Source organism: Terribacillus saccharophilus (assembly GCF_002272075.1).
Lineage (GTDB): Bacteria > Bacillota > Bacilli > Bacillales > Amphibacillaceae > Terribacillus > Terribacillus saccharophilus_A.
The window spans coordinates 1-114,511 of the sequence record NZ_NPBJ01000005.1; the positions used below are offsets into that span (position 1 = coordinate 1).

At 44.2% G+C, this 114,511-nt stretch carries 121 protein-coding genes, 6 tRNA genes, 1 other RNA gene and 2 other annotated features; of the genes, 21 read left to right on the forward strand and 107 right to left on the reverse strand.

What is annotated here, in order from left to right; genetic code table 11:
• Positions 1 to 12: 12 nt before the first annotated feature.
• The 17 genes from phoU to CHH48_RS04320 form a co-directional block, all read right to left on the reverse strand.
• The gene (phoU, locus tag CHH48_RS04240; RefSeq protein WP_095218102.1) at positions 13 to 672 is read right to left on the reverse strand and encodes a phosphate signaling complex protein PhoU; all 660 of its coding nucleotides are present in this window, start codon (positions 670 to 672) and stop codon (positions 13 to 15) included.
• A 20-nt stretch (positions 673 to 692) separates the two neighbouring features.
• The gene (gene pstB / locus CHH48_RS04245) at positions 693 to 1,466 is read right to left on the reverse strand and encodes a phosphate ABC transporter ATP-binding protein PstB (RefSeq protein ID WP_038561333.1); all 774 of its coding nucleotides are present in this window, start codon (positions 1,464 to 1,466) and stop codon (positions 693 to 695) included.
• Between the two features lie 14 nt (positions 1,467 to 1,480).
• The gene (pstB, locus tag CHH48_RS04250) at positions 1,481 to 2,266 is read right to left on the reverse strand and encodes a phosphate ABC transporter ATP-binding protein PstB (RefSeq protein WP_038565822.1); all 786 of its coding nucleotides are present in this window, start codon (positions 2,264 to 2,266) and stop codon (positions 1,481 to 1,483) included.
• 68 nt (positions 2,267 to 2,334) lie between these two features.
• Entirely contained in the window at positions 2,335 to 3,222 is an 888-nt protein-coding gene (gene pstA, locus CHH48_RS04255; protein WP_038561341.1) for a phosphate ABC transporter permease PstA, read from the reverse strand.
• Positions 3,222 to 4,151: a phosphate ABC transporter permease subunit PstC gene (pstC, locus tag CHH48_RS04260; protein WP_038561344.1), complete on the reverse strand. Its 930-nt coding sequence runs from the start codon at positions 4,149 to 4,151 to the stop codon at positions 3,222 to 3,224. The genes pstA and pstC overlap by 1 nt, the downstream gene beginning before the upstream one ends.
• A 137-nt stretch (positions 4,152 to 4,288) precedes the next feature.
• Positions 4,289 to 5,215, reverse strand: a complete 927-nt coding sequence (locus CHH48_RS04265; RefSeq protein ID WP_095218103.1) for a phosphate ABC transporter substrate-binding protein PstS family protein — start codon at positions 5,213 to 5,215, stop codon at positions 4,289 to 4,291.
• Positions 5,216 to 5,390: 175 nt separating this feature from the next.
• Positions 5,391 to 7,457 carry a peptidoglycan D,D-transpeptidase FtsI family protein gene (locus CHH48_RS04270; RefSeq protein WP_095218104.1) on the reverse strand — a complete coding sequence of 689 codons (2,067 nt, stop codon included), beginning with the start codon at positions 7,455 to 7,457 and terminating at the stop codon, positions 5,391 to 5,393.
• A 69-nt stretch (positions 7,458 to 7,526) separates the two neighbouring features.
• Complete coding sequence (locus CHH48_RS04275; protein WP_095218105.1) at positions 7,527 to 8,789, reverse strand: MFS transporter; 1,263 nt, start codon at positions 8,787 to 8,789, stop codon at positions 7,527 to 7,529.
• Between the two features lie 102 nt (positions 8,790 to 8,891).
• Entirely contained in the window at positions 8,892 to 9,503 is a 612-nt protein-coding gene (locus CHH48_RS04280) for a superoxide dismutase (protein WP_095218106.1), read from the reverse strand.
• Positions 9,504 to 9,677: 174 nt separating this feature from the next.
• A tRNA-Phe gene (locus CHH48_RS04285) sits at positions 9,678 to 9,750 on the reverse strand.
• A 6-nt stretch (positions 9,751 to 9,756) separates the two neighbouring features.
• A tRNA-Ser gene (locus tag CHH48_RS04290) sits at positions 9,757 to 9,849 on the reverse strand.
• Positions 9,850 to 9,874: 25 nt separating this feature from the next.
• Positions 9,875 to 9,951: transfer RNA gene (locus tag CHH48_RS04295), tRNA-Ile, on the reverse strand.
• Positions 9,952 to 9,965: 14 nt separating this feature from the next.
• Positions 9,966 to 10,038: transfer RNA gene (locus tag CHH48_RS04300), tRNA-His, on the reverse strand.
• 18 nt (positions 10,039 to 10,056) lie between these two features.
• Positions 10,057 to 10,133 (reverse strand) — tRNA-Met (locus CHH48_RS04305).
• Between the two features lie 3 nt (positions 10,134 to 10,136).
• Positions 10,137 to 10,211 (reverse strand) — tRNA-Asn (locus CHH48_RS04310).
• Positions 10,212 to 10,412: 201 nt separating this feature from the next.
• Positions 10,413 to 12,035 carry a Na/Pi cotransporter family protein gene (locus tag CHH48_RS04315; RefSeq protein WP_245840310.1) on the reverse strand — a complete coding sequence of 541 codons (1,623 nt, stop codon included), beginning with the start codon at positions 12,033 to 12,035 and terminating at the stop codon, positions 10,413 to 10,415.
• A 110-nt stretch (positions 12,036 to 12,145) separates the two neighbouring features.
• Positions 12,146 to 12,781 (reverse strand): NfeD family protein, encoded by a 636-nt coding sequence (locus CHH48_RS04320; RefSeq protein ID WP_342747516.1) that lies wholly within the window; start codon positions 12,779 to 12,781, stop codon positions 12,146 to 12,148.
• A gap of 122 nt (positions 12,782 to 12,903) precedes the next feature.
• On the opposite strand from CHH48_RS04320, the gene CHH48_RS04325 reads away from it, so the two are divergent.
• Positions 12,904 to 13,248, forward strand: coding sequence for a type IV pilus assembly protein FimV (locus tag CHH48_RS04325; protein WP_095218109.1), 345 nt, complete (start codon positions 12,904 to 12,906; stop codon positions 13,246 to 13,248).
• A gap of 116 nt (positions 13,249 to 13,364) precedes the next feature.
• Positions 13,365 to 14,477 (forward strand): flavodoxin-dependent (E)-4-hydroxy-3-methylbut-2-enyl-diphosphate synthase, encoded by a 1,113-nt coding sequence (gene ispG, locus CHH48_RS04330; protein WP_095218110.1) that lies wholly within the window; start codon positions 13,365 to 13,367, stop codon positions 14,475 to 14,477.
• A 32-nt stretch (positions 14,478 to 14,509) separates the two neighbouring features.
• Here the strand turns inward: ispG and CHH48_RS04335 are convergent, their stop codons facing one another.
• The gene (locus tag CHH48_RS04335) at positions 14,510 to 14,833 is read right to left on the reverse strand and encodes a hypothetical protein (RefSeq protein WP_095218111.1); all 324 of its coding nucleotides are present in this window, start codon (positions 14,831 to 14,833) and stop codon (positions 14,510 to 14,512) included.
• Between the two features lie 115 nt (positions 14,834 to 14,948).
• Between CHH48_RS04335 and CHH48_RS04340 the strand changes: the two genes are divergently transcribed.
• Positions 14,949 to 15,224 (forward strand): DUF2624 domain-containing protein, encoded by a 276-nt coding sequence (locus CHH48_RS04340; RefSeq protein ID WP_095218112.1) that lies wholly within the window; start codon positions 14,949 to 14,951, stop codon positions 15,222 to 15,224.
• A gap of 41 nt (positions 15,225 to 15,265) precedes the next feature.
• On the opposite strand, the gene CHH48_RS04345 is transcribed toward CHH48_RS04340, so the two are convergent.
• Both CHH48_RS04345 and CHH48_RS04350 read right to left on the reverse strand, forming a co-directional pair.
• Positions 15,266 to 16,153 carry a deoxyribonuclease IV gene (locus tag CHH48_RS04345; RefSeq protein ID WP_095218113.1) on the reverse strand — a complete coding sequence of 296 codons (888 nt, stop codon included), beginning with the start codon at positions 16,151 to 16,153 and terminating at the stop codon, positions 15,266 to 15,268.
• A 15-nt stretch (positions 16,154 to 16,168) separates the two neighbouring features.
• Positions 16,169 to 17,482, reverse strand: coding sequence for a DEAD/DEAH box helicase (locus CHH48_RS04350; protein WP_095218114.1), 1,314 nt, complete (start codon positions 17,480 to 17,482; stop codon positions 16,169 to 16,171).
• A 174-nt stretch (positions 17,483 to 17,656) separates the two neighbouring features.
• Here CHH48_RS04350 and CHH48_RS04355 point away from each other — a divergent pair, with 174 nt between their 5' ends.
• Positions 17,657 to 18,604 (forward strand): 4-hydroxy-3-methylbut-2-enyl diphosphate reductase, encoded by a 948-nt coding sequence (locus CHH48_RS04355; RefSeq protein ID WP_095218115.1) that lies wholly within the window; start codon positions 17,657 to 17,659, stop codon positions 18,602 to 18,604.
• Between the two features lie 30 nt (positions 18,605 to 18,634).
• Here CHH48_RS04355 and CHH48_RS04360 read toward each other — a convergent pair whose 3' ends face one another.
• The 37 genes from CHH48_RS04360 to gpr all read right to left on the reverse strand — a co-directional run bounded on the left by CHH48_RS04360 (position 18,635) and on the right by gpr (position 56,042).
• Positions 18,635 to 19,744 carry a Nif3-like dinuclear metal center hexameric protein gene (locus CHH48_RS04360; protein ID WP_095218116.1) on the reverse strand — a complete coding sequence of 370 codons (1,110 nt, stop codon included), beginning with the start codon at positions 19,742 to 19,744 and terminating at the stop codon, positions 18,635 to 18,637.
• A complete protein-coding gene (locus CHH48_RS04365; RefSeq protein WP_095218117.1) occupies positions 19,737 to 20,447 on the reverse strand; it encodes a tRNA (adenine(22)-N(1))-methyltransferase in 711 nt (236 codons plus the stop codon). The genes CHH48_RS04360 and CHH48_RS04365 overlap by 8 nt, the downstream gene beginning before the upstream one ends.
• Positions 20,448 to 20,620: 173 nt before the next feature.
• Positions 20,621 to 21,742 carry an RNA polymerase sigma factor RpoD gene (gene rpoD, locus CHH48_RS04370; protein WP_038561388.1) on the reverse strand — a complete coding sequence of 374 codons (1,122 nt, stop codon included), beginning with the start codon at positions 21,740 to 21,742 and terminating at the stop codon, positions 20,621 to 20,623.
• 37 nt (positions 21,743 to 21,779) lie between these two features.
• The gene (gene dnaG / locus CHH48_RS04375) at positions 21,780 to 23,603 is read right to left on the reverse strand and encodes a DNA primase (RefSeq protein WP_095218118.1); all 1,824 of its coding nucleotides are present in this window, start codon (positions 23,601 to 23,603) and stop codon (positions 21,780 to 21,782) included.
• A gap of 23 nt (positions 23,604 to 23,626) precedes the next feature.
• On the reverse strand, positions 23,627 to 24,097 hold the full coding sequence (locus tag CHH48_RS04380; RefSeq protein WP_095218119.1) for a YaiI/YqxD family protein: 471 nt from the start codon (positions 24,095 to 24,097) through the stop codon (positions 23,627 to 23,629).
• A gap of 170 nt (positions 24,098 to 24,267) precedes the next feature.
• The gene (locus tag CHH48_RS04385) at positions 24,268 to 25,371 is read right to left on the reverse strand and encodes an acyltransferase (RefSeq protein ID WP_095218120.1); all 1,104 of its coding nucleotides are present in this window, start codon (positions 25,369 to 25,371) and stop codon (positions 24,268 to 24,270) included.
• 146 nt (positions 25,372 to 25,517) lie between these two features.
• Positions 25,518 to 26,327 carry a pyruvate, water dikinase regulatory protein gene (locus CHH48_RS04390; RefSeq protein WP_095218121.1) on the reverse strand — a complete coding sequence of 270 codons (810 nt, stop codon included), beginning with the start codon at positions 26,325 to 26,327 and terminating at the stop codon, positions 25,518 to 25,520.
• 21 nt (positions 26,328 to 26,348) lie between these two features.
• Positions 26,349 to 26,981 (reverse strand): helix-turn-helix transcriptional regulator, encoded by a 633-nt coding sequence (locus CHH48_RS04395; protein WP_095218122.1) that lies wholly within the window; start codon positions 26,979 to 26,981, stop codon positions 26,349 to 26,351.
• A 28-nt stretch (positions 26,982 to 27,009) separates the two neighbouring features.
• Complete coding sequence (gene glyS, locus CHH48_RS04400; protein WP_095218123.1) at positions 27,010 to 29,097, reverse strand: glycine--tRNA ligase subunit beta; 2,088 nt, start codon at positions 29,095 to 29,097, stop codon at positions 27,010 to 27,012.
• Positions 29,087 to 29,977, reverse strand: coding sequence for a glycine--tRNA ligase subunit alpha (gene glyQ / locus CHH48_RS04405; protein ID WP_095218124.1), 891 nt, complete (start codon positions 29,975 to 29,977; stop codon positions 29,087 to 29,089). Before glyQ ends, glyS begins: the two co-directional genes overlap by 11 nt.
• 296 nt (positions 29,978 to 30,273) lie before the next feature.
• Entirely contained in the window at positions 30,274 to 31,017 is a 744-nt protein-coding gene (gene recO / locus CHH48_RS04410; protein ID WP_095218125.1) for a DNA repair protein RecO, read from the reverse strand.
• 23 nt (positions 31,018 to 31,040) lie between these two features.
• Positions 31,041 to 31,196, reverse strand: a complete 156-nt coding sequence (locus tag CHH48_RS20010) for a YqzL family protein (RefSeq protein WP_095218126.1) — start codon at positions 31,194 to 31,196, stop codon at positions 31,041 to 31,043.
• Positions 31,197 to 31,304: 108 nt separating this feature from the next.
• The gene (era, locus tag CHH48_RS04420) at positions 31,305 to 32,213 is read right to left on the reverse strand and encodes a GTPase Era (RefSeq protein WP_095218127.1); all 909 of its coding nucleotides are present in this window, start codon (positions 32,211 to 32,213) and stop codon (positions 31,305 to 31,307) included.
• A gap of 660 nt (positions 32,214 to 32,873) precedes the next feature.
• On the reverse strand, positions 32,874 to 33,254 hold the full coding sequence (locus tag CHH48_RS04425; protein ID WP_095218128.1) for a diacylglycerol kinase family protein: 381 nt from the start codon (positions 33,252 to 33,254) through the stop codon (positions 32,874 to 32,876).
• Complete coding sequence (gene ybeY / locus CHH48_RS04430) at positions 33,223 to 33,696, reverse strand: rRNA maturation RNase YbeY (protein WP_095218129.1); 474 nt, start codon at positions 33,694 to 33,696, stop codon at positions 33,223 to 33,225. Before ybeY ends, CHH48_RS04425 begins: the two co-directional genes overlap by 32 nt.
• Positions 33,696 to 35,810 carry an HD family phosphohydrolase gene (locus tag CHH48_RS04435; RefSeq protein ID WP_095218130.1) on the reverse strand — a complete coding sequence of 705 codons (2,115 nt, stop codon included), beginning with the start codon at positions 35,808 to 35,810 and terminating at the stop codon, positions 33,696 to 33,698. Before CHH48_RS04435 ends, ybeY begins: the two co-directional genes overlap by 1 nt.
• A 56-nt stretch (positions 35,811 to 35,866) precedes the next feature.
• Positions 35,867 to 36,823 (reverse strand): PhoH family protein, encoded by a 957-nt coding sequence (locus CHH48_RS04440; protein WP_038561419.1) that lies wholly within the window; start codon positions 36,821 to 36,823, stop codon positions 35,867 to 35,869.
• 2 nt (positions 36,824 to 36,825) lie between these two features.
• On the reverse strand, positions 36,826 to 38,064 hold the full coding sequence (gene yqfD / locus CHH48_RS04445; RefSeq protein WP_095218131.1) for a sporulation protein YqfD: 1,239 nt from the start codon (positions 38,062 to 38,064) through the stop codon (positions 36,826 to 36,828).
• 24 nt (positions 38,065 to 38,088) lie between these two features.
• On the reverse strand, positions 38,089 to 38,370 hold the full coding sequence (yqfC, locus tag CHH48_RS04450) for a sporulation protein YqfC (RefSeq protein ID WP_038561424.1): 282 nt from the start codon (positions 38,368 to 38,370) through the stop codon (positions 38,089 to 38,091).
• 81 nt (positions 38,371 to 38,451) lie between these two features.
• The gene (locus CHH48_RS04455; protein WP_095218132.1) at positions 38,452 to 38,892 is read right to left on the reverse strand and encodes a hypothetical protein; all 441 of its coding nucleotides are present in this window, start codon (positions 38,890 to 38,892) and stop codon (positions 38,452 to 38,454) included.
• 22 nt (positions 38,893 to 38,914) lie between these two features.
• Positions 38,915 to 39,901: a flotillin-like protein FloA gene (gene floA, locus CHH48_RS04460; protein WP_095218133.1), complete on the reverse strand. Its 987-nt coding sequence runs from the start codon at positions 39,899 to 39,901 to the stop codon at positions 38,915 to 38,917.
• Positions 39,898 to 40,599 carry an NfeD family protein gene (locus tag CHH48_RS04465; protein WP_095218134.1) on the reverse strand — a complete coding sequence of 234 codons (702 nt, stop codon included), beginning with the start codon at positions 40,597 to 40,599 and terminating at the stop codon, positions 39,898 to 39,900. The genes floA and CHH48_RS04465 overlap by 4 nt, the downstream gene beginning before the upstream one ends.
• 165 nt (positions 40,600 to 40,764) lie before the next feature.
• On the reverse strand, positions 40,765 to 41,211 hold the full coding sequence (locus CHH48_RS04470) for a GatB/YqeY domain-containing protein (protein WP_038561434.1): 447 nt from the start codon (positions 41,209 to 41,211) through the stop codon (positions 40,765 to 40,767).
• Between the two features lie 21 nt (positions 41,212 to 41,232).
• Positions 41,233 to 41,406 carry a 30S ribosomal protein S21 gene (gene rpsU, locus CHH48_RS04475; protein ID WP_077308578.1) on the reverse strand — a complete coding sequence of 58 codons (174 nt, stop codon included), beginning with the start codon at positions 41,404 to 41,406 and terminating at the stop codon, positions 41,233 to 41,235.
• 139 nt (positions 41,407 to 41,545) lie between these two features.
• Positions 41,546 to 42,211: a deoxyribose-phosphate aldolase gene (deoC, locus tag CHH48_RS04480; protein ID WP_095218135.1), complete on the reverse strand. Its 666-nt coding sequence runs from the start codon at positions 42,209 to 42,211 to the stop codon at positions 41,546 to 41,548.
• A gap of 26 nt (positions 42,212 to 42,237) precedes the next feature.
• Positions 42,238 to 43,584 (reverse strand): tRNA (N(6)-L-threonylcarbamoyladenosine(37)-C(2))-methylthiotransferase MtaB, encoded by a 1,347-nt coding sequence (mtaB, locus tag CHH48_RS04485; RefSeq protein WP_095218136.1) that lies wholly within the window; start codon positions 43,582 to 43,584, stop codon positions 42,238 to 42,240.
• An 11-nt stretch (positions 43,585 to 43,595) separates the two neighbouring features.
• Entirely contained in the window at positions 43,596 to 44,342 is a 747-nt protein-coding gene (locus CHH48_RS04490) for a 16S rRNA (uracil(1498)-N(3))-methyltransferase (RefSeq protein ID WP_095218137.1), read from the reverse strand.
• Between the two features lie 15 nt (positions 44,343 to 44,357).
• Entirely contained in the window at positions 44,358 to 45,296 is a 939-nt protein-coding gene (gene prmA / locus CHH48_RS04495) for a 50S ribosomal protein L11 methyltransferase (RefSeq protein WP_095218138.1), read from the reverse strand.
• A gap of 19 nt (positions 45,297 to 45,315) precedes the next feature.
• Positions 45,316 to 46,440 (reverse strand): molecular chaperone DnaJ, encoded by a 1,125-nt coding sequence (gene dnaJ, locus CHH48_RS04500; protein ID WP_095218139.1) that lies wholly within the window; start codon positions 46,438 to 46,440, stop codon positions 45,316 to 45,318.
• Between the two features lie 149 nt (positions 46,441 to 46,589).
• On the reverse strand, positions 46,590 to 48,419 hold the full coding sequence (gene dnaK, locus CHH48_RS04505) for a molecular chaperone DnaK (protein WP_095218140.1): 1,830 nt from the start codon (positions 48,417 to 48,419) through the stop codon (positions 46,590 to 46,592).
• A 36-nt stretch (positions 48,420 to 48,455) separates the two neighbouring features.
• Positions 48,456 to 49,016 (reverse strand): nucleotide exchange factor GrpE, encoded by a 561-nt coding sequence (grpE, locus tag CHH48_RS04510; RefSeq protein ID WP_095218141.1) that lies wholly within the window; start codon positions 49,014 to 49,016, stop codon positions 48,456 to 48,458.
• A 65-nt stretch (positions 49,017 to 49,081) separates the two neighbouring features.
• Positions 49,082 to 50,110 (reverse strand): heat-inducible transcriptional repressor HrcA, encoded by a 1,029-nt coding sequence (hrcA, locus tag CHH48_RS04515; RefSeq protein WP_095218142.1) that lies wholly within the window; start codon positions 50,108 to 50,110, stop codon positions 49,082 to 49,084.
• A gap of 76 nt (positions 50,111 to 50,186) precedes the next feature.
• On the reverse strand, positions 50,187 to 51,347 hold the full coding sequence (gene hemW, locus CHH48_RS04520) for a radical SAM family heme chaperone HemW (protein ID WP_095218143.1): 1,161 nt from the start codon (positions 51,345 to 51,347) through the stop codon (positions 50,187 to 50,189).
• Positions 51,348 to 51,409: 62 nt separating this feature from the next.
• On the reverse strand, positions 51,410 to 53,230 hold the full coding sequence (lepA, locus tag CHH48_RS04525; RefSeq protein WP_095218144.1) for a translation elongation factor 4: 1,821 nt from the start codon (positions 53,228 to 53,230) through the stop codon (positions 51,410 to 51,412).
• A gap of 115 nt (positions 53,231 to 53,345) precedes the next feature.
• A complete protein-coding gene (locus CHH48_RS04530) occupies positions 53,346 to 53,663 on the reverse strand; it encodes a hypothetical protein (RefSeq protein WP_095218145.1) in 318 nt (105 codons plus the stop codon).
• A complete protein-coding gene (spoIIP, locus tag CHH48_RS04535; protein ID WP_095218146.1) occupies positions 53,660 to 54,865 on the reverse strand; it encodes a stage II sporulation protein P in 1,206 nt (401 codons plus the stop codon). Before spoIIP ends, CHH48_RS04530 begins: the two co-directional genes overlap by 4 nt.
• 85 nt (positions 54,866 to 54,950) lie before the next feature.
• Positions 54,951 to 56,042, reverse strand: a complete 1,092-nt coding sequence (gene gpr / locus CHH48_RS04540) for a GPR endopeptidase (protein ID WP_095218147.1) — start codon at positions 56,040 to 56,042, stop codon at positions 54,951 to 54,953.
• A 158-nt stretch (positions 56,043 to 56,200) separates the two neighbouring features.
• On the opposite strand from gpr, the gene rpsT reads away from it, so the two are divergent.
• The gene (rpsT, locus tag CHH48_RS04545; RefSeq protein ID WP_095218148.1) at positions 56,201 to 56,467 is read left to right on the forward strand and encodes a 30S ribosomal protein S20; all 267 of its coding nucleotides are present in this window, start codon (positions 56,201 to 56,203) and stop codon (positions 56,465 to 56,467) included.
• Positions 56,468 to 56,532: 65 nt separating this feature from the next.
• On the opposite strand, the gene holA is transcribed toward rpsT, so the two are convergent.
• From holA to CHH48_RS04565, 4 genes are all read right to left on the reverse strand, one after another.
• Positions 56,533 to 57,570, reverse strand: a complete 1,038-nt coding sequence (gene holA / locus CHH48_RS04550) for a DNA polymerase III subunit delta (RefSeq protein ID WP_095218149.1) — start codon at positions 57,568 to 57,570, stop codon at positions 56,533 to 56,535.
• 268 nt (positions 57,571 to 57,838) lie between these two features.
• Complete coding sequence (locus CHH48_RS04555; RefSeq protein ID WP_095218150.1) at positions 57,839 to 60,091, reverse strand: DNA internalization-related competence protein ComEC/Rec2; 2,253 nt, start codon at positions 60,089 to 60,091, stop codon at positions 57,839 to 57,841.
• Positions 60,088 to 60,663 carry a ComE operon protein 2 gene (locus CHH48_RS04560; RefSeq protein WP_095218151.1) on the reverse strand — a complete coding sequence of 192 codons (576 nt, stop codon included), beginning with the start codon at positions 60,661 to 60,663 and terminating at the stop codon, positions 60,088 to 60,090. The genes CHH48_RS04555 and CHH48_RS04560 overlap by 4 nt, the downstream gene beginning before the upstream one ends.
• Before the next feature lie 66 nt (positions 60,664 to 60,729).
• Positions 60,730 to 61,338, reverse strand: coding sequence for a ComEA family DNA-binding protein (locus tag CHH48_RS04565; protein ID WP_175072936.1), 609 nt, complete (start codon positions 61,336 to 61,338; stop codon positions 60,730 to 60,732).
• A 96-nt stretch (positions 61,339 to 61,434) separates the two neighbouring features.
• Between CHH48_RS04565 and comER the strand changes: the two genes are divergently transcribed.
• The gene (gene comER / locus CHH48_RS04570) at positions 61,435 to 62,259 is read left to right on the forward strand and encodes a late competence protein ComER (RefSeq protein ID WP_095218153.1); all 825 of its coding nucleotides are present in this window, start codon (positions 61,435 to 61,437) and stop codon (positions 62,257 to 62,259) included.
• 51 nt (positions 62,260 to 62,310) lie between these two features.
• Here the strand turns inward: comER and CHH48_RS04575 are convergent, their stop codons facing one another.
• Genes CHH48_RS04575 through CHH48_RS04610 form a run of 8 tightly spaced genes read right to left on the reverse strand, consistent with a single transcriptional unit; the run spans position 62,311 to position 67,329 of the window.
• Positions 62,311 to 63,069, reverse strand: a complete 759-nt coding sequence (locus CHH48_RS04575) for a class I SAM-dependent DNA methyltransferase (protein ID WP_095218154.1) — start codon at positions 63,067 to 63,069, stop codon at positions 62,311 to 62,313.
• Positions 63,069 to 63,425, reverse strand: coding sequence for a ribosome silencing factor (gene rsfS, locus CHH48_RS04580; RefSeq protein ID WP_095218155.1), 357 nt, complete (start codon positions 63,423 to 63,425; stop codon positions 63,069 to 63,071). Before rsfS ends, CHH48_RS04575 begins: the two co-directional genes overlap by 1 nt.
• On the reverse strand, positions 63,425 to 63,997 hold the full coding sequence (gene yqeK / locus CHH48_RS04585; RefSeq protein ID WP_095218156.1) for a bis(5'-nucleosyl)-tetraphosphatase (symmetrical) YqeK: 573 nt from the start codon (positions 63,995 to 63,997) through the stop codon (positions 63,425 to 63,427). Before yqeK ends, rsfS begins: the two co-directional genes overlap by 1 nt.
• Positions 63,984 to 64,553 (reverse strand): nicotinate-nucleotide adenylyltransferase, encoded by a 570-nt coding sequence (locus CHH48_RS04590; RefSeq protein WP_095218157.1) that lies wholly within the window; start codon positions 64,551 to 64,553, stop codon positions 63,984 to 63,986. The genes yqeK and CHH48_RS04590 overlap by 14 nt, the downstream gene beginning before the upstream one ends.
• 11 nt (positions 64,554 to 64,564) lie before the next feature.
• On the reverse strand, positions 64,565 to 64,855 hold the full coding sequence (gene yhbY, locus CHH48_RS04595) for a ribosome assembly RNA-binding protein YhbY (RefSeq protein ID WP_095218158.1): 291 nt from the start codon (positions 64,853 to 64,855) through the stop codon (positions 64,565 to 64,567).
• 1 nt (position 64,856) lies between these two features.
• Positions 64,857 to 65,693: a shikimate dehydrogenase gene (gene aroE / locus CHH48_RS04600; RefSeq protein ID WP_095218159.1), complete on the reverse strand. Its 837-nt coding sequence runs from the start codon at positions 65,691 to 65,693 to the stop codon at positions 64,857 to 64,859.
• A 14-nt stretch (positions 65,694 to 65,707) separates the two neighbouring features.
• Entirely contained in the window at positions 65,708 to 66,811 is a 1,104-nt protein-coding gene (gene yqeH / locus CHH48_RS04605; protein WP_095218200.1) for a ribosome biogenesis GTPase YqeH, read from the reverse strand.
• A gap of 2 nt (positions 66,812 to 66,813) precedes the next feature.
• Positions 66,814 to 67,329: a YqeG family HAD IIIA-type phosphatase gene (locus CHH48_RS04610; RefSeq protein ID WP_038561502.1), complete on the reverse strand. Its 516-nt coding sequence runs from the start codon at positions 67,327 to 67,329 to the stop codon at positions 66,814 to 66,816.
• Positions 67,330 to 67,718: 389 nt separating this feature from the next.
• Between CHH48_RS04610 and CHH48_RS04615 the strand changes: the two genes are divergently transcribed.
• From CHH48_RS04615 to CHH48_RS19755, 9 genes are all read left to right on the forward strand, one after another.
• Entirely contained in the window at positions 67,719 to 67,859 is a 141-nt protein-coding gene (locus tag CHH48_RS04615; RefSeq protein WP_038561505.1) for a sporulation histidine kinase inhibitor Sda, read from the forward strand.
• 173 nt (positions 67,860 to 68,032) lie between these two features.
• Positions 68,033 to 70,390: a hydrogen gas-evolving membrane-bound hydrogenase subunit E gene (gene mbhE, locus CHH48_RS04620; protein ID WP_095218160.1), complete on the forward strand. Its 2,358-nt coding sequence runs from the start codon at positions 68,033 to 68,035 to the stop codon at positions 70,388 to 70,390.
• Positions 70,390 to 70,728: a Na(+)/H(+) antiporter subunit C gene (locus CHH48_RS04625; protein WP_095218161.1), complete on the forward strand. Its 339-nt coding sequence runs from the start codon at positions 70,390 to 70,392 to the stop codon at positions 70,726 to 70,728. The genes mbhE and CHH48_RS04625 overlap by 1 nt, the downstream gene beginning before the upstream one ends.
• Entirely contained in the window at positions 70,721 to 72,205 is a 1,485-nt protein-coding gene (locus tag CHH48_RS04630; RefSeq protein WP_095218162.1) for a Na+/H+ antiporter subunit D, read from the forward strand. The genes CHH48_RS04625 and CHH48_RS04630 overlap by 8 nt, the downstream gene beginning before the upstream one ends.
• The gene (locus CHH48_RS04635; RefSeq protein WP_095218163.1) at positions 72,206 to 72,682 is read left to right on the forward strand and encodes a Na+/H+ antiporter subunit E; all 477 of its coding nucleotides are present in this window, start codon (positions 72,206 to 72,208) and stop codon (positions 72,680 to 72,682) included.
• Positions 72,679 to 72,990, forward strand: a complete 312-nt coding sequence (locus CHH48_RS04640; protein WP_095218164.1) for a Na(+)/H(+) antiporter subunit F1 — start codon at positions 72,679 to 72,681, stop codon at positions 72,988 to 72,990. Before CHH48_RS04635 ends, CHH48_RS04640 begins: the two co-directional genes overlap by 4 nt.
• Positions 72,971 to 73,363: a monovalent cation/H(+) antiporter subunit G gene (mnhG, locus tag CHH48_RS04645; protein ID WP_245840312.1), complete on the forward strand. Its 393-nt coding sequence runs from the start codon at positions 72,971 to 72,973 to the stop codon at positions 73,361 to 73,363. The genes CHH48_RS04640 and mnhG overlap by 20 nt, the downstream gene beginning before the upstream one ends.
• 113 nt (positions 73,364 to 73,476) lie before the next feature.
• Entirely contained in the window at positions 73,477 to 74,175 is a 699-nt protein-coding gene (gene sigK, locus CHH48_RS04650) for an RNA polymerase sporulation sigma factor SigK (RefSeq protein ID WP_095218165.1), read from the forward strand.
• A 48-nt stretch (positions 74,176 to 74,223) separates the two neighbouring features.
• Positions 74,224 to 74,349, forward strand: a complete 126-nt coding sequence (locus CHH48_RS19755) for a hypothetical protein (RefSeq protein ID WP_255212162.1) — start codon at positions 74,224 to 74,226, stop codon at positions 74,347 to 74,349.
• Positions 74,350 to 74,376: 27 nt separating this feature from the next.
• On the opposite strand, the gene CHH48_RS04655 is transcribed toward CHH48_RS19755, so the two are convergent.
• The 3 genes from CHH48_RS04655 to CHH48_RS04665 all read right to left on the reverse strand — a co-directional run bounded on the left by CHH48_RS04655 (position 74,377) and on the right by CHH48_RS04665 (position 76,024).
• On the reverse strand, positions 74,377 to 74,604 hold the full coding sequence (locus CHH48_RS04655) for a YrhC family protein (protein WP_095218166.1): 228 nt from the start codon (positions 74,602 to 74,604) through the stop codon (positions 74,377 to 74,379).
• A gap of 81 nt (positions 74,605 to 74,685) precedes the next feature.
• A complete protein-coding gene (gene mtnN, locus CHH48_RS04660; RefSeq protein ID WP_095218167.1) occupies positions 74,686 to 75,378 on the reverse strand; it encodes a 5'-methylthioadenosine/S-adenosylhomocysteine nucleosidase in 693 nt (230 codons plus the stop codon).
• Between the two features lie 13 nt (positions 75,379 to 75,391).
• Positions 75,392 to 76,024 carry a YrrS family protein gene (locus tag CHH48_RS04665; protein WP_175072927.1) on the reverse strand — a complete coding sequence of 211 codons (633 nt, stop codon included), beginning with the start codon at positions 76,022 to 76,024 and terminating at the stop codon, positions 75,392 to 75,394.
• Between the two features lie 219 nt (positions 76,025 to 76,243).
• Here CHH48_RS04665 and CHH48_RS04670 point away from each other — a divergent pair, with 219 nt between their 5' ends.
• Positions 76,244 to 76,498 carry a hypothetical protein gene (locus CHH48_RS04670; RefSeq protein WP_123921897.1) on the forward strand — a complete coding sequence of 85 codons (255 nt, stop codon included), beginning with the start codon at positions 76,244 to 76,246 and terminating at the stop codon, positions 76,496 to 76,498.
• Positions 76,499 to 76,543: 45 nt separating this feature from the next.
• Here the strand turns inward: CHH48_RS04670 and greA are convergent, their stop codons facing one another.
• The 15 genes from greA to cymR all read right to left on the reverse strand — a co-directional run bounded on the left by greA (position 76,544) and on the right by cymR (position 90,843).
• The gene (gene greA, locus CHH48_RS04675) at positions 76,544 to 77,020 is read right to left on the reverse strand and encodes a transcription elongation factor GreA (protein ID WP_095218169.1); all 477 of its coding nucleotides are present in this window, start codon (positions 77,018 to 77,020) and stop codon (positions 76,544 to 76,546) included.
• 119 nt (positions 77,021 to 77,139) lie between these two features.
• Positions 77,140 to 77,772: a uridine kinase gene (gene udk, locus CHH48_RS04680; RefSeq protein WP_095218170.1), complete on the reverse strand. Its 633-nt coding sequence runs from the start codon at positions 77,770 to 77,772 to the stop codon at positions 77,140 to 77,142.
• A gap of 29 nt (positions 77,773 to 77,801) precedes the next feature.
• The gene (locus CHH48_RS04685; RefSeq protein ID WP_095218171.1) at positions 77,802 to 78,440 is read right to left on the reverse strand and encodes an O-methyltransferase; all 639 of its coding nucleotides are present in this window, start codon (positions 78,438 to 78,440) and stop codon (positions 77,802 to 77,804) included.
• 22 nt (positions 78,441 to 78,462) lie between these two features.
• Positions 78,463 to 79,590 (reverse strand): endolytic transglycosylase MltG, encoded by a 1,128-nt coding sequence (mltG, locus tag CHH48_RS04690; protein WP_245840313.1) that lies wholly within the window; start codon positions 79,588 to 79,590, stop codon positions 78,463 to 78,465.
• Between the two features lie 138 nt (positions 79,591 to 79,728).
• The gene (locus CHH48_RS04695; RefSeq protein WP_095218172.1) at positions 79,729 to 80,016 is read right to left on the reverse strand and encodes a DUF1292 domain-containing protein; all 288 of its coding nucleotides are present in this window, start codon (positions 80,014 to 80,016) and stop codon (positions 79,729 to 79,731) included.
• Between the two features lie 13 nt (positions 80,017 to 80,029).
• The gene (gene ruvX, locus CHH48_RS04700; RefSeq protein WP_095218173.1) at positions 80,030 to 80,458 is read right to left on the reverse strand and encodes a Holliday junction resolvase RuvX; all 429 of its coding nucleotides are present in this window, start codon (positions 80,456 to 80,458) and stop codon (positions 80,030 to 80,032) included.
• A complete protein-coding gene (locus CHH48_RS04705) occupies positions 80,455 to 80,718 on the reverse strand; it encodes an IreB family regulatory phosphoprotein (RefSeq protein WP_038561551.1) in 264 nt (87 codons plus the stop codon). Before CHH48_RS04705 ends, ruvX begins: the two co-directional genes overlap by 4 nt.
• Positions 80,719 to 80,785: 67 nt before the next feature.
• Complete coding sequence (gene alaS, locus CHH48_RS04710) at positions 80,786 to 83,422, reverse strand: alanine--tRNA ligase (protein WP_095218174.1); 2,637 nt, start codon at positions 83,420 to 83,422, stop codon at positions 80,786 to 80,788.
• A 53-nt stretch (positions 83,423 to 83,475) separates the two neighbouring features.
• Positions 83,476 to 83,688: a binding site (T-box leader), on the reverse strand.
• Between the two features lie 42 nt (positions 83,689 to 83,730).
• Positions 83,731 to 84,831 carry an AI-2E family transporter gene (locus CHH48_RS04715; protein ID WP_176466363.1) on the reverse strand — a complete coding sequence of 367 codons (1,101 nt, stop codon included), beginning with the start codon at positions 84,829 to 84,831 and terminating at the stop codon, positions 83,731 to 83,733.
• On the reverse strand, positions 84,797 to 84,997 hold the full coding sequence (locus tag CHH48_RS04720) for a hypothetical protein (RefSeq protein ID WP_093727763.1): 201 nt from the start codon (positions 84,995 to 84,997) through the stop codon (positions 84,797 to 84,799). The genes CHH48_RS04715 and CHH48_RS04720 overlap by 35 nt, the downstream gene beginning before the upstream one ends.
• A 59-nt stretch (positions 84,998 to 85,056) precedes the next feature.
• Positions 85,057 to 87,393 carry an SF1B family DNA helicase RecD2 gene (gene recD2 / locus CHH48_RS04725; protein WP_095218176.1) on the reverse strand — a complete coding sequence of 779 codons (2,337 nt, stop codon included), beginning with the start codon at positions 87,391 to 87,393 and terminating at the stop codon, positions 85,057 to 85,059.
• Positions 87,394 to 87,406: 13 nt separating this feature from the next.
• The gene (locus tag CHH48_RS04730; RefSeq protein WP_095218177.1) at positions 87,407 to 88,081 is read right to left on the reverse strand and encodes a tetratricopeptide repeat protein; all 675 of its coding nucleotides are present in this window, start codon (positions 88,079 to 88,081) and stop codon (positions 87,407 to 87,409) included.
• Between the two features lie 60 nt (positions 88,082 to 88,141).
• Positions 88,142 to 89,254 carry a tRNA 2-thiouridine(34) synthase MnmA gene (gene mnmA / locus CHH48_RS04735; protein WP_095218178.1) on the reverse strand — a complete coding sequence of 371 codons (1,113 nt, stop codon included), beginning with the start codon at positions 89,252 to 89,254 and terminating at the stop codon, positions 88,142 to 88,144.
• A 5-nt stretch (positions 89,255 to 89,259) separates the two neighbouring features.
• Entirely contained in the window at positions 89,260 to 90,408 is a 1,149-nt protein-coding gene (locus CHH48_RS04740) for a cysteine desulfurase family protein (RefSeq protein ID WP_095218179.1), read from the reverse strand.
• 15 nt (positions 90,409 to 90,423) lie between these two features.
• Positions 90,424 to 90,843 (reverse strand): cysteine metabolism transcriptional regulator CymR, encoded by a 420-nt coding sequence (gene cymR / locus CHH48_RS04745; RefSeq protein WP_095218180.1) that lies wholly within the window; start codon positions 90,841 to 90,843, stop codon positions 90,424 to 90,426.
• Between the two features lie 158 nt (positions 90,844 to 91,001).
• On the opposite strand from cymR, the gene CHH48_RS04750 reads away from it, so the two are divergent.
• Positions 91,002 to 92,270: a replication-associated recombination protein A gene (locus CHH48_RS04750; protein WP_095218181.1), complete on the forward strand. Its 1,269-nt coding sequence runs from the start codon at positions 91,002 to 91,004 to the stop codon at positions 92,268 to 92,270.
• A 105-nt stretch (positions 92,271 to 92,375) separates the two neighbouring features.
• A complete protein-coding gene (locus tag CHH48_RS04755) occupies positions 92,376 to 93,119 on the forward strand; it encodes an RsfA family transcriptional regulator (protein WP_095218182.1) in 744 nt (247 codons plus the stop codon).
• A 57-nt stretch (positions 93,120 to 93,176) separates the two neighbouring features.
• Here the strand turns inward: CHH48_RS04755 and ssrS are convergent.
• The 11 genes from ssrS to CHH48_RS04805 all read right to left on the reverse strand — a co-directional run bounded on the left by ssrS (position 93,177) and on the right by CHH48_RS04805 (position 106,030).
• Positions 93,177 to 93,355, reverse strand: a non-coding RNA gene (gene ssrS, locus CHH48_RS04760) — 6S RNA.
• A 62-nt stretch (positions 93,356 to 93,417) separates the two neighbouring features.
• Positions 93,418 to 95,202, reverse strand: a complete 1,785-nt coding sequence (aspS, locus tag CHH48_RS04765; protein WP_095218183.1) for an aspartate--tRNA ligase — start codon at positions 95,200 to 95,202, stop codon at positions 93,418 to 93,420.
• Entirely contained in the window at positions 95,195 to 96,487 is a 1,293-nt protein-coding gene (gene hisS / locus CHH48_RS04770; protein ID WP_095218184.1) for a histidine--tRNA ligase, read from the reverse strand. The genes aspS and hisS overlap by 8 nt, the downstream gene beginning before the upstream one ends.
• 76 nt (positions 96,488 to 96,563) lie before the next feature.
• Positions 96,564 to 96,782, reverse strand: a binding site (T-box leader).
• Positions 96,783 to 96,828: 46 nt separating this feature from the next.
• Positions 96,829 to 96,999 carry a hypothetical protein gene (locus CHH48_RS19420; protein WP_175072913.1) on the reverse strand — a complete coding sequence of 57 codons (171 nt, stop codon included), beginning with the start codon at positions 96,997 to 96,999 and terminating at the stop codon, positions 96,829 to 96,831.
• A gap of 81 nt (positions 97,000 to 97,080) precedes the next feature.
• Entirely contained in the window at positions 97,081 to 97,542 is a 462-nt protein-coding gene (dtd, locus tag CHH48_RS04775) for a D-aminoacyl-tRNA deacylase (protein WP_095218185.1), read from the reverse strand.
• A gap of 18 nt (positions 97,543 to 97,560) precedes the next feature.
• Positions 97,561 to 99,777: a RelA/SpoT family protein gene (locus CHH48_RS04780; protein ID WP_095218186.1), complete on the reverse strand. Its 2,217-nt coding sequence runs from the start codon at positions 99,775 to 99,777 to the stop codon at positions 97,561 to 97,563.
• A 165-nt stretch (positions 99,778 to 99,942) separates the two neighbouring features.
• Entirely contained in the window at positions 99,943 to 100,458 is a 516-nt protein-coding gene (locus tag CHH48_RS04785; protein ID WP_095218187.1) for an adenine phosphoribosyltransferase, read from the reverse strand.
• Positions 100,448 to 102,793, reverse strand: coding sequence for a single-stranded-DNA-specific exonuclease RecJ (gene recJ / locus CHH48_RS04790; RefSeq protein ID WP_095218188.1), 2,346 nt, complete (start codon positions 102,791 to 102,793; stop codon positions 100,448 to 100,450). The genes CHH48_RS04785 and recJ overlap by 11 nt, the downstream gene beginning before the upstream one ends.
• Before the next feature lie 57 nt (positions 102,794 to 102,850).
• The gene (locus tag CHH48_RS04795; protein ID WP_095218189.1) at positions 102,851 to 103,234 is read right to left on the reverse strand and encodes a LapA family protein; all 384 of its coding nucleotides are present in this window, start codon (positions 103,232 to 103,234) and stop codon (positions 102,851 to 102,853) included.
• 86 nt (positions 103,235 to 103,320) lie between these two features.
• On the reverse strand, positions 103,321 to 105,579 hold the full coding sequence (gene secDF, locus CHH48_RS04800) for a protein translocase subunit SecDF (protein ID WP_095218190.1): 2,259 nt from the start codon (positions 105,577 to 105,579) through the stop codon (positions 103,321 to 103,323).
• A gap of 154 nt (positions 105,580 to 105,733) precedes the next feature.
• Positions 105,734 to 106,030, reverse strand: coding sequence for a post-transcriptional regulator (locus tag CHH48_RS04805; protein ID WP_245840314.1), 297 nt, complete (start codon positions 106,028 to 106,030; stop codon positions 105,734 to 105,736).
• Between the two features lie 119 nt (positions 106,031 to 106,149).
• On the opposite strand from CHH48_RS04805, the gene spoVB reads away from it, so the two are divergent.
• A complete protein-coding gene (gene spoVB, locus CHH48_RS04810) occupies positions 106,150 to 107,697 on the forward strand; it encodes a stage V sporulation protein B (RefSeq protein ID WP_095218192.1) in 1,548 nt (515 codons plus the stop codon).
• 6 nt (positions 107,698 to 107,703) lie between these two features.
• Here spoVB and CHH48_RS04815 read toward each other — a convergent pair whose 3' ends face one another.
• Entirely contained in the window at positions 107,704 to 108,363 is a 660-nt protein-coding gene (locus tag CHH48_RS04815; RefSeq protein WP_245840315.1) for a DUF421 domain-containing protein, read from the reverse strand.
• A 112-nt stretch (positions 108,364 to 108,475) separates the two neighbouring features.
• Here CHH48_RS04815 and CHH48_RS04820 point away from each other — a divergent pair, with 112 nt between their 5' ends.
• Positions 108,476 to 108,847: a TIGR04086 family membrane protein gene (locus CHH48_RS04820; protein WP_095218193.1), complete on the forward strand. Its 372-nt coding sequence runs from the start codon at positions 108,476 to 108,478 to the stop codon at positions 108,845 to 108,847.
• Positions 108,848 to 108,881: 34 nt separating this feature from the next.
• Here CHH48_RS04820 and yajC read toward each other — a convergent pair whose 3' ends face one another.
• The 7 genes from yajC to CHH48_RS04855 form a co-directional block, all read right to left on the reverse strand.
• On the reverse strand, positions 108,882 to 109,145 hold the full coding sequence (yajC, locus tag CHH48_RS04825) for a preprotein translocase subunit YajC (protein ID WP_095218194.1): 264 nt from the start codon (positions 109,143 to 109,145) through the stop codon (positions 108,882 to 108,884).
• 16 nt (positions 109,146 to 109,161) lie between these two features.
• Positions 109,162 to 110,298 carry a tRNA guanosine(34) transglycosylase Tgt gene (tgt, locus tag CHH48_RS04830; RefSeq protein WP_093879536.1) on the reverse strand — a complete coding sequence of 379 codons (1,137 nt, stop codon included), beginning with the start codon at positions 110,296 to 110,298 and terminating at the stop codon, positions 109,162 to 109,164.
• A 29-nt stretch (positions 110,299 to 110,327) separates the two neighbouring features.
• Entirely contained in the window at positions 110,328 to 111,356 is a 1,029-nt protein-coding gene (gene queA / locus CHH48_RS04835) for a tRNA preQ1(34) S-adenosylmethionine ribosyltransferase-isomerase QueA (protein ID WP_095218195.1), read from the reverse strand.
• Positions 111,357 to 111,378: 22 nt separating this feature from the next.
• Positions 111,379 to 111,579, reverse strand: coding sequence for a DUF2905 domain-containing protein (locus CHH48_RS04840; RefSeq protein ID WP_095218196.1), 201 nt, complete (start codon positions 111,577 to 111,579; stop codon positions 111,379 to 111,381).
• Positions 111,576 to 112,577, reverse strand: a complete 1,002-nt coding sequence (gene ruvB, locus CHH48_RS04845; RefSeq protein WP_095218197.1) for a Holliday junction branch migration DNA helicase RuvB — start codon at positions 112,575 to 112,577, stop codon at positions 111,576 to 111,578. The genes CHH48_RS04840 and ruvB overlap by 4 nt, the downstream gene beginning before the upstream one ends.
• Positions 112,578 to 112,589: 12 nt before the next feature.
• Positions 112,590 to 113,204 carry a Holliday junction branch migration protein RuvA gene (gene ruvA / locus CHH48_RS04850; protein WP_038561628.1) on the reverse strand — a complete coding sequence of 205 codons (615 nt, stop codon included), beginning with the start codon at positions 113,202 to 113,204 and terminating at the stop codon, positions 112,590 to 112,592.
• Between the two features lie 125 nt (positions 113,205 to 113,329).
• Positions 113,330 to 113,815 (reverse strand): BofC C-terminal domain-containing protein, encoded by a 486-nt coding sequence (locus tag CHH48_RS04855; protein ID WP_095218198.1) that lies wholly within the window; start codon positions 113,813 to 113,815, stop codon positions 113,330 to 113,332.
• A gap of 165 nt (positions 113,816 to 113,980) precedes the next feature.
• Here CHH48_RS04855 and CHH48_RS04860 point away from each other — a divergent pair, with 165 nt between their 5' ends.
• The gene (locus CHH48_RS04860) at positions 113,981 to 114,190 is read left to right on the forward strand and encodes a hypothetical protein (RefSeq protein ID WP_095218199.1); all 210 of its coding nucleotides are present in this window, start codon (positions 113,981 to 113,983) and stop codon (positions 114,188 to 114,190) included.
• A 39-nt stretch (positions 114,191 to 114,229) separates the two neighbouring features.
• Here the strand turns inward: CHH48_RS04860 and CHH48_RS19425 are convergent.
• A partial coding sequence (locus CHH48_RS19425; RefSeq protein ID WP_217978588.1) for a hypothetical protein occupies positions 114,230 to 114,511 on the reverse strand: 282 nt, incomplete at its 5' end.

Below are 114,511 nucleotides of genomic sequence, written 5' to 3' on the forward strand. Positions count from 1 at the left end.
CCCAGCCTCTTCTTATTTATTTAGATCAACTGCAGTCCCTTTTACAAGGTAAAGGATACTTTCTCCGATATTTGTAATATGATCTCCTACACGCTCAACAAAACGTCCAACAAAGACGAGCTGCATTGTCTGTTGATGCTTTCCTGACTGTGCCTTGCGCTCATCAAGCATGTCACGGAACAACTCTCCGTACATACTATCTACTACATTATCCAAATCAGCCAGCTTTTTTGCTTTCGTAATATCTTCCTCTTCAAAGGCTTGAACAGCACTATGAATCATTTTGCTGACAACTTCCTGCATATCACGGATAGCCGGCGGAATGTCATACGGACTTAGAACATTCAATCGATTTACGCTTTTCGCGATATTTTTTGCATGGTCGCCCATTCGCTCCAAGTCGGAGGATACACGAAGGAAAGCGACTAAGCGACGCAAATCCGTTGCTACAGGCTGCTGCATTGCAATTAATTGAATAGTCGCCTCATTGATTTCCTGATCACGTTTATTCAGTAACTCATCATTCTCAATTACTTTATAAGCAAGATCACTATCCCGCTCATATAATGCGTCGATAGCTTGCTTTAAAGCTGTGTCTACTTCATACGCAAATGAAATAATTGACTTCTGAATTGATTCCAAATCTGCTGAAAACTGCTCTCTCGCTACCATAGTTCTCCTCCAATACGTAATTAACCAAAACGCCCGCTAATATAATCTTCTGTCCGCTTATCTTCCGGGTTAGAGAATATCTTACCTGTTTCCGCTGACTCTACAACACGGCCATGCAGGAAAAATGCTGTTTTATCTGAAATACGGGAAGCCTGCTGCATATTGTGTGTCACGATGACGATACAATATTTCTTCTTAAGCTCGGACATAAGCTCTTCGATTTTCAAAGTGGAAATTGGATCCAATGCGGATGTTGGTTCGTCCATTAAGACGACATCTGGTTTCGTCGCAAGCGCACGTGCAATACACAAACGCTGCTGCTGACCACCGGAAAGACCCATCGCAGAAGACTTCAGACGATCCTTTACCTCATCCCAAAGTGCAACATCCTTCAAAGTCGTTTCCACGATTTCATCCAATTCGCTTTTCTTCTTAATACCATGAATTTTTGGTCCATACACGATATTATCGTAAATTGACTGTGGGAAAGGGTTACCTTTTTGGAAGATCATTCCCACTTTACGACGCAAATCAACCAAGTCAACTCTCGAATCAAGCAAGTTTTTGTTCTTATAATTAATTTCACCAGTCATTTTAACACCAGGCTCCATATTTATCATCAGGTTAAGCGTTTTGATGAATGTGGATTTACCACAGCCAGATGGGCCGATAATAGCATAAATCTCATTATTCAAGGCTTCCAGGCTAACATCCTTCAATGCGTGGAAGTCGTCATACCATAGGTTCAGATCATTTACTTGGAAAATTGTTTCTTTCGCTGCTGCCACTTGCATAGCTGTCGTGCCTCCTACCCGAATCTACCGGAAATATATTCTTCTGTTTTCGTCTCAGAAGGATTAGTGAAGATTTTCTTCGTATCATCGTATTCCACCACATCTCCATTCAAGAAGAAGGCTGTCTTATCAGACACACGAGATGCCTGCGACATATTATGCGTCACGATGACGATGCTATAATCTTCTTTCAGCTGCAGGATAAGTTCCTCAATTTTGGAATTGGATACTGGATCCAGTGCTGATGCAGGTTCATCCAATAGAAGGATCTGCGGTTCCATTGCCAACGTACGAGCAATACATAGACGCTGCTGCTGACCACCGGATAATGATAAAGCTGATTGATGCAGACGGTCCTTCACTTCATCCCAAAGAGCAGCTTTGCGTAAACTTTCTTCAACAATTTCGTCAAGGACCTTCTTATTTTTCTGACCGTTGTATTTCAATGCATGTGTAATGTTGTTGTAGATGGATTTAGGAAATGGGTTCGGTTTTTGGAACACCATGCCGATCTCTGAACGCAATGCTACAACATTGATGTCATTACGAAGTATATTAATTCCGTCATAAATGATCTCACCTTCTGCTCGGCTGGATGGGATCAAGTCATTCATACGATTGATGGAACGGATGAATGTAGATTTTCCGCATCCTGAAGGGCCGATCAGTGCTGTTACCGCGTTCTTCTCGATACCCATATTCGCCCGTTTCACTGCTTCATTATTACCATAAAAAATGCTGAGATCCTTTACATCAAGTACAACTTCTTTCTTAGAAGCTCTTGTATTGGATGCAGCCATTTCATCTTCTGTTTTCGTTTCCGTTGGTTTATCTGCTGTATAGTTCATGTCACGAACTCCTCTCTTCATCATTTACCTGCTGTTAGCTTCTTATGAATGACACTGCCCAACCATCTAGCGAGGAGATTGAACACAAGTACAGCAATGACTAGAACCGCTGATGCACCATTGGCTACTTCACGTACATCTGGAATAAGACCCTGTGTATTAACAGACCAGATGTGAACAGCAAGTGTTTCAGCTGGTCGGAAAATGTTCAGCGGAGAATTCTCTGCGAATGGATTCCAGTTTCCATAATCAAGTGTCGGTGTCGAAAGGCCTGCTGTATAAAGCAGTGCTGCTGCTTCCCCAAAAACACGACCGGAAGCTAGAATTGCTCCTGTAAGAATACCTGGGAAGGCATATGGAAGTATAACTGTCTTAATTGTATGCCATCTTGTAATACCTAAAGCCAAGCTCGCTTCTTTCTGTTCTTTTGGTACGCTTCGAATTGCATCCTCTGTTACTCGCACCATTACTGGAATATTGAAGATAGTAAGTGCCAAGGCACCACCTATGATTGTGTAACCCCAGCCAGTGATGTTAACAAAGATCAAAAGACCAAACAAACCTACGACGATAGAAGGCAGCGAAGCCAGCATCTCGATACATGTACGAATAAAGTTTGTGATTTTGCCCGGTTTTGCATATTCTGCCATATAAATCCCGCCACATACTCCTAGTGGCACTGTGATGATCATCGTGATAAACAGGATATACAAGGAGTTGAACAGCTGGTCACGAATACCGCCGCCAGCTTGATAAGAACTGGAAGGAGACGTTAAGAAATCCCACGTTACCTGCGGCAACCCATTAGATAAGATGAAGTAGAATAGATAAAGCAACAATGCGACCATGATTGCTGCGATTGTGTAAAATACACCTGTTGCGATACGATCTGTAATTCTGCTGTTCATTAGATTTTCCTCCTACCGGACAAGTAACGGACAACAAAGATGAATAGGAACGAAATGATGAGCAAGATGAGACCCATCGACCAAAGTGTGTTGTTCTCAATACTGCCATATGTCGTATGTCCGATGTTCAGTGTAACAATTGTTGTCAAAGTTCCAGCTGTGTCAAAAATGCTGCCAGGGATATCTCGTGTGTTACCGATAACCATTTGTACAGCTAGTGCTTCTCCGAACGCACGTGCCATTCCTAATACAATAGCTGTGAGTAAGGAAGGCAATGCTGCTGGAATTAATACCTTACGAATTGTCTGCCAGCGTGTCGCACCTAGTGCAAGTGAACCTTGTCGCAAGCTGTTTGGCAATGACCGCATGGCATCTGTAGCTATAGTAGTAACCGTAGGGAGAATCATAACAGTCAGGACGATAACTCCTGCAAACAAACTAAAACCGATACCAGGAAAATGATCTCGTAATAATGGCACAAGGACAACAAGCCCGATGAAACCATATACAACAGAAGGTATACCTACCAGTAGTTCGATAACCGGCTGCAGTACTTTTTTACCGAATTTCGGTGCGATTTCAGACATGAATATCGCTGCACCAATACCAAGTGGTGCAGCAATTAATGCAGATAAGAAAGTAACAGCTAATGAGCCGAAAATAAATGGAAAGATACCAAATGATGCATTCTCTCCGCCTGTTGGATTCCAGTTTGCGCTAGTTAGATATGCAATTGGATTAATATTATTAACAGTAAATGATTGCAAACCTTTTTGGGCAAGGAAAACAGTAACAGCAATTGTCGCTGCAATCATAATTACTGCACATATAGTAACGAGGGAACGTCCACGCACTTCATCCCATCGTCTGTTTTTCTTAGTCAGAATCAGCCGTTCTTCAGCTGATGGAGATACTGATGCTTTTGCCAACTTGTACAACTCCTCATGAAAACAGCGGAAAGGAACACCCTGAAAAATGGTCTCCCGCTGTCTGTGATATAGCTAATTTATATAACCACAGTAAGGTAAATGCAGTATTACACTGCATCTACCTTATGTTTTTAGTATTATTTTTCAGTAAGATTGCCTTCTGCGTCGCGTTCAACCTGCATGTCAGTCATTGGAACGTAGCCTTGTTCAGGTACGATTGTAGTTTGAACTTCGTCGCTTAGCATATAATCTAGGAATTCTTTCGCTAGGCCTTCAGGCTCTCCGTTTGTGTAAGAGTGCTGATATGCCCAGATTGGGAAGTCACCAGATCCGATTGTTTCGTTAGTAGCTTCAACACCATCGATTTTAGATTTTACGATTGTATCGTCATCGAAGTAAGATAGTGCCAAGTAACCGATCGCTCCGTCTGTATCAGCAACGATTTGCTTAACAGTGTTGGAGGAATCCTCCGTAACACCTTCTGCAGGTGTTTCGCCATCAAGTGCGTATTTTACGAAAGTATCACGTGTACCTGAAGAATCAGGACGGTTAACAAGTGTGATATCCATGTCTGCTCCGCCAACGTCAGACCAGTTTGTCACTTTACCTGTGAAGATATCGATCAATTGTTGTTTTGTAAGATCATCTACATCAGCTTTAGGGTTGATAGCTGCAGTCATACCAACAACTGCTACTTGATGATCAACAATTGCTCCTGCATCGATGCCTTCTTTCTCTTCAGCAAATACGTCAGAGTTACCGATGTCGATCGTACCTTCCTGAACTTGGCTTAGTCCAGCTCCTGAACCACCTGCTTGAACCTGAATGTCTGCATCAGCGTTTTCACCTTTGTACTGTTCAGCTGCTGCTGCTACTAGAGGCTGCATTGCACTAGAACCTGCTACAACAATGGAAGTTTCAGAAGCTTCTCCTCCGCCGCCGTTGCTGTCCCCGCTTGTGTCTCCTTCAGATTCATTGCCGCCAGCGTTACCGCCACATGCTGCAAGTACACCGATAACTAGTGCGAACATTGCTAGCAATACAGATAGTTTCATCTTCTTCATGTTTAATTTTCCCCCTACGTGATTCGATTAGTTCATTTGCCTTACAAGTACAATATTAACTTGTCTTCATTAAGGAAAAATAAACAGAATGTAAAGGTTGTGTAAATCCAAGTATTAATTTGTTGAAAAAAAAAGAACCACCCCGTTTATTGGAGTGATTCTATGGGTATAACTATTATTCGTTTTTGTCTTCGTCGTCAGGAGCTGTATGCTCGTAATAATATTCAAGCGCACGGTTCATGATGTTGTACGTAATAGGATATTGCGTTCCGCCGCTGATGATACCTAAGTTCGGTACCATAACAGCGAATGCAATATCAGGATTTTCGTCATCGGCGTATCCAATCAGAGTCCAGTTCTCCAGGTCAGTACCATTTATGCTAGTTTGAGCAGTTCCTGTCTTACCTGCAATATTATATGTTTTTGCTTTTGCACTCAGATGGCTGTAAGCAGTACCTTTTTGCGTCTGGAACACCATTTCGAAACCTTGTTTGACTCGATTAATCTGATCATCCGTAGCAGTAATCTTATTTAATACTTCTGGAGACTTTGTTTCCGCGAGCGGACCTAGTTTATCCTTCTCATTCGATGGTTCATGGATCTCACTTACAAAATGAGGTTTAATTCGATATCCTCCATTGGCAATGGTCGAAACATATTGAGCCAACTGCATCGTAGTGTATGTGTCGAACTGCCCGATCGAGAAGTCAAGCAGGTTACCCGCTTGACCAGTAGTTCCTACATAACCCACAGACTCTGAAGGTAAATCTATTCCTGTCTCAACACCTAAACCAACTTGATTGTAGTAATTACGTAATTTTCGAAATGCATCTTGATCAAACGAGACACTTTCTCCATTCTTTTGATCATATTCGCCACCTATACGCAAAGCAACATTAAACATGTATACGTTGGATGACATTTGCAAAGCCTGTAAATCGTTTATCCAGCCCATATTTTTATAGGAAGATTTCTCAGGGGTATCTTTAATTTTCATTGGTGTATCAAAGAATTGCTGATTCATCTTCACAACGCCTTCCTGATATCCAGCAAGCAATGTCGCTCCCTTAACGGTGGAACCGACCGCATTTGCGCTGAAGACAGTATTCATATCAGCAGATTCATATTTATTATCTTCCCGGTCGTAATGCTGTCCGCTGGCTGCGTAAATTTCACCAGTATTCGGGTTAAGCATTACTGCCATTGCATCTTCTAGGTAACGGTTTGCACCTGGATGCTTGTTGATGGCACTTTTCAGTTCATCACGTACGATTTTGTCCAGTTCTTTCTGGAAGTCCATATTGATGGACAATTGAAGATCCTGGCCGCGCTGTCCTTCAGAGATGACATCCTGGGACACAATGCTGTTGCTGTTATCCGTTACGTAGCGTACGCGTTTTTTGTCACCTTTCAGGAGACTTTCATATTGCTTTTCAAGTCCACTCGTACCAATCCGGTCATTCAGCTGGTAGTTACGGGACTTATAATAATCCTCTTCCCCTTCTGGGATACCTGTCTTGATTCCGCCAAGGATGCCGCTGAGAGAACCATCAAATGGATAATAACGTTCCCAGTCAGTTGCAACGTTGATGCCGGACAATTCGCCCATATTTTCAGCAATCGTCGCATATTCCTTCTCGGAGACATTTTTATTCTTGATTACATGCGGCACAAGCTCAGTGGCGCTATCGATTTCACGTTTGATAGCGATAATTTGTTTGGCATGATCATCACTTTCAAGTTCCTTATAATCATCTTCTGTAATCCGCTCTAAAGTTAGATCGTATACTTCTGAATCATCAAGGGTCTCTTTTTCTGAAGCAGTGATCCTGCCGTTCGCTTCGTCTGAGTTCAATACGTACCAATACTCTTTGTACTCACGCTCGGTTATCTTGTCAATTGCCTTATCTTCCATCTTGATGATGTCGGCAAGCTTTGTAGCAATCTCCAAACGTTTTTCAGAAGAATCTCCGTTTTTTGGCGGAGTATATGTGATGGAATAGACTGGCTCATTCCCGACAATCACATTTCCTTCGCTATCATAAATCATTCCGCGCGGAACAGAAATTTCAGCGATATCATTTGTCGTCTCTTCCAGTACTGCCTGGTGTTCCTCCCCATTGATAATCTGCACGACTCCAAGCTGCAGAACCAAGGCAGAAAACAGCAGGAAAACAATCGCAAACAAAACATTGAGACGGAAAGGAAGCAGTGCACGCTTCTTCTTCCTTTTTTTAGACATAATGTTCCCCCATTCTTACATACTGGTCTCATTATATCATCATCCACGGTACGCTTCTACTATAGACTGTCAGCGATTGTCGTCTCCTGCAATTTCATTTTTCGGAAGCTTCTTAACTGATGCAGCTGGCGCGAAGCTCTTGATATGCCTCGTAAAAAAGTAGATGAAAAATGGTCCTGTTCCAAGAATAAACATTAGATAGGGAATAGAAGCATCCGCCCAGATCCCCACCCCGATAAGCAATAGTACAACGGAAATAATCCTGCCTATGTTCGTAGCCACATCACTAAGGACAATATATTCTACTCGCAGTTTTGCAGCATCCCTCGCCTTCCCGATTACATCATAGGTAAGAGACAAATAAGGCACGTATAGAATCGGATAGAAAACACCGATGATACCAGCATAAATTAACAACGTAGTAAAATTTAGCTCAACTAGCAAAAGCACGACACTAAGTGAAAGTGCAACACCACTTAGGAAGATAGCCGTCTTTCTCTGACGGCTTTTAATGTAACGGGTCGCAATATAATAGAAGATAAACGAAAAAGCGGAATAGACGAGATTAAACGTACCAAGCGAAAGCTCACTATTCGTAACGATAAAAACCCATACAGATATGATGAATGTATAGATACCTTCTCTCACACCTTGGAACACATGTGCCAATACCGTATTACGCCAAGCCGAATCGCGTTTAACTTCCTTCCATACCTTCCTTAGTCCGAATTTACCTTCTGCCCCTCTTCTTTTTATACCCGCTGTACATAAAACAGCTAAAAGGAACAAAAAGAAAGATACAGCGAAAATCAGTGTATAGCCATGAGAATTGTTCATTCTGGTAATGATATATCCGGCGACAAATGGACCGATCATACCTGTTAATGATTGCAAAAGGCCAGATACGCCATTAAAAAAGTCTCTTGTTTCTGGTTCTGTCACCTCAAAAGTAAGTACAGAATAAGCCAGCCAGTACATCCCGTAGCCTATTCCAAGCACCGCGCCAAGAAGCAGGTTATAAGAAGCGGCTTTTTCCCCAGTAAATAAAACGAGAAGAAAAAATACACTCAGGAAGAATACACCTATACGGAGTATGATGACTCGATCGATTCGTTTCGCCCAACTCCCAGACAATGTAAAGAGAATTGTTTGAGCAACATAAATCGCTAAGTTGTACATCGCAATATTAATCAGATCATTGGTCTGTTTCCATAAGTAAATATTGACAAACGTATTCGACAGAAATATACCGAGAGAGTAAAGGGCCCCGATAATTAGCAGCACATGCAGCTCTTTCCTGGCAGAATCCGCGGTAAATAAGTTCGGCTTCATAATGCCATCTCCTTTTACTGCTACTTAGTATCCGTCAACAGAAAAGAGATATGCACAAAAAAAGACACCAGCTAAAAGCTGATGCCTTTTCGAATTACCGTCTTATTTTGCTTCTCTGTAAAGACGCTCTACTTCATCCCAGTTTACAACGTTCCAGAAAGCACTGATGTAATCAGGACGTTTGTTTTGGTATTTCAAGTAGTAAGCATGCTCCCATACATCAAGGCCAAGAATTGGTGTCTTGCCCTCCATAACAGGGTTGTCTTGGTTTGGCGTAGATACGATTTCAACTTCACCGTTTTCTACGATAAGCCAAGCCCAGCCAGAACCGAAACGGCCAGCTGCTGCAGCTGCGAATTCTTCTTTGAATTTATCTAGTGTACCGAATTTGTTTGCAATGGCACTAGCTACTTCGCCAGTCGGCTCTCCGCCGCCATTAGGAGAAAGAAGCTTCCAGAATAGGCTGTGGTTGTAATGACCGCCGCCATTGTTGCGTACAGCTGTCTGTACGTCGGAAGGAAGTTCGTTAACACCTGCAACAAGCTCTTCCAAGGATTTGCTTTCTAAGTCAGCTTTCCCTGCGATTGCATCGTTTAACTTAGTCACATATGTGTTGTGATGTTTTGTGTGGTGGATGTTCATTGTTTCCTTATCGATATGAGGCTCAAGTGCGTCGTATGCGTAAGGCAATTCTGGTAGTTCAAATTTAGCCATGATTATTCCTCCTTAAATGATATGTAATTCAAAGGTGGTTACCTTTTCGTAAAGCGTACCAAAGCTTGTCTGAAACGGCAAGCATTTTGCTTCAAGAGCATTGTATATTCTTCCCAGCCTTTTGTTTTTAACACACAAAAAAACAGCCATTCATTCGAACAGCTGCCTTAGGAGTGGCTCGGGACGGAATCGAACCGCCGACACACGGATTTTCAGTCCGTTGCTCTACCGACTGAGCTACCGAGCCATGAGATGGCGGAGGAAGAGGGATTCGAACCCCCGCGAGCCGTTAAGCCCCTGTCGGTTTTCAAGACCGATCCCTTCAGCCAAACTTGGGTATTCCTCCGCGTTGTCATATAAAATTCTTCAAATGGTGGACCCTGCAGGACTCGAACCTGCGACCGATCGGTTATGAGCCGATAGCTCTAACCAACTGAGCTAAGGGTCCGGTTATGTTTAAAGGGCGATTGATGGGAATCGAACCCACGAATGCCGGAGCCACAATCCGGTGCGTTAACCACTTCGCCACAACCGCCATGACTTTTAAATTATATGGTAGCGGCGGAGGGGATCGAACCCCCGACCTCACGGGTATGAACCGTACGCTCTAGCCAGCTGAGCTACACCGCCATATGGCTCCACAGGCAGGATTCGAACCTGCGACCGATCGGTTAACAGCCGATAGCTCTACCACTGAGCTACTGTGGAATAATTTGATAAGTTATGTTTTCGTAACTAAGTTATGTATTAGCGACGTTATATAATTTATCATGCATTCAATAACTTGTCAATCGTTTTTTCATAAGTTTTTATTATGTTTTTTTGTTCTTGTTAACTGACAGGAATACTATAGCATGTCTGTTCATATTTGCGCAAGCAAAAAATAAAGACAGGAGAAATTTCTCCTGTCTATTCACTCAAGATCAACTGTGCAATATTGACGGCGTGATCTCCGATACGCTCTAAATTACTGATAATATCAACGAATACAATTCCAGCGGATCCGGCGCATCTCCCTTCATTCAGACGAATAAGATGCGACTTCCGGTAAGCTCGTTCCATCTTATCAATTTTATCTTCCTTCTGAAGAACTGCCAGTGCGGTTTCGCGATCCTGCTTGTCCAGTGCCTCGAGGGCCTGCTTTACAGTCATAATCGTCAAATCAAACATGTTGTTGAGTTCCTGTTGGGCTTCTTTCGTCAGCTTGATATTACTCGAAACTTGGAAATCGACAAACTCAACAACGTTCTCAAAATGGTCTCCGATACGCTCGATATCCCGGATTGCATCCAGTAGAGCTGCGTGCATGGTACTCTCTTCCTCAGATAGCGTATTAGTTGAAATCTTTGAAAGATACTCAGTTATCTCCCTATCCTTCCGATTCACTTCCTTTTCCAGCTGCATAGCCAAATCAGCGAATTGTCTTTCATGATTATTCGCATATGTACTTGCCTGTTCCAATCCATCTACAGCAAGCCTGCCCATATGTAATACCTCCAGCTTTGCTTGCTCCAATGCAAGAACCGGAGATTGCTGAATGAATAATGGATCAAGATGGTTGGTCAACGCCATCGGTTTCTCTTCTTCACCAGGTATTATTTTCGTAATAAGCCAGACGAACGGAGCGAGTAATGGCAGAACTATTAACGTGTTTGCAAGATTATAGAAGCCATGCGCACTTGCGATTGTCAGCTTATCATTGAGTTCGAATGCATGTTGCATCCAAGCCACAATATCAACAAATAGGGGCATAATCAATAAGAAAACGACCATTCCGATCACATTGAACATAACATGACTAAGCGCTGCCCGCTTAGCCTGTACAGTGGCTCCAATTGCAGCTAGCATTGCTGTCAGTGTCGTCCCTAAATTATCCCCGAGCAATACCGGCATAGCCGCATTCAGGTCGATTCCATTCTGCGCATAAAGCTCCTGCAGGATAGCAATTGTTGCGCCACTGCTCTGCACGACAACTGTGGTAAATGTCCCAATTGCAACACCTGTTATCGGATTCGAGTGCATACTTGCCGCCAATGACTGGAATGAATTCATGTCGAGGATAGGGTGCAGCCCTTCCCCTATCAGAGTCAGTCCATAGAAAATACCTCCGGCTCCGAATAACACTTTCCCGACCTGCTGTGTACGCTGATTTACGAAGAAATAGATTAGAAATGCTCCTAGAGCCATGATCGGCAGACCGAATTTAATTAAATCAATTCCGATAAAGAATGCCGTCAAAGTCGTCCCGATATTTGCTCCCATAATGACAGAAACCGCCTGTCTTAAAGTGAGATAACCAGCATTGACCAGTCCGACGACAAGTATGCTTGTTGCGGTGCTGCTTTGGATAAGAACTGTTACGACAAGACCTGACAGCACACCGACAAGCGGGTGGACGGTGAATCTGTGCATAGCAAGCTGCAGCTGTTTGCCGTATGCTCGCTGCAGTCCATCCCCAAGATAACGGATAGAAAAGAGAAACAGGCCCAAACCGCCGATAAATTCAAAGATGATAAATTCCCAATTAGACAAAGCAAGCCTTCCTTCCATTCTCTGTGATTCCTTCTTAATTATTGAATTTGTCAGGGGGCTTGTAAAGGTCTTGTATGGAAATTTACAATTTATTTAGTTGTTTTTGTAAATTATTTTGAATTCTCTTCTACTTTCTCCACCATAATTCTCGCTCCGCTTACATTCGTCACTTTAATTTTGCTGCCTCGATCCAGCCACTTTCCATCTGTGATAGCACTCAACTCACGGCCGTCCACCCGGACTGTACCCGATGGGCGCATCGGTGTTACCGCTTCTCCCTCTTGCCCTACAAGGACAGCGTACGTCTCATTCATTGAGTTATATCCCTTTTCTGAACTGAGTGTATCAAGTAAAGCTATTTTCCCCCACATATCTCTTTTTGGGAATGCCTTGAGGAAAACGAAGGAACCAACCGCTCCAATGATTACTCCAATAATTGCATAGATACCTGCTGTCCAATTTGGTGCTGTGAATCCGACTGTTAGCAGCATCGTCAACAACCCGATGACGCTAAGCGTACCGTCATTCAAAAGCTTTCCGTCAATGACGATTAATAGCATTCCGATAAAATACAACGGAAGCATGTACCATATTGCAGAAGGATCCAAGTAACTGATAAAGAAAGTACTGATAAAGCCTGCTCCTAATAAAAAGAGGATACCTTTGGTTTTAACTAAAATTTCACCTATAAGAAACATTGTACCGAGACCAGTCATAAAGACCGGCAGCCAATTATAATCCAGCATGCACATACCCCTTTCTCCTACTATCTATATACGAGTTAAGATGCTTTTTGTTTCATCATAAAGGTATTTTCCTTCCTATGCCTAATACTTAACATACACGTAAGAAGAGCGGAGGAGAATTTATGTGGAAACGAATCGGTATTTTTCTGTTTTGCTGCGCATTATTTATGAGCATATGGAAAGATCTCACGATAGGCAGCCCGGTACCTGCCACACCGACAGAAACGACAACGGAAGAACCAGAAACCGATGAAAAGCAGGAAATGACTCAAGAGACGTTTCAACCCGTGCTTCTGCAGGTAAAACAAGGAGACACACTACTTTCTGTAGCAAATGAGTTGAACAATCATGACTTGCGCGTTACGATGGAACAGGTGATCGTGGATTTCGAGGAATTGAATCCCGGGAAGGATCCCTATGCACTGGATGCAGGATCCGCCTATTATTTCCCCCATTATCCTAGATGAAGATTTTATTAAAGTTGAGCCTAGTTACTTCTAATTTAGCAGTATTAGCATTATAATGGGAAAATATAAGGATATATCCCTGTTTTCCTCGCGATAATCAAAGGAGCGATATATAAATGGCATTAATACACAGACAAGATACCCGTCAGGTCAATGTTGGTAATATTACGATCGGCGGTAAAAACGAAGTTGTCATCCAATCTATGACAACAACAAAAACGCATGATGTGGAAGCTACTGTAGCGGAAATACTGCGTCTTGAGGAAGCTGGCTGCCAAGTAGTAAGGGTAGCATGTCCTGATCAGCGTGCAGCTGAAGCGATTCCTGAAATCAAGAAACGCATAAATATCCCACTAGTTGTAGATATTCATTTCAACTATAAATTGGCTCTCAAAGCAATCGAGGGCGGAGCGGACAAAATCCGGATCAACCCAGGTAACATCGGGAAGCGAGAGAAAGTCGAAGCTGTCGTAAACGCAGCTAAAGCAAAAGGTATTCCGATTCGAATTGGTGTTAACGCCGGTTCACTGGAGCGTCATATTCTAGAGAAATATGGCTACCCTACTGCAGATGGTATGGTAGAAAGTGCATTGCATCACATCAAAATACTCGAGGAGCTTGATTTCCATGATATCATCGTTTCTCTGAAGGCATCCGATGTATCATTGGCTATTGAAGCATATGAAAAAGCGGCAGAGGTAATTCCTTATCCGCTGCACCTAGGTATTACAGAATCCGGTACACTATTTGCCGGTACGGTGAAAAGTGCTGCTGGTTTAGGAGCTATCTTGAGTAAAGGTATCGGAAGTACGATGCGTATCTCCCTAAGTGCAGATCCAGTTGAGGAAGTTAAAGTAGCTCGTGAGCTACTCAAGATATTCAATTTATCCTCCAACGCTGCTACACTGATTTCCTGCCCTACATGCGGACGTATTGAAATCGACTTAATCAGTATTGCAAATGAAGTCGAAGAGTACATCAGCACAATTAAAGCACCTATTAAGGTAGCAGTACTCGGATGTGCGGTAAACGGCCCTGGTGAGGCACGTGAAGCGGATATCGGTATCGCTGGTGCTCGCGGAGAGGGTCTGCTGTTCCGCCACGGCGAAATCATCCGTAAAGTCCCTGAGGAAACAATGGTAGACGAATTGAAAATCGAAATCGATAAGCTTGCCGAAGAATATTTTGCTGAACAAGCAGCAAAAGAAAAAGAAGCAGCTGAAGCATAAAAAAAGCTGACTCCAGACGGAGTCAGCTTTTTTTATACGTATGGTGCTGTGAATAGAGAAATGACAATTGCTACTATACTTATGACTAAGGCGATATTCCCTAATACATTTGCGCCTCTTCTCTTTGCGAGTACGCCGAAGACAATACCAGCTGCCCCGACAAGGATCGGTGCAAAAAAGAAAGATGCAACAGATAAGATCAAGGCAATATAGCCAAACATTTTTCCAGAATCAGTCGTTTGCTGTCCGCCTTCTTTTTCAGAACGTCGATAACGGTCTTCAGCAGGAGAAATCTCCGCTGCCGTCTCTACATCACGTTTTGTTTTTACATCTTGATCAAATTGTTCCTTATCCATGTGATACCTCCTTATCTGGGGTAAGGTATGGTTCTAGTTTGTGTGGATTGAGCATAAACTTACCAGGTAGATAAAGGAATTAGCACGCTACATTCCATAGAGCTGGAGGTTTCAAATGAATTTCATCGTTCATAAACTTGTGCTGAATAAGCTGCGTAATCTAACCGTTGATGAGATCCTGGAGCATAGCCAAGAATATCAAGTTCCTCTTTCACCCCTGCAGGCATCCCAGATTGTCCAATTTCTGCGTCAGAACAGGTTAGATCCGTTTAAAGAAGATGATCGGCTGCAGATGCTGAAAGCTCTCGCACAGATTACAGACACACAAACCGCTCAAAAAACCCATCAAATTTTTCTGCAGCTAGCAAAAGAACACGGCATCAAATTGTAGAAAAATACCCCGAGGCAGGTGTGCTGCTTCGGGGTATTTCATTAAGCCAGGATATTTTCTTTTAAATTCGGGTTGAAGCTGTTGTTCATGAGCATATCAATTTCATGCGCATATGGTGCTTTTTTGTTCTTTTTATCTTCACCAACGAATGGTGTCTCCAAAATTTTTGGCAGCTGCTGCAGCTGGTCGTGATGAACGATATACCGTAGAGCATCGTAGCCGATATGACCGAATCCGATATTCTCATGTCGGTCTTTTCTTGCTCCGCGTTCATTTTTACTGTCGTTGACATGGAGTACCTTCAGTCTGTCTAGACCGATCACTCTGTCGAATTGATCCAATACACCATCAAAGTCGTTCACGATATCATAACCTGCATCATGCGTATGGCAAGTATCGAAGCAGATGGAAAGCTTGTCATTATGTGTGACACCATCTATGATACGCGCCAGTTCCTCGAAGTTCGATCCTACCTCAGATCCTTTCCCAGCCATTGTTTCCAAGGCAATCTGAACATTCTGGTCCTTCACCAGTACTTCATTCAAACCCTCAATGATCTTTTGGATACCCGCAGCGACTCCTTCGCCTACATGCGCACCTGGGTGCAGCACTATCTGCTTCGCTCCAATAGCTTCTGTTCGCTCAATCTCACTGCGAAGGAAGTTCACACCCAATTCGAATGTCTCCGGCTTAATTGAGTTGCCGACATTAATGATATAAGGAGCATGTACAATAATATCAGTGATACCATTGCTTTTCATATGCGCTCGGCCAGCTTCAATGTTCAGCTCCTCAATCGCCTTTCTTCTTGTGTTCTGTGGTGCTCCTGTGTAAATCATCATAGCGTTGGCGCCATAGGAATAGGCTTCTTCACTTGATCCCAAGAGCATTTTCTTACCGCTCATACTAACATGTGATCCGATTATCATAAATCCATTTTCTCCTTACTTTCGCTTACGATCTTGTCGGTCCAGCTTCTTCTTGATTTTATTTTTCTCATACTGCATTTTACGCTTGTAGCCTGGTTTTACTTTCTTCGGTTTACGTACCTGGTTCCAAGCTTGAGATTCATTATTAGATTCAGTTTTCTTTCGTGTAACCCTTTCGTTCCAGGCTTTCAGTTCTTTCCATTCTCCATTAGCAATGTCATAAGTTGTGAATTCGAGACCTTTTTTATCCAGTTTCTGAATCAGTTCTAAGTCATGATCGCTGTAAAGGCTGATTGCAGTTCCTTCCATACCAGCACGTGCAGTTCTTCCAACACGGTGTACATAGAATGCTTCTTCTTTCGGAAGCTGAGCGTTAATAACGTGGCTGACTCCTTTGATGTCGATACCGCGCGCTGCCAAATCTGTCGCAACAAGATACTGGAAACGCAGTTCCTGAATATCTCGAAGCACACGTTTTCTCTCTCTTGGTGTAAGTCCGCCGTGCAAAAGACCTACCTGTAATCCTTTATCAGTCAGTTCGGCTGCAAGGACATTGGCTGCGTCCTTTCCATTCACGAAGATGATGGCCATATATGGCTGGATGACACTTGCTATTTTCATAATCGTCTCTGCTTCATCACGGTGCCGCATCGGAACTAAACGATGCTCCATCGTTTCCGGAGATAAATGACCTCCGATTTCAAAGTGCTTCGGATTGTTCAAATACTTTTTCAAGAACGGCTGCAAACGCTCAGGTATTGTCGCAGAGAAAACGAGCAGCTGTACATCCTGACGCATCCGCGTCAAAATCTGGTCTACTTCTTTAATAAAGCCTAAATCCAGCATCAAATCTGCTTCATCAAGGACGAAGCTGGTAGCTGGATATAGATCTAGCGCCTGTTCCTCCATAAGATCCAGAATTCTTCCTGGTGTACCAATGATGATCTGCGGCTGTGTTTTTAACTTCTCAATTGATCTTTTCTTGTCTGTTCCGCCAATGAAAAGCTTTGCATGCCAATCATTCTCTTTACCGGCAAGCTTAATGAAATGACGGGCTTCGTCGTAAATCTGGATAGCAAGCTCACGTGTCGGTGCTGTGACAACGAATTGCGCATTTCGCTCGTCTTCCTTCAATTTACTGAACAATGGAATCAAATAGGAATGTGTCTTACCAGATCCGGTATGGGATTGGCCGATAACACTTTCACCCCGCAGAACTGCCGGGATGACTTTTTCCTGGATTGGTGTTGGGTTTGCAAAGCCTAGTTTATCAATCGCTTCGTTGACAGTTGGCTGAAGCGCGTATTGTTTAAATTGATGATTTTTCATGTGTAACTCCTTTTGGTCATTCTCTTACTTTTATATTATAGAGGACTTTGTTATATTTTGCACGATTACACGAGGATAATAAACAATCTTTGTCATATTCCTTATTAGCCTTTATAATGGAGAAGACCCAGAAATAGATGTCCCGTGTAAACGGAGAAGGGGGAAACACAGCGAATGAACGTAATTAAAATAGCGCCACGAGGTTATTGCTACGGTGTGGTAGATGCCATGGTGATTGCGCAGAATGCCGTGCGGGATGAGAATCTTCCCCGGCCGATTTATATTCTTGGCATGATCGTGCATAATGCCCACGTAACCAATGCATTTGAAACAGAAGGTGTCATCACACTCGATGGTTCAGACCGAATGGAGCTTTTGGAACAAATAGACAGCGGTACCGTTGTATTCACTGCTCATGGTGTATCTCCTGAAGTGAAACAGCGTGCACATGATAAAGGGCTGACTGTCCTGGATGCTACTTGCCCGGATGTAACTCGTACACACGACCTTATCCGTGAAAAGGTAGCTGAAGGCTATGAAGTAGTTTATATCGGTAAAAAAGGGCATCCAGAGCCAGAAGGCGCAATAGGCGTCGCTCCCGGAAAGGTACATCTTGTCCAAACAGAAGAAGATGTGCTAGGGCTTGAATTGGATGCTCAAAAGCTGATCGTAACCAACCAGACAACAATGAGTCAATGGGACGTTTACGATGTAATGCAGCTCGTGAAAGAGAAATTCCCACAAACTGAAATGATTCAGGAAATCTGCATGGCGACACAAGTGCGTCAAGAAGCAGTTGCCGAACAGGCCAAAGATGCTGATCTGACATTAGTTGTCGGTGATCCGCGAAGCAACAACTCTAATCGACTCGCACAGGTATCTCAAGAGATTGCCGGTACGACAGCATACCGTATCGAAGATCTTTCCCAGTTGAAGCTTGAATGGCTGGAAGGGGTAGAGACAGTTGCTATTACTGCTGGTGCCTCCACTCCTACCCCTGTGACGAAGGAAGTTATTAGCTTTATTGAGAAATTCGATCCAGCGAAACTGGAAGATGTGAAGCTGGAATTCAATGTTGATCCGAAGAAGATTCTTCCGAAAGTCAAAGTTAAAAAAGCGTAAGAAAACCGAGTCCTTTTTGGACTCGGTTTTTTATATTACTTGAAATGGATCCGTATTTACTTGTGACACATGTATTGGCACATTTGCAAATGCAGTTTGTAGATAATCTGCCACTTTTTGCTTCATGATCTGCTCTGCATAATGTCCGGGATCAATCAGACAAAGACCCTCCAGCATTGCATCTTGCGTCTCATGAAATGTTAAATCACCTGTAATATACACATCTGCCTGCTGTAATGCCTGGTCAATATAATCCCTGCCGCTTCCTCCGAGAACAGCAACTGTTTCTACAGAAGCAGATGCATCACCAGTGAATCGTACATGCTGGATATTATACCGCTGTTTCACCAGTAGAGCCAATTCCACCAAGGTCATTGGAGCAGGTAATTTTCCGGTACGGCCTAATCCGTAGGCTTTTCCTTGCATTTCAACAGGGTAAATATCGTAAGCCACTTCCTCATATGGGTGTGCTTCTATCATTGCAGCTACTGCACGTCTTACGTTCTCTTCCGGCACCAGTACTTCGATACGTACCTCTTCTACACGTTCCATTTCGCCTGCATGGCCGATGAACGGCTGCGCCTCGGCATTCGGTTGAAAATAACCATTTCCTTCCGAAACGAAACTGACTTTCTCATAGTCGCCCACATTTCCGGCTCCATTGGAATGCAATGCATCCTTCACGTTTTGTTCATGTGTTTTAGGAACGAAAACGATCAACTTTTTGAAAGTTTGGTGCCCCGCAGGAAGGAATACCCGCTTCTGTTCGAGACCCAATGCATCCGCCATCAAATCATTGACACCACCTTCGACTATGTCGAGATTCGTGTGCGCTGCATAGACAGTTATATCATGCTTCATAAGCTTTTGGATGACACGCCCCTTGGGCGTAGTAGTATCTAATTTTTTTGGAGGCGCAAATAATAATGGATGATGAGCAATGATCAAATTGGCATTTTGCGAGATAGCTTCGTCCACGACAGCTTCAGTTACATCCAAAGTAGTCAGTACACCTGAAACTGTTTGATCAAGCGTCCCAACCTGCAGGCCGACATTATCCCACTTTTCTGCAAGCAAAGGCGGGCACCATGATTCAAAATACGTAATCACATCTGCTATTAGCATCTGCTTTTCAGTCATTCAATTCCTCCTCTAGCCAAATAAGCTCTTTTTTAAAGGATGCAAGCTTCGCTTCATCAACATGCTGCGCCTGTTGCATATTCGCTACATTGCGCTCCAGCTTCTGCTTGTAGTCCAGCCATTTCGCTCGGAAAGCTTCATTTTTTTCCTTCAACAAGATAGGTCCGAACAAAAGCTCTTTTTCACGTACGGCTACATCCTCATGATAAATACTCTTTCCCTCACGTACAGCTACTAACACCTCATAAATGTGTCCAGCTTCTTCTAAGATCTGTTCCTTTTGCAGAACGAATCCATTATTCTGGAACCATTTACGCAAAGCTCTAGCATCTATATTAGGTTGGACAATTAGCTGTTCTACATGACCAAGCTTATCTTTACCTTGTTCTAAGATTGAGGCAATTAAAGGCCCCCCCATACCTGCGACGACGACTTGTTTTACCTCGTCTGGTGCAACGACTGCAAGTCCATCTCCCTTTCGTACATCTATTCGATCAATTAAGCCTTGAAGCTTCACCTGTTTTTGAGCACTGCGAAATGGCCCCTCATTAATTTCTCCTGCTACAGCCTTGCTGGAAGGATCCTGCAAACATACATAGCAAGGAAGATAAGCATGATCCGATCCAACATCGACAAAATGCGCAGATTTCGGCAAATGGGCAGCAACTGCTGAAAGCCGCTCTGATAATGATAAAACGTTCATTATATCCAACTCCTTTGTCAAATATACGTGTTTTTTGTAAAATATCCTCCCACACTTTTTACTGAGAGAATTTGCATTCGGCTTTCAATTTTTGTAAAATGTATGTATTCCTAAGGGCAATAAGAAAGCCCAGCCACATGCGATTATGCACATGATAGCTGAGCAAAGCCTTCTTATTCTAGGAAATCTTTCAAGCGTTTGCTACGGCTTGGATGACGAAGCTTACGCAATGCTTTAGCTTCGATCTGACGAATACGCTCTCTGGTTACGCCGAATACCCGGCCAACTTCTTCCAGTGTTCTTGTTCTTCCGTCATCAAGTCCGAAACGCAAACGAAGCACATTCTCTTCTCGGTCAGTCAATGTATCCAGTACATCTTCCAACTGTTCTTTCAGCAGTTCATACGCTGCGTGATCAGAAGGAGAAGTTGCTTCTTGATCCTCGATAAAGTCCCCAAGATGTGAATCATCTTCCTCACCGATTGGTGTTTCAAGGGATACAGGTTCTTGAGCAATCTTCAAGATTTCACGTACTTTTTCCGGTGTAAGTTCCATCTCTTCACCAATTTCTTCAGGAGATGGCTCACGCCCTAGATCCTGCAGAAGCTGACGCTGTACACGAATCAGTTTATTGATTGTTTCTACCATATGCACAGGGATACGGATTGTACGCGCTTGGTCAGCAATTGCACGAGTGATTGCCTGACGGATCCACCAAGTAGCATACGTACTGAATTTGAAGCCTTTACGGTAGTCAAACTTTTCAACTGCTTTAATGAGTCCCATGTTACCTTCCTGAATTAAATCCAAGAACAGCATGCCGCGACCTACATAACGTTTTGCAATACTGACTACAAGTCGCAAGTTCGCTTCAGCCAAACGGCGTTTTGCTACTTCATCACCAGCTTCGATACGTTCAGCCAGCGCAATTTCCTCTTTTGCTGACAATAAATCGACGCGGCCGATTTCTTTCAAGTACATGCGTACAGGGTCATTGATCTTGATGCCCAGTGGTACACTAAGGTCATTCAAATCAAATTCTTCCTCTTTCGCAATTTGTTTCATATTCGGGTCCTGGTCGGATTCACCAATTACTTCCACATTTTGTTCGTTCAAGTGCTCGTAGATTTCATCCATCTGATCGGAATCCAATTCAAAGCTTGCAAGACGCTCACTTACCTCTTCATAAGCGAGGACTCCACGCTTTTTACCCATTTCAACAAGGAGTTCTTTTGCTTGCTCCAATGTCATTTCAGTCTCGTTCACTTTAGAACCTGCTGGCTTATTCTCTGCCATAAGTCCTCCTCCTTCCAAAACATCAAGCTATCTATTGTTACAGAGAACTTTTTAAAGTTCTACGTATTTCCATGATCTTCATGGCTATCTGTGCTGCCCGAATTGGATCATTTTCCTGTTCGGCTTGCCTCTGTTCCGCCAGCAACTGGCTAATATCTGTCTTATTCACTTGCTCGCGCTTAATGGTGCGGATATAATCGCTGATTTCTTGATCACTTATATCCTCGACCACCGGCAACATGGCTGTTTGGATGACCAGCTGCTGCAAGGAAGGATCCTCCAATGATGATACGAATTGGCTCACATCCGCATCATTACCTTCTTCATAAAAAGCGTACAGATGGGTAGCAATCACCTGGACCTGATCCGTTATGAACGAAGCCCCTATTTCTTCCTGAACTTTATACGCAATTGCCGCTGTTCTAAGCATATGCGCCAAGAGTTGTTTTTCTGCCGTCTGAAAAGCAGTTGGTATTTTTTTTTCGTAATGACGGGATTGTTGCTTTGGAGCCGGCGCTTTAGCCGAGTTGCTGACTCCTCTCTTGCTTTCCCGTTTGCGGAGTTTGGGTTCAAGATCGGAGACAAGCGTATCCATGGAAAGATCCATTGCGTTCGACAGCTCCCGCAAATAGTGTTCCCGTTCCACAGAGCTTTCAATCTGCGCAATCTCATCCAGTACTTTTTCTACATACTGCAGGCGATCTCCTTCAAGTGAAAGGTTGTAGTCCTGCTTTAAGTAATGCATCATGAAGGACATAGCCGTCAGTGCAGCATCGATGATGGATCGTTTGAACTTTTCTGCTCCATGCTCGCGGATGTAGTCATCTGGATCCAGACCGTCCCGTAGCATTGCAACTCGTACATGATTACCGTTCTTTCGCAGGATTTGTAATGCACGATAAGTCGCTTCAAAACCCGCCTTATCGCCGTCGTAGCATATGACTACCTGTTCCGCATACCGCTTCAGCAGCCTTGCCTGGGTCTCTGTTAGAGATGTTCCAAGCGTCGCTACTCCGTTTCTTACACCTGCCTGATGCGCTGCAATTACATCATTATATCCTTCGAATACAACAACCTGGCCAGACTTGCGGATCTCACTTCTTGCCAAATCAAAATTGAACAGCATTCTTCCTTTTTGGAAAAGCTCACTTTCGGAACTGTTCAGGTATTTTGGTTCCTGACCTCCGCCTAGTGTACGGCCGCCGAAGCCCACTGTCTTACCGAGATGGTTCCGTATCGGAAAAATAACCCGCCCGCGGAAGCGATCCTGAGGCTTGTTTTCTTTATCAGTTGAAAACAGACCCGTATGAAGCAATTCTTGCGGCTTGTACCCTTTTCCTTCAAGGAATTTCACAGTAAAATCTCTGCTGTTCGGTGCAAAGCCAAGCTGGAAGGTGTCAATTGTCTCATCAGTCAAACCACGGCCGAGGAGATACTCATAACCAGTCTTACCTTCTTTCGTATTGCGCAGCAAGTTATGGTAGAGCTTAACAACCCACTCATTCGCCTCAAGCGCAGTCTGGTCTTCACGCGATTGTCCGCGTTCCTGCTGCTCTGTTACAGAAGCAGGCACTTCTGTTCCGCTTCTTTCGGCGAGCTTTTGAACCGACTGGGAGAAGGAAAGACCCTCCAATTCCATTAGGAAAGTAAATACATTTCCTCCCTTTCCACAGCCAAAACAATGAAAAATCTGCTTTTCCTGGGTCACGGAGAATGATGGAGATTTTTCACCATGAAAAGGACAAAGTCCGAAATAGTTCCGGCCTTGTTTCTTTAATTGGACATGCTCACCTATCACATCGACGATATCATTTGATTTGCGGACTTCCTCAACTATTTCTTCTGGTATTGCACCAGCCATTCCACATCACCAACCTATATAATTCAACAACTTTCGTCTGATTCCTGCATTTTTCGACAATAAGACGAAAAAATAGTAAGGAATCTTCTTCTGTCGGCAGCTGTCAGCTTGGAAGGTCCCTTAATTCGTTTGCCCTGTCGTTGATTTTGGATTCGCATGTGCTTTCTTAGAAGTATCTCATCGGCATCGGCATCCGTAATCAGCTCTCCGCGAGGTGTGATAACTGTTACGTCATTAGCTGTGAGCAAAGTAGCCAATGCAAGGTCTTGTGTTACAACACAAGCTCCAGGCGTAATGTGATTCAGAATATACCAATCCACTGCCTGATCCACAGGATCAAGAACCACCCAGGAATCATCTGAATCACTGCTCAGATGATTAATTGTGGTTATGAATCGGACAGGAACGTGATAGGCTGCACATGCAGAAACAATCTCCTGCTTGACAGGACAGCTATCTGCATCCACATAGACAATAGGGTTATGTGATTTCATGTCTCACTAATTCTACAATAAAATGCGGAATCCTTCCTTTTTCGTAAAATTTTTATAAACCTTTTTACCTCAAGGGTTACCATTTAAACATTTTTAATACTAACAACATTTTTTCACAAAAACTAATTATAATACAAAGTATTTAAAAAAGCCATTATTTTAACTGACGTTCAGGATGCCTTGGAATGCTTCAGCAGACTGCTGTTATTCGGTAATTTACCGAATAATAACGAAGCAAAAGGCACATAGCGATGAAAAAGATAGATGATCAAAAAACAAACTCCCATTACAACAAGATAGCGCAGCAGTATTTGGACATGAAATAAATAGTTGCTGTATGCAGGTATTGTTCTTGTTACATAATCCAGAATGAGCGGATGCAGCAGATAGTAACCGAAGGAATAACTCGCAATTTGCTGTAATCTGGCTAGTGTCGATGTCGAAAGCTTGTCTGCAACAGCTTCGGCGAATCGGAAAATGCTGTAACAACCTGTTATAAGGAAGACATAATTCACACTCTCATACAGAATGTTGTTCCACTCGAAGACACCTAGAGTTCCAGAAAGGTAATAATAAATCGCGATGGCTGATCCTGCTATGCTACTGATTAGCAACCATGCCCAGGTCGACCAGCGTTTGCTTTTCGCTTTTTCCCTATCATAATGTATGCCTATCCATCCACCGAGCAATAAAGTCCCCATCAATTGCAGGAATAACGGAAACGGGCTGAACGGCAGATATGTCTGCAGCGCAATGTATCCAAGCTGCAGTATGCCCCCGAATACAAACATATATTTTCTGAAGATGGGTACTTTATGATCCACCCAAATGAGCAAAGGCAGTACTAAGTAAATTTGGACGATAAGAGATATAAAGTGCAGCTGATAATAGCTTTCTCCAAAGAATATCCGCTTGGCAATCGCTGCTGGCTGAAGATCTCCAAAACCTAGAATCGCCTTATGCAGCTCGTATACAATTGCCCAAATGATGTAAGGAATCAGGATGAAGCTGACTCGCTTCTTGTAGTAGTCTTTCCATAAGGACTTAGTCAGATTTTTGTGTTTGTATTGATAAAAGAAAACAAGGCCGGTAATTGCTATGAACAAGCCTGCTTCTATCCGGATGATTCGGTTAAGAAAATGATATTTTTCGTACGCATCGCCTGCAAACGGCAGAACAGTAGCATACGCGCCCGTCACATGGACAAGCACGACAAGTGACATTGCCAAGAGCCGCATCAAATAAATAGATTGGATCTGCTGTTGTTTTTTCATGTTAGGTCTCCTTGTAGACATCATTTTACGAAATAGAAGAGGTAACAACAGATATCTGCTGTCACCTCTTCTGTTTTTATCGTAAAGATTCTACCGAAGGACCGTCAACATGATAAACAGAATCTTAACACTAACTTTGTACTAACTTAATCCTGTTGGTTGAGAACAGTCAAGATACTATTTGCAGTTTCTTCAACTGCTTTATTGGAAACATCAATCACACGACAGCCAATTCGTTCGGCAATTTTATCAAAATGTTCCAATTCATGGTTGATCCGATCGATATTGGCATAGCTCGCTTGATCCCCAAGACCAAGTGCTTTCAGTCGTTCCTTACGGATATCATTAAGCTTCTCAGGACTGATGCGAAGACCTATGCATTTGGCAGGATCCACTTGGAAAAGTTCCCGAGGCGGATCTACTTCCGGAACAATCGGGACATTGGCGACTTTTAGACGTTTATGCGCCAAATATTGGGATAATGGTGTTTTGGATGTGCGTGATACACCAATGAGTACAATATCAGCCCGGGCAATACCGCGTGGATCACGCCCATCGTCATAACGGACTGCAAATTCAATTGCTTCGATTCTTCGGAAATAATCTTCATCCAGACGATGGACAAGGCCCGGCTGCAGTTTTGGCTTTTGATGGAACATATCTGCCATCGCATCCATAAGCGGCCCCATCAAGTCGATGCAAGGTATACCTTGTCTTTGTGCTTCGCTAGTAAGGAAAGACCGGAAATCCGGATTAACCATTGTGAAGGCAATAATTGATGGACGGTCGCTTGCTTGCTTTAGTGTTTCTTCCAATATAGAAGTGTTCTCTACATAAGGAACACGCTGTAAAGCAAACGGCTCTTCCAAATTGTACTGACTTAATGCTGCTTTTACAACGAGCTCTGCTGTTTCCCCTACAGAATCTGATACAACGTAGACGATTGGTTTCTCCATCGGTTCCCCTCCTGGATATATTTACATAAGTTCATTTCGAGCAAGTTCTACGAAAGCCTTCGTGATCGTTGTCTTTGTAATACGCCCAACTACTTTTGCGCCAGTCTCATTGGATCTTTCTATGACCGGCAGACTATCGATTTGTTTATCAATCAACCGATTGGCTGCTTCCACCAACAATTCATCCGGATAACAAACAGCAACATTCGGCATCCTCGTCATAATGATGTGAACCGGAATATCCTGCAGCCCCTGATTGCCGATACTTGCTCGCAGTAAATCCTTACGAGAAACAACTCCAACGAGATTATTATCTTGATCAACTGCAAAAAGTGTTCCGACATCACTAAGGAACATTGCACTTATCGCATCGTAAGCTGAATCGTCCTCTTTGACGACAATCGGCATCGATTGGAAGGTCTCCACTTTGTATTTCATCAGTTTTTCTGTAATGATCTCTGAACCTGTCTTACCTGTATAGAAGTAACCAACACGCGGTCTTGCATCCAGGAACCCTACCATTGTAAGGATTGCCAAATCAGGACGCAAAGTCGCCCGTGTCAGATTAAGCCGCTCCGCGATCTGTTCACCTGTTATCGGACCCGCTTCTTTCACTATCGCGATAATCTGCTGTTGTCTTTTAGACAAATCCATGTTCATCACCTCTATCCAAGAACTGCCCTCATTGGACCTGTTTCCACTGTACTTTTGTTACGTCTGCATAGCTGAGAATCAGTGCAGCCAATTGGTTCAATAATGATAAGCGGTTCGTTTTCAATTTTTCATCCTCTGCCATGACCATTGTATGGTCGAAGAAAGCATGGATAGTGTCAGCGAACGCCGCCAATGTATCCAAAGCTTCTTTTGCTTGACGGTTGCTTGCAGCCTCCATATAAGCTGTTTTCTTTTGGTTGAGCATGCTGTAGAGCTGCTGTTCGTATTCATTTTCGAACAATGCTTCTTCTACCCCATGATCCGCACCTTTTTTAGCAAGGTTAATGACGCGTCCCAATGCTTCCTGAACTGGTTTGAAGTTCTCATCTTGACGCAATACTTGCAATGTTTTCGCTTTAGCAAGTGTATACGGATAGTTACCGATTTGTACAGAAAGAACTGCCTCCACTACATCATGAGAGATGCCTTCTTCTTTCAGCAATTGAGAAGCACGCTGTTTGAAGAAATTGCGAATATCTTCTGTATAGGTATCTCTTTCAACTGTCGGCAATGCTTGCTGCTCGAACAATTCAACGGTACCATTGACGATTTCCTCTACTGTGATCTGCCAGTCTGTCTTCTGCAGCATTTGGATGATACCAATTGCCTGACGCCGCAAACCATAAGGATCCTGGGAACCAGTCGGAACATTTCCGATGACCATGCTTCCTACGATTGTGTCCAGTTTATCGGCAATGCTGACAATTGTACCTTCTACAGATTCAGGAAGCGCTCCGTGGGAGGAAAGCGGCATATACTGTTCGCGAATTGCTTGGGCAACACTGTCTGATTCGCCGAAGTGGCGTGCATATTTCTCACCCATAATACCTTGCAATTCAGTGAATTCGTTTACCATATTCGTCACAAGGTCGAACTTGGCTATGCTTGCTGCGCGCTCTGCTCGAGCAGCAGTTTCCTGATCGATAACTGCAGCTTCACTAATCATCTTCGCAATTTTCGTCACACGGTCCACTTTATCCTGCAAGGTACCGAGTTCCACTTGATAAACCATTTTAGACAGTTTTTCTTGTGCTTTCTCTATCGGCTGCGCTTTATCCTCAGCATAGAAGAATTCTGCATCTTGGAGTCTGGCACGAAGCACCTTCTCGTTACCGCGAGCAACGTTTTCCAAGTGATCGCTGTTACCGTTTCGCACACCGATGAAATGTGGCAGCAGCTGACCAGAAGGATCTGTTACCGGGAAGTAACGCTGATGTTCTTTCATGCTCGTAATCAGCACCTCTTGCGGTAGATCCAAGAAGCTGGCAGCAAAATCACCATGGAATACAGTTGGGTATTCCACCAAATACAGCACTTCCTCCAAAAGATCTTCATCGATTGGAATATGCCAGCCGTTCACTGTTTCCAATTGACGAATACCATCGATGATCATCTGTTGACGTTTCTTCTGGTCTACGATGACAAATTGCTCTTCGAGTACAGAAGCATATGCAGCAGGATTTTCGATTGTAGCCGTTTTTCCAAGGAATCGATGACCATAAGTAAGATTTGAAGATTCTGTTCCCGCTATCTCCATAGGAATGACAGCTTCATCGTACAATGCAACGATCCAGCGAATCGGTCGTGCATATCGCAGGTTGCCGGATCCCCAACGCATATTCTTCGGAAAATGCAAGCTGAGCAGCACATCTTTGAATGATGGAAGCAAGTCTACTGCGTGCTGACCTTTGACAAACTTTTTCACATAAATATATTCTGTGCCATCCACATCTTTCGTGTAGATATCCTCAACTGCAGCACCTTGACCGCGCGTGAAACCTTGCGCTGCCTTCGACCATTGTCCTGCTTCATCTTTTGCAATTCGAAGTGCAGGTCCTTTTACTTCATCTTCAATGTCAGGCTGCTTGTCGGAAAGTGAAAGAATTGTAACAGCAACACGTCTCGGTGTAGCTTGTACAAGTACCTTTTCAAAGGAGAGGCCTAGCTCATTCAGCCATGCTGTCGTTTTGGATTCCAACTGCTCAATAGTGCCGGGCAAAAAACGCGCCGGCATTTCCTCTAAACCAATTTCAAAAAGTACATCCTTATTCTGCATGCTCATCCGCTCCTTCTTTCAGCATTGGGAAACCAAGTCGTTCCCGTTCTGCTACATAGCTCTTCGCAATTGATCTTGCCAAATTCCGCACTCTGCCGATATAACCAGTTCGCTCAGTAACTGAGATGGCACCTTTGGCATCAAGCAAATTGAATGTGTGGGAACATTTCAGCACGTAATCATACGCAGGGAAGACGAGTCCTTCATCCATGATTCGTTTCGCTTCTTTTTCATACATATCAAACAGTTGGAACAGCATGTCTGTATCAGATTCTTTAAATGTATACGTGCTATGCTCAAATTCCGGCTGCTTGAAGATATCCGCTACAGTAACGCCATCTGTCCATTCGAGCTCGAAAACATTTTCTTTATCTTGAATGTAGGAAGCAAGTCGTTCCAGACCATATGTAATTTCGACTGAAACAGGTTTTGCTTCCAAGCCGCCGATTTGCTGGAAATAAGTGAACTGTGTTATTTCCATACCATCAAGCCAAACCTCCCAGCCAAGTCCAGCAGCACCAAGTGTCGGGTTCTCCCAGTTATCCTCAACAAATCGGATATCATGCTTCAATGGATCAATGCCCAGTTTGCGAAGTGATTCCAAATAGAGTTCCTGGATGTTGTCTGGTGAAGGTTTCATGATCACCTGGAATTGATGGTGCTGGTATAAACGGTTTGGGTTTTCCCCGTATCGGCCATCGGCTGGTCGTCGAGAAGGCTCTACATAGGCCACGTTCCACGGCTCAGGACCAAGACTGCGCAATAAAGTCATAGGGCTCATTGTTCCTGCCCCTTTTTCTACGTCATATGCTTGCATCAATAGACAGCCCTGGTCTGACCAATGCTTCTGTAACGTCAAAATCATATTTTGGATATTCATCGGATTCCCTCCATCTTCTTTTCATCAACGTCAGGATGGACAAAGAAAAATCCCGTCCCTATGCTGCCTAAACAGCATAGGGACGGGATTACCGCGGTTCCACCCTAATTGCTCCCAAATGGAAGCCACTCTTTTTTTCCTTTTGCTCCAAAGCGCCTTCTCCGTCTTCCTTTGTTCTGGCTCCCACTATCCCAGATTCGCTACGCAAAGTACCAGATGGATACTACTCTTCTTCAACGCAAGCCGTCGATTTTGTAACTATCATACTAAAATGCCATACTAATTGTCAACAAACCTTATTGAAGTTTATCCAATTGAGCAAGGAACTTCTTGCTTTTCAGGAAATACCCTCCGTACCGGTCATAATAAGTATCAAGCAGCTCGTTCAAAAGTCGTTTCGTTTCTGGCTTAACTGAAATATTGCCTATCCGGGAGATATCAATACTCGAAAATAGCTGCAATAGCTTTGTAACTTTTTCTGATAATACATATGCATCTGGATCGAGATGCATACAGCGTCTGCAAAGCATACCGCCTTCCGGTACGGAAAACCGGTAAGGCAACTCCGTATTTCCGCAATTAACGCATTGATGTACTGTAGGTGCGAAACCTCCACGGCGGAACATCTTTAATTCATAGATTATGCGCAAAACGTCCGCATCTTTCCCATCATTGATCCATTCCATCACTTGAAGCAGCTGACGGAATAAATCAGGGTCAGGCTTATTATTATCTGTCAGCTTATCTGTCATTTCCGCTATATAGGACGCATAAGCTGTTTTGATGATATCTTCACGGATCGACCTGAAGCTTTGGAGAGGTTCTCCTTGCTGCATGGCTCCCATACCGGAACCAATCTGTACTAGGAATGATCCAAAGATGAATGGCTGTGCGATGGCAGCCATCCTACTTTTCGGTTTCTTTGCACCTCTGGCCATTACGGCGATCTTTCCGCGATCTTCCGTGAAGATTGTTATGATCTTATGTGTTTCCCCATAATCCTGTGTGCGCAGGATTATTCCTTCTACATTTTGGAGCAACGCTCTCTCCCCACTCCTGTTGCTTACATTTTAGATTGAAGTCTATAACTTGGGAGCTCAATAATGTTATCTCGCTCCGGAGGTATTAGTGAATTGTACATTGTTTCAATTTCTTTCATCAATAAGTAGGTTTCGATACTCCCGGTCTTGCTAAAGATTTGCCAATGGAAATCAATCACAGGAAGTCCACCTTTCTATGCTTTTTTTAAGAAATGAACATACAAAACATTCTCCTAGTTAGGATGACACCTACTCCTCAATCCATGTGCTTTAAATATTACCAGGTATCAATATTCTTCACGACTGAAACCGTAATCATTGAGTTGCGCCTGCTTATTTCGCCAATCAGGCTGCACTTTAACCCAAAGCTCGAGAAACACCTTACTGCCAAGCAGCATCTCTATATCTCTACGCGCCAGCTTCCCGACTTGTTTGAGCATACTGCCCTGTTTGCCGATAATGATTCCTTTTTGGGATTTACGTTCCGTGATAATTGTCGCCTGGATGAATACTTTCTCCGTCGTACTATAGCGATTCTCGATTGCTTCGATGACAACTGCAATTGAATGCGGTATTTCTTCCCGCGTCAAATGCAGTACCTTCTCGCGAATGAGCTCACTTACAACGAAGCGCTCCGGGTGATCCGTCACTTGGTCTTCCGGGTAATATTGTGGCCCCTCAGGCAGATAACCTTTTAATGTTTCAAGTAAATGAGCCGTATTATTACCTTCCAGTGCACTAATTGGAACAATTTCAGTGAAGTCCAACTTGTCCTTATACAGCTCGATAAGTTCGAGCAGCTTATCCGGATGGATCTTATCAATTTTATTCAAGACTAGGAAAACTGGGCCTTCGACTCTCTGCAGACGTTCGAGGATGAATTGATCCCCTCTGCCATAGCCCTCCTCTGCATTCACCATGAACATGACAGCGTCCACTTCATTCATTGTATTCTCTGCAGTCTTTACCATAAAGTCTCCGAGCTTATGCTTCGGTTTGTGAATACCAGGAGTATCAATAAAGATGAACTGTGCATCATCCTGTGTGAGTACTCCTTGAATCCGATTACGCGTTGTCTGCGGCTTATCACTCATAATAGAGATCTTCTGACCGACAAAACGATTTAATAAAGTTGATTTCCCAACATTCGGTCGCCCGATAATGGAAATGAAACCTGAACGAAATTCTTTCTGCATGCTGTTATATTCCTCCAAGTACTAGTACGACAAAAACATCAAGTACTATAAAAATGTTGTATCTCTATCTTACTACAAATCCCCCGCCACTTCATCCATTCGACAAAAGGGGTTAAAAAAAACCAAAAGCGGAGGGAACCGTTAGAAACGGAGTGGTAAGCAAGAAAGCCCAGAGTGGGTGTTTTCCCCACGGCGGGATTAATTGCTTACAACATAGTTTCTGGTTCCCGCAGCTAGCCGAAAACCAAAAGCGTAGAAGACCAGTTAGAAACGAAGAGGTAAGTGAGAAGGCCCGGAGGAAGGTGAACTTTCCTTCCGCAGGGACTTATCGCTTACAACGCAGTTTCTGGTCTTCGGAGCTAGACGACAAACCAAAAGCGTAGAAGACCGGTTAGAAACGGAGTGGTAAGCAAGGAAGCCCAGAGTGGGTGTTTTCCCCACGACGGGATTAATTGCTTACAACGTAGTTTCTGGTTCCCGCAGCTAGCCGAAAACCAAAAGCGGAGAGAGCCGGTTAGGGACGGAGAAGTAAGTGAGAAGGCCCAGAGTGGGTGTTTTCCCCATGGCGGGATTAATCGCTTACGGCGCAGTCCCTGGCTCTCGCAGCTAGTCGCCAAACTAAACCAAGAAAAAACCGCCCATCTACATGGACGGTTTTCCTCACAGTACAGAAATGATTTCTGGAACGAAAACGACCATACCGACACAAATAGCAGTGATGGCTGCAATGAGGACAGCACCTGCTGCAATATCTTTGATGAGACCTGCTGCCTTGCTTTGCTCAGGCGAAAGATGGTCCATCATGAGCTCGACGACTGTATTGATCATTTCCGTCACAATGACGAACCCAATACTTAAAAGGACAGCCGCCCATTCTGCCGGGTCGATTCGAAAAATCACACCTGTTGCTAGCGCAATTATTGCTGCGATCGTATGGATGCGGAAGTTCCTCTCCTCAAGGAAAGTCCAGCGTAACCCATTCCACGCATAGCGAAATCCGATGCCGGATTTAGTTTTCTTCCCGTTTGAGTCCGAAGCCATTCAAAATCTCCTCTTGTCGACCGAACATCTTCTTCTCATCTGCGTCATTCATATGATCATATCCTAAGAGATGCAGGAAGCCATGCAGAGCTAGGAATCCAAGCTCTCTCTCTACGCTATGCTCATACTCTTCTGCCTGTTCCTTGGCTTTGTCGACAGAGATAATGATATCACCGTAAACAATGGGAATTTCTTCTCCGATGATTTGCTGTTCCCCTTCCCCTTCTTCTTGCATGGCGAAGGATATGACGTCTGTCGGCGCATCCTTTTGTCGATAATTACGGTTGATTATCTGTATTTCAGTATTGTCCACAAAAGTGATGGACATCTCCGCTTCCTCTGTTATTTCTTCTGCATCTGCAGCGTATTGGATCAGTCGATCAATCAGATCAACGTAATCTGCTGTCACGCTATTTGTTTTATCATGAAAATCAATATGCATTAGTTTGCCTCCTTCACTTTCTCTTCATCCGGGTATTCGATACGGGAATGAAATATTCCCGTAAGAGCCTGACAAATCGCTTCTTTGATTACTTGCAAATCCTGCAAAGTTAACGGTGCACAATCCAGTTGTCCATCCATCAGCTTATCCTTGATGATACTGTCTACCAAGCTGCTGATTTTTTCCTGAGTCGGCTCTTTCATGGAACGAACCGCCGCTTCAACAGAATCACAAATCAATAGGACCGCGGCCTCTTGTGTAGACGGTCTTGGACCAGGATAACGGTAAGTTTCTTCCTTTACTTCTTTATTATATTCCTTTTCCTTGTAGTAAAAAAACTTCAAAAGCGATGTGCCATGATGCTGTTTGGCCATATCGACAATTTCTTTTGGAAAATGGTTGTTTTGCAGCATTTGTGCTCCATCATATGGATGGCGGATGATGATTTCTGCACTTTGCCGCGGTGATAGCTTGTCATGCGGATTGTTTCGACCCATTTGGTTCTCAATGAAAAGCTGCGGTTGCCGTGTTTTGCCAAGATCGTGGTAATATGCACCGACTCTGGCGAGCAGTCCGTCTGCTCCGATTGCTTCGCATGCAGCTTCACACAAATTGGCTACCATAATGCTGTGATGATATGTCCCAGGTGCATCAGTAAGGATTTTTTTCAGCAGCGGGTGGTTTGGTTTCGATAATTCCAAAAGCTTCGTTTCGGAAAGTACACCAAATCCAGCTTCGACAAACGGCAGAATACCTGCTACAAGTATGACTGTCAATATAGCAGACAAGACGGCAAAACCAACATAAAGTAACACCGATTCCCAAGCATATTTTTCAAATGCAAAGAATAAGAATAACAATACACTAATTACTTGCACAATTGCCAGCAATAGCAGCGCTTTTGCCATCGCCGTCTTATCCTTTACATTTCGAATCGAATAGACCGCTGCGAGCTGGGCGAACAAGAAGTAAAGTGTTGCCTCCATATTCAAAGATCCAGGTATTTCATCATTCAAGATGATTCCAGCCAATATACTGTACACGATTGAATATCCGATAGCGAACCGTTCGCTAAGCAGATGCCGGAATAAAACTGCCGCAAATGCAGCAGGAAGCAGCAAATAATAATGCTGATCTGTTGTTCCAAGGGCACTGATTAACTTCAATAATAGAACAGACATACAAGTAAGCAAAAACGAAAACATCAGGACAGACTTACTCGGCCTAGTCTGTTTTTTTAATGTATGTATTGTTTCATATGCTAAAACACCGACTAAGAGAGACATAAATAGCACCAGACCAACAAGCGGCAGGACATTCCTTGTATTGCTTAAAAGACCTACGAGCTCCAGTTCTTCATATACATCGTTCGTGATCGTCTGACCTTCTTGAACGATGATTTGGCCTGCACGAATCATGACAGGTGCCACACTCTGCTGGGCTTCTGCTCTTGCTGAAGCTGTATCCGGCGCGTCAAAGGATGCATTTTGAACAATGGCAAAGCTAGTCAGCGAACGGAGCGCTTGCTTGGCTCCATCGGACACATCCGCATAATCAATTCTTTCTCCCATCTCTTCCTGCGTCTGCTGTACCTCATCCCGTTTTACCCCATCTTCAAGATATCCAGTCATGGTATCAACAAATACTTTTTCACTAATTTCCCGTTCGTCTGATGGTATTTGGATTAACTGTTCCAACTGTCTATCCGTCAAATCTTCCTTAACAGATACAGAAAGCAGATTTTTGACTGACTCGACCCTTTGATCGATAGGTTGATCGGCATCATCTGCTTGTTCGATTGCAGTAAAAATCTCTTCTACTGCATCTGTTTTCGCTTCGGTAATTTCAGATGATACTGTGTAACGGTCATCTATTTGCTGGCTGGCTTCCTGCCTTTGTCTTTCCGTTTGGGCTTCATTCTCGATCGTAATCGGCGAACGAATCGTTTCATTTGCCGCATCATAAATCTGGACGTCATAATTCTTTGTCGTCACATTAGAAGCTGTCGTAATGAAGAGGAAGCAACCTAGCAATACTGCTCCTATCAGGATGAATGCACGTTCGCCAGCTCTAGAATTCCTTCTAAACAGGTCCTTGAACTTCTTTCTAGCCACACTCTACCCTCCTATCCGCTTGAACCGAAAAAGACCCGAAGCCGGGCCCTGTCCTTTTACTCTGATTCGTATGCTTCGATAATCCGCTGCACGAGCGGGTGGCGCACTACGTCTGTTTGTTTTAAGTACGTGAAATAGATACCTTTTACATTACTCAGCTTTGTTTCAATAGAACGCAGACCAGATAGGGCACCTTTTGGTAAGTCAATCTGAGTCAAATCGCCGGTGATGACCATCTTGGATCCGAAACCGAGTCTGGTAAGAAACATCTTCATCTGTGCGTTTGTCGTGTTCTGTGCTTCGTCTAGGATAACAAAAGCATCATCCAGTGTACGCCCACGCATATAAGCCAACGGAGCGATCTCTATCGTACCACGCTCAATTAAGCGGGTCGTCTGTTCTAAACCGAGAACATCATGTAAGGCGTCGTATAACGGGCGCAGATACGGATCCACCTTCTCCTTCAAATCACCAGGCAAGAATCCGAGGCTTTCGCCCGCTTCCACTGCTGGCCGTGTCAGGATGATGCGCTTGACAATACCTTTTTTCAAGGCATTTACGGCCATAACGACTGCCAGATAGGTTTTACCTGTACCGGCAGGCCCGATACCGAAAACCAAGTCATTGGACTTGATGCCATTGATATAATTCCGCTGACCAAGCGTTTTGACCCGGATTGATTTACCTTTTGCATTTTTCGTTATTTCATCGTCAAATAATGTTTCGAATTGATCCAACTTATCTTTTTTGGCTAATTCAATAGCGTATACCACATCACGTTCTCCGATTGGAATGCCACGTCGAATGACAGCAGCCAACGCTTGCAGCAGCTCCTCTGTAGTCCGGACTTCTTCTTCTGGACCAGTTACGCGAACTTCTTCCCCTCGTGTAACAATGGATACACGGAAATGTTCTTCTATTTGCTTTAGATTGCGATCTTCCGTGCCGAACAGAGCTAATGTTTCATTGGTATCTTTTAATTGCAGGTTCACACGTTTTACGTCTTCAGGCATAATCAATCTCCTTGAGATATAGGTTGAGATGTTGCAATATCTTCATTTACTTGAAAGTATAAGATTAATTTAACTTTACCATTCTCGATAGTCTCATGTAAAATTTTTTGAGAAATAATGTCAGCATCAGCACCAACTTGGAGCTGTAAATCCTGTTTAGCCAATTTTTCAGCCTGTGCAGTTGCTTCTTCTTTTGTCCGCTTCACTTGTTTAGTAACCCGCTCATATTCGGTCGTCTTCCTCATTCCGATCGGCAACTCCCAGCGAAGGAACCGGAGATGACGGACAGATGTCTGTTCTTGGGAATCCTTGAACTCAGTTTCTCCGAACCCCCAAATTGGCAGCTGGAAGCTGTCTCCGAACTGAATCGCATATTTATTGTCCTGTTTACCACTGAGAACGGTATATGTTTCTTCAAGCGGAACTTCTGCAGACACATTATACCACGTCCTAGCGATGACATTACCGGTTGCTGCAACATGCTTCCGTGTATCCTTTTGCTCTGTCTTATCCTTTTCATCCTTGTTTACAGGAGGTGGTTCATTGCCGATTAAACCAGAAACGAGCACATCTCCAGGCTCTACATAATCATGTACCCCAACTTGCGCTACTCCCTCTGATACAAACATATCGACGATAACACCTTTTTTCTTCGCGACAAGGTGACGGGGGCCTGGCTGTTCCTCTTCTTTTACAATTGTTTTCGGCACACCTTCCAATGAATAGGTTGTCCCTTTCTCTTGCACTCCTATCCAGAGAAGATCCGGAATATCCTGTAAAAGACGCTGTTGAATATCGACTGGAGCACCCAGAGTCAGCTTGAATGCACCTAAGCGTACCCCATATTCGTCCAGCCGCGTTTCAATTTGGTGTTCCAATTCCGGACTTACGCCTCTTACTTCAATTTTCCATACTGTATTTGACAGGAAAAAGATGGACAGTATACTGATGGCAATACCCAGCAGCAACGGTTTCTTATGCAGTAATGCAGTGAAGAGGAAAGGAAATCCATGCTTGCTGCGAAACTGTATTTTGTAGCCTGTCCCTCTTCGCTGCATGCGAAGCTTACTTATATCCTGTTTCCTGATTTTCGCTTCACATGTCTGGCTGTCCTTTTTGATGATATCCCAGACTAAGACTTTCTCCTGCACAAGCTGATTGAAAAAAAGCTCCGGTCTGTCGCCTTTAATCAGAACGGTCACATATCCAGTAAAATAAATATCCTGTGTGTGCTTTTTCATACTTACCTCCCTGATCCGCTTGCCTTATGAATCAATGAATTTAAATTCCTTCATTTTGCCTTCGAGCAGAATCTCCTCTGGCAGCATGACTTTCAATACGAAGGATTCCCCTGTTATACGAAGAAAACCTGTGTTAAGCCGCAGCCTAAGTTCGTTATCCGAAAATAGCACGAGACCTCTGTGATTTTCGATATAGGCATGAAAATGGCCAATCGTCGTAATGCGAGGGAGTTCAAGCACCACATCAGCAGGCATATCCAAATGCTCGGTGAACCAATTTCCGATCCGCTGCTGCCATTTTTTCATTTCCACCAGCTCCCCTCTGCACATTCTATGATGCGAAGGGTGAAGTAAGAACAGACTGATGAACGAAAAAAAGCGAGTCCATTATTGGACTCGCTTGTTGAAAGTACGATGCGGTTTCTTTGCACGTGGTTCTCCGAGTATCTCCGACCAGAGCACTTGTTCCGCTAATTGTTTGCTGGTCAGCCGTTTCAGCCTGATTGGCTTGGTTATCTGTTGACCTTTTTTACCCTGACGGACAGAAGAGGCACTACGTACTTCCACAACTTGTTGAATTGCCTCAGTTGCCTGCTTTCTAAATTCATCGGCCTTTTGCTCCGCTTGAATTAGTTCTGGTGCCTTTACTTGCTTCTGCTGACGCTGTTCTTTGTTTGTGCGCGGCTGCTTCTCCTGCCAGTTCTTGACCGGAGGCTGCGTCCGTCGGGGATCGTTATTTTCTTTATCCCCTTTTTTGGCTGCTGCGTTAAAAAAGAAAGCAATGGCAGCAATTGCTAACGGCACGAGAAATTGCAACATATCAAACATGCACCTGCCACCTTTCTATATCTTAACGTTCTTCCTCTTCACCATTAGATAAGTCTCCAATGCTATCGCGCATCGTTGTATCTGCATTGATGTTCTGATAGTTCATATAATCCATTACGCCCATATTACCTGAACGCAGTGCCTCAGCAAGCGCAAGCGGGACTTCTGCTTCTGCTTCTACTACCTTCGCACGCATTTCTTGTACGCGCGCTAAGTTTTCCTGCTCTTGTGCTACAGCCATCGCACGACGTTCCTCAGCTTTGGCTTGGGCGATATTCTTATCTGCCTCCGCCTGATCCGTTTGAAGCATCGCCCCGATGTTTTTACCGATATCAATGTCTGCGATATCGATGGACAGAATTTCAAATGCCGTACCGGAGTCCAAACCACGCTCCAACACATTGTGTGAGATTTTGTCTGGGTTTTCCAATACATTCTTATGGTTTTTGGAGCTACCGATGGTACTGACAATACCTTCCCCTACACGTGCAATGATGGTATCCTCTCCGGCACCACCCACAAGTCGGTCGATATTGGCACGCACGGTTATACGAGCTTTCGCCTTCACTTCGATACCATCAATCGCCACACCTGAAATGAACGGTGTTTCTATTACTTTCGGGTTTACACTCATTTGTACAGCTTCCAATACATCACGACCAGCAAGATCGATTGCTGCTGAGCGTTCAAATGGCAATTCGATATTCGCACGGTGTGCCGCAATAAGTGCATTGACGACACGGTCGACATTACCGCCTGCCAGATAATGACTCTCCAGCTGGTTTGTATCGACCTTCAAGCCTGCTTTGTGGGCTTTAATCAATGGATTGATGACGCGTGATGGGATAACACGTCTTAAACGCATCCCTACCAATGTGAAGATGCTGATACGGACACCTGCTGCCAGAGCACTGATCCACAATGCAACTGGTACGAAAGTAAATAGGATAATCAAAGCAATCAAAATGACTGCAGCAATAATAATCGGTACAATAATATCTTGATTCATTCTGTTTCCTCCTTGTTCGTCACAGGACTGACGATGATTTTCTTGCCTTCAGTACGGATAACAACTATTTCAGACCCTTTAGCAACATACCTGCCCTCTGTGATGACATCCATTACCCCGCTCTCGATTTCAGCGACACCTGACGGTCGCAGCGGTGTTTTTGCCACACCACGTTTCCCGATGATAGACGTTAAAATCGGAAGCGTATCAGGCCTAAGAGTTTCCTGGAGGATCATCGGCTTGAACATACCCTTTTCGAAACCGACGATACGAATCACATAGATGACAGCTACAATTGTAACAATAAAAGCAATACTGACGCTAATCATCATATCGGCTCTGTCTGCCGACATACGGAACAACGCCCAAAGCAACCCTATCATACCAAGTATGCCCACTATGCCTCCAGGTACGAATAATTCCAAGACAAGTAAAATGATAGCTGCAGTCAAAAGCAGAATATCCGTATTTGTCACTAGTCCTGCCGCAATGTGTCCGTACAGAAAGATCCCTCCAGCAGCGATCCCTAGTATTCCGCCCGCTCCAAAACCCGGCGTGAACATCTCGACAGCCAATCCAGCAAAAGCTATAGAAAGCAGGATTGTTACAAGAACTGGAGAAGTGATCCACGTCTGCATTGTTTCGCTGAAGCTGTGCATCGCAGTTTGAAGGCTTGGAAGCGTGATATATTGCAGCATAGAAATCCTCCTGACCCCGACTGGTTTCGTTTCAGTTGTTATGTACAGTAACTTATACGCTTGGATTAATAAAAGGTTTCATATGTAAATAAACTTTCGTAAAAAAGCAGAAATCCCAATCATTCAATGATTGGGATTTCCATTAGATATTCATATAACTATCAGTTAAGACAAGTGCTTATTCACGAGTTTATTAACTAAAGAACCATCGGTTTTGCCTTTGACTTTCGGCATAACAGCGCTCATGACTGAGCCCATGTCTTTCTTGGAAGTAGCTCCTACCTCCGTGATGGTCTGTTTAATAATGTCTTCAAGTTCTTCTTCCGAAAGCTGTTCTGGCATATAATCTTTTAGAACTTGAAGCTCAGCTTCAAGCTTCTGAGCAAGATCATCGCGTCCAGCTTCTTGGAATTCTTGGAGGGAATCTTTTCGTTGTTTTACCTCACGAGATAAAACGGTAAGTTCTTCATCTTCTGACAGCGTGTCATTTCCAGTACGAATTGCTTCATTCTGCAGGGCAGCTTTCACCATACGGATTACGCTGAGCGTTTCCTTATCCCTTGCTTTCATTGCAGTCTTCATATCCTGGTTCAGACGTTCTGTTAATGACATATCTCTTTGCACCCTCTTTGCTTACTTACGCTTTCTAGCCGCCTCAGATTTTTTCTTGCGACGAACACTAGGTTTTTCGTAAAATTCACGCTTACGGTATTCAGATAGAGTACCGCTTTTAGAAACAGTGCGCTTAAAGCGACGAAGAGCATCTTCAAGAGACTCGTTTTTGCGAACGCGAGTAGTGTTTGACATGCTAATTTCCCTCCCTCCGAAGCATACAACAATGTGCTAACTCATATGCACTGCTGCATATGTCTTTGCTCATTATAATATAATGCTAAATCCTGGTCAATAGAAAGGTGCAGGATTCATGCACATTTCACAATTGTTCTTAGTAATCGCTGCTTCCAGCAACGCCTGCGATGATCTGAACACCCGCGCTGGCACCGATACGAGTAGCGCCCGCTTCGATCATAGCAAGCGTAGCTTCGCGATCACGTACGCCACCGGAAGCCTTTACACCGATGTCCGGACCAACAGTCTTACGCATCAATTTAATATCTTCTACTGTCGCACCGCCACCGGAGAATCCAGTAGATGTCTTGACGAAATCAGCTCCTGCTTTCACAGCAAGCTCACAAGCGGTTACTTTTTCTTCTTCAGTCAGCAAGGATGTCTCAATAATCACTTTCGTCAGTACACCTGCTGCTGCTTCCACAACTGCACGGATGTCAGACTCAACTGTCACTAAGTCGCCAGATTTCAAAGCACCAACGTTGATGACCATATCGATCTCACCAGCACCTTTTTCAATAGCATCCTTTGTTTCCAAAGCTTTTACGGCACTAGTCGAAGCGCCAAGCGGGAATCCAATGACAGTACAAACCTTTACATCCGTATCTTTCAGCTGCTGGGCACAATGGGAAACCCAGTATGGATTAACACAGACAGAAGCGAATTTGTGTGTTGCCGCTTCCTGGACAATCACGTCGATCTGTTCCTTTGTCGCATCCGGCTTTAGTAGTGTGTGATCAATATATGCAGCGATATTTTCCAAGAGAAATAACTCCTTTTATAGTCAAGTTAGATAGTTACGCTTGCTTCCTCATCATCCATTACCCGGACGAATTGACCTTCATTATACGGATAGCCAGCTTTTGTCAGCTTCACTCGGACAATCTTACCAACCATATCCGGTGTTGCTTCAAATTTCACTTTCAAATAGTTATCCGTATACCCAACATATAACGTGTCGGATTCTTTTTCATCATAAAGTTCTTCCGGAATGACTTCCAAAACTTCATTTTCGAACTGAGAAGCATATTCTTTCGCTTGCTGATCCGATAGAGTAATAAGACGATGGACACGCTCATTCTTTGTCTCGTCATCCACTTGATCCGTCATACGTGCAGCAGGCGTTCCTGTACGTTTAGAATAGGGGAACACGTGAAGCTCGCTATAGCCGATTTCCTGGATGAAACGATATGTTTCCATGAATTCCTCTTCTGTCTCACCTGGGAATCCGACAATTACATCACTCGTAATGGCAAGGTTAGGCAAAGCTTTCTTTACTTTATCAATTTTGCTGCGATAGAAGTCTGAAGAATATTTTCGGCGCATGCGTTTCAAAACGGAATCAGAACCAGATTGAAGCGGAATATGCAAGTGACGTACGATCTTCTCAGATTCATCCAGTACTTGGATAACTTCATCCGTAATCTGACTTGCTTCAATGGATGAAATACGAATCCGTTTCAATCCGCGAACGTTATTTTCCAATTCCCGGAGCAATTTCGCAAAATTGTAATCCTGCATATCTTCACCGTATCCTGCGGTATGGATTCCAGTAAGGACGATTTCCTTGTATCCAGCATCCACAAGCTGCTGGGCCTGTTTCATGACATCCTCCGGGTTACGAGAACGCAGCAATCCGCGGGACCAAGGTATGATACAGAAGGTACAGAAGTTATTGCAGCCTTCCTGAATTTTCAATGACGCACGCGTACGGTCAGTAAATGCAGGTACATCCATTTCCTCGAAGACACGGTTTTTCATGATGTTGGAAACTCCGTTGATCGGCTCTTTCTTCACCTTGAATTCCTCGATATGCTCAATCATCTTGTCCCGGCCCTGTGTACCTACAACGATGTCCACTCCCGGAATCTCCATGATCTCACCAGGTGAAGTCTGCGCATAACAACCGGTAACACAAATGACACCTTCAGGATTTTTTCGTACAGCCCGGCGGATGACTTGGCGGCTTTTCTTATCCCCAGTGTTCGTAACGGTGCATGTGTTGACAACATACACGTCAGACTGGTGATCAAAATCCACCCTTTCATAGCCCTGAGCTTTGAACTTCTGCCAAATACCTTCCGTCTCATAATGGTTTACTTTACACCCTAATGTGTGGAATGCCACTGTAGGCATGGTAAAACACCTCATTCTTCAAAATGGTACGATAGACTAGCCAACATATACAATGGTGCGGTTTCCGTGCGTAAAATACGAGGCCCGAGCCTGATAGGTGCAAAGCCTGCATCTTGAAGCGCATCTGCTTCTGATTCACTGAATCCGCCCTCTGGACCGATTACAACAAGCACATTATCTGATGGTGAAATGTGCTGGAAAACAGAGCGAAGCGGCTCTGCCTTCAATCCTTTTGCCGCCTCTTCATAAGCGAACAATTTGTGCTTATATGTATCGCTGCTATCAAGCAGCATTTGGAAGGATTGCACATCTTCGATCGCTGGGATAATCAAGCGGCTGGACTGCTCTGCAGCTTCTTTGGCAATCTTTTCGAGCCGCTGCCGCTTCTTGTCCTTCTTTTTCTCGTCCCATTTTACAACGGATCGAGCAGCTTGGAAAGGGAGAAATGCAGCTGCACCCAATTCCGTTCCCTTCTGCACGATCCATTCCAGTTTGTCACCCTTGGGAAGTCCTTGGGCAATCGACACTGATACTGGCATTTCCGTATTCATATCGACTTTTTCTACTGCGGATACAGCAACATAATCTGACGCCAATTCGTCAATCTCACATTTTGCTGCATGCCCATCCGGATGAACACAGATAATTGTTTCACCTGTTTTCATCCGCATCACGCGAATAATGTGATGGGCATCCTGTCCACGCAATATAATTCGGTTATCCTGCCAATTGGCAGGTTCTACGAAATAGCGCTGCATACGCTCACCTCTGCCTTAATTCTTCTTTGCAATGATGGCGACCCAATCTTCCATTTCATTGACTTCAACAATATCGAAACCAGATGCGATCAAGGCGTCTTTAACGTCGCCTTTCTTCTGGCTGATAATGCCACTCGTAATGAACAGACCGCCTGGTTTAATCAATTTAAATGCGTCATCTGTGAATTTCAGGATGATTTCAGCAAGGATATTTGATACGATAACATCCGCTTCAACCTCAACGCCTTCAAGCAAATTATTCGCACTTGCCGTAATACGGTCAGCTGCTTGATTCAGCTCTGCATTTATCTTGGTACTGTTGACAGCTACATCATCTAAATCAAATGCATGTACATGCTCAGCACCAAGCAGTACGGCAGCGATACTCAGCACACCAGAACCAGAACCAACATCAATAACAATGTCGCCTTTATTTATATAACGCTCAATTGCCTGTACACTTAGTACTGTCGTCGGGTGAGTTCCTGTACCAAAAGCCATGCCTGGATCAAGTTCCATGATCACTTCATCACTTGCTACCGGGGTATACTCTTCCCAAGTTGGTATGATAGTGAACTTTTCGGAGATCTTCACTGGTTTGTAGTATTTCTTCCAGGCTGTAGACCAATCTTCTTCATCCACTTCACTGACTGATACTTCGTTTGCTCCGATGTCAATCTGATATTCTTTTAGATTTGTGATTGCAGACTTGATCTCATTCACAGATTCGTTCAAGAAACTGTTAAGAGGCAAATATGCTTTCACAAAGATGCCTTCTGCCGGGTAATCATTTGGATCCAGCGCATAGATTTCACCAAAAGTTGTTTTGTGATCCTTAACCAAATCTTCTGGATCTTGGATCACAACACCACTGGCACCTGCTTCATGCAGGATATTAGAAATCGGCTCAATCGCTTCATTCGTTGTATGGATACACAGCTCCGCCCATTTCACGTACACGTCACTCCTTTTATTAAGACTCACCTTTGAACGCACGTCTCATACGTGTAAAAATGCTGTCATGCTGTTCATCAGTTGGGTCATTACCGCTAATATCGTTGAGCTCACGCAATAGCTCCTTCTGACGGTCTGATAAATTCGTTGGGGTTACAACACGAATTTTCACATGCTGATCTCCTTGACCATATCCGCGTACGTTTGGCGAACCTTTGCCTTTAAGGCGGAATGTGCGGCCTGTTTGAGTACCTGCTGGAACTTTAAGACTCACTGCACCATGAACTGTCGGTACTTCAATTTCATCACCAAGTGCTGCTTGAGCAAATGTAATCGGCATTTCACAATAAATATTGTCGCCTTCCCGGTCAAAGAACTCATGACTGCGGACTTGAATAACTACATAAAGATCTCCTGGAGGCCCTCCATTAACACCGGCTTCTCCTTTACCAGATACACGGATCTGCTGACCATCGTCGATACCTGCTGGGACTTTGATATGGATTTTGTTGCGTTTGCGTACTCGTCCTGAACCACTGCATGTCTTACACTTATCCGGAATTATTTTACCTGTTCCATTACATGTGTTACATACACGACGGTTCACAACACGGCCAAATGGTGTATTTTGTTCCACATTAAGCTGTCCGCTTCCGTTACAGTGCGTACAAGTCTTCGGCTTGGTACCTGGTTTAGCTCCTGAACCGTGACATGTATCACATTCCTCTTCTTTAGGAATCTCAATATCGGTTTCTTTTCCGAAGATTGCTTCCTCAAAGCTAAGCGTCATAGTGTATTGTAAATCAGCACCTTGACGAGGCGCATTCGGATCACTGCGGCGTCCGCCGCCACCGAAGAACATATCGAATATGTCGCCAAATCCGCCGAAATCTTGAGCTCCAGCTCCGCCGAAGCCTTGGCTCTGCGGTCCGGCATGCCCAAACTGATCATACTGGGTACGTTTTTGTTCATTGCCGAGTACTTCATAGGCTTCTTTTGCCTCTTTGAACTTATCGGCTGCATCTTCCGCCTTATTCACATCTGGGTGGTATTGGCGCGCAAGTTTGCGATATGCTTTTTTTATTTCTTCCTTCGAGGCCTCTTTACCGACACCAAGCACATCGTAGTAATCCCGCTTACTCACTGACAATCACTCTCCCGACTCTCTCTTATACATAAATTTTATCATACCATTAAGCCATAAAGGCAGCAAATGCGCTAAACATGTAACAAGTCAAAGCTGCTTAAAAGCGGCTTTGACTTGTCGGGTGATACTAAATTTTACTTATCGTCTTACTTTTTGTCTTTATCGTCGTTTACTTCTTCGAAATCAGCATCTACGACATCGTCGTCTGCTTTTTCTCCACCTTGCTCTTGCTGTGCTTGCTGAGCCTGTGCTGCTTGCTCATACAATTTTACAGACAATGCTTGAACTTGCTCGGAAAGCGCATCTTTTTTCACTTTGATGTCTTCATAGTCGGAACCTTCCAACGCTTTTTTAAGTTCCTCTTTTGCTGCTTCTGCTTTTTGTTTATCTTCTTCAGAAACATTTTCAGCAAGATCTTTCAATGTTTTATCTGTTTGGAAGACAAGCTGATCAGCTTCGTTGCGAAGATCTACTTCTTCGCGGCGTTTTTTATCTTCCTCAGCATTATCTTCTGCTTCTTTTACCATTTTTTCTACTTCCTCATCAGAAAGACCTGAAGAAGACTTGATTGTAATGGATTGTTCTTTGTTTGTGCCAAGATCTTTCGCACGTACGTTTACAATACCATTGGAGTCGATATCAAAAGATACTTCAACTTGCGGTACACCACGTGGTGCTGGCGGGATATCCGTCAATTGGAAACGACCAAGTGTTTTATTGTAAGAAGCCATTTCACGCTCACCTTGAAGAACATGGATATCAACAGCTGTCTGATTATCAGCAGCAGTAGAGAATACTTGGGAGTGGCTTGTCGGAATTGTCGTGTTGCGTTCGATCAATTTCGTGAACACGCCGCCCATTGTTTCGATACCTAGGGAAAGTGGAGTAACGTCAAGAAGTACGACGTCTTTCACATCACCTTGAAGGACACCACCCTGAATTGCTGCACCAAGTGCAACTACTTCATCCGGGTTAACTCCTTTAGAAGGATCTTTACCAGTTTCCTTTTTAATTGCTTCTACAACAGCTGGGATGCGAGTAGAACCACCAACTAGGATAACTTTGTCAATTTCGCTTGCAGAAAGGTCTGCATCACGAAGCGCTTGACGAGTAGGTCCCATTGTACGCTCAACCAAATCAGCAGAAATCTCATCGAATTTAGCACGAGATAGAGCAAGCTCCAAGTGAAGCGGACCTTCTGCACCAGCCGTGATGAACGGAAGGGAAATTTGTGTTTGCGTAACGCCTGAAAGATCTTTCTTCGCTTTTTCAGCGGCATCTTTCAAACGTTGCATTGCCATTTTATCTTTAGAAAGGTCAATGCCGTTCTCTTTTTTGAATTCCGCTACAAGATGATCAATAATCACTTGGTCGAAATCATCACCGCCAAGACGGTTGTCACCTGCAGTAGAAACTACTTCGAAAGTACCATCGCCAATATCAAGGATGGAAACGTCGAATGTACCGCCGCCAAGGTCATATACAAGGATTGTTTGATCTTCTTCTGTATTGATACCGTAAGCAAGCGCTGCTGCTGTCGGTTCGTTGATGATACGTTCTACTTCAAGACCTGCAATTTTACCAGCATCTTTCGTTGCTTGTCGCTCTGCATCGTTGAAGTATGCCGGAACTGTGATAACTGCTTTATCAACAGTTTCACCTAGATAATCTTCAGCGAAAGATTTAATGTACTGCAAGATGATTGCAGAAATTTCTTGAGGTGTGTAAGATTTGCCTTCGATTTCCACTTTGTAATCTGTACCCATATGACGTTTAATGGATTGGATTGTGTTCGGGTTCGTGATTGCCTGACGCTTCGCCACTTCACCAATTTGTCTTTCTCCGTTTTTGAATGCTACAACTGATGGAGTTGTTCGGTTACCTTCCGGGTTCGGGATAACGCGAGCTTCTCCACCTTCCATTACGGACACACAAGAGTTTGTTGTACCTAAGTCAATACCAATGATTTTACCCATTTTGTATTTTTCCTCCTCTACAGCATATGTAGTGCTTTATTGATTCACTTGAACCATAGCCGGTCGAATGACACGGTCTTTCAGCTTATAGCCTTTTTGCAATTCCTGTACGACAGTATTTGGTTCGTATTCGTCATTTTCCACCTGCATGACTGCTTGGTGCAAATGCGGATCGAAAGTCTGTCCAACTGTTTCGATAGTTTCGATACCTTGGTTTTCGAAAGCATCTAATAATTGACGATGTACCATGCGGATACCATCGACGAAACCTTTGTTCGCTTCTTCATCCTGAACAGTTTGAAGGGCGCGATCCAAGTTGTCGACAACTGGAAGCAAAGCTTCCGCCAAATCCTGAGATCTATATTTGCTGGCAGCTTCCTTTTCCTTCTGTGTACGCTTGCGGAAGTTATCATACTCAGCCTGCAAGCGAAGCAGACGGTCGTACATCTCGTTTTTTTCTTGCTCGAGCTGTGCTAGTTGTTCGCTGCCTTCATTGTTAGTTTCGGATTCCTCAGATGGGGCTGCATCAATCACTTCTGCTTCAACAGCTTCCTGCTCTTCGGTTTCATTCACTTTTTCTTTTTCTTCATTTGCCATGATGGTCACCTCCTGAAAAGCATTGCTTATATGAAAGGCTTGCTGTGAAGCAAGCCATATTCAACTCATTTCTGCCAGTCCTGATAAGCGCTGGTCAGTTTGTTCGTTAATACGTGCATCAACGACATTACCCGGGAATATTCCATTCTGGTTGGACCCAGCAAGGCAACGGTTCCCATGTGTATGCCATCAGCTGTGTAACTCGCAGTGACAAAACTGCAATCCTGCATCGCACTCAGCTTGTTCTCTGTGCCGATGGAAACATGCAGACCATTCTGTTCTCCCTTGAGTAGACGTGCAATCGTCTCGCCTTCTTCCTCAATCATTGTATATAGGCTTCGCAGCTTATTCAAATCCTGAAAATCGGGCTGCATCAGAATGTTTGTTTTGCCGCCAAAATATAGCTTGAGCGGCTGTTCCGTTTCCATGAACGAGCGCAGATAGGCGAACATTGTATCAAAATGGACGGTGTGCTGCTTAAGCAGTTCCTGTACTTCCGACTTGAGTCTGCCAGGCACCATCATAAGCGGTACCCCAGCTAAACGGTCATTCAGGATATTCACTACCTTTTCCATTTCAGCATGGTCCATCCCATCCGGTATTCGGAAGGATTTATGTTCCACATGACCAGTGTCTGTTACTAAAATCATGACAGCACTAAAGTCGGATAAAGTCAGAATCTGGATATGCTTAAGCTTTGTCTCCAGCATTTCCGGTCCCAAGATGATACTAGTGTAGTTGGTCAGCTCTGAAAGCAGAGCGGCGGATTGCTGTACGACTTCTTCCATCTGACGAATATTCGTCGAAAATGTCTGTTTGATTGCTGACGTATCCTGGCGCGACAAATGAAACGGTGTCAGTAGATGATCCACGTAGAAGCGATAGCCCTTTTCGGAAGGTATTCTTCCGGATGAGGTATGCGTCTTCTCGATCAAGCCAAACTGCTCCAATTCAGCCATATCATTACGAATCGTTGCTGCACTATAGGCAACATCCTGCTTATTGGAGATAGCACGCGAACCGATCGGCTGCGCCGTTTGAATGAAATCATCGACTATAACCTGAAGGATACGCAGCTGTCTTTCTGTCAGCATGATCATCACCTCGATTAGCACTCGTTTATGGGGAGTGCTAAATATACATATAAGGTAACAAAGCCTAGAAAAATTGTCAATTCGAAACTCTTGCCGGTTCTTCTTCTAAAAGGAACTCTTGAAATACATCGTTTCCGAACAAGAATCCATCTTCGGTCATGGCAACATGTTCAGCATCCTCTATGAGCCAGCCTTTGCTTATCAGCAGATCCAGTGGTTTACGATAAACATCTGTGAGTTCGATACCGAATTTGTTACGGAAACTTACTTTATTCACTCCGGTTTTCTTCCGAAGTCCAAGGAAAAGTTCTTCCTCGATGCGCTCTTTACGGCCAATCGGCTCCTCATGTAAAACAGGAATACCATTTTCATTCGCTTGCTTCAGATAAGCAGGGAGTGGACGAATGTTGATAACGCGACGTCCTGGCAAGTATCCATGAGCCCCTGCACCAAGTCCATAGTAGAAATCATTATTCCAGTATGCAAGATTATGCTGGCTTTCCTTGCCCGGCAGCGCGAAATTACTTACCTCATATTGTTCTCTGCCATGCGCCTTCATTTCATCGCGCAGCAGATTGTACATATTTGCTTCTAATTCTTCCGGCGCCTTTTTCAATGTACCCTTTTTGTAACGCTGATAAAATACTGTTTTTGGTTCAATCTGAAGTGAGTAAGAAGAATAGTGCGGCAAATCGAACTGCAGGGCTTCTTCCACAGTATGCCCAAACTGCTCCAAAGTTTGTCCCGGCAGTGCATATATCAAGTCGATACTAATATTGTCAAAGCCAGCCTGTTTTAACAGATCAAGACTTTCATATACATGTTTGACTCGATGGACACGGCCGATGGCCTCCAGCAGTTTATCATCAAACACTTGAACGCCAAGGGAGATTCGATCCACCCCGTAATGCTTAAGCAGCTTTGCCTTCTCTAATGATAAGTCCCCAGGGTTTGCTTCGAATGTATATTCTCTAGCTGCGTGAACATCAAATGCACTGTCAACACTCTTCAGTACATGCTCCAGCTGCTGCATATTTAATGCCGTAGGTGTACCTCCGCCAACGAAAATCGTGTTCATTTGCTGTCTATTCGGAATATAATGCTCTATTTCCTTCCGTAATGCTTCTACATATTCATCTGCACTATCTTCACGATAGAAAAACTTCGTAAAGTCACAGTAATGACAAAGTTGTTCACAGAAAGGTATATGAATATAAGCGGATTTCACTTCGTTCATCATGCTGCCTCCTTCCGCAATGACAAACCCTTGTCTGATTAAGGACAAGGGTTGTCTGTTATTTATTCGTCGTCCATTTGCAGGATGGCCATGAACGCTTCTTGTGGAACTTCCACGGAACCGACCATCTTCATCCGTTTCTTACCTTCTTTTTGCTTTTCAAGTAATTTACGTTTACGGGATATATCTCCTCCATAACACTTGGACAAGACATTCTTACGCATCGCTTTAATATTGGAACGGGCAACAATCTTATTTCCGATCGCAGCCTGGACTGGTACTTCGAACTGCTGACGCGGGATTAACGCCTTCAGTTTTTCTACTATTGCTTTACCGCGGTCGAAAGCAAAATCACGGTGTACGATGAAGGATAGAGCATCTATCGTGTCGCCATTCAAAAGAATATCCATCTTCTGCAGATCAGATGCCTTGTAACCTACGAGTTCATAATCGAAGCTTGCATATCCTTTAGTTTGGGATTTCAGCTGATCGAAGAAGTCATACACGATCTCAGAAAGCGGGATTTCGTATACAACATTTACACGGACATCGTCCAAGTATTGCATGTCCTGGAAATCACCGCGTTTCTTCTGGCATAGCTCCATGACTGTACCAACATAATCATTCGGTACCATGATTGTAGCTTTTACATATGGCTCTTGCACTTCCGTACGTGATTGTGCATCTGGCAAAGCCGCCGGGTTGTCGACTCGAACTTCGCTGCCATCAGTCATGACGACATTGTAGATAACACTTGGTGCTGTCGTGATCAAATCAATATTGAATTCACGTTCGATCCGTTCTTGGATGATCTCCATGTGCAAAAGACCAAGGAAACCACAGCGGAATCCGAAGCCAAGTGCCTGGGATGTCTCAGCTTCATATTGCAAGGAACTATCGTTCAGCTCCAATCGCTCCAGTGCTTCACGCAAATCATTGTAGTTGCTCGCATCAACTGGGAACAAGCCGCAATAAACCATCGGATTCAAGCGGCGATAGCCGGGAAGTGCCTCACTGGCTGGATTATCAGCTAATGTAATGGTATCCCCTACTCGCGTATCACTTACGTTTTTAATAGAGGCAGTTAAATAGCCGACATCACCAACGACTAGCTCGTCCTTTTTAACTGGTGACGGATTAAACACACCGACCTCATTGACTTCAAATTCCTTGCCTGTAGCCATCATGTGGATCTTGTCGCCTACTTTTACTGAACCCTCTTTTATACACGTATACGCAACAACACCGCGATAGGAATCATACAAAGAGTCAAAGATCAGCCCTTTTAACGGCGCTTCCTCATTCCCTTTCGGTGGCGGAATCCGGTCGACAATTGCCTCTAAAATCTCTTCTATACCGATTCCTGCTTTAGCTGATGCTAGAATTGCGTCACTCGCATCGATTCCAATAACATCCTCGATTTCCTGTTTAACCCGATCTGGGTCGGCACTCGGTAAATCGATTTTATTGATGACCGGGATGATTTCCAAGTCATTATCCATCGCCAAGTAAACATTGGCCAATGTTTGGGCTTCGATACCCTGAGCAGCATCCACTACAAGGATGGCACCTTCACAGGCTGCCAAACTCCGGGATACCTCATATGTAAAATCGACATGTCCCGGTGTATCTATCAAATGGAATATATATGTCTCACCATTTTCCCGTTCGTATTCAAGTTGCACTGCATTCAGCTTGATTGTAATGCCGCGCTCTCTTTCCAAATCCATCGCATCCAAATACTGCGCCTTCATTTCACGCGCAGTAAGAGCTTTCGTCTTCTCCAGAATACGGTCAGCCAGTGTAGACTTCCCGTGATCGATGTGTGCAATGATCGAGAAATTCCGCACATGCTGCTGATTTCGTCTGTTTGTCTCTACCAATCAAAATCACTCCTAAATTGTCCGAAGCTGCCTATTAAGAAGCAACCGTAACAATAACTAGCATTGATTATAGCAATTGCGCCCTGTTTATTCAATGTTTTTAAGCGCTTTTGCCTCAGCCGAACAAAGCAACGGAAAGCTGTTCAATCGCTGTAATGATGACAGAGCAGATACCTGTGAATAGACTTCCAAGTCCGCTTGCCAGCTGCTGGACGATGGAGCTATCTGCTCCTTCATCCGAAACAGGTGCTGTATTTTCAAGCACCGGTTCACTTTTTACACCCTCAAATGAGGAAGATGCAGTCAGCTGTCCTTCCTGCTGCTGCACAGCGGGCGGCTGCTCTGCCAGCTGCGCATCCTCTTTTTCCATCCCGATTAAAATACCGCCAAAGAACAATGTCAGCATCGTCAGAACAACCACTACATATTTCATTCCGCTTGTCCTCCTTGAACTTTTTCTGCTTCCCAGTAATAATCCGCAAATATCTCCGCAAACAATTCTGCTGTCCGTGTTGCTTCATCCAATGTATTCTCCACTCCCCCTATTTCCAGAAGAGCTGCTTTGTCAGAAACATCCTGATTATAAACGCCGTCGACCCCTGCACCTTTTTTCGTGATGACACCCCTACTTAAGCCGGGATAGTTCTCTTCAATCTTCTTGTGCAGATCCGATGCCAGCTTCAAGTTCTTTTCATATTCTTTATTCTCCGCACCGACGACGAATACGACCTTTGCATATGTTTTACCGTCGATCTCTTTGGTGGTGTCTTTCCGTTGCAAGCTATCCCGATGAATATCGAAAACGAAGGAAACATCTTTATTTTCAGCTACAGCAGCTTCAACTACTCCTCTTGAAGCATCATAAGATTGGTGGTAAGCCATGCCATTTTCATTTAGAATAGCTCCTATATCTGTCTGGTCAGCTATCGTACCGATACCGAGCTCTTCCAGTCGTTTCGCCATCGCCTCACCAGCATCGGTGACATTAGCATTTTTGTTATAAGCATTGTCTTTCTGTTCTGCATCCAACGACGGCAAATAAGACTCTTGATTATGCGTGTAATAGATATAAACAACATCTTTATCACCCGTTGAAGGTGCAGGCTCCTCATCTTTTTGTTCTTGACTATCCTCAGGTGGATTCTGAGCTTCTTCTGGCGGTGTCTCTTCTTCCTTATCTTCTGTTGGCTCTTCCTCGATAACATGATCTGGCTGAGCCGACTCAATTGGCAGGTTCGTATAGTTTGTCCCTTCTCCCGCAATGACGATCTGGTTTTCATATAAAGAGAAGCCTGGAATCTCGGAACCGAGCAATGTGCGCGGGTCATCCGGTTTAATTGTTGTCAGCATTTGCATAAGAACGGCTGAAAGTTGGATTGAAGGAGCTTCTTCTGGTCTAACACTTTCGAAAATCTTGTTTTCGTTACCGAGTATATGCAGATAAATGCTGCTGTCTAGCTGCCTTGTCCATTCTGTGATCGCTTGAGAGGACAGCCGGTATGCCGGTCCAGCGGAAGTTAGCGCCGCTATACCAGTTAATAGAAAAAGGATGGAGCCGACAAGTATGAGTGTCCGCTTATATATGAAAAGTACGCCTGAACGCTTTCGCTTATAGCTGTTCTTCTTTTTTCCCAAGAAAGAAGCTCCTCTCTTTTTGAATCTAGTTGAACTCTACTAGAATCTATGAGAGAGAAGCTTGAAGTAGAACCTCTGAAAGAAATCAGCGTGTGTAATCCGAGAGATTTGCCGGATTGACCTTTTCATGAAGAGCGCCATTAATGCCAGCTGCAATGACATGAGCCATATCGGCAATAAACCCATCTACTTCCTTCGGTGTTACCATAAGGTTAGACCCAAGCGGCGTCAGCACTTCATGAATTAGCTGACGTTTCTCTTCTTCAGCAAGACCGCCAACCATTCCGAATATTGCCTGCCGCTGCTCCTCGTTCGGCAGATCTTCTTCTGTAAGTTCCTTTTTCCCAAATCGCATACCTGCAGGTACAAGTGCTTTAGAAGGCTTATCCTTCTCATTCCACTCTCTGCCGAAATGCTTGAAGAGGTAATCGATAGTATCACTCGTAATTGTCACCGCATCGACAACTGTAGGAACGCCAATACTGAAAACAGGAATACCAAGTGTTTCTTTGCTCAGCTCTTTCCGTTTATTGCCCACACCTGAGCCTGGATGGATGCCTGTGTCGGATAACTGGATTGTACTATTCACGCGACTGACCGAACGAGCAGCTAAAGCATCCACCGCTATGACAAAGTCTGGCTTCGTTTTTTCGATAATCCCATGGATAAGGGTGCTTGTTTCGATTCCAGTAGTACCCATTACGCCCGGCGATACTGCAGAAACCGGCCGGTAACCTTCTTCCACTGATTCAGGCTGCAGCTTGAATAAATGATTAGTGACCATGATTTTCTCAATCACTTCCGGTCCTAAAGCATCCGGTGTTACATTCCAGTTTCCCAGTCCGACTATCAAACCAGTCGCATCCGTAGGAATGTTGTTTTCAGCCAGCATTTGTTCCAGCTCCTTGGCAAGTACAAGCGCTGTCTCTTCTTCCTGTTTTGTATCCTGATTCTTTATTGCATCCGTATGAATCGTAATATAGATACCTGGTTTCTTCCCTATCTGCTTTGATCCTTCTTCGTTCACTTGTACATAATTAACGGTGATACCTTCTGTTTTTTTCTCTGTCACAGAGATACCTGCTGCCGTTCCCTGTTTCTGTTCACTCGATGTATATAGATCCTTTGCTTCAATAGCTAAATCTGTCCGTACTTGCAGCTGCTTAATCAAAACCATCCCTCCACTTTTCACAAATGTCAGCATTAGCATAAGCAGATTAACAGCAAATCATACGAAAAGTGACACCTTCAGCGAAAAGAATTGTTGAAAACATCGCTCCGCTTTGGTACAATGGCTTTTGTTGTAAGATGAAATGTGCCGGAGGTGAAACAAACATGGCAAATATTAAATCAGCGATTAAACGCGTTCGTGTAAACAACGATAGCCGTCTAAGAAACCAAGCTTTGAAAAGCGACTTGCGTACTGCAGTGAAACACGTGGAAACAGCTGTTTCCAACAACGATGCTGCAACTGCTAAAACAGCTCTTCTAACAGCTTCAAGCAAAATTGATAAAGCTGCACAAAGTGGTGTCATCCACCGCAACAAAGCTAACCGTCAGAAGTCTAACTTGACTAAAAAAGTTAACGCTATTGGCGCATAATATGCTTAGAAGAACGATTCCTTTAGAAGGAATCGTTTTTTAATAGAAAAAAGCCCGGCGGTTTATTAAATCATCCGGGCTTTTTTTCGTATTGTCACTATTTGCTGAAGTAAAAGTTCAAACGCTAGGTTCTTTTCCATACGTCCCTGCTTCAAATCTGCATCCGTTTCGGCAGCTAGAAATAGAATATGTTTCAATTCTTCTTCTGAGAAGTGCGCTTCCCGCTTTAAAGCAAGCTTAATCACAAATGGATGAACCTTTGTTACTTCTGCCATCTTCGCTTGATTATACCCTTTATGCTTCAGAAGCTTTACATGCAGAATTGTCCTGAACTGGGAAGCAAGCAGTGCTATCAAGGCAATCGGTTCTTCCTTCAATTTGATCAAATCATGGAAGATGTAAATCGCCTTCGCCAGGTCACCAGCCATTAGGCTGTCAACCAGCTTTAATCCAGAGCTTGTCTGCTGATGGGAAACAAGTGATTCCGCAATCTCCAAAGTTATTTTACTTCCTTCACCCGCATAGAGCGCAAGCTTCTCAATTTCTCCGCGCAGCATAGAAAGATCGGTTCCAGCCTCCTGGATGAGCAAATCCGCGACTTCATCCTCCAGCACAATTTGATGCTCCTTGCTTAACGTAACGATCCAATCTGATAAATCCCATTCTTTTACCGGCAGACAGGCGACAGCTTGTCCTGTCTTTTTAATGCTTTTAATGATTTTCTTGCGCTCATCCACCTTCTCATATGGAGCTAACAAAACGAGTGTCGTCCATGCTGCTGGATTTTCTACATACTGCTCCAAGCTTTCCAAACGATGGTCCACTGCGGACTTATCCGGCTTTGCTTTCAGAAAGAAAGGATGATAAGCAAGTATTAATTTTTGTTCACTGAAAAAAGGATATTCCTCTGCATCGGCAATGACTTCCTGGATTGGGGTTTCCTCCAAATCATAGACGGAAACATTTGTTCCATCGGAAAGGGCGAACTGTTTCTCTATTTTTTCCTTTATATCCTGCATGAAATAAGACTCCGTACCATATAGTAAGTATATAGGTGAAAAATCCTTTTTCTTGATTGCTTTTAAAGCGTCAGTATATGACATGTTCTCACTCCTACGTAATCCTACTGTTTATCGTATCGGCAAATAGGAATTAACGCAAGGTGGAACAGAGGAGAACAATTGAATGTTCCCCCCCAATCTATATGAACGCTCTTGTTAGCCAGCTCCGGAGGCTGTAACGCTAAGCGGTGTTTTCTTACCTCTAGGTTATCCTGATAGCACTCAGGTTATAGGTGACAACTCTTGCTAATCGAGGTAAGTAACTGTTGCCTTTGGTAAGTTCATTTGCCTCATTTATAACTACCGTATCTTATGGAAGGAACGGGCTAAATGTGCCTGTCTTTCCTGAGAAGGCATAGACGACCGCCCCATCCGTATCTGTACGCCAGATATGGATGTTTTGTTGTAACAAGCTATCCACCACCTCTGGAGACGGATGACCATATCGGTTGTTCCTTCCAGCAGAAACTAGCGCTGTCTCCGGCTTCAAATGCTGAAGAAATACTCGGTCAGTCGATGTATCGCTGCCATGATGTCCAACCTTCAACACATCTGCTCGTAAAGACGGATATCGCCGGATGATTTCCTTTTCTTCCTCTTTACCAATATCCCCGGTAAAAAGCCAGCTCTTCCCGCCTAGCATCGTATACATGACAAGCGAATTCTTGTTTGGATCCTTTTTATCGCGGAAAGGAGCCAGTAGCTGAATTTCCCAGCCTGGTAGACGGATCATCTCTCCAACTTTCCAAGGAATTATCTTTGTATCCGAATTCCATAGGTTAGCCTTTGAACGGTCAAAATAGACCGATGTACGCACCCATTCCACATGCAACTCCTCTGTCAGCTTGCCGATACTCCCGATATGATCATGATCTGCATGCGTTGCAAAGATGCCATCCACTTTAACAATCCCTCGCTCATACAGATATGGTTTGATAACTTGTTCGAAATTCTTATCAGTTGGCTGAAAGTCCATTCCGATACTGCCAGCAGCATCAATTAAATAAACACCTCTTCGATAAGGCAATTCAATGACAAACGCATCTCCTTGCCCGATATCAAGCATAGTTACATATCCTGTACTGCTTGTATACGGCAACAATACTGCCGCAAGCGGAATTGAGGTGAGCAAAGCCCCATACCAAAGAGCCTTTCTTCGCCTTCCTTCTTCCCATGCAGAACAAAATAAAATAAGAACTAAAAAATATAGCAGGGAGATACCCATCGGAAGCTCCCCTGTCACCCAAGGATAAAAGGCTATACTATCTATCCATTCGATAATGCGAATCACTAATTCATTGATAAATCGAAAACTTTCTCCGAGGATAGCAGCAAATCGTGGCAAAGGATACAGCAGAATACTGATTAGCAATAAAAGCGGAATGGCAATAAAGGTATAAAATGGAATAGCAAAAAGGTTCATCAAAACAGACAATGGATTTAGGAAATAAAATTGGGAGACCTGCAGAGGAAGGATGACAAGCTGGCTTAATAGGCTTGTTTCCAGCAGTGCGCTGATAAAGGAACCAGTGTATAACCGGACTGACAATAAAAGTGCCAAGCTGACTAGAAACGAAAATTGGAAACCAATATGGTACAGATAATGTGGATCGAGTACGAGTAGAAGTATGAAAACTATACTGATACTATCAATAATCGGCAGCTTAACCTTAAATCGCATAAGCAGCATAATGAGCATTACCATTAAAGCAGAACGCCATACCGAAGGCTCACCACCCGCAAATACAGGATAAACAGCCAGGAAGACAAATAAAAACCAATAGGTCTTTTCAATCGTGAGAATTTGTAGTTTTGTGAGGAGAAAGAAGAGGATCGCAGAAAATAATGCTATATGCATGCCGCTGATAGCAAGGATATGAGATAAGCTCCAGCGGTTGAACAGCTCCACCGTTTCCTCATCTAAATTGCTATCTTCCCCCGCTATCATCGCCTGTACCCACGCAGCGGTATGAGAATCAAGGATCTTATCAGTTTTATGCAAAAACGAAGTTCGCGCCTTTAGCAACTGACCGAGTTGTGATGTTCCAGTACAAGAGATATCCCCCAGATTCTGAAGTTCTAACTCATAAAAGATACCTTGCTGTCGTAAATAGTGTTGAAAGTTAAATTGTCCTGGGTTAGTGGCAGGTTCAGGCTGTGCAAGACTGCCATTAATGACACATTGAGCTCCAGCAGATAAACCAGATACAGTTTCATGTTCTTCTTGTTTGAAATATGTCACCAGGATAGAGACCGAACCAGAAGCATCTTTTGCAGTGAATTGAATTCGTTCTTTTGTTTCGGAGAGATCTGATATAGAGGAAGTAAGCTGAATCGGCTCATCGAGCGGCAGTTGGGGAGGCATCTCTTGTCCGAGGATACTGTTGGCGAAAAATAAAAGAGAAGCAATCGAAGACAGAAGCAGGAGCGGAAATTGGATACGTTTTGTGTAATATAACAGGCTCAGCCAAACAAGTATGACTAGCAGTACCGAAAAATGTAAGGAATGCGCCAGCATCCCGCCAAGGGCTGCCAGCGCAACAATATGCCATCTACCAATCATATTTGTTCTTTGTTTGGGAGTTGATAACGAGACGCAGCTTCTTCAGCGAGCTGTTGACTTTCTGTATCGTCCAACTGCTTGAGCTTGTCCACGACTTTTTCCATCAGACTGCGTGTCTCTTGTGGCTTCGTATCCACTACGACTGCATCAAGCTCCACCTGTTCTGTTGTGACACCAGCTTCAGCAAAGAGATCAACAGCATATGGATGATTTTTATAATCACTTGCATAATAAACCGTTCTGATGCCAGCTTGTATCAGAGCTTTACAGCATTGCAGACACGGAAAATGCGTCACGTAAATTTCAGCCCCTTCGGTCGGCACACCGAATTTCGCACATTGCAAAAGAGCATTCATTTCTGCGTGCACTGTTCGTACGCAATGACCATCGATTACATAACATCCTTCATCAACACAGTGCTTGCTGCCTGTGACACTGCCATTGTAACCGCCGGCGATAATACGTTTATCGCGGACAACAGTCGCACCGACCATCAGCCGCTGGCAGGTGCTGCGCAGCGCCAGTAAGTGGCTTTGCGCCATAAAATATTGATTCCATGCGATTCGTTCCATGACGCTTCGCCACCTTTCCTTTTCTAAAGTTAGTGTACAATCCCCCTTCTAATCCGTCAACCAGCTCTACAAGCTGATCTGCTCCTTCATATTCTCTAACGATTTCTCCCCAATGCCAGGTACTTCTGTAAGCTGCTCGATAGAAGTGAAAGGACCATTTTCCTCACGGAAGGTAATGATAGCCTGTGCCTTTGCTTCCCCAATGCCGTTCAGTTCTGTAAGTTCATTGCTGTCTGCTTGATTAATATTTATTTTCGCTGAAGAAGTACTCGAACCCGCTGTTTGAACAGGTACATCCTCTTCACCGATAGCCGCAACATAGATAACCTGTTCATCTGCCACTCGCTGAGCAAGATTAATACTTCGCTCCTCTGCATTCTCTGTTAGTCCGCCCGCTGCATCTAACGCCTCTTCCACTCTACTGTCTGGAGCAAGCTCGTATACACCGGGATTCTGTACCTCTCCTTTTATATCTACCATGACCAACGCATTAGCCGATACAGACTCATTTTCAGCTGGTGTTTCTGTGAGCAACTGCGTCTCAGAAGGAATTTCAGCTTCTTCCAGCTGCTGCACTGCAGCATCACCTTTAGGCTCCCTAATCCACATGACTAAAAAAACACATGCTACAGCAGCCAGTATGATAGCCCAGCTATATTGTTTAATTATTTGCACCTTGAACCTCCTTTCATATTTCATATCCTTTAAACATAAAATGGGTAACAGCGTAACTGGGAAACAAGCAGAAAATGAGCAGAGGAGGAGTTTAGAATGACGAAATGGGGAATAATCGGAGTTGGCAATATGGGAGGCATGCTACTGGAAACATGGGTAAACTCCGGATCGATCTCTCAAGAAGATATTATGATTTTGAACCGTTCTGCTGATAAAGCTGTACAATTGAAGAAAAAATTCCCTTCAATACATGTAGCAGATTCCACCAGCCGAATTGCGGATTACGCTGATATATTGTTTCTGTGTGTACGGCCGCCGCATTTGCCAGGCGTATGTCACGAGCTCCACTCTCTATTGCAGCCGGACCAAGTATTAGTCTCCATCACTAGTCCGTATTCAATCGAAGACCTCGAAGTACTTGTACCTTGTCAGGTTGCTCGGGCAATTCCAAGTATTACGAACAGAGCTGCAGCAGGCACGACTCTCCTGACATTCGGAACGAGCCTGTCAAATCGTAATAAAGCTGCACTTATCGATTTAGTTAGCAGCTATTCAAATCCGCTTTATATACCAGAGGATATAACGAGGGTAGCCTCAGATATCGTTTCCTGCGGACCAGCTTTCTTCAGCTACCTCGCGCAGCGCTTTATCGATGGTGCAGTGGCAGAAACAGCAATCAGTAAAGAACAAGCCACTCATTTAACTTCAGAGATGCTAATTGGACTCGGGACTTTGTTAGCAAATGGCCATTATACGTTGGATGAATTGATAAAAAAGGTTTGTGTAAAGGGCGGTATTACAGGAGAAGGTATTGCAGTGCTCGAAAAGGAAACAACTGAGATGTTTTCACAGGTGTTTCAAGCAACACACCGGAAGTTCGGGGAGGAAAAGGAAGCAATTCAAAAGGGATTGTACAACTAATAATTCGACACATATTTCGCTTTTCCTGCATAAAAAAACCAGGTAGCAGCATTATGCCTCCTGGTTTTTCAAACATGCAAAGAACAGCCGGTCTGCTTGTTCCAATTGCTCTGTCCGTTCTATATCAAAATCACCGTATACTCCGCACACACGAAGCCCTGCTTCCTCAAGCCAGGAAATATACGTATCAATGGAATATGTACGCTGATGATGATATTCATCAAAACGATCGTATTTATCCGAGTCTGCCTCCTTTGTAAAGAAGGTAAGGTCGTGAAATACCTCTCCCTTTTCCTCGCCTGCTTCACAGAACCATGTGTATGAAAGATCATCATGAATTTCAGCAAAGACCTCGCCTGCCAAGTCCTCTTCTATATGCCGTATGCTATGGACATCGAACAGGAAAACACCACCAGGAGAAAGCATCTGCCATATCCGGGAGAAAGCTTGCTGTACATCAGCTGGTGACGTAATATAGTTGACCACATCAAACATACTGATTGCAGCATCTGCTTTGATTGTCTCCAGCTCCCGCAGATCCTGCTGTATCCAGCGCACTTGCTGTTTTGTATCACGGGAAGCAGCATAGGCAAGCATATTCTCGGATTGATCAATCCCTGTCATATGATAGCCTGCCTTTGCCAGCTGCCTGGTGACATATCCCGTTCCGCAGCCTAAATCGGCTATCTCATTGATCTCAATCTGCGCATGTTTATGGAATATTTGCTGCATGAACTGCTGCCAAGGCTCATAAGGCGCATCCTGCATCAGACGTTCATATACGGCGGCAAGCCGCTCGTATGCGGCCATTAGCTTTCTTGGGAGAATACCGGTTCCACTTGCGGCGCGTCTCCCCACAGGCGTTCTAGATTATAATATCTGCGTTCATCGATGTGGAACACATGGCAGACAACATCTCCAAGATCGACAAGCACCCATCTTGACTGCTCCATTCCTTCAAGCCGCTTTACTTCCACACCAGCTTCTTCAGCCTTCTCTTTGATTCGTCTGGCGATAGCTTGCACTTGACGCTCACTTGTTCCATGACAAATCATGAAGTAATCAGCAATCAAGGAGACCTCCTTCATTTCCAATAGGACAACGTCTTCCCCTCTTACCGCATCTGCGGCATTTGCTGCTATTTGTGCTAATTCAATAGTTTCCATTAAGTATTACCTCCAGTAGAGTTTAATAAATCATTATAAGCATGGAACGTGTCTGGGTATACTTTTCGGTTCAACGAGACGAGCATATTGATCGTATTTCGAGAAGCCATCCAGCACGCCTTATCCAAATTGTCCTCACTAACTTTACGTACTTCATCCACGCCGGGAAAAGCACGGCCCGGTTCAATATAATCTGCAAGAAATACGACTTTATCAAGTACTGACATACCAACACATCCAGTTGTGTGTACAGTAACGGCATGCAGTATCTCAGGGTCGCTAATACCGACTTCGCGCTTTACCATAAGCGCTCCTACCGGACCATGCCATAACTCATGGTGATAATTCAGCAAGTCCTTCGGCAGTTGTTCAGATTCGATCCAGCGTTTCATTTCCTCGAGTGGCCGATACTTTGCATAATCATGAAAAATAGCCGCCTGCTCCGCTTTCTTTTCATCTGCACCATACTGCTTTGCAAGTCTGATACTTGTATCCATTACACGGATAGTATGTTCATACCGTGGTTTCTTTAACTGTTTCTCAACGATCGCCAATGCCTTATCTCTCTGCATACAGCTTTTGCTCCTTTATAATATCGAACACTGCCTCTGTAATAAGATAGTGTACAGGTGCTCCTTGTTCGACACGTGCACGGATCATACTTGAGGATATCTCAAGTTCCGGAATATCGACATAGGTGACAGGATAAGTTGTCACTAGCTCATATCCAGGCCGGCCGACACCTACGAATGTCAGCATCTCGACCAAGTCATCGATACGATGCCATGTGTGTAAACTCTCCACAAGATCAGCACCTATGATGAAATGGAATGCAGTATTCGGATGCATTTCCTGCAACAGCTTTATTGTATCAAATGTAAAGGATTTGCCTAAACGATCCACCTCAATCGGATTCATACGGAAAATTGGATTATCCGCAATTGCCGCCTGTACCATCTCAAGACGCAGATCCGCATCGGTATGGGACTTTACTTTATGCGGCGCTTCATGGGCAGGAATGAACCATACTTCATCCAAACCCAGTCTGTGCTGGACTTCCTGTGCAATGAATAAATGTCCGAGATGGGGCGGATCGAATGTCCCTCCCAATAATCCGACTTTTCTCATGTCTTACTCCTTTACGGCAGCTTGATCTGTTTATTATCTTCTGATTCTCTATAAAGGATGATCGTACTTCCGATGATTTGGACGACAGATGCACCTGTACCCTCTTCAATTGTTACAGCAACATCCTCTTTCTCATCCAAACAATTCTGAAGCAAACTCACTTTGATTAGTTCCCGTTTTTCCAATGCTTCGCCAATCTGTACGAGCATGTTATCGTTCACACCGATTTTTCCTACCTGGAAAATTGGTTTCAAATGATGCGCTTGAGCGCGAAGATATCTTTTTTGTTTACCTGTTAACATATTATGCCTCCGTTAATCTTTGTTCCAGCTGATTCAATAATTCACCGATCACGACTTGTTCGCCTGACCAGATTTCAAATGCGTACTGTGCTTGATATAAAAGCATGCTATGGCCATGATGAATGGTAGCTCCTTGCTGCTTGGCAGACCTTAGCAGCATCGTTTCAATCGGTTTATAGACGATATCGCTAACCACTGCATTAGATTTTAAATTGGCTAACGGGATGATTTGCTCACGATCACACGGACTCATCCCAACACTTGACGTGTGTATGATGATATCATAGCTATCCAATTTCTGTTGCGCTTCTTCATATGACAAAATCTCCGTAATCGTTTCTGGTTCCTGTATCTGCAGCAGCTGTTCTGCTTTAGAAACTGTACGATTGGCGATATCAACATAGCGGAAACCATTTGCAACCAGCGCACGATATATTCCGCGAGCTGCTCCTCCTGCGCCAAGCATGAGCACATGCAAGGATCCTTGCGAGGGAATCACCTGTTCCAATGCACGCACATAGCCAGATCCATCCGTATTATACCCGATCCATTTGCCGTTCTTTCGTACTGCGGTATTCACAGCTCCGATTTTCGATGCATCTGTATCGAGCTCATCAAGAAATGGGATGATGCGCTGTTTATATGGAACCGTAATATTGAAGCCATCAATCCCGCTTTGCAGTAATGCTGTAATTTTTTCATCAAAAACATCTGGTTCGATAGGATATAGCTTGTATTCCCCTTCGACTCCAGCCTGTTCCATGAATTGTGTGTGTATCCATGGTGATAAAGAGTGCTCCACTGGATGGCCGATCAGGCCTAACTTCAATATTTTCATCTTCTCGCTCCCCCTTAGATTAATGATCTGCGGATAGTTGCCGGCACTCCTTCTGGTGTATGGACTGTAACCGAAGCAGGCTCACCTGACAGCGTTATCCAACCTAATCCTGGAATGACAATATCCGTTTTTTGATCTTTTATCCTGAATGCTGCCTTCTTTAAAGGTGGAAAGTGCTCAAGCTGCTCCTGATATGGAGGTGTAAGTAATTCTCCTTTTTGGCGGTCGTACAGCGAATCCGCATTCTCAAGCTTCGTACGATGGATATCGAGCGCGTTGGAGAAATAGCAGACAAATGACTGGCGTTCCCCTTTTTCGAAATCGATACGCGCTAAACCACCGATGAACAACGTTTGCTTATCGTTCAATTGGAAGATGCGTGCTTTAATTTCTTTATTCGGAGTGATGGTTTTCAAGTCCTTATCCGTCACATAATGGGCAATCTGCTGGCGGTTGACAATCCCCGGTGTATCATAAAGGGAGCTTGTATCATCAAGCGGAATATCAATGAATCCAAGCGTCGTACCAGGAAAATAAGAAGTAGTGATAGCATCGTTTATACCTGTTGAATGCTTGATCAAGGCGTTAATGAATGTTGATTTGCCGACGTTTGTACTGCCGACAACGTATACATCCTGTCCATCACGCAATTCTTGAATGCTATCTTCAAGCTCCGACATTCCGATTCCCCGTTTTGCAGAAATCAAATGTACATCCGCCACTTGAATACCATATTCTTTAGCCGCTCCGCGCAGCCACTGTTTAACACGTTCCTGGTTCGTCGATTTTGGAAGCAAGTCCACTTTGTTCCCAACAAGAATAATCGGTTTGTCTCCGACAAGCCGTTTGATGCTGGAAATGAAACTGCCGTTAAAATCAAATATATCCACGAGCTTGATGACAATACCATCTTTGTTATTGATTTCACTAATCAACGTAAAGAAGTCATCGTCAGTCACTGCAACATCCTGGACCTCATTGTAATGCTTGAGCCGGAAGCAGCGCTTACAGATGACCTCATCGCTTTTCCCTAATGCTGATGCAGGGATATAGCCCGGCAAGGATGCGTCCTCTGTTTGAATCGGCGCTCCGCAGCCTTGGCAAATCAATTCTTCCACATTCATTCCTCCCATGTAATCTTTCCTTTTCTTCTGAAATAGTTGAGTATCCGTCGTTCGATCATCCGATTGATTCTGGTGATTTTTCCGTCTGTTTTAACGATTGGCACCACAACGATCGTATAGAAACCGGCCAGATTGCCCCCTAATACATCTGTAAGGAGCTGATCACCAATCATAACAATCTGATCCTTCTGAAGGTTCATCTGCTTGACAGCCTGCTTGAAGGCACGTCCCAGCGGCTTTCTTGCGCTATAGACGAAAGGAATCTCTAAAGGTTCAGAAAACAGTTTCACTCGTTGCTCATTATTATTAGATATAATCGTAATTTTAATATCATGTGCGCGCATTTCCTTGAACCAATTGGTCACTTCCGGCGTAGCATCTGCAACATCCCATGCAACCAGGGTATTATCCAGATCCGTAATGATACCTTTGATTCCTTGCGCTTTCAATTTCTCTGGCTTTATATCAAAAATGCTTTTCACATGCTCGTTCGGCAAGAACTTCTTTAGCATTGTGGATTTCCTCCGATCTCGTACACTTCAACAGTTACTTACCCATCATAAGACATTTTTGCTACGGTTTCAAAAAAATCTTTCATTGTTCTTCTTTTTTTCGACTATCTTTTATGCATTAGACGTGAAATCAGAAGCAAAACCTTTCGACAAATCTCTACATACTTTTTTCTGTGGATAACTATGTCCACATTATTAACCGCAACATGAAACAATTTTGCACATTTATAAACACTTTATCTACAGGTTATGAACAGTTTTCTGTAGATAACTCTCGTCTTGTCCCTCTATTTTTTTCGTGATACATTATTAATAACTTATCAACTCCCCAACCCACGCATAGAAGATCTGCAAGATAGTAAGATAACTCCAATCAGGAGGAATGCAAGATGGAACATCTGTCTGATGAATTGCTGATCGAATCTTACCACAAGGCGAACGAACTCCACTTGAGTCAAGAGTTTATTCATCTAATAGAGAAAGAAATCCAGTCACGGGGCTTATCGCATAAGATCCGTTATACCAGCTAAACATCGTCTCCCTCAGTCTTGCCGCTCCGGCAAGGCTTTTTTTCTTAAAGTAAACTATGTTTGTTGCAGTGTATGGTTATATTACTTTACAATTGGGTATAGGAATTTTTAGTGATTGCATAAAATAGTAGAAACTATTTAAACCTTATATTAAAGAGGAGGACTGCCATAATATGATCGTTGCCATTCTGATGCCATTTTTAATCGCAATGTGCATCCCATTCATCGCGAAATTCAAATACAGAATACATACCGGATATGCGGTGTTTGCTACATCGCTCTCCATCTTTCTATATTTTCTCGTTCTGCTGATTAGCGGGGAAACCGAAACACTATATCGTTACAGTTGGATACCGTCACTTGGATTGGATTTAACATTCTATACTGATGGATTGGCACTTTTCTTTGCCTTGCTAATTAGCGGAATCGGCGCTCTTGTAGCATTTTATTCCATCTTTTATCTTAATCTTGAGGAACGGCTAGGCTCCTTCTATGTTTATTTGCTGTTGTTCATGGGAGCTATGCTCGGTATTGTCACTTCTGATAATATTTATGCCCTTTACACCTTCTGGGAGCTCACTTCTGTATCTTCTTTCCTTTTGATCAGTTTCTGGTTCACTAGAAAAGCTTCCACAGACGGCGCTCTCAAATCAATGCTAATCACTTTTCTTGGTGGTTTCTCGTTACTCGGTGGATTGGTGCTTCTCCACCTGGTAACCGGTTCTACGAGCATTCGGGAAATACTAACACAAGGTGACCTTATACTAGCAAGTGATTGGTTCCCGCTGATTGTCGTGCTGTTACTACTAGCAGCCTGTACGAAATCTGCTCAGTTCCCTTTCCACATCTGGCTGCCAGACGCAATGGAAGCTCCGACACCAGTAAGTGCATACTTGCATTCCGCTACAATGGTTAAAGCCGGCCTTTTCCTGCTGCTCCGCTTCACACCTGTATTTAAAGAAAGCGAAGCATTTTTCATTGCTGTATCTATAATCGGTCTGGTCACTTTGTTCTGGGGATCTTATATGGCAGTAAGGCAGACAGATCTCAAGGGGATATTAGCTTACTCCACGATCAGTCAGCTTGGTATGATTATGGCCATGATTGGTTACGGAACCGAAGCTGCTATCTTCGCTGCTATGTTCCATATTCTTAACCACGCAACATTCAAAGGAAGTTTGTTCATGGCGGTGGGCATCATCGACCACGAAACAGGAACTCGCAATATCCGAAAGCTCGGCGGACTTTGGAAGCTCATGCCGGTCACTGGCATAATCAGCATACTTGCATCTTTCTCTATGGCGGGTGTGCCGCTACCAATTTTGAACGGATTTTATAGTAAAGAGGAATTCTTCTCAAGCTCCTGGGATTTGTCAGCCGATCGTGCATTCGGATCAGATTTTGCAGCTTTACTAGCCAATATCGTACCGTATGCAGCAGTTGCTGGCAGCATCTTCACATTTGTGTACAGCATGTACTTTTACTTCCGTACATTTACAGGGAAAGCAGAGAAAACTACTGCTGAAAAAGCCCATGATCCAAAATTCGGGATGTTAGCAGCACCTGTCCTGCTCGTGTCAGGAGTCTTATTAATCAGTATCTTCCCTAACTGGTTCAGCCGCCATTTGCTTCAGCCGGCAGCAAATGCTGTTTATGGGGACGCAATGAAAGAGCATAGCATCCATTTCTGGCATGGTTTCGTACCAGCATTGATTATGTCTCTGATCGTCGTAGTTTTAGGTGTTTTATTTTATATCACTCGAAAATATTGGATGGGGCTATACAACGTATTGCCTGGAAAGCTATCTGGAAATATTGTTTATGCTTCGCTTCTATCAGCTAGTGAAAATCAGACTAAGAGACTCAATGACCGTATCGTCAGTGGCTCTATCCGGCAGTACAATGCAATCATCATTAGTGTTATCTCGATTGTGACCTTGCTGATCTTATTCGGGACAAACTCTTTCGATTTGAGGAACATTGATACTTCACCAGTCTCACTCCCTCAAAGCCTTCCGGAGCTTGCCGTAGCACTGATCATGATCGCTGCAGCATTCGGAAGCACAGTATCACAGAAGAAGCTTACAGCAGTCATCATTTTGGGCGTTGTTGGATATGGGCTATCCATTTTGTTTGTCCTGTTCCGCGCACCCGATCTGGCTTTGACGCAGCTTAGTATCGAGACAATCACCGTCGTCTTGTTCCTGCTATGCTTCCGACATCTGCCGGAAATAAAAAGGGAAAGGAAAGAGAAACTTTCCAAAAAAATAACCAATATCATCATCGCCTCTCTTTGCGGTCTAATGATGATGCTGGTCGGCTTAGCTGCTTACAGTCAGCGTCTATTCCCTTCCATCTCAGATTACTTTGTCAAGTATTCCTACAAACTGGGAGGCGGAGATAATATCGTCAATGTCATCCTTGTCGACTTCCGGGGTCTGGATACATTATTTGAAATCACTGTATTAGCAATTGCTGCTCTTGGAATTTATTCTCTTATCAAACTGCGCCAAAAAGAGGGGGATCGCTAATGGAAATCATAATGATCGTACTAGCAGGTATCCTCTTCGGGTTTGCCGTTTATAATATTTTGCAAAAACAACTGCTGCGAATCATCATTGGCACAGCTCTTTTGTCACACGCAGCACATTTGTTCATCTTGACGATGGGGAAATTAAAACGCGGCTCTTCTCCCGTTCTAACAGAAGGCACAGAGAGTTATAGTGATCCGCTGCCCCAAGCACTGATCCTGACATCCATCGTTATCAGCTTTGGTGTCACCAGTTTGCTTCTTGTGCTGGCTTATCGGGCAGTCAAAACGAACGGCACAGATAATATGGAAGAATTAAGAGGTAATGATCATGACTAATTTTGCTATTTTACCAATACTGATTCCATTCATAGCTGGTATTTTACTGGCTTTCACCCATAACCGGATCTTGCTTACGAGACGGTTGGCAATGCTGTTTGCCATTGTCCATTTGATGACAATGGGATTCCTTCTATACAAAGTCCTTGTTGACGGCAGCATAGTATTAGAAGCTGGAGATTGGAGCGCTCCATACGGTATCATCCTTGTACTGGATCCTTTGAGTACTTTACTTGTTTTAACCTCTTCTATCATTCTTCTGGCTGTCGTCTGGTACGCACCAGCATCAGTTTCAGAAGAACAGGAAGGCTTCTATTTTTATACATTCGTATTTTTACTTGTAACTGGTGTATCGGGTGCTTTTATAACAGGAGATTTGTTCAACCTGTTCGTATTCTTCGAAGTACTGCTGATGGCATCCTATGCCTTGATCACCCATGGTGGAAAGAAAGTGCAGCTGCGTGAATCAATTAAGTATGTATTGATCAATCTGTTTTCTTCCATGTTATTCGTAACGGCTGTCTCCTACATATATGCTGTACTAGGAACAGTTAATATGGCACAGCTGGCAGAACGGGCAGCAGCCTCTGATCAGCCAGGCATTATCACGACAGTCGCCATACTGCTATTCTTTGTCTTTGCGACCAAGGGTGCTGCATTTCCGCTTTATTACTGGATGCCGCACTCCTACATCGTACCGAATCCAGTTGTTTCTGCTTTATTCGGCGCACTTTTGACTAAGGTAGGTGTATATTCTCTCATTCGAACATTTACACTTATCTTCCATCAGCAGCCTGAAATTATGGATCAGTTGTTCATCTGGGTCGGTAATCTTACCATGCTATTCGGTGTAATTGGCGCCTTGGCATCCCGTAATATAAAATTAATAGTCGCTTATAATATCATACCTGCTATCGGTTTCATGCTGGTTGGAATCGGGATTTTCAATCATGATGGACTTAGCGGAAGCATCTATTATCTGCTCCAGGATATGATCGTAAAGGCAGCGCTCTTCCTGCTGGCTGGCACTATTGCAGCTGTCGCCGGCACGTCGGATATCAATAAAATGGGCGGCATGATACGCTCACACCCTGTCCTTGGCTGGATGTTCTTCATAGCCGGTCTTGTGCTTGCAGGTGTGCCGCCGTTCAGCGGTTTTATCGGAAAGCTGCTCCTAGTGCGAGGTGCTTTTGAAAAAGGTGAAACAACTACAGTCATCATTATGCTGCTAACGAGTTTACTCATATTGCTTTCCATCGTGAGAGCTTTTATCCGCATCTTCTGGGGAGAAGGAGAAGCAATAAAACAACAAACACGTCACAGTGCACGCAGTCTTTTACCAGCTGGACTCCTGATGCTGTTCACTGTATTTCTCGGGATCGGTGCAGAAGCAATCCTGCCGACTGTTCAGCAGATTTCCGACTATCTTCTTAATCCGCAGGAATATATCGATCTTGTATTGAAAGGGGGACGTTAGATGGCTTTTCAAGTTTGTATAAACGTATTGATTGCCTTTATGTGGATGTTCCTCGGAGAATCATATACCATTTCCGGCTTCGTAACCGGTTATATTGTCGGTATCGTCTTATTATTCCTGCTGCGCAGATTCCTGAAAGGTCCGTTCTACTTACGTAGAGTTTACAAGATTCTGGTTTTGGCGTTGATATTTATCAAAGAGCTATTACTTTCTAATTTAGAAATCACAAAGCTTGTCTATGCAAGGCGGCTGGATATCAATCCTGGCATTTTCACACTGGAAACAGAATTGGAATCAGATTGGGAAATCACATTATTAGCAAGCTTGATTACACTGACACCTGGAACTGTCACCATTGCTGTTTCCCCCGATAAGAAGGAGCTCTATATTCACGCCATGGATATCGTAGACATGAAAGAAGCAGTTCACTCTATCAAAGATAGCTTTGAGAAACACATTATGGAGGTGACAAGATGAGTGCTTTGCAAGATAATTTTGCTGCGATTGTCCAGATTGTCTCCATCATTTGCCTGATTGTACTGAGTGTCTCCATTCTCTTATTGATTATCCGTGTAATGAAAGGACCGACTAATGCTGACCGAGCAGTTGCTTTGGATGCCATAGGTGTGAATATAATGGCATTTGCTGCCCTGCTTGCCATCATCCTGATTACACCGAATTTCAATGATATCGTACTGTTGATCGGTATCCTGTTATTTATCGGAACAGTAGCAATCGCAATCTATTTGGAAAAGGGTGATTTAATTGATACAGAACGCGATTGAAATCATCCTGGATATACTTGTAATCATATTCTTGGCAGGAGGTGCATTCATCATGTTCACTGCATCTGTTGGCGTCCTGCGGTTTCCGGATATCTATACAAGGCTTCACGCAGCAAGTAAAGGCTCAACGCTTGGTGTCGCCGGGATCCTCATCGGTGCTTTTATCTTCCATTACACCCAATATGGAATCATAAGCGGAAAACTAATCCTGGGTGTTCTGTTCATCTTTCTTACTGCCCCTGTTGCCAGTCATCTAATATCCAGAGCGGCTCACCTTCGGGGTGCAAAGCCATATGGAACATTGAAGGATCAATACCAAGAAGCGATTGATAAAGAAAAGCGAAGACAAAAACAACAACAAAAATCAAAGTGAATGCCATCTGGCATTCACTTTTTCTTTTTCTGCTGGACAGACACGTTCAGAGACTCCTTCACATAAAGTTAGTGTATAGGCGATCTTTGAGAGTGTACAGGAGGTGCAATGAAATGAGTATTATTGGTGCTATAGGACTTCTAGTAAAGGAAGCAATGTTTTTTGTTTCCTATGTAAAGAATCATGCATTCCCTCAGCCTCTCCCTCCCGAGGAAGAAGCATTGCATATCGAAAGAATGCAGCAGGGGGACGAAACGAGCCGTAACAAGTTAATCGAACATAACCTGCGTCTGGTTGCTCACATCGTAAAGAAATTCGAAAATACTGGTGAAGATGCGGAGGATCTCATTTCTATCGGTACAATCGGGCTAATTAAAGGAATCGAAAGTTACTCGAGTGATAAAGGCACCAAACTCGCTACATACGCAGCTAGGTGTATCGAAAATGAAATTCTTATGCATTTGCGGGCCCTTAAGAAGACCAAAAAAGATATTTCTCTTCATGATCCCATTGGTCAAGATAAGGAAGGAAACGAAATCAGTCTCATTGACATTCTTCAAGCAGATAATGAAGATATCATTGAATATATCCAGTTGAATATGGAAGTGGAAAAAATCAAGGAATACATCGACATCCTGGACGGACGTGAAAAAGAAGTAATCATAAGTCGTTATGGGCTAAATAACGAAGAAGATATGACACAGCGTGAAATTGCGAAAAAGTTAAACATCTCCCGCAGTTATGTTTCCCGCATTGAAAAACGGGCTTTAATGAAGATCTTCCATGAATATTACCGCCAGCATCGTACTTAATATATGAATTAATTACTATAGTATGCTTTTTAAAAGGAGGTTACCAATATGTATGCAAACAGCTATTCACCTAGTCACTATCAGCAGCGAACCAGCACCGGCGTGCTTATTGCTGCCTTCCTTGTCCTGCTTTTTGTAGGAGGAGCTTATGCTTGGGAGAATATATGGGATTAAAAAAACTCCGGTATTATACCGGAGTTTTTAGCTTTCTAGTTGTTTTTTCCACCGTTCTATCGCAAACCAGATAAGTATGCTTGTAATTACGCATCCGCCAGTCATTGCAAACAGGATATCTGCTTTATCTGTAGGTGCTAAATAAACATTGATAACCGATCCGATGTATAAATAACTGCCAAGAATCAGAAGCGCCAATGCAAATCGACGGTAATCTGCAATCTTGTCAATCAACTGCTGTTGTCTTTTATTCATCTTGTCGCCTCCTCTTCTAATCTAGCAATATTGTAACATAAAAAATGACAGCAATTATATGGTAATTGCTGTCATTTTTTATTAGTGGCGTTCAACCATTTTCATGATCAGTGTAGCTGCATTACGAGCAGCTTGGTCAAGGAAAGCATCAAATGAAACGGAAGATTCCTTACCTGCTATATCGGACAATGCCCGTACAATAACGAAAGGTGTTCCGTAATGATACGCAACTTGAGCCACTGCAGCTGCCTCCATCTCCGCTGCCAGCATGGCAGGGAACTTGTCGCGGACAAATGCAACCCGTTCAGGATCAGACATAAAGCTATCGCCAGTCGCAATAAGACCGATTTCTGCGTTTGTATCAGGGAACTGGTCAATAACACTCTTAGCTAGCTGTACGAGCTCCTGATCCGCTTGGAAAGCTGGTGGCATCTGCGGTACCTGGCCATAAGCATAATCAAAAGCTGTAACATCTACGTCATGATGAACAACAGAATCAGAGATGACGATATCCCCTACTTCCAAATTCGCTGCAAAGCCGCCAGCAGATCCAGTATTGATGATCGCTTCTGGTGCATATCGTTCAATCAGCATAGCTGTAGCGAGTGCTGCATTCACTTTACCGATTCCTGATTTTAGCAGGACAACCTGTTTATCGGACAGTGTGCCTTCTGTAATTTCATAACCTGCTATAACTACTTCCTTTTTGTTTGCCATCGTTTCTTTTAATAATGCTACTTCTTCGTCCATTGCTCCAATGATGCCGATTGTCATTCTGTATGCTCCTTTAACTCTTCCTGTCGTTTTCTTTCAGTACTTCCACTTTTGTTGCCTGCCAGCCTTCTCCCTCAACCCAGCTTGCAAATACTCGGAATGTCTCATCTGCATCAGGTGCAGAGACCGTTGCAATAACATCATTGCCGCCATTGCCATTATTCTCTACCCACCAAGCTGTCATTGAGGTTGGATCCAATCCAACAGCTCCTCCGACTGCCTGCATCATTTCATTCCAGTCCTGCGTGCCTTTTTCAAAAGTTGTTGTATGTGTTCCAGACTGATCGGTACCTACCGGCTCCCAGTCCTTCGAGTATGCTTCCTTCACATTATCATCTGAAGGTTCGGCTTCTTTTTTGTCTTCCTTTTCTTTTTCGTCGTCATCCTGCTTCTCTTCGTCAGCTTGCTCTGTATCTTCGCCATTGCTGGAATCATTATTGCCTTGAAGTTGTTCTGCGATGGATTTTTGGTTCTGTTCGTCAGCTGTCTGATTCTCCATTGTCGGTTTATCATTCAAAACTGCTACGAGCAGCACGACGACTAGGGCGACACCCGCAATTGCCAGGACTAAACTAAGCCACTTCCTAGGTTTTCTGCGTCTGTTTCTATTATTCAATCTGGAAAAATCCTGATTATCATCCGCCATGCTCATCCCTCCTCATTGGTCTCTATTATACTATGAACTGGAGCGAAGCCAAAGTCATATTATAAGGTCTTTTTCTTTCGATGATTTTGTTGAAGCATCTCTAATTTTGACATACTGGAAGGATTCTTTGCATATATATCTAACTATATAAATTAGAAAAGCAGGTAGGACTACTTTGATCAGTCATCATGGTTCCTGTGGAAGGGGAGGAAGATAAACGTGATGAAAGTGACAAGAATGGATACGAACCTTTGGGGGCACGAATCGTTCGAGTATGTCGGCTACGACAAGGAAGCCGAGACCTTCTCTATCTTCTTACCGGAAGAATGCTGTTTATCTTTTACTAGTGTGAAAGAACAAGTCGTCTTTTCATTTCTGCTTGCACTCGACAAAGAAAGTTTTATCCTGCAAAAACTTATACCCTTTTTCCCGTTTGAGAAATCTTCTGCACAGTCATTTCATCAGGCTCAATAAAACAAGCTGCTTCCATAGCATTCGGAAGCAGCTTTTGTTTTATGTCTATTCTACTTTAGTAATTTTGACCTGGATGTCGCCACCTGGTGTGGAGACACTCAATTCTTCACCGACTTCATGGCCAATCAGGCTTTTAGCTATCGGAGAATCGTTTGAAATTTTGCCTTCGAACGGATCTGCTTCTGCACTTCCGACGATAGTATAACTTTCTTCTTCTCCGTCCGGCAACTCAATGAAGGTAACTGTTTTACCCATTCCTACCATATCAGGATTATCTGTATCACTTTCAATGATCACTGCATTGCGGATCATGTTTTCTGTTGTAGCGATTTTGGACTCGACGAATGCTTGCTCATCCTTCGCCGCATCATATTCGGAGTTCTCGGACAAGTCACCGAAGCCTCGTGCGATTTTAATACGCTCGACAACTTCTTGACGACGAGTTGTCTTCAGATACTCCAACTCCTCCTCCAGCTTCGCCAAACCTTCATTCGTCATGTAATATTGTTTTTCTGTAGCCAATTCAACCACCCCTTGAGCTCTAAAAGATTCTTTCCCATTGCCTAACTTCTATAGCGTTTTCATGCATATTCCATACTATGGCAGATTCCCGCCGAAAATTCAATACTTATCTGTACAAGTCATGTTGTGCGGCCAGAGAGGATCGTTTCAATCTTCGCAGACATCAAATCGATGGCTACGTGATTTTCTCCGCCTTCTGGAATGATAATGTCTGCATACCGCTTCGTTGGTTCAATGAATTGCAAATGCATCGGACGTACGACATTCACATACTGCTCAATCACGGAATCAATTGTCCGTCCGCGTTCCTTAATGTCACGCAGCAAACGGCGGATAATCCGAAGATCTGCATCTGTATCGACGAATACCTTTATATCCATCATATCACGCAGTCGTTCGTCCTCGAGAATCAGTATTCCTTCCAGAATAATAACGTCTTTTGGTTCGACTGGTATTGTCTCTTCAGAACGCGTATGGATTTTGTAATCATAAATCGGCTTCTCAATAGACTGCTGTTCGCCAAGTGCCTGTAAATGCTGCATTAACAATTCATTATCGAAGGCAAATGGATGATCATAGTTCGTATTGAGTCGTTTTTCGAACGGAAGATGAGATTGGTCTTTGTAATACGAGTCCTGCTCGATCACTAGAATTGTCTTATCTGTAAACCGTTTGTAGATGGATCTCGTGACAGACGTCTTCCCTGATCCCGATCCTCCTGCAACACCGATAATGATAGGTTTCTTTGCCATTGCTCCTACTCCTCTTCCTACTGCCTCGTTCATTTCTTCTTCACACTGACAGCCACTCCATCGCCTACCGGCAAGATCGTCGTGTGAAACGCTTCATGCTCGAATAACCAGTCGTTATATTTACGGATTTTCTTTGCGATATTAGCTTTGCGTGGTGTTGCCTCACTGTCGTCAGCCACATAACCTTTAAACAGAACGTTGTCACTAACTATGACTCCGCGCTCACTCAGCATCTCGCTATAAGATTCGAAGAAACGCTGATATTGACCTTTTGCTGCATCAATAAAGACGAAATCGTATGGAGCATGCGCTCTGATTGTCTCTTCTAAATCGAATGCATCGCCTTTTAGAATCAAGATATCATCCTGAGCTCCTTGCGCTTGGATATGTGTAACTGCCTGATCATAGCGGATATCATCACGTTCAACGGTCACGATGCTGACATCAGGTTTCGCATGGCGCATCATAAGTGCTGAATAGCCGATTGCTGTCCCGATCTCTAATATATTATCTGGCTGTTGCAGCCGAATAAGCTGCATCAAAAACTGGATACCAAGCGGCTCCATTATCGGTACACGATTCTCTGCAGCAAGCTCTTCCAATTTCTTTGCCCATTCTGGAGAAGACTCAACATGCTCCTCCAAGTATCCCATTATTGCTTGTAACATATCATTTCCTCACTTTACCTGCTTACTCATCCAAGTGCATATGCTTCTCAATCAGTTCTTCATGTTCATCGAATGTCCGCGCATAATAAATTTCTCCATCATCTCCGGCAAGGAAATACAAATAATCGGATTCTTCCGGCTGGACGACGGCTTCAAGCGCATTCTCTGAGAAGTTGCTAATCGGGCCGACAGGAAGCCCCTTGTTACGATATGTATTGTAAGGAGAATCCACTTCTAGATCCTTGTAATACACGCGAGGTTTATGCTCTCCTAATGCATACAGCACAGTAGGATCCGTCTGCAGCCTCATATCATCTGCCAAACGGTTATAAAAGATTCCGGCAATCTTCTTGCGCTCATCTTCATTCCTTGCTTCGTTCTCGACGAGCGAAGCGAATGTTAGTGCTTCATGCACGCTCAATTCCTTCTGTTTAAATCCATCCAAATATGGTGAAATAATTTGCTGGGACTTATCCAGCATCATATGAACAACCTTATCTACAGTGATATCATCTGAGGATGTAAAGTTATAAGTGGCCGCAAATAAGTAGCCTTCGAGCGGATAACGTATATCTTTATTTAAGATATCCTCAGTCAGAATATCCGGATATTCATCAATCAACTGTTTGATATAATCTTCATCTTTCATTTTATCCAGGAAAGCCTGCTGGTCTATCCCCAGTGACCCAGACAGTATTACGCCTATTTCCTCAATATCAGATCCTTCTGGAACAGCAGCAGATTCAGAGGGGGTATTCCCCGCCTCTGGATCGTTCAGTTCATCGACGACCTGCTGCATGGACATAGAAGGAGAAAGCTCATAATTCCCCGCGCGGAAGTTGGCTTCACCAGAAAACTTCACATACAGCCTGAAAATGAAAGCATTTTTAATCAGACCTTGCTCCTCCAGGGATTGACCAATTGAGCTAGCAGTAGCTCCCATAGGAACTTCGACAACTTGTGTCGTATCATTGTCTGAATCGACAGCTTTCATACTGGCATTCACGTAGATAAAGGTTCCGAGTGCACCAATCAATAGAAGTACGATTATTACGGATATGATCATCAAAACTATTTTCCGCACGACGCTTGCTTCCTCCATTCTTCTGTCCCGATTCTGTTGAAAAAGATCTTCATTCGAGGCAGTCAAGCTATCTTTCCTCCTTTATCCGCCTTATTATACAACAAACGTCAAGCAGGTCTCCACCCGTCCGACAATTTATGCGGATAAAGCTACAAGAAAAAATCCTCTCTGCCTTATCGGAAAGAGAGGACTGCCTTTACAAAATTAGATGCCGTCTTCCTCATCAGTAAGTGTATTAAGCATTTCTTCGACCATTTCCCATTCTTCCTCACTGTCGATCTGGAATAATGTAAGATCTTTGTCGTCGCCTTTTTCTTCATAGCGGAAAGCGAACACTTCGACTTCATCATCCGCATCAGCTTGTTCAGCCGGTACAACAGCGATATATGTGTGTCCTGTTTCATCCACGTCGAAATTGAACAAGACCTCAAATAAATGTTCTTCTCCGTTTTCGTCCGGGATGATGATACGTTCTTTTTCTTCCAATGCCATATGGCTACACTCCTTATTGTTTCGAATTCAGAAAGCCTTGCAGAATCATGACTGCTGCCATCTTATCGATTACTTTTTTTCGTTTCTTACGGCTGAGGTCCGCTTCAAGCAGCACTCGTTCAGCTGCCATCGTAGTCAGACGCTCGTCCCAAAGCACGGTCTCGAGCTTAAATTCATCTTTGATCCATTGGGAGAAAACCTGTGAAGCTTCTCCCCTCGGACCAATTGTACCATTCATATTCTTTGGCAAGCCAATGACAGCTCTCTGTACATCATGCTGCTGAATGATCTGCTCCAGTTCATTTCTTGCTGTTTCATAATCTTCTTCATTCCAATGAATCGTAGTCAGACCTTGGGCAGTCCAGCCAAGTCCATCGCTGATTGCCACGCCGATCGTTTTGGATCCGACATCCAATCCAATCGTCTTTAGTATGTCAGTCATGATTTGTTCTGTTCCAAATAAAATTTTACCAGTTGTTCCACAATCTCATCCCGCTCCATACGGCGGATCAGATTTCTAGCATCCTTGTGACGGGGAATATAAGCTGGGTCTCCAGACAGTAAATAGCCGACAATCTGATTAATCGGATTGTATCCTTTTTCCCGCAATGCTTCGTATACGGACATTAGTACTTCCCGGACATTCTCGTCCATAGGTTCTTCCGGAAAGTTGAATTTCATCGTTTTATCCATCGAACTCAAGTGAAGCCACCTCGCTTTATTTGCCAGTCTTTTTTTCAGTATATACTTTTCTGTCGGATTTGGAAAATCAAAGCTGTTCTTCTACATATACTGCAGCATATGCGAGTGCATCCGGCACCTGCTCTGGATTTTTACCACCAGCCTGCGCCATATCTGGTCGGCCGCCTCCGCCGCCTCCGCAGCGTTTCGCAGTTTCTTTAATAAGGTTACCCGCATGCAGTCCGCGACCGATTAAGTCTTTGGATACTCCAGCCGCAAGCTGTACCTTGCCTTCAGCTGCTGCTGCCAAAAGGATAACGCCGCTTTCAAGCTTCTGTTTCAAATCATCGACCATACCGCGAAGCTGGTTCATATCTGCTACATCAACTTGTTCTGCAAGAACTTTAACACCCTTCACTTCTTTCACCTTATCAAGGATATTGCCAGCTTCTAGCTGAGACAGTTTGCTGCGCAGGCTATCACGTTCCCGCTGTACTTCCTTCATATCTGCAAATACTGCTTCGATTCGGGAAGGTACTTGCTCGTCAGTTGTTTTCAGTTCAGCTGCAGCTTGAGAAAGAATCTGCTGCTGTTGAATCGTGAATCGATAAGCTTCTTTAGAAGTGACTGCTTCAATTCGGCGTGTACCAGCACCAATGCCGCTTTCGGAAACAATTTTGAATAGGCCGATTTGGGATGTGTTTCGAACATGCACACCGCCACACAGCTCCAGGCTGTAGTCACCGATTTGAACTACACGTACAACATCGCCGTATTTCTCTCCGAATAACGCCATGGCACCCATTTCTTTCGCATCACTTAGGCTTTGATAGGAAGTGCTGACAGCAAGCTCATCCCAGATTTTTTTATTAACGATTTCTTCTATCTTCTCCAATTCTTCTTTTGTTACTGCACTGAAATGAGAGAAGTCGAATCGAAGTCGATCTGGAGCAACTAAAGAACCAGCCTGATTGACATGTGTACCTAGCACGTCCTTCAGTGCTTGATGCAATAGATGCGTCGCTGTATGGTTCTTGACTACATGCTGACGTCTGCTTGTATCAACTTTAGCACGGACGATTTCCTTCACTTGAATCTGTCCTTGCTTCACTACTGCTTGATGCAGATTTTGACCTTTTGGAGCTTTCTTGACTGCTTGAACGAAGACTGCCGCTGTCTCGGTCGTCACCCAGCCCTCGTCTGCTACTTGTCCGCCGCTTTCTGCGTAGAATGGCGTTTCTTCCAGGATGAAGAAGATTTCGTCTCCCTCAACGGCAACATCAGCAAGCTGCTTATCTTTTACAATTGCAAGTATCGCTGTATCTGTTTCTGTACGGTCATAACCGACATACGCGCTTTCTGCTTCCACTTCCTGCAGAACGCTATCTTGTACGTGCATACTGTTCACTTTCTGGCGTGCATCACGAGCACGTTCACGCTGCTGCTTCATTTCTTCCTCAAAACCTGCTTCATCAATCGTGAAGCCTTCTTCACTGACATATTCCTCTGTCAGTTCTTTCGGGAAACCATACGTATCATAAAGACGGAATACTTCTGTTCCAGGGAAGACATTACTGCCTTTCTCCTTTTCTTCTGCTACGATCCGGTTTAGGATAGTCAGCCCATCTGCAAGTGTTTCATGGAAACGTTCTTCCTCTGTCTGAATGACTGTCTCGATGAATTCACGTTTTTCGAGGATTTGCGGGTAGAAAGCATCCATAATTTCACCTACAACCGGTACAAGCTCCTTCATGAAGGCCTTTTCGATGCCAATGTTCTTCGCATAACGTACTGCGCGACGAATCAAACGACGTAGTACATAACCTCGACCTTCATTGGAAGGAAGCGCTCCATCACTGATGGCGAATGATACAGTACGGATATGATCGGCAATAACTTTGAATGCCGTATCATCTGCTGCTGTTTCACCATATGCTTTTTTCGCAAACGTAGCCGTCTTCTCAATGATCGGCATGAATAGATCTGTTTCGAAGTTGGTTTTCGTGTCCTGAATAACACATACCATTCGCTCCAGACCCATCCCTGTATCAATGTTCTGTTTCGGTAGCGGTGTATATGTGTGATCTGGATTATGGTTGAACTCGCTGAATACAAGGTTCCAAATCTCCAAATAGCGCTCGTTCTCACCACCTGGGTAAAGTTCTGGATCAGATGAATCATTACCGTATTCTTCTCCGCGATCATAGAAAATTTCAGAGTTTGGACCACTCGGACCTTCTCCGATATCCCAGAAGTTTTCTTCCGTACGAATGATTCGCTCTTCTGGCAATTTAACTAGATCACGCCACATCTGATACGCTTCTTCATCTTCCGGGTGAACCGTTACGGATAATCGTTCCGGATCAAAACCGATCCATTTTTTATCTGTTAGGAACTCCCATGCCCAAAGAATAGCTTCTTTTTTGAAATAGTCCCCAATAGAGAAGTTTCCAAGCATTTCGAAAAACGTATGATGGCGGGCAGTAAAGCCTACATTTTCAATATCATTTGTACGGATGCTTTTTTGTGCATTCACGATGCGTGGGTTCTCAGGCACAACTCGTCCGTCAAAATATTTCTTCAGCGTTGCAACGCCACTGTTGATCCATAGCAAGGAAGGATCTTCAATCGGCACAAGTGAAGCACTTGGCTCGACGCTATGTCCTTTCTCCTTGAAGAAATCGAGGAATTTCTGTCTTACTTCAGCAGACGTTAATCTTTCCATAAAAATGCCTCCTTTATTATGTAAACACACAAAAAACTCCCGATCCTGCCATATGCAGGGACGAGAGTATGATCGCGGTACCACCCTGATTATAGACCGGAAATTGGTCTATCACCTTTAGGCGCGGATAACGGTGCGCAGCCGATAAGGATTAACTCAGAGCTCCGGTGTAGCTTTCCATCACACTTTTATGGAGATTCTTCCAGCCAAGGAATCTCCTCTCTTAATAAAAGGACGTCATGTACTTGTACCTTCATCGCTTCTAGCTATAAATCTAAGCGTTAGTATAGATAAAAAAGCGGATTTTGTCAAACATCCGCCTCCTTTGCTGTATCCAAGCAGGCTTTGATAATCGTCAGACACGGAACAGCTGCGATCATACCAATAATACCCCCAAGTTCCCCGCCTACAAGCAAGGCGAAAATGATCAGAAGCGGATGGATATGGATGCTTTTCCCGACGATAAAGGGAGAAAGCAGGTTCCCTTCGATCAATTGAATAATAAAAACCATGATTCCTGCAAGGAGAGCCGTTTTCGGGCTGATAGTTATTCCAACGAGAATAGCAGGAACGGCCCCGATGATCGGACCGAAATAAGGAATGATATTCGTTGCCCCTACCAGTAAAGCTAAAACCAAAGAATACGGTAGCTTAATAAGCGTGAACGCTGTCCAAGTCAGAAGACTGACAATGCTGCTAACAAGCAGCACGCCGCGAATATAGTAGCCAAGATTACTATCAATCCGAAGCACTAAGCTTTTGATCCTGCTCCGAAAACGCCGAGGCAGCAGCATGAGACCTGCATTGCCGATTTTATCCGTATCTTTCAGCATATAAAAGACGATAACTGGCGTAACGACAAGAAAAATGACTACTTGCGGCAGCTTGTTCCATATATGCAAGAGATCTTTTAGAAATCCTTCTGCGCGCTGTTCTAAGCCATGCAGTATGCTATCCATTTGATCATGCACTGTTTCCGGCAGGAACGCTGTCCGTTCATACATGAATTGCACATAATGATCATAACGTTGTGTCAACGCCGGCAGATTATGGCTGAATTCCTTTACCTGACTGATCAGAACCGGAAAGCCTTTGTAAAGCAGGAACCCGGTAAGACCGAAAAACAGTATATATATAATCAGGATTGACAGCCAGCGCGGCAGTCGCCACGCAGCAAGAAAATCGATGACAGGATGAAGCAAATATGCAATCAAGCCTGCAATGATGAAAGGCAGGAATAGTCCGCCTAAAAATAGCAGAAACGAACGATAATATGGGTATAGCTTTATCAGCAGAAAACAGAGCAGCAAGGCGACAACAATCGTCACCATCCATAGGAGAACACGATAAAGACGGGATGCCTCTTTCATATTACTAGAAAGATGCGCCGTCGCATTTCCGTTCTTCATCTGTGAACAAATCATCAAGGGAACTCAACGAGCCATCTTCCTCTACTTGATGCAGGGAGAGCATCTCATCTTTATACGACAGTTCGATAAAACAGCCCCAGCAATAATACTGTTCAGGTCCTATTTTTCCGATATCCTTACTGCTGCAGTTCGGACATTTCAACATGTTGGATCACTCCAAATCCTTTTTACATGTTAGAATGTCCAATTATTCCCTCGTATATACTACATGAAATCGTATGGAGAGATATCTTCCTGCTCGGCTTCTGCCTCACGCAGCATCTGATCGATGTCATCTCCCTCTTCATGGAAACCAAGATGCTCCACAAGGGAAGTATAGCGCTGGTTCGTATCTTCCGTTTGAATACCTTGAAGAAATGCCTGTTTTTCCCCGACAAGGATCAAGGAACGCTGTGCTCTCGTTATGCCGGTGTACAGCAGATTTTTACGAAGCATCCTGCGATAACCTGGCACAACAGGCAAGATAACGATTGGAAATTCACTGCCCTGGGATTTATGGATCGAGATACAATACGCATGCATCAAATTCGATAAATCCTTGCTTTCATAGACAACTTCCTTTTCCTCAAAGGCAACGACAAGCTGCTCCTTCTGCTCGATATTCTCTTCTTCACGAAACAAAGCGACTACTTCACCGATGTCTCCATTGAAGACGCCTTCCTCCGGGTCATTGACTAGCTGAATGACTTTGTCACCCTTACGGAAGATAACATCTTTTGCTGCCATCTCTCGCTTCTGCTTGTCCTTTGGATTGACCAGCTGCTGGAGCTGCTTATTCAATTCATGAATACCAGCTTGTGAGCGATACATCGGAGCCAGTAGCTGCACATCGCGCAAATCCCAGCCTTTTTCGACGGCCCTGCCAACAATCTGCGTGATCACATCGACTACTTGATGCTCCCGGCAAGGAATAAAGTTGAAATCTTTGTCCTTTTCGAGTTCGTTTTGTGATAGTGTCCCATTCTTGATAGCATGGGCAATCGTGATTATTTTTGATCCTTCTTTTTGTCGATACACATCTTTCAGCATCACACGGGGTACAGCCTCTGAACGAAGTAAGTCCGACAGCACCTGTCCAGGACCGACAGAAGGCAATTGATCCTCATCACCGACAAGCAGTACTTGCATATCATCTGGAATGGCTTTGAATAATCGGTTTGCAAGCCAAATATCAACCATCGAAAATTCATCAACGATCAGCAGCTTTCCAGCTAGCGGATTATCTTCATCCCGCTCGAATGAGTCGTTACCGTCCCATCCTAACAAACGATGGATTGTGCTGGCTGGTATATTCGTTGATTCATTCATGCGCTTGGCTGCCCTTCCAGTTGGAGCTGTCAAGACGAATGGATAACTCTCATCTTTATCTTTATAGTCTTTTGGATCGAGGGAAAGTTCATGTATTTCCGCATACGCTTTGATAAATCCTTTGATAACCGTCGTTTTACCAGTTCCCGGTCCCCCGGTCAAAATCATTACCTTTGATTGCAGCGCCTGCTCGATTGCTTCGAACTGTTCTTTCCCGTAGCTGATCGTCTCCGCTTCCTCTAGCTTACCGATTATCTTCAGAAGCTCTGCCTGGACAATTTCGGTCTCGGTTTCTTTCTCGGTTAACCGCTGCATATGATTGCAAAAGCCAGTCTCTGCAAAGTAAAGCATCGGATGGTAAACCCGGTCTTCCTGTTTAACAACCTTTTTCTGAGCATGAAGCACACCAAGCTGTTCTTCAATCTGGTCTGCCCCGATTCCAAATTGTGCACTGCGCAAAAGAGCAGCTGCTTGTTTTAGCACTTCTTCATTCGGCAAATAAACATGACCTGCCTGCATGCTATCTTGCAGCACCATCAAGCACGCGGCTTGAAGCCGACTGTCATGGTCCATTGCCAGGTTATTCTGACGGGCAGCTTCATCTGCCCGATGGAAACCAAATCCCTCAATATCAAATACATATTGGTACGGATCCTTCTCCAATACTTGGATTGCTTCATCCCGGTACACTTTATAGATTTTCTGTGCAAGCTTCAGCCCGATACCGTACTTCGATAGATGCACCATCACGTGATCGAAGCCCTGATGCGTACGGAGATCGTGAAGGAACCGTTCTTTCTTCTCATCGTTTAATCCTTGAATACCATCCAGCAATTCTGCATTCGATAGAACATCCGCTATCGCATTCTCGCCCAGCTTCGCTACAATTCTTTCCGCAATCCGTTTTCCGATACCATAGAACAGATCACTGGAAAGATACTGAATGAGCCCATCCTTCGTTTCTGGTACATACCGCTTGTATTCCGTTACTTCATACTGTTCACCGAATCGTTTATGATTGACCATCGAACCATAAAACAGATAAGGTTCGCCTTGGTCCAGTTCCCCGATATACCCTTTGATGACGATATCTTTTTCCTCGATCGTCTCATTGGTTTCCAACACCTTGATCCGGATAATGGAAAACTGTTCTTCTTCTTTCCGGAAAATCGTATGCAATAATTCACCTTTCACAAAGCCTTTTGGGCTTTCGGCAGTCTCCCCATATTCCATACGCCTGTGCTCCTTACTCTTCGTTCTCGATTTGCTCCATGATTAGTTCAATTTGCGCCTTTCCGTGCATGGCCATTTCATGATCAGGCTGTGCTTCAAGAGCTTTATCCATATAAGCGAGCGCTTTTTCAAACTGCTGCTGGTACAGGTAAGCGACACCTATATTATAAAGAGCATCACTATGATTCGGACTCCATTCGAGAAGGTCAAGCAGCACCCGCTGCGCTGTATCGACTTCCCCTGCGTTCGCTAATGCCAAACCATATTGGAAAACGATAGCTGCATCGCGGTCCTCAAGCTCCGCAGCACGCTGCAAATAAGGAAGTGCAAGCTTTTCTTGTCCAGTCTGCTGTAACGACATACCAAGCAGATAGTGGACGTCTCCTTCATCCAACCCAAGTTTAACTGCTTCCATCAGCTGCTGAATGGATTTCTCATACATCTCTCCCGTGTAATACATACTTCCGAGACCGTAATAAGCTGTCGCAGCTTTCTCATCAAGCTCGATGGCACGCTGGAAGAAGCGCTCTGCTTTTTCCAATTCATTCATCCGCATCAGCAGATTACCGAAATTCACATATCCAACTGGATCGTTTGGATTTTCTTCGATAGCTATATTAAAATGCTTGGCAGCTTCCTCAAGATCCTGTTTCTGCAATGCTTCTATTCCTGATTTAATATGATCCATCTTTTCACTCCTACTCCTCTATGTAAGGGAAACCCTTGCCATAAGACAAGGGTTTCTGTTTTAACCGACGTATTCAAGCTGTTGTTCGTTCTTGATGATATCATCGATCGTTCCGCCGCCAAGACATACATCCCCATCATAGAAGACGACTGCTTGTCCTGGTGTTATTGCGCGCTGCGGTTCATGGAAATCGACACGTACTTTGTTATCACCGATTGGTGTAACTGTCACTTTACTGTCTTTTTGACGGTAACGGAATTTAGCAGTTACGGTAATCGGTTCAGTCAGTTCTGTTTCGGAAACCCAGCTCATATCCGCAGCAATTAGCGCATCGGAATACAAACTGTCATGATTAAACCCTTGTTCTACATACAGAATGTTTTCCTTCAGGTTTTTCCCGACAACGAACCATGGTTCGCCTTCTCCGCCAATACCAAGTCCTTGACGCTGTCCGATTGTATAATACATAAGACCGTCATGTTTCCCTTTCACAACGCCGTCCAGTGTGGCCATGACGCCAGGCTGTGCTGGCAGGTACTCGCTTAGGAAGCTCTTGAAATTGCGCTCTCCGATGAAGCAGATACCAGTGGAATCTTTTTTCGTTGCAGTAGCAAGATTGTTTTCAGCTGCGATACGGCGTACTTCTTTCTTGTCCATTCCGCCTAGTGGGAACATAACTTTAGAAAGAGTTGATTCTGTCAGCTGGTTTAGGAAATATGTTTGGTCCTTATTTTCATCCAGACCGCGCAGCATAACTGTCTTGCCGTCACGCTCTTCGACTTGTGCATAATGACCTGTTGCCAAATAGTCGGCTCCAAGAGACATCGCATGGTCCATGAAAGCTTTAAATTTGATTTCTTTGTTGCACATTACGTCCGGGTTCGGCGTACGTCCAGCTTTGTATTCGTCAAGGAAGTATGTGAATACTTTATCCCAATACTGCTTTTCGAAGTTCACCCCGTAATATGGAATACCGATTTGGTTTGCAACTTTTTTAACATCTTCATAATCTTCTGTAGCGGTACAGAAGCCATTTTCATCCGTATCATCCCAGTTTTTCATGAAGATGCCGACTACGTCGTACCCTTGCTGTTTGAGCAAAAGGGCAGCAACGGAAGAATCGACACCGCCGCTCATACCGACGACAACACGAATATCTTTGTTTTCTTTCATCTTTGTCACTCCTTTCCTTTTGTTAGACGTTTTATAATAGCAGCGACTGTCTGGGCAGCCTCTGCGACGGATTCAGCTGTGTTGCCATATCCGAAACTGAAACGGATACTGTTTGTGACACGGTCATCTTCACCATACATCGTTTTCAGAACATGTGACGGATCGACGGAGCCTGCTGTACACGCACTGCCGCTGGATACAGTAACACCGGATAAATCGAAGTTCATCAGCAGAGATTCTACATTCGTCCCAGGAAAACTGATATTGACTATCCCAGCGGAACGCTGACCTGACTCTCCATTGATGGAAAAGTCGATTCCTGAAAGCTTCAATTCAGAAATGAACGTATCTTGAAGCAGCTGGTACGCTGCTTTACGTTCATTTCTTTTTTGCATTGCCAATTCTGCCGCTTTGCCAAAACCGACGATGGAGGCGACATTTTCTGTTCCCGCACGGCGTTTGCGCTCCTGCTCCCCGCCATAGGTGATTGGCTTGATACGCACACCATCAGCTGCATACAAAGCGCCAATTCCCTTTGGTCCGTTGATTTTATGCGCCGATACACTCAAAAGATCAACTCCGAGCGTATGGACATCAATCTCCTCGGTTCCATAGGCTTGGACAGCATCTGTATGGAAATAAGCAGGATGGGATTGTAGCAGGTCACCAATCGCTTGGATCGGCTGCATGACACCTGTTTCATTATTGATCATCATCACAGAGACAAGTATCGTGTCCGGTCGCAGTGCTGCTTGCAGATCGGCAAGCTTAATTGACCCTGACGCATCAGCAGGCAGGTATGTCACCTCGAAGCCCTGGCTTTCCAGATAGTTGGCTGCATGTAGTGTAGCATGATGCTCGATTGCAGTCGTAATAATATGCTTACCTTGTTCACGGCAAGCATTCGCCACACCAATGAGTGCCATATTATCTGCCTCTGTCCCCCCGCTCGTGAAGATGATCTGTTTATCTGTTGCACCGATACTTGCTGCAACCTTCTCACGTGCAACATCCACAATATGGCGTGCTTCCCTTCCGAATGCATGAACACTGGACGGATTGCCGAATGTGCCCTCCATGACCGGAATCATCGCCTGGATGACGTCCGGGTGCATCGGAGATGTTGCCGCGTGATCAAGATAGATTGGTTTCATAACTGCTTGCCTCCATTAAATATAGAACATATACGGATCCTGGCTCTCATCATCTCCATGACGGCATAGATCCTCTAAAGTTGTCGTATCCAATACGTCCCTGACGGCATCGCGGATGCGCAGCCAAAGCTGCTGCTTAGCCGGCTCCTCCTCTTCGATCCCCTCAACAGGTGTGATCGGACCTTCCAGCGTACGGATGATATCGCCAGCCGTAATCTCTGATGGGGCTGATGCGAGCATATAGCCGCCCTTGGCGCCACGGATACTTTTGACCAGACAGGCATTCCTAAGCGGTGCAGCGAGCTGCTCCAAATAATGCTCGGACAATTTATTTTCAGTCGCAATGGTCTTCAAGGAGACTGGTCCTTCTCCATAATGCTTTCCTAATGCGATCATGATAGTCAATCCATATCGTCCTTTAGTCGATATTTTCATCTCTTAAAACTCCTCATAACTGCCTCAGTAATGTTCGGATTTCAAAACAATAACGATTATTATACCAGAAAATATTATAACATGGATAGCAAGTGGCTTGCATTTTCCCCGGTCGCTGGATACGCTAAGACAAGCAGAAACAGGATGGAGGAATAAATATGGCCAGACAACCATTAGCATATCGCATGCGGCCGAAGGATATCAGCCAGATCATCGGCCAAAAACATCTCGTCGGTGAAGGTAAGATGATCCGGCGGATGGTGGAGGCGGACCGATTGAGTTCGATGATCCTTTACGGTCCTCCAGGCACGGGGAAAACGTCGATGGCCGTCGCGCTTGCTTCCAGCGTCCAGATTCGGTACAAGCTGCTTAATGCGGTAGTGGATAAGAAAAAGGATATGGAAATCGCGGTAGAAGAAGCGAAAATGAGCGGCCAGCTCGTTCTCATACTGGATGAGGTTCATCGTCTTGATAAAGCGAAGCAGGATTTCCTTCTTCCGCATGTCGAGAGTAATTTGATTACATTGATCGGGTGCACAACAAGCAATCCCTATCATTCTATAAATCCGGCAATCCGAAGCAGATGTCATCTGTTCGAACTGAACAGCCTGGAACCGGCAGATGTAAAAGAAGCACTCGGGCGCGCAGTGGATGATCCTGACCAAGGACTGGGCAGCATGCAGCTGGATATAACAAAAGATGCATTGGAGCATTTTGCAAGTGCATCGGGAGGCGATTTGCGGGCAGCATTGAACGGGCTGGAACTTGCCGCTTACTCTACCCCGGCACAAGATGGGACTGTCCACATTGATTTGGAAGTAGCAGAAGCTTGTATGCAGAAGAAAAGCTTTTCTCATGATAAAGACGGCGACGCCCATTATGATGTACTGAGCGCTTTCCAAAAATCGATACGCGGCAGCGACGTAAATGCAGCCTTACATTATCTGGCTCGTTTAATAGAAGCAGGTGACCTTGACAGTATTGGTCGCCGGATGATTGTGTGTGCCTACGAAGATATTGGGCTTGCCAATCCGCAAGCCGGACCTCGGGCTTTAGCTGCAATAGAAGCAGCTGAACGTGTAGGTTTCCCTGAAGCACGTATTCCTTTGGCTAACGCAATCGTAGAACTCTGTTTATCTCCTAAATCAAACAGTGCTTATAAGGGTATTAATGCTGCGCTGTCGGATATCCGTTCAGGCAAAGTCGGCGAAGTGCCTGCTCATCTTAAGGATGCCCATTATCAAGGGGCAAAGCATATGGGCCGCGGCGTGGGCTACCAATATCCGCATGATTATCCAGGTGCTTGGGTGGAGCAGCAATACCTGCCCGACCTGCTTAAGAACAGACGATATTATGAACCGGTAGACACTGGCAAATTTGAACAAGCTCTCAAACAAGTCTATGAACGCGTGACAAAAAGAAAATGAGGTTATAGGTATACGAGCAGCAGTCTGCGGTAACAATAGGGCTAACAGTTTTTATTACTTTCTATGTTTGTAGATTAACAGATAAGAAATGGAGTGTTAGCCCATATGGTTAAAGTAAGACAAGATGCATGGAGTCATGAAGACGACTTATTGCTGGCCGAAACCGTGCTTCGGCATATTCGGGAAGGAAGCACTCAGCTGAGAGCCTTCGATGAAGTCGGCGACAAACTGAATCGCACCTCTGCAGCTTGCGGCTTCCGCTGGAACGCAGAAATTCGCAACCGCTACGAACAGGCCGTTGCAATTGCCAAACGACAGCGCAAGGAGAAAAAACGCGCAGAACAAAGAGCACAGAAACCAGTTGCTGCACCCGTTCATCAGCCAGTACCGGTAATGTCCTCCGTGATGGAAACACAACAAGCTTTCCCGATTACAATGGATGAAGAAACAGCGCGTTTCGAAGCAGAGATTGCACAAGAGACATTCATTGTTGGTGAACATACTGATACTAAAACAGATAGCGATATGCAAGCGGATGAGCTGAACCTGTCTCAAGTAATCGGCTACTTGCAATCATTGGAGCAAGGTTATCAAACTAGTGAAACGAGCCGGCATACCATTCATCAGCTGGAAGCCGAGAACCATAACCTCCGCCATGCAAAGGAACAACTTACAGAGGAATGCGAGAGCTTAAAAAATCAGCTGAAAACGATGAAAGCTGATTATCAAGTGCTCATCCAGATCATGGATCGTGCTAGGAAAATGGTTATCTTCGACGACCAGGATGCCTTTGCACCCCCAGCTTTCCGGATGGACAAAAATGGAAACCTAGAACAAGTCGCAAAATAAAAAGCAGCACATACCCTAGTAGGGTGTGTGCTGCTTTGTTAATTTTAACGGAAAAATAGCAATCCCGATCGTGCCGTCCTATTGAAGTTTTGAACCCGCTCTCCGCAGGTGGGTGCCCTGATTCGCACTTTATGCGTCCACTCCATGGAGGCTTGCACGCCGCGCGAAGACTTTCGGGCTCCCGTACTTCACTGTAATCGGTCAAAACATATGAAGAACGTACACATCAGGATTGCTATTTGTTTATGGAACTATATTAGCATGGATAAACAGAGTTTTCAACTGGTAACTCTGTCTATTATGCTTCTTGCCCTGCTGATTTTTTCTGAATATCTAAATACAGCTCATCCAGCTGTTTTTTGCTTACTGGATCAGGAGCATCTGTCAATGGATCTGTCGCAGATGCTGTTTTCGGGAACAGAATTGTATCCCGTAGGTTTGTGCTGTTGGACAATAGCATGATGAAACGGTCGTAACCAAGTGCAATTCCGCCGTGCGGAGGAGCTCCTGATTCCAATGCATCCAATAGGAAGCCAAATTGCTCCTGTGCTTCTTCCTTCGTGAAGCCAAGAACTTCGAACATCCGATTTTGCAGATTCATTTGATAGATACGCTGTGAACCGCCTCCTAGCTCATAACCATTGAGAACAATGTCATACGCTTCTGCTTTGACAGAGGAAGGATCTGTTTCCAGCTTGTCGATATCTGCTGCTGCCGGCATCGTGAATGGATGATGAGCTGCGTAATAGCGGCCTTCTTCTTCGTCATATTCGAATAATGGCCAATCCGTCACCCAAAGGAAGTTGAATTTGGTTTCATCGATCAGTCCAAGCTCACGGCCAAGTTTATTCCGTAATGCTCCTAAGCTATCAAAGACCACTTTTGTCTTATCTGCAACGAATACTAGCAAGTCACCCGCTTCTGCAGAAAGAACATCTTTCAGCTCACCTTGAACTGTTTCATCAAGGAACTTCGCAATTGGTCCTTTCAAACTACCGTCAGCTTCTGCTTTAACCCACGCAAGTCCTTTTGCACCGTAGATCTTAACAAAATCAGTCAATGCATCGATATCCTTACGGGAGAAGTTAGCTGCCTGTCCTTTGACGTTAATCGCGCTGACGCGGCCACCGTTCTGTATTGCATCTTGGAATACTTTGAAGTCAGCAGATTTCACTGCTTCTCTCACATCTACCAATTCGAGTTCGAAACGTGTATCCGGTTTATCAGAACCGAAACGTTCCATTGCTTCTGTATAAGGCAGACGCGGGAATGGTACTTGAACTTCAACGTCCTTCACTTCTTTCATGACACGCTTCATCATACGTTCTGTCATGCCTATGATATCTTCTGTAGACATGAAAGATGTCTCGATATCGATTTGAGTGAACTCTGGCTGACGGTCAGCACGCAGATCTTCATCACGGAAACAGCGGGCAATCTGATAATACTTCTCGAAGCCTGAAATCATCAGCAGCTGTTTGAAAAGCTGCGGAGATTGCGGAAGCGCATAGAACTCACCTGGATGCACTCGGCTCGGTACTAGATAGTCGCGTGCTCCTTCTGGTGTGCTTTTCGTCAGCATCGGCGTTTCCATCTCGTAAAATTCTTCCTCGTTCAAGAAGTTGCGGATTGCTTGCGTTGCTTGATGGCGAAGACGGAATGTCTCCTGCAGCGGTTTTCTGCGCAAATCAAGATAGCGGTATTTCAAGCGGACATCCTCGGATGCATCTACATCATCCTCGATTTGAAATGCTGGACTCTTCGCTTTGTTCAAGATACCAATTTCTTCTGCGACAACTTCGATTTCACCAGTTGCCATGTTTGGATTTTTAGTTGCATCTTCACGCTCCACAACTTTACCAGTCACACTAACGACGAATTCAGAGCGGATTTGCTCAGCAGTTTCTAATGCTTCTTTGGATACATCAGGATTAAAGACGACTTGTACGATTCCGGAACGATCCCGGATATCAGCAAAAATCAATCCGCCTAAATCACGTCTTTTCTGTACCCATCCTTTGATTATTACTGTCTCGCCTGCATGGCTCGTTCGCAGCAGCCCCGCCTTTTGTCTCTCACTCATCCGCTTTTCCTCCATCCAGCTGTTGTTTGATTGTATCAACAGCTTCTTTGATTGCTACTTCGTTCTGCTGTCCATCTTGCATATTACGCAAGGAAATGACACCTTTTTCCAGCTCATCTTCACCGAGTACAACAACAAACTTCGCCTGCTGACGATCGGCTGCTTTGAATTGGCCCTTCATTTTCTTACCAAGGTAATCCTTATCGGCTGTTACTCCAGCTAAGCGCAGCTGATATGTCAGCTTTGCGGCTTCTTTTTGGACAGCTTCGTCACTAAGTGCAACCACATAAACATCAGTTCCAGCTTCAACAGGCAGTTCAATACCTTCTGCTTCTAAAGCAAATAATAGACGTTCTATGCTCAGTGCATAACCGATACCTGGTGTGGATGGTCCGCCAATTTCTTCGACAAGACCGTTATAACGTCCCCCGCCTGTGAGAGTCGTAAGAGCACCGAAACCTTCTGCATTACTCATGATCTCAAATGCTGTGTGATTGTAATAATCCAAGCCTCTGACAAGATTCGGATCTACTTCATAAGGAATACCGATTGCATCCAGATTCGCTTTAACTCCGTCGAAGTATGCTTTGGATTCGTCATTGAGATAATCATGGATGGATGGTGCGCTCTTGACTTTCGGATGCTCTCGGTCCTTCTTACAATCAAGTATGCGCAATGGGTTCTTTTCCAGACGATTCTGACAGTCACTGCATAGCTCATCTTTGACAGGTGTGAAGTGTTCGATCAGAGCTGTTCGGTGTGCTTCACGGCTTTCTTTATCTCCAAGTGTGTTGATAATCAGTTTCAATGATTTCAAGCCTAACTGCTGATAACCGCTCATCGCCAAGCTGATTACTTCCGCATCGATTGCTGGATCTTCACTACCCAAAGCTTCTACACCGAATTGAACGAACTGGCGCATGCGTCCTTGCTGCGGTCGCTCATAGCGGAACATCGGTCCGTAATAAAACAGCTTCGTTGGCTGCTCTGGCAGCCCATAGAGCTTGTTTTGCACATATGCGCGAACGACAGAAGCTGTTCCTTCTGGTCTCAGAGTCAAACTGCGGTCACCTTTGTCCTTGAATGTGTACATTTCTTTTTGCACAATATCGGTTGTTTCCCCTACACCGCGAAGGAACAACTCTGTGTGTTCAAAAATCGGCACCCTGATTTCTTTGTAGTTGAATTTACTTGCCAAATCTGTCAATACTTTTTCTACGTACTGCCACTTTTCTGATGTACCAGGTAAGATATCCTGTGTACCTCTTGGCGCTTTCATCTCCATGAGATAACCTCCTCGACTAATGACCCAATCCCCGGATTCCTAAAAATAACGACAAAAAACCCCCGTCCCTTATAACACAAGGGACGGGAGTTTTTCCCGCGTTGCCACCCTAGTTGGATACAGCTGTATCCCACCTTGGTCAGTTAACGCCTGCTACGTCACTGTCTACTGCGTTGTTCGACAGTGATCCTAAGGAATGTCTTTCAGTTCGAAGCTGTGCCAGGCGCTTACAGCCAATGACGCCTGATCTCTGTTCACAGTGATTTCGACTTACTCTTTCCCTCATCGGATTTCCGGTTTCTTTAGATTGTAATAATAGTACATGTTTGTAAGAAAGATTGTCAAGATTGTTTTAGCCGTTCTTGTAATTTTTTTCGTTCAATACTGTTTGGCGATCCTATGAAGTCCGGTACAAACGGATCGTCGATAAGAGAAGCCGGTTCACTTCTAAGCCGGATAGCATCCAGCCGAGCTGCGGCGAATACATGCTGCTGTGCATCACTGCCTCGCAAGCTGATCACACCTTTACGGATTATTCATCACTAGTATTCTCGACGATTCATCCGTTTTTTATACAAAAAAACAAGAAAGCATCATGCTTCCTTGTTCGGTCGATCCGCGCTGTCTAGGATAATAGTAATTGGACCTTCATTGATGAGCTGTACGTCCATATGTGCACCGAATTCTCCAGTTTCCACGTGAATGCCAGCTTCGGTAAGCTTTTGATTGAATTGTTCATAAAGCTTACTAGCCACATCCGGCTTAGCAGCGTCAGTGAAGCTGGGCCGGCGTCCTTTCCGAGTATCAGCATACAATGTAAATTGGGAAATGGACAGAATTTCCCCGTCGATTTGAAGGAGCGACTCATTCATCTTACCGTCAGCATCTTCAAAGACGCGGAGGTGAATCAGCTTATTCACGATATAATCAAGATCCGCTTCTGTATCATCATGTGTGATGCCAACAAGCAGCATAAATCCTTTGCCAATTTTTCCGATAACCTCTTCACGTACAGTGACGGAGGCTTCTTTTGAAAGCTGTGCTACTACTTTCATCTCTTGCGCCTCATTTCTCTATTGCAGCATTCTCGTAACGGTATAAATATCTTTTATTTGTTTGATCCGCTCTACAATCTTCCGAAGATGGCCGGTATTGTGAATTAAAATGGTCAAATGGATTGTTGCAAGCTTATTCCGATCAGACTTGCCATCGACAGCAGTAATCTGCGTGCGAGTCTCATTGACTGCCTGCAGCACTTCATTCATCAATCCATGTCTGTCAAAAGCAGTGATTTCCAGATCCACATGATATTGCTTGGAAATGGTTGCATTGTTTTCCCAGTCGACTTGAAGCTTACGCGTTTGAGCGTCTTCCGTCTGCATATTAGGACAGTCGGAACGATGGACAGAGACTCCTCTTCCCTTTGTTATATAACCGACAATTTCGTCGCCCGGTACAGGGTTGCAGCATTTAGAAAGGCGAACAAGCATATTATCGACACCCTCGACGCGCACACCGGAATCCCGCTTGCGGCTTGAGGCAGCGGATTTAGACGCACTTGCCATCTTCGCTGTTTCAATCGTCTTCTCCATCACTTCTTCTTTTTCATACTGACGACGCAGGCTCTCGGTCAGTCTAGTCGTGATCTGTGCTGCTGTGATACCTTGATAGCCTACAGCTGCATACATATCTTCCTCTGACGTGAAGTTAAACTTCTCGACTACTTTGCGAAGGTTGTCCGGCGTAAATACAAGCTTCAAATCGAAGCCAGACTGTTTCACTTCTTCTTCCACAAGCTCCTTGCCTTTGGCTACATTCTCTTCGCGGCGCTGTTTCTTGAAGAACTGTTTGATCTTATTACGTGCATGAGTTGTCTGTGCAAGCTTAACCCAGTCCTGAGATGGTCCATAGGAATGCTTGGAAGTCATCATCTCGACAATATCGCCATTCTTCAGTTTATACTCAAGCGGCTCCATCTTGCCGTTTATCTTCGCTCCGACCGTATGATTCCCCACTTCTGTATGGACGCGATAAGCGAAATCAATCGGAACGGAACCAGAAGGAAGTTCGATAACATCGCCTTTTGGTGTGAACACATAAACCATGTCACTGAAAAGGTCAAGCTTAAGAGATTCCATGAACTCCTCCGCATTCTCGGATTCATTCTGGAAATCAAGTATCTCTCGGAACCACGTCAGCTTCTCTTCAAATGATTTTTTCTGCGTGCTAGTATTAAGCTGTTTACCTTCCTTATACGCCCAATGGGCTGCGATACCATATTCAGCGATCTCATGCATTTCTTCTGTACGAATTTGCACTTCAAGCGGATCGCCCTTTGGTCCGATGACAGTTGTATGCAGGGATTGGTATAGGTTAAGCTTCGGCATCGCAATATAATCCTTGAATCTGCCAGGCATCGGTTTCCAGCAAGTATGAATCACACCAAGAACGGCATAACAGTCTTTGATGCTTTTCACAATCACCCGAACTGCAAGCAGGTCGTAAATTTCATTGAACTGCTTATGCTGATACTCCATCTTTCGGTAAATGCTGTACAAGTGCTTTGGTCGTCCGAATATATCGGCATCGATATGAATATCGCTAAGCTGATTTCGAATTTGGTCCATCACGTCACCAATATAGCTTTCCCGTTCATCGCGCTTTTGCTTCATCAAGTGGACAATACGGTAATATTGCTGCGGATTCATGTAGCGAAGAGCCGTATCCTCTAGTTCCCACTTGATCGTGCTGATTCCGAGTCTGTGCGCTAGTGGCGCAAAGATTTCCAGTGTCTCATTGGAAATTCGGCGTTGCTTTTCAGGTGACAGATGCTTCAGCGTACGCATATTATGCAACCGGTCAGCAAGCTTAATTAAAATAACCCGTATATCCTTTGCCATTGCAACGAACATCTTCCGGTGATTTTCAGCCTGCTGCGCCTGTTTAGATTTATATTTAATTTTCCCAAGCTTGGAAACACCGTCGACTAGCATGGCTACTTCGGCATTAAAAGCTGCTTCCAATTCTTCGACTGTAACAGGTGTATCCTCCACTACATCGTGCAGGAAGCCGCCTGCGATTGTTTCAGCATCGAGTTCCAGATGAACAAGAATTCCAGCCACTTGAACAGGGTGGATTATATAAGCTTCCCCGGAACGGCGGAATTGTCCTTCATGCGCTTTTTCGGCGAACTCATACGCTTTCCGGATAAAATCTATATGCTCGTCCGACAGATATCGGGTTGCTTCTTGTATGACCTCTTCGGCCGTGAGAACTTTTTCCTTTGGCATCTCTTTAGTTAAACTCCTTCTCATCGTCTGCATAAGCGACGAGGGTTCTAAACTGTCACATGTTATTTTTATAAGCTTAACAAATATCCAATCTATTCGACAAGTATCTGTTTCTTAAAATGAAACAAAGAGTGCCCCAAAGAGGCACTCTAGTTATGTTCAATATTATTCGTAGCTAGTCAGAGTAAGCACGTCATATCCGTCCAGCTTGTCTCTGCCGTCAAGATATGACAGTTCAACGAAGAACGCACATCCGACAACAATACCACCTAGCTGTTCAACAAGATTGATTGTCGCTTCGATTGTACCACCAGTTGCCAGCAAGTCATCCGTAATAAGGACACGCTGTCCTGGTTTGATTGCATCTTTATGGATTGTCAAAACATTCTCGCCGTATTCAAGTCCATAAGCGACTTTGATAACTTCACGAGGAAGCTTGCCTTCCTTACGGACAGGGGCAAAGCCGATATCCAGCGCATAAGATACTGGGCAGCCAACGATGAAGCCGCGGGCTTCAGGACCGACGATCAAGTCCACATTTTTATCTTTAGCGAATTCCACGATTTCATTTACCGCTGATTTATATGCCGGACCATTATCCATCAATGTAGTGATATCCTTGAATCTGATACCTGGTTTCGGCCAGTCCTCTACGACTGTAATATATTTTTTATAATCCATTTACTGCTTCCTCCTCGATAACTTCCCCGCGTTCAAGTACGCGTTCCAGCCACGCTCTCAATTCCTTATAGCCGGAATAATATAAGATCTTCTCGACTTCTATCGCTTCCTTCAATCCCTGGTAGACTTCAGAGTCAGCCAGATCACGTTTGGAAGGATTTTGGTTGATTGAAATTTGATCCTTATCTAGTTTAACAAATTCCAGCTCAAAAAACACGTCGGAAATAAACTTGGTCCTTTCCGGACTCCAGCCACGGCTGTTTTTCAGATAATCTTCGAGCTGGCGATAATTAATCGTCTTTTGCTTCAGCACAATCGCATAGAATAGCTTAAATTGGTCACGATCCGGGAAACCTTGCAGATAGGCGTTCTCCTTGACGTCATAGCACGCATATATTAAATCTGGCTGTATATGCTGCAATACATACGTGATATCCGTCATACGGCGGGGCAGATCGGCAAGTATGACTGCCTTAATATTACCGGCCGCATTTGCAAGACCTTCTGTTTCAAAATCAAGAACGCGAATTTCATCTGACAGCCAGCTTAGATCTGTATTAGGTCTGAACCGCACGACAGCTGTTTCTTCTTCCTCTTTGACTTGCACGACTTTTTGAAGCTGTTTGCTTCCCCTATGATCGAATAGCTGCCAGGAACGAATTGCTACATCGTCAATTAAAATCTGCGGTTTTTGCCTGCCGTTCCATTCATTGATAGACAATTCTCCAACAACTTCCAAATTATCTGCCGGGGTGAGGAATGGGTAAAGCTCTCCCTGACCGAAACATACACCATCTAATTGTACGCTATCCTCTGCGAATACAAACTTAAGATGGTTTTTATTTGCTCCGATGAGCTTCACTTCCCGCATTTGTGACGTCAGCTTAACGAGCGGTTTTGGATTTTGCATTCCAAAAGGCGAGAGCTGGGCCATGTCTCGGATCAAATCGATTGATACATCACCAACGGTAACCGACAAGTCGATAGCAAGAGTTTGCTTGAAATCTTCGGCTGAAAGCGATTCTGCTGCCATTTGATTCAATGTTTTTCTCAAGGTTTCCAATTGTTCCAATTCCAATGTCATCCCAGCTGCTTGGGCATGTCCGCCGAAAGAGACGAAATGATCACGAACCTGCATACAATGATGGAATAAATCAAAAGCATCAATGCTGCGGGCTGAACCTTTAGCCGTGCCTTTTTCTGGATGAATTGCCAGCACAATTGCCGGACGGTCGAAGGTACGCACCAATTTAGAGGCCACAATTCCAAGTACCCCTTCGTTCCAGCCTTCCTTTGCAACAATGATGACATGACTGCTGTCTTCCTCAGACTGTTCTCTAACCATTGCTTCTGCTTCTTTAGCTATTTTAGCTACGATATTCTGTCTTTCTGTATTGAGTGATTGTATTTCCTCTGCCATTTCCGCAGCTTCCTCATACGAAGCTGCAAGCAGCAGCTCGACAGCAAGGTCGGCATCCTGCAATCGTCCGACAGCGTTGATACGCGGACCGATCTTAAAGCCAATATCCTCTTCCGTTACGATTCCATCTAGTCCACAGCTATCTCTCAGCGCGCGAATTCCAGGTCTTGTCGACGATGCAATTGCCTTTAATCCTTCTGCAGCAAGTATCCTGTTCTCATCAACAAGCGGGACCAAATCAGCAATCGTTCCGATCACAACAAGATCAAGCAGCTGTTTTGGGAAATAACCAAGTAAATAATGAGCCAGCTTGAAAGCGACTCCTACTCCAGCAAGCTCATGGAAAGGATAATTTGGCGAACATTTCGGATGTACAACTGCGAGAGCTCCCGGGACTGCTTCCTGGACTTCATGGTGATCAGTGATGATAAGATCGATTCCGATTTGTTTCGCTACTTCCGCTTCGTGGTTTGCAGCAATACCGGTATCTACTGTTACAATCAATTGATAGCCGTTGTCCTTTGCAGCTCGGAAAGCTGCCTCATTTGGTCCGTATCCTTCCGTAAACCGATTCGGAATATAATAATCACAGTCCGCCCCAAGCTCCCGTAATGCTTCTAATAAAACAACAGTGGATGAAACTCCATCTGCATCATAATCTCCGAAAACCAGAATTTTTTCACCCTGCTCCACTGCAGCATGGATCCGTTGCGCTGCAACATCTATATCAGAAATAAGTTCCGGGCTGTGTAGGTCCTCAAGAGACGGATGAAGGAACCGTTTTGCAGCCTCTTCTGACGTGATTCCACGCTGTATGAGCAACTGCTCCACAAGCGGAGAAACACCTAATCCCATCGGCTCTTGAGCTGAATGGCGGCTGCTATTATCCTTCCATCTCATTCTACTTTCCAACATAAAAAAAGACCCCCTAACCAAGCTATTATACTAGAGCCTGGTCAAGGGAGCAATCGGTTATTGTCTGTATTCATCTCTTATCCGTTCGGATGTAGGGTACGTATTCGTAGTCGGATCGGATATATTTGTCGTTGGCCTCTCCAGTTCTTCATGTCCCTGTTCCGCACGTTTCTCTTGTAGTTCAGTAATTTCAGCTGCTTTTTTATCGCTATCCTTACGTAAAGCGCGTACTTCCCTATTTAACTTGAACATACGCAACCCTCCTACAGATGCTGTAATCAAGACGCCCATCAAAACGGAGAACAGAATGATCAGGATTAGCGGGGCGGAACCTGTTCCGAATAAATAGTCCACCTGTACGCTGTCTACGTTAATAACTGCGAATATTGCAATAAGTACTGCAAAGATGACTGCTAGAATGATATACCATTGTGCCTTCATTTGCTGGCTCCTTTCTAATGCGGCTACTCTATACATTCCCCATTCTAAAAAAAATAACCCCCGTAATTATTACGGGGGTTCTCCAATCAGACTTGCGGTCCTTCTACTTTCTTTTTCTCTTCATGGATGATTGGATTCTTTTCAATATTTCTGCCGCGCCAAACGAGCCACAGCTGAGAAGCAATGAATAGGGATGAATATGTCCCTGCTGCCAAACCAATCACAAGCGCGATTGAGAAGTTAGCAATCGATGAAGCACCGAAGATCCAGAGAATAATCGCTGCTACTATTACTGTTAGTACTGTGTTCACACTTCGTACAAGTGTTTGCAGCAAGCTGTCATTCACGATTTTGGCCAGCTCATCAAACGTTTTGACTTTCCGTTTGATTCGAATATTCTCTTTAATCCGGTCAAAGGTAACTATCGTATCATTGATCGAATAACCGATTATCGTCAGGATTGCGGCAATGATCGTAATGTCGAATTCCAGTCTGGTAATACTGAATACTGCCAGAATGAAGAAGGCGTCATGTAACAAGGCCACTATGGCTGTGACTGCAAATTTGAATTCAAATCGGATCGTCGCGTACAGTATGATACCAATAGAAGCAAAAATAACAGCATACAAAGCATTTTTAGCTAGTTCTTTTCCGATTATAGGCGATACGGTACTGATACTAGGTGCATCTCCATATTCATCTTGAATACTGCTCTTCAACTCATTTTCTTGGTTATTTGTGAGCGTGCTTTCAAGTCGGACGGAGGCATGTTTGCCATCAGCTGAAAGCTGCGTTTCTCTCGATTCGAACCCGAAATCTTCTATCTTCTGCTCTACTTGTTCTGTCGTTAGAGCTTGGTTGGAATCGAATTCAACACGAGATCCACTTGTAAAGTCGATACCAAGGTTCAGCTTAAATACACTCAAGCAGATGATCCCGGCAATTGTAAGCGCGATAGAGAAAGCGAAATAAGCTTTTCTGTGCTTGACTAGGTTCAGCTTCAAACCATAGAAAGTGACGTCACGTTCTTCTTTGTCACTCAGTTTGCGGATATTTTTCTTCGATACACCGAACCAGCCTGGCTTCTTATCGAACGCACGGCTTTTCACCATCAAACTAAGCAAGGCACGTGATCCATATACAGCTGTGATGAAGCTCAATAGAATACTGATGATTAGCGTCGTTGCGAAACCTTTAATAGAGCTCGTACCGAAAATGAACAGGACAATCCCTGCAATCATCGTAGTCACGTTGGCATCGGTAATAGTTGCCAATGAGTTTTTGTTACCAGCTTTATAAGCAGCTTTGAGTGACTTACCTGTTTTTAGTTCATCTTTTATCCGTTCATATGTGATGATGTTGGCGTCAACTGCCATCCCCACACCTAGAATTAGTGCTGCAATGCCAGGAAGTGTCAGAACAACACCAAGCAAATCGAATACAAGTATGTTCAAATAAGCAAAAACTGCTAATGTTATGGCAGCAATGAAACCTGGAAGTCTATAATATACAATCATGAACAACAGAATAAGCGCGAATGCAATATACCCTGCAAGCATCGTCTGATCCAGGGCTTCCTGTCCGAATTGAGCTCCAACTGAGTTTGAATACACTTCATCCATTTTCACTGGGAGTGATCCAGCATTCAGGAGATCTGCAAGCTCTTGTGCACTTTCTACTGTGAAGTTACCTTCAATCTGAACTGATTTACTGTTGATAGTCTGAGAAACAGCAGGTGCAGAAATGAACTTTTGTTCATCCTCAGGCTTTTGTGATTCCTCTTCAAAGGATTCTCCATCCTCATAATCCAGCCAGATAACCAGTCTGTTTTCTGGGTATGCTCGCTGGGAGAGTTCACTCGTCACTTCACCGAATTTGGAAGCATCTTTCATCTCCACTGTAACGAGTGGCTGATTTGTTTGCGGATCGAATGCCTGCTTCGCACTGCCTGCCTCGATATCTGTACCGTTCAAATACTCTTTATCTGCTGTGTCACGGAATGATAGATTGGCAGTCGTCGATAGCATCTCACGAGCTTGATCCTGATCTTTCACTCCAGCAAGCTGGACGCGGATTCGGTTCGGCTGCTCAATGTCTATGCTTGTCTCACTAACACCAAGGGAATCGACGCGCTCATTCAATGCTTGTGCAGTAGCATTCAGCGTTGCCGTATCCACCTTGTCCCCTTCCTCGAGCGGGCTTACTTCATAAAGTACTTCGAATCCGCCCTGCAGATCGAGTCCTAAATTTAAATCATTTGCGATTCCTTTAACTGTCGTTCCCATCGCTCCCAAAAGCAATAGGACGATCAAGAAGAAGGCAACTATTCTGCCTCTTTTCACCATGATGCAACTGCCTCCCATTTTCCGTTCAAACGGAAACCTAATATGCTGCAGACTTTGTCTGCAATAAAATCACATGTATGTACATGCTGTGCTCGTCCGTCAAATACTCACATAGTATAGAAAACATGAGCAAGCACTGTCAACATTACCCTGATCAGGATTGACCATTGATGGCGGCGATGGAAGCCATCAGATCCTCATCTTCCTCATACACTGACATTGTCAAGTAGCCCATATAAACCGATACATTCAGCGACATAATATCAGCTACTACTTCATATAATCGTTTTTGTTTGTCTTTCTCTTTTTTCCATACCTTTTTCTCCATACAGCTCCAAATATCTGCAGCAGAAGCTTTATTATATCCAAGCAGGTGAAATTCTTCCTTCTTGCTGATCACTGCAGGCATCACTTCCGACTTCCATTCATTTACTGTCTTTGTTTCGTACACGTTTTTACCTCCTAAAACAACTTGCCTTGTTCTGTTCAGGCTAGTCATGCTTGGCCATATCTCATGCATACATATAATTGTAGCCGAAAAACTAATATTTGAGAAGGCAGGTTGTCGATGTGACGAAGCAGACTTTCCTAAAAGGGGCACTCATTCTGATTGCTGCCAGCTTGATCACCCGCTTCCTAGGATTCGTGAACCGAATTGTCGTTGCACGTGTCATGGGGGAAGAAGGGATTGGTCTATACATGATGGCCATGCCGACATTATTCCTGGCGACTGCCATCACCCAGTTCGGTCTGCCCACCGCTATTTCCAAACGGGTAGCAGAAGCAGATGTGCGTGGAGACAACGACCAAATCAAAAAAATCGTTGTTGTTTCTCTAACGGTAACACTGAGCATCAGCATTGTTTTTGTCGGAGTTCTTTATCTGGCAGCTCCGTTTCTTGCGGACAAGCTCCTGAAAGATGCGCGTGTCATCTATCCATTGCTGGCAATCGGACCAGTCATACCGATTTTGGCAGTTGCAGCAGTACTTCGGGGGTATTTCCAAGGGAAACAGAATATGAAGCCGCAGAGCTTTTCCCAAGTGATCGAACAGATCGTCCGGATTAGCTGTACAGTCTTCCTCGTAAAATTCTTTCTGCCTTACGGAGTGGAATTCGCTGCTTTAGGGGCGATGATTTCGGTTTTAATCGGAGAATTTATTTCTTTGCTTTATATGTTCTATCAATTTAAACGAAAAAAGACCGTAAAAATACGATCTCAATTCGTTACAGCCTTAAAGGGGGGCAAACAAACATTAGATCGTCTGTTCTCGATTGCCTTACCCGCCACTGGCAGCAGGCTGGTTGCTAGCGGCACCCATTTCCTGGAGCCAATACTTACTGCTCAAAGTCTTGCCCTAGCCGGGGTCGGAACGGCAATGGCAACAAGGCAATACGGTGAACTTACAGGCTATGCACTGCCTCTTTTGTTCCTGCCGACTTTCATTACGAATTCTCTCGCAACGGCTTTACTGCCCTCTATCAGCGAGGCAAATGAACAGAATAGACACCAGTTCGTTCATTATCGAATTCACCAGGCAATCCGGCTAAGTTTTGCCTCAGGTGCAATAGCAACGGTAATTCTAACAGTATTTGCAGGTCCGATTCTTCATTATATGTACGGAAGCGAGAGCGCGGAGCGATTCATACTGCTCATGGCACCTTTCTATCTTATGATGTATATTCAAATGCCGCTCAGCACTGCACTGCAAGCGCTCGACGCAGCCAAATCTGCGATGTGGAATACGATCATCGGTGCAGGCGTAAAAATAATTTTGCTCGTTTCACTAGCTTCCAATGCGAAGTTTGGAATTATCGGAGTTGCCATCAGTATGATTGTCACAGTAGTTTTAATCACTTTATTGCATTTGATCTCACTAGCACGCGTTGCTGGTTTCAGACTATCGTGGAAGGAACTCGGTCAAATGCTTGGTTTGCTGGGGTTAACAGTATTTTCTGCCCATCTGTTGAAGGGTATATTCGCCAGTTCGCTATATAACCTTCCAGCTTTTCTATTATTACTTTTAATTCTAACTGTCCTCTATCTATTGTTCATGCTCAGTTTCGGGTTTATAACGAGAGCGGAAGTGGAGCAGTTTCTGTCCAGAAAGAAACGTTAATCACTGTTAACGTTCATCTTTTCGGTCAATATACCAATTATGGTCTTGGTCGAGTGTGCAATACGAGATACGCGCAATATTAGGATGGCCATGACGCTTCATCTCACCGCGAAGCCAAGAATCAGATTTATCGATATTATCTAACGCCTCTTGCTGAATCTCGCCGTCGATAATCAATGGCTGGACAAACCCGCTGCTGCCATCTTCTGTATCCTGCTTTTCAAATACAGACAATTCACCGGATGTCTCTAAGATCGCAAAATCGACATCCTGTACACTTTTCGTACCCTTTTCTCTCAGCTGCTGCTGAAGATCAGAAAAGCTGTAACGCTGCTTGCGCATTTCATGCTCATCTATCTTACCGCGTGAAATAATGACTGATGGTTTTCCTTCCATAAAATCACGCATCTTAGGAAACTTTAAGGAAATTAATGCTGTACCTCTCTGTATTATCAGGAGTATTACCATCGGCACGATAAAGTGAAGCAAATGACTGCTAGGGTCTTCGATGGAAAACACAGCTATTTCAGCTAACATCAAATAAACAACTAAATCGATGATACTCAGTTCACCAATCTCACGTTTTCCCATAAGGCGGAAAATAATGACGATGACAATATAAGAAAGAATCGTTCTTCCTATAATCGACCATTCCAGTGTATCCAGCAAAATGCCCGCCTCCTTTTTGTTTATTTTGTGTAAGAGTAATCGTTCTATTCGTTCTTAATTTGGATGGACGAGCATACAGTAGCCATATAGACTTGCTGGAGGGATCTTTGTGAAAAAGAATGTACAAGCGATATTGTATGGCTGGATTACTGTCTTTGCACTGCTGTTATTCATCAGCTTCACACTGGCATTATTGCTTCGCTTCTCGGAGATGGGGAAAGGTATGCTGGACTGGACAACCCTCGGAGCTGGAGTCCTCAGTTTATTCATCGGTGGTTTCATTGCTGGGGTGAAAGGCGAAGATAAAGGTTGGATGCTCGGCGGTATGACCGCAATCGGATTTTCCCTTTTCATTCTTCTCTATCAATATCTAGGTTATCAAGTAGGATTTTCGGGAACACAGCTATTGACGCATGGCGGTTTTCTAGCAGCTGCGCTAGTCGGCGGCATGATCGGTGTCAACATTAAAAGCAGCACATAAAAAAGACAGGAGAGAAATCTCCTGTCTTTTATCTTTACGCTTCTAAAGGTTTAACGTCACGAATCGCGTTACGATCGAACGTCAATTTACTGCCGTCATCCGTAGTCAGGACTACAGATGCCTCGTCTATAGCATGCACCTTCCCATGTAAACCACCGATGGTAACGATGCTGTCTCCTTTTTTCAAGTTAGACTGCATTTGTCTAACCTGTTTCTGACGCTTCTGCTGCGGACGAATCAACAGGAAGTAGAAGATAACAAACATTAATACGATCAGTATTAAACTTTGAATATTCATTCACTGCTCCCCCTTTCTAGAAATTCTTCGCGTTCGGCTTGTTGAATCCATAACTTTCGAAGAATTCATCTCGAAAATCGCCAAGTCGATCCTCTTTGATCGCTTCTCTGACTTTCCTCATCAATTCTATCAGAAAATGCAAGTTATGGTAAGTAGTAAGCCTAAATCCGAAAGTTTCATTACATTTGATAAGGTGACGAATGTAAGCGCGTGAATAATTTTTGCACACCTTACAATCACAGTTCTCATCAATCGGACCGAAGTCACGGGCGTATTGTGCATTACGGACAACAAGACGGCCCTTGGATGTCATACATGTTCCATTACGCGCAATTCGAGTCGGAAGCACACAATCAAACATATCAATCCCTCGGATTGCACCGTCAATTAAGGAATCTGGTGAGCCAACACCCATCAAGTAACGTGGTTTATCCTGTGGAAGCCATGGAGTGGTGAATTCCAGCACTCGGTTCATGACATCCTTCGGTTCGCCTACAGACAGACCGCCGACAGCGTAGCCAGGGAAGTCCATACTAACAAGATCCTGCGCACTCTGTTTACGAAGGTCTTCAAACTCGCCGCCTTGTACAATTCCGAATAGCCCTTGTACATCCGGACGAGCATGAGCTGTTAAGCAGCGCTCCGCCCAACGGCTTGTCCGCTCTACCGATGCCTTCATATAATCATATGTTGCTGGATAAGGCGGACATTCATCAAATGCCATCATAATGTCACTGCCAAGCGCGTTCTGGATATCCATCGCTTTTTCAGGTGAAAGGAATAACTTTTCCCCACTTATATGATTACGGAAATGCACGCCTTCTTCCTGAATATCACGAAGATCACTCAGACTGAAAACCTGGAAGCCGCCTGAATCTGTCAGAATAGCACCATCCCAGTTCATGAATTTATGCAAGCCGCCTGCTTCGCGGATAATTTCATGTCCTGGACGGAGCCAAAGGTGATAGGTGTTTGATAGAATAATATTCGCGTTAAGTTCGGTTAATTCCTCCGGACTCATCGTCTTTACCGTTGCCAGTGTTCCTACCGGCATGAATGTCGGCGTCTCAAAGCTCCCGTGAGGTGTATGTACGATACCGAGCCTAGCGCCTGTCTGCTTATCTTGTTTAATGAATTCATAACGAATTGCCATATTATAGTAGTTCCCTTTCTATTATCAATCTATACCAGCAGCATTGCATCGCCGAAACTGAAGAAACGATAGCGCTCTTCTACAGCTGTCCGGTACGCATCCAGGATGAAGTCCCGTCCTGCAAATGCACTGACTAGCATAATCAATGTGGATTTCGGTAAATGGAAATTAGTGATCAAGCCGTCTATAGCTCGATAGGTAAAGCCTGGATATATGAAAATATCCGTCCAACCGCTTGCAGCCACAAATTTCCCCTCATGGTCACGTGTGATTGTTTCCAACGTACGTGTGGATGTCGTTCCAACTGAGATGATCCGTCCGCCGTTTTCACGTATCCGAGTCAGCTGATCTGCTGTTTCCTGTGACATTTGATAGAATTCAGCATGCATTTCATGTTCCTCTATTGAATCCACACTAACAGGGCGGAATGTTCCCAATCCAACATGAAGTGTGATGAATGCGATTTCCACACCTTTTTCCTGGAGACTAGCAAGCAGCTCCTTCGTAAAGTGCAGTCCTGCTGTAGGTGCTGCAGCCGATCCTTGTTCCTTGGCATAAACAGTCTGATAACGCTCTTGATCAGGCAGCTGCTCCTTAATATAAGGTGGCAAAGGCATTTCACCTAGCTGCTCGAGCACTTCATAGAAAATGCCGTCATAACGAAACTCTACAATCCGACCGCCATGCTCAAGCAATTCCTTACATACAGCAGTTAGTTTTCCGTCACCAAAGCTAAGCACTGTACCGACTTTGACTTTCTTGGCCGGTTTAACTAATACTTCCCAGCTGTCACCTTCCACTTGCTTCAGTAAGAGAATCTCTACTTTTGCCTGTGTGTCCTTCTTAATACCATATAACCGTGCCGGAAGCACACGTGTATCATTCAGAACAAGACAATCACCGGACTTAAAATAGTCACCGATATCAGCGAAATGACGGTGTTCCATTGTCTTCTCTTCTTTATTTAACACAAGCAGCCTTGACGCAGTCCGATCCTTAAGCGGCGTCTGGGCAATTAGTTCTTCTGGTAAATGAAAATCGTAGTCCTGTATATCCATACCTGTTAACTCCTAGTCTGTATCAGCGAAATTTGTTGAAGAGGAACAAGATGAGCGACAGTACAATACTTACTACAATCGATGTTACGATCGGAAAGTAGACTGTCGTGTTCCCTTTCTTAAAAACGATATCTCCTGGCAGTCTGCCAATAAACGACATAATAATGCCGATTATAATACACACAACGCCTATAAGAATAAAGATTTTTCCAATGCCGGTCAAGCCCCTGGCACCTCCCGGTTGAAATGGGCATAGGCAAGATGTGTCACAACCCGACCGCGAGGTGTTCGTTGTATGAAACCAATCTGCAGCAAATACGGTTCATATACATCCTCAATCGTCTGGGATTCTTCTCCGATTGTCGCACTGATTGTATCAAGTCCGACCGGACCTCCTCGGAATTGGTCCATGATAGTAGTCAGCAGCTTATGATCGATATGATCAAGGCCTTTTTCATCTACTTGCAGCTGATTAAGTGCCGCATGAGTTGTCTCCTGCGTAATGTAGTCTTCCCCTCTGACCTGGGATATATCGCGTACCCGTTTAAGGAGCCTATTGGCAATACGGGGTGTTCCCCTCGAACGTAATGCTACCTCGTTTGCAGCAGAAGGTTCAATCTCGACATCGAAAATGACTGCTGTCCGCTCGACGATGCTGGCCAAATCTTCTGTATTATAAAATTCAAGGCGACTCAGCACACCAAAACGGTCTCTTAGAGGCGCAGATAGCAATCCAGCTCTCGTTGTTGCGCCAACCAATGTGAATGGCGGCAAATCAAGACGGACGCTGCGTGCGCTAGGGCCGGTTCCAATGACAATGTCCAGAAAGAAATCTTCCATAGCTGGATATAGTATCTCTTCAACAGCTCTTGGCAATCGATGAATTTCATCGATGAACAACACATCGCCTGCTTCCAGAGAGCTTAAAATCGCTGCCAAATCCCCTGCTTTTTCAATTGCGGGTCCGCTCGTTGCCCGGAATGATACACCCATTTCATTGGCAATGATCGATGCCATTGTTGTTTTTCCTAGTCCTGGTGGTCCGTAAAGCAAAACATGGTCAAGCGGCTCATCACGCATCTTTGCTGCCTCTATGAAGATAGCCAGATTTTCCTTTGCTTTATGCTGGCCGATGTACTGCTTTAAGGTGGACGGGCGCAGACTGAGCTCGATCACTTCGTCTTCCTGTTTCAATTCGTTCGTAATCATGCGATCTTCCATCTTCGCACTCCTTTATTTCTTTTGACTTAATAAAGCCAAGCCTTTCTTGATTAGGTGATCAGCACTGTCACTGTCTTCTTTTTTCAGCTGAGGCAAGACAGCTTTGATTTCCCGCTCCTGATATCCTAGAGCCCGCATTGCATCTTCTGCATCTGCTAATGCAAGACGTTTCTTAGAAGTGTTGCTTTCTGTTCCTGCAGATGCTTCGATTGCAGTAAGCGATACCATATAAACGAGCTTACCTTTCAAATCGAGCACCATTTGACGAGCCGTCTTCTTCCCAACACCCTGGAAGCTTGTCAGGAACTTATCATCTTCCCGCTCGATTGCTGCGACAAATTCCTCGACGTTGACACCTGCTAGGATCTGCAAGGCGTTTTTCGGCCCGATACCTGAAACCCCTAGCAGTTTTTGGAACAAAAACTTGTCCTCTGTATTTTTAAACCCGAACAAAGTCTGGGCATCTTCCCTAACATAATGATATGTATGGACAAGCGCCTCCTTGCCTTCTTCCATTTGGAATTGGAAAGGATTCGGGCAAATGATTTCATAACCTACACCATGTGCCTCTACAAGCACTGCTTCTTCTGTAATTCCAGTAATCTTGCCTTTAACATACGCTATCATGCTGTTTCTCTCCTACCTGAATCAATAACTTCCTTCTATCTATTTTACCACACAAGCGTATGTTCGTATAAGGTAAAAGGTGAAAAACAGGAAAAGGACCTCCCTCTCCTGAGGAACGATCCTTTTTAGCTTGGCAGCGGTGCTACATCGTTTTTGGAGCGGAGCGCTTCAAGGACATCTTCATAAACTTCTCTTGATTGGATCTTGATCCCTTCTTCGAGCTCTTCCGCTTGATGACTTTCCAACTTGCCTTTATTTATCTGATAGAACGATTGGATTGCCTGCTGATCTATTGGACGACCTTCGAATATGGTCAGCTTCCCTTTGTAAATACCGAAATAGCCATTCTTCTTTAACGAGGGTGAAATATCCATTACTTCCTGTTTGAATACAACCAAACCTTCTTTCTGGGAAACAAGCTGCCAATCATGATAGGTTGACCAGAAATCTTCCATTGCATAGATTTTCTCTTGATGGGTTACTTCTGTCTGCTTGCCATCAATATATTGACGTTGCAGTACGACCTTCACTTCTACTGGATCCGCAGCTTCCGCTGTTATACTTGGAACTACTAAAAGGAAAAGCAAACAAAAGCCTAAGAAACGCCTCATGATCTTCCACCCCTATTCCGTTGCTTTTGCCTTCATTTTTTCCTGTTAGCGCTTCTTTATCCGTTTTTTTTTGAAAAAATATTGATTTGACCGACACTTTTTTGGTTTTCTTTTCGATTATATGTGGTAAAGGATTAGAAAGTTGAAAACAAAGGCGGGATAATAGTGAGAAACACTACGCAGCAAAAGTACCTCCACTACGTGGAAGCGAAAAGCGAAGCAAACATGGCGAACGTTTTCTCAGAAGAAAGAGCAACCTTGATACTTAGAGATCACATTCAGCACGCCGGTTTGTCCAAAGCAGAAGTACTTGCTATGGAAGATAAGTATCGCCAGGATATGCACCGCATTTTCGAAGAGCATGGTATATTATAAATGAAAGCCCCTTCAACGGAAAAAGGGGCTTTTTTTGTTTCACTTATTTTCTTGTTCATCTCCCGGCAGATCTTGTGCAGGTGAAGGCTCATAGAAATCGGCAAGCGGCTGTTGCACGCCGTAAGGATCTCTATATTCCGGCAGTGCTTGCGTAAATTCTGGTGCCGCTGGGAAAGGAATGTCTGGACCGCAACAAGAGCGCATCGTCGTAGGCGGGTAGGAATAAGGCGCTGCTTGATTTTGAGGGTTAAAAGGTACGTCCCTTTGCTGGTTCGGCTGACCTGGCTGCATTCCTTGCGTTTGCTGACCTGGCTGGCTTCC

Bases quoted from the DNA above. Each gene is read 5' to 3' on its own strand.
- CHH48_RS04270 (WP_095218104.1), bottom strand. From the start codon at position 7,457: ATGTCTAAAAAAAGGAAGAAGAAGCGTGCACTGCTTCCTTTCCGTCTC.
- CHH48_RS04665 (WP_175072927.1), bottom strand. From the start codon at position 76,024: ATGGCGGATGATAATCAGGATTTTTCCAGATTGAATAATAGAAACAGA.
- comER (WP_095218153.1), top strand. From the start codon at position 61,435: ATGACGAAATGGGGAATAATCGGAGTTGGCAATATGGGAGGCATGCTA.
- pstB (WP_038565822.1), bottom strand. From the start codon at position 2,266: ATGGCTGCATCCAATACAAGAGCTTCTAAGAAAGAAGTTGTACTTGAT.
- udk (WP_095218170.1), bottom strand. From the start codon at position 77,772: ATGGCAAAGAAACCTATCATTATCGGTGTTGCAGGAGGATCGGGATCA.
- dnaG (WP_095218118.1), bottom strand. From the start codon at position 23,603: ATGGCTGGTGCAATACCAGAAGAAATAGTTGAGGAAGTCCGCAAATCA.
- secDF (WP_095218190.1), bottom strand. From the start codon at position 105,579: ATGGTGAAAAGAGGCAGAATAGTTGCCTTCTTCTTGATCGTCCTATTG.
- aroE (WP_095218159.1), bottom strand. From the start codon at position 65,693: ATGAAAATATTGAAGTTAGGCCTGATCGGCCATCCAGTGGAGCACTCT.
- grpE (WP_095218141.1), bottom strand. From the start codon at position 49,016: ATGGCAAATGAAGAAAAAGAAAAAGTGAATGAAACCGAAGAGCAGGAA.
- ruvA (WP_038561628.1), bottom strand. From the start codon at position 113,204: ATGATAGCGTATGTTAAAGGCAAGATTACTGGAATTACAGAAGAAGCA.
- rpsU (WP_077308578.1), bottom strand. From the start codon at position 41,406: ATGTCAAACACTACTCGCGTTCGCAAAAACGAGTCTCTTGAAGATGCT.
- CHH48_RS04630 (WP_095218162.1), top strand. From the start codon at position 70,721: ATGACTAATTTTGCTATTTTACCAATACTGATTCCATTCATAGCTGGT.
- CHH48_RS04325 (WP_095218109.1), top strand. From the start codon at position 12,904: ATGTGGAAACGAATCGGTATTTTTCTGTTTTGCTGCGCATTATTTATG.
- floA (WP_095218133.1), bottom strand. From the start codon at position 39,901: ATGAATCAAGATATTATTGTACCGATTATTATTGCTGCAGTCATTTTG.
- hemW (WP_095218143.1), bottom strand. From the start codon at position 51,347: ATGAACGAAGTGAAATCCGCTTATATTCATATACCTTTCTGTGAACAA.
- CHH48_RS04610 (WP_038561502.1), bottom strand. From the start codon at position 67,329: ATGCTAAAGAAGTTCTTGCCGAACGAGCATGTGAAAAGCATTTTTGAT.
- CHH48_RS04720 (WP_093727763.1), bottom strand. From the start codon at position 84,997: ATGTTGAAATGTCCGAACTGCAGCAGTAAGGATATCGGAAAAATAGGA.
- CHH48_RS04455 (WP_095218132.1), bottom strand. From the start codon at position 38,892: ATGTTTGATATGTTGCAATTTCTCGTGCCGTTAGCAATTGCTGCCATT.
- phoU (WP_095218102.1), bottom strand. From the start codon at position 672: ATGGTAGCGAGAGAGCAGTTTTCAGCAGATTTGGAATCAATTCAGAAG.
- recD2 (WP_095218176.1), bottom strand. From the start codon at position 87,393: ATGGAATATGGGGAGACTGCCGAAAGCCCAAAAGGCTTTGTGAAAGGT.
- rpoD (WP_038561388.1), bottom strand. From the start codon at position 21,742: ATGGCAGAGAATAAGCCAGCAGGTTCTAAAGTGAACGAGACTGAAATG.
- CHH48_RS04785 (WP_095218187.1), bottom strand. From the start codon at position 100,458: ATGGATTATAAAAAATATATTACAGTCGTAGAGGACTGGCCGAAACCA.
- CHH48_RS04780 (WP_095218186.1), bottom strand. From the start codon at position 99,777: ATGCCAAAGGAAAAAGTTCTCACGGCCGAAGAGGTCATACAAGAAGCA.
- CHH48_RS04360 (WP_095218116.1), bottom strand. From the start codon at position 19,744: ATGACTGAAAAGCAGATGCTAATAGCAGATGTGATTACGTATTTTGAA.
- CHH48_RS04390 (WP_095218121.1), bottom strand. From the start codon at position 26,327: ATGGAGAAACCAATCGTCTACGTTGTATCAGATTCTGTAGGGGAAACA.
- rpsT (WP_095218148.1), top strand. From the start codon at position 56,201: ATGGCAAATATTAAATCAGCGATTAAACGCGTTCGTGTAAACAACGAT.
- CHH48_RS04280 (WP_095218106.1), bottom strand. From the start codon at position 9,503: ATGGCTAAATTTGAACTACCAGAATTGCCTTACGCATACGACGCACTT.
- yqeK (WP_095218156.1), bottom strand. From the start codon at position 63,997: ATGCAGAGAGATAAGGCATTGGCGATCGTTGAGAAACAGTTAAAGAAA.
- tgt (WP_093879536.1), bottom strand. From the start codon at position 110,298: ATGGCAATTCGTTATGAATTCATTAAACAAGATAAGCAGACAGGCGCT.
- CHH48_RS04615 (WP_038561505.1), top strand. From the start codon at position 67,719: ATGGAACATCTGTCTGATGAATTGCTGATCGAATCTTACCACAAGGCG.
- CHH48_RS04755 (WP_095218182.1), top strand. From the start codon at position 92,376: ATGGTTAAAGTAAGACAAGATGCATGGAGTCATGAAGACGACTTATTG.
- CHH48_RS04335 (WP_095218111.1), bottom strand. From the start codon at position 14,833: ATGGATAAGGAACAATTTGATCAAGATGTAAAAACAAAACGTGATGTA.
- CHH48_RS04385 (WP_095218120.1), bottom strand. From the start codon at position 25,371: ATGAAAAAACAACAGCAGATCCAATCTATTTATTTGATGCGGCTCTTG.
- mnmA (WP_095218178.1), bottom strand. From the start codon at position 89,254: ATGAAAGAAAACAAAGATATTCGTGTTGTCGTCGGTATGAGCGGCGGT.
- era (WP_095218127.1), bottom strand. From the start codon at position 32,213: ATGCAGAAAGAATTTCGTTCAGGTTTCATTTCCATTATCGGGCGACCG.
- CHH48_RS04640 (WP_095218164.1), top strand. From the start codon at position 72,679: ATGAGTGCTTTGCAAGATAATTTTGCTGCGATTGTCCAGATTGTCTCC.
- CHH48_RS04655 (WP_095218166.1), bottom strand. From the start codon at position 74,604: ATGAATAAAAGACAACAGCAGTTGATTGACAAGATTGCAGATTACCGT.
- CHH48_RS04395 (WP_095218122.1), bottom strand. From the start codon at position 26,981: ATGGATTTGTCTAAAAGACAACAGCAGATTATCGCGATAGTGAAAGAA.
- yajC (WP_095218194.1), bottom strand. From the start codon at position 109,145: ATGAATATTCAAAGTTTAATACTGATCGTATTAATGTTTGTTATCTTC.
- ruvX (WP_095218173.1), bottom strand. From the start codon at position 80,458: ATGACTGACATACTAAAGACGATTGGATTGGATGTCGGATCCAAAACG.
- CHH48_RS04625 (WP_095218161.1), top strand. From the start codon at position 70,390: ATGGAAATCATAATGATCGTACTAGCAGGTATCCTCTTCGGGTTTGCC.
- CHH48_RS04560 (WP_095218151.1), bottom strand. From the start codon at position 60,663: ATGGAACGAATCGCATGGAATCAATATTTTATGGCGCAAAGCCACTTA.
- mtnN (WP_095218167.1), bottom strand. From the start codon at position 75,378: ATGACAATCGGCATCATTGGAGCAATGGACGAAGAAGTAGCATTATTA.
- queA (WP_095218195.1), bottom strand. From the start codon at position 111,356: ATGGATATACAGGACTACGATTTTCATTTACCAGAAGAACTAATTGCC.
- mtaB (WP_095218136.1), bottom strand. From the start codon at position 43,584: ATGCCTACAGTGGCATTCCACACATTAGGGTGTAAAGTAAACCATTAT.
- CHH48_RS04490 (WP_095218137.1), bottom strand. From the start codon at position 44,342: ATGCAGCGCTATTTCGTAGAACCTGCCAATTGGCAGGATAACCGAATT.
- CHH48_RS04365 (WP_095218117.1), bottom strand. From the start codon at position 20,447: ATGAACGTTTTATCATTATCAGAGCGGCTTTCAGCAGTTGCTGCCCAT.
- glyS (WP_095218123.1), bottom strand. From the start codon at position 29,097: ATGCAGAATAAGGATGTACTTTTTGAAATTGGTTTAGAGGAAATGCCG.
- pstA (WP_038561341.1), bottom strand. From the start codon at position 3,222: ATGAACAGCAGAATTACAGATCGTATCGCAACAGGTGTATTTTACACA.
- glyQ (WP_095218124.1), bottom strand. From the start codon at position 29,977: ATGAATATCCAAAATATGATTTTGACGTTACAGAAGCATTGGTCAGAC.
- CHH48_RS19755 (WP_255212162.1), top strand. From the start codon at position 74,224: ATGTATGCAAACAGCTATTCACCTAGTCACTATCAGCAGCGAACCAGC.
- yhbY (WP_095218158.1), bottom strand. From the start codon at position 64,855: ATGTTAACAGGTAAACAAAAAAGATATCTTCGCGCTCAAGCGCATCAT.
- recJ (WP_095218188.1), bottom strand. From the start codon at position 102,793: ATGTTGGAAAGTAGAATGAGATGGAAGGATAATAGCAGCCGCCATTCA.
- CHH48_RS04590 (WP_095218157.1), bottom strand. From the start codon at position 64,553: ATGAGAAAAGTCGGATTATTGGGAGGGACATTCGATCCGCCCCATCTC.
- CHH48_RS04440 (WP_038561419.1), bottom strand. From the start codon at position 36,823: ATGCCTGAAGACGTAAAACGTGTGAACCTGCAATTAAAAGATACCAAT.
- CHH48_RS04795 (WP_095218189.1), bottom strand. From the start codon at position 103,234: ATGAAGGCACAATGGTATATCATTCTAGCAGTCATCTTTGCAGTACTT.
- CHH48_RS04740 (WP_095218179.1), bottom strand. From the start codon at position 90,408: ATGAAACCAATCTATCTTGATCACGCGGCAACATCTCCGATGCACCCG.
- CHH48_RS04715 (WP_176466363.1), bottom strand. From the start codon at position 84,831: ATGAAGAACGGAAATGCGACGGCGCATCTTTCTAGTAATATGAAAGAG.
- gpr (WP_095218147.1), bottom strand. From the start codon at position 56,042: ATGGTTTTGATTAAGCAGCTGCAAGTACGGACAGATTTAGCTATTGAA.
- CHH48_RS04380 (WP_095218119.1), bottom strand. From the start codon at position 24,097: ATGAAATCACATAACCCTATTGTCTATGTGGATGCAGATAGCTGTCCT.
- ruvB (WP_095218197.1), bottom strand. From the start codon at position 112,577: ATGGAAGATCGCATGATTACGAACGAATTGAAACAGGAAGACGAAGTG.
- CHH48_RS04320 (WP_342747516.1), bottom strand. From the start codon at position 12,781: ATGCTGGATTATAATTGGCTGCCGGTCTTTATGACTGGTCTCGGTACA.
- pstB (WP_038561333.1), bottom strand. From the start codon at position 1,466: ATGCAAGTGGCAGCAGCGAAAGAAACAATTTTCCAAGTAAATGATCTG.
- ybeY (WP_095218129.1), bottom strand. From the start codon at position 33,696: ATGCATATTGATTTTCATGATAAAACAAATAGCGTGACAGCAGATTAC.
- CHH48_RS04730 (WP_095218177.1), bottom strand. From the start codon at position 88,081: ATGGATCATATTAAATCAGGAATAGAAGCATTGCAGAAACAGGATCTT.
- CHH48_RS04350 (WP_095218114.1), bottom strand. From the start codon at position 17,482: ATGAAAAATCATCAATTTAAACAATACGCGCTTCAGCCAACTGTCAAC.
- dtd (WP_095218185.1), bottom strand. From the start codon at position 97,542: ATGAAAGTAGTAGCACAGCTTTCAAAAGAAGCCTCCGTCACTGTACGT.
- cymR (WP_095218180.1), bottom strand. From the start codon at position 90,843: ATGAAAATATCGACTAAAGGACGATATGGATTGACTATCATGATCGCA.
- CHH48_RS04340 (WP_095218112.1), top strand. From the start codon at position 14,949: ATGAATTTCATCGTTCATAAACTTGTGCTGAATAAGCTGCGTAATCTA.
- CHH48_RS04695 (WP_095218172.1), bottom strand. From the start codon at position 80,016: ATGGCATTGGAAGAAAAAGAACGTATCATCATCCCGGACGAAAACGGA.
- yqfD (WP_095218131.1), bottom strand. From the start codon at position 38,064: ATGAAAAAGCACACACAGGATATTTATTTTACTGGATATGTGACCGTT.
- CHH48_RS04750 (WP_095218181.1), top strand. From the start codon at position 91,002: ATGGCCAGACAACCATTAGCATATCGCATGCGGCCGAAGGATATCAGC.
- CHH48_RS04855 (WP_095218198.1), bottom strand. From the start codon at position 113,815: ATGAGGCGTTTCTTAGGCTTTTGTTTGCTTTTCCTTTTAGTAGTTCCA.
- CHH48_RS04530 (WP_095218145.1), bottom strand. From the start codon at position 53,663: ATGAAATATGTAGTGGTTGTTCTGACGATGCTGACATTGTTCTTTGGC.
- yqfC (WP_038561424.1), bottom strand. From the start codon at position 38,370: ATGAAAAAATGGCAGCAGCGGATCGGAAATTGGTTCACCGAGCATTTG.
- mbhE (WP_095218160.1), top strand. From the start codon at position 68,033: ATGATCGTTGCCATTCTGATGCCATTTTTAATCGCAATGTGCATCCCA.
- CHH48_RS04265 (WP_095218103.1), bottom strand. From the start codon at position 5,215: ATGAAGAAGATGAAACTATCTGTATTGCTAGCAATGTTCGCACTAGTT.
- aspS (WP_095218183.1), bottom strand. From the start codon at position 95,202: ATGAGTGAGAGACAAAAGGCGGGGCTGCTGCGAACGAGCCATGCAGGC.
- CHH48_RS04635 (WP_095218163.1), top strand. From the start codon at position 72,206: ATGGCTTTTCAAGTTTGTATAAACGTATTGATTGCCTTTATGTGGATG.
- CHH48_RS04470 (WP_038561434.1), bottom strand. From the start codon at position 41,211: ATGTCATTAACAGAACGTCTGAACCAGGATATGAAGACTGCAATGAAA.
- hrcA (WP_095218142.1), bottom strand. From the start codon at position 50,110: ATGCTGACAGAAAGACAGCTGCGTATCCTTCAGGTTATAGTCGATGAT.
- sigK (WP_095218165.1), top strand. From the start codon at position 73,477: ATGAGTATTATTGGTGCTATAGGACTTCTAGTAAAGGAAGCAATGTTT.
- rsfS (WP_095218155.1), bottom strand. From the start codon at position 63,425: ATGGAAACTATTGAATTAGCACAAATAGCAGCAAATGCCGCAGATGCG.
- CHH48_RS04575 (WP_095218154.1), bottom strand. From the start codon at position 63,069: ATGGCCGCATACGAGCGGCTTGCCGCCGTATATGAACGTCTGATGCAG.
- CHH48_RS04555 (WP_095218150.1), bottom strand. From the start codon at position 60,091: ATGATTGGTAGATGGCATATTGTTGCGCTGGCAGCCCTTGGCGGGATG.
- CHH48_RS04685 (WP_095218171.1), bottom strand. From the start codon at position 78,440: ATGTTACAAGCAATAATGGGATACTTGGAGGAGCATGTTGAGTCTTCT.
- ispG (WP_095218110.1), top strand. From the start codon at position 13,365: ATGGCATTAATACACAGACAAGATACCCGTCAGGTCAATGTTGGTAAT.
- CHH48_RS04275 (WP_095218105.1), bottom strand. From the start codon at position 8,789: ATGAAGCCGAACTTATTTACCGCGGATTCTGCCAGGAAAGAGCTGCAT.
- CHH48_RS04345 (WP_095218113.1), bottom strand. From the start codon at position 16,153: ATGATAATCGGATCACATGTTAGTATGAGCGGTAAGAAAATGCTCTTG.
- CHH48_RS04425 (WP_095218128.1), bottom strand. From the start codon at position 33,254: ATGGCTTCGGACTCAAACGGGAAGAAAACTAAATCCGGCATCGGATTT.
- CHH48_RS04465 (WP_095218134.1), bottom strand. From the start codon at position 40,599: ATGCTGCAATATATCACGCTTCCAAGCCTTCAAACTGCGATGCACAGC.
- alaS (WP_095218174.1), bottom strand. From the start codon at position 83,422: ATGGAAAGATTAACGTCTGCTGAAGTAAGACAGAAATTCCTCGATTTC.
- hisS (WP_095218184.1), bottom strand. From the start codon at position 96,487: ATGGAGATGAAAGCGCCAAGAGGTACACAGGATATCTTACCTGGTACA.
- holA (WP_095218149.1), bottom strand. From the start codon at position 57,570: ATGTCATATACTGACGCTTTAAAAGCAATCAAGAAAAAGGATTTTTCA.
- CHH48_RS04355 (WP_095218115.1), top strand. From the start codon at position 17,657: ATGAACGTAATTAAAATAGCGCCACGAGGTTATTGCTACGGTGTGGTA.
- dnaK (WP_095218140.1), bottom strand. From the start codon at position 48,419: ATGGGTAAAATCATTGGTATTGACTTAGGTACAACAAACTCTTGTGTG.